This window comes from Pseudoxanthomonas sp. GW835-FHT14C01, from assembly GCF_058793715.1.
Genome location: NZ_JBXAGB010000001.1, coordinates 844372 through 955531, shown reverse-complemented (window position 1 = coordinate 955531; position 111160 = coordinate 844372). Strand labels below are relative to the sequence as shown.

Annotated in this window: 105 protein-coding genes, 1 pseudogene and 2 riboswitches (2 of these 108 running past the window's edge); of the genes and pseudogenes, 60 read left to right on the top strand and 46 right to left on the bottom strand. The window is 68.4% G+C overall.

Annotation, left to right across the window (positions count from 1 at the left end; all coding sequences use genetic code 11):
• Both AC1Q5B_RS04205 and AC1Q5B_RS04200 read left to right on the top strand, forming a co-directional pair.
• On the top strand, window positions 1-572 hold the 3' portion of the coding sequence (locus tag AC1Q5B_RS04205) for an SDR family oxidoreductase (protein WP_492630469.1). 211 nt of this gene lie to the left of the window's left edge; the window shows 572 of its 783 coding nt (coding positions 212-783); its start codon lies beyond the left edge, outside the window; it ends in the stop codon at window positions 570-572.
• Window positions 573-717: 145 nt separating this feature from the next.
• Complete coding sequence (locus AC1Q5B_RS04200) at window positions 718-1506, top strand: alpha/beta fold hydrolase (protein ID WP_492630468.1); 789 nt, start codon at window positions 718-720, stop codon at window positions 1504-1506.
• Window positions 1507-1610: 104 nt separating this feature from the next.
• Here AC1Q5B_RS04200 and AC1Q5B_RS04195 read toward each other — a convergent pair whose 3' ends face one another.
• The 3 genes from AC1Q5B_RS04195 to AC1Q5B_RS04185 form a co-directional block, all read right to left on the bottom strand.
• Entirely contained in the window at window positions 1611-2714 is a 1104-nt protein-coding gene (locus tag AC1Q5B_RS04195; RefSeq protein WP_492630467.1) for an alpha/beta hydrolase, read from the bottom strand.
• A gap of 38 nt (window positions 2715-2752) precedes the next feature.
• Window positions 2753-3451 carry a class I SAM-dependent methyltransferase gene (locus AC1Q5B_RS04190; protein ID WP_492630466.1) on the bottom strand — a complete coding sequence of 233 codons (699 nt, stop codon included), beginning with the start codon at window positions 3449-3451 and terminating at the stop codon, window positions 2753-2755.
• 67 nt (window positions 3452-3518) lie between these two features.
• Window positions 3519-4067 carry a DUF2058 domain-containing protein gene (locus AC1Q5B_RS04185; RefSeq protein WP_492630465.1) on the bottom strand — a complete coding sequence of 183 codons (549 nt, stop codon included), beginning with the start codon at window positions 4065-4067 and terminating at the stop codon, window positions 3519-3521.
• A gap of 68 nt (window positions 4068-4135) precedes the next feature.
• Between AC1Q5B_RS04185 and AC1Q5B_RS04180 the strand changes: the two genes are divergently transcribed.
• The 3 genes from AC1Q5B_RS04180 to AC1Q5B_RS04170 all read left to right on the top strand — a co-directional run bounded on the left by AC1Q5B_RS04180 (window position 4136) and on the right by AC1Q5B_RS04170 (window position 5573).
• Window positions 4136-4636, top strand: a complete 501-nt coding sequence (locus tag AC1Q5B_RS04180) for a YgjP-like metallopeptidase domain-containing protein (protein ID WP_492630464.1) — start codon at window positions 4136-4138, stop codon at window positions 4634-4636.
• Window positions 4637-4719: 83 nt separating this feature from the next.
• The gene (locus AC1Q5B_RS04175) at window positions 4720-5061 is read left to right on the top strand and encodes a cupin domain-containing protein (protein ID WP_492630463.1); all 342 of its coding nucleotides are present in this window, start codon (window positions 4720-4722) and stop codon (window positions 5059-5061) included.
• A gap of 29 nt (window positions 5062-5090) precedes the next feature.
• Entirely contained in the window at window positions 5091-5573 is a 483-nt protein-coding gene (locus tag AC1Q5B_RS04170; RefSeq protein ID WP_492630944.1) for a DUF421 domain-containing protein, read from the top strand.
• Between the two features lie 6 nt (window positions 5574-5579).
• Here AC1Q5B_RS04170 and AC1Q5B_RS04165 read toward each other — a convergent pair whose 3' ends face one another.
• Both AC1Q5B_RS04165 and AC1Q5B_RS04160 read right to left on the bottom strand, forming a co-directional pair.
• Entirely contained in the window at window positions 5580-6011 is a 432-nt protein-coding gene (locus AC1Q5B_RS04165) for a hypothetical protein (RefSeq protein WP_492630462.1), read from the bottom strand.
• Window positions 6012-6026: 15 nt separating this feature from the next.
• Window positions 6027-6647 (bottom strand): hypothetical protein, encoded by a 621-nt coding sequence (locus tag AC1Q5B_RS04160; protein WP_492630461.1) that lies wholly within the window; start codon window positions 6645-6647, stop codon window positions 6027-6029.
• A gap of 57 nt (window positions 6648-6704) precedes the next feature.
• Between AC1Q5B_RS04160 and AC1Q5B_RS04155 the strand changes: the two genes are divergently transcribed.
• Both AC1Q5B_RS04155 and AC1Q5B_RS04150 read left to right on the top strand, forming a co-directional pair.
• The gene (locus AC1Q5B_RS04155) at window positions 6705-7313 is read left to right on the top strand and encodes a cysteine hydrolase family protein (protein WP_492630460.1); all 609 of its coding nucleotides are present in this window, start codon (window positions 6705-6707) and stop codon (window positions 7311-7313) included.
• Window positions 7314-7341: 28 nt separating this feature from the next.
• Window positions 7342-7884: a YdeI/OmpD-associated family protein gene (locus tag AC1Q5B_RS04150; RefSeq protein ID WP_492630459.1), complete on the top strand. Its 543-nt coding sequence runs from the start codon at window positions 7342-7344 to the stop codon at window positions 7882-7884.
• 65 nt (window positions 7885-7949) lie between these two features.
• On the opposite strand, the gene AC1Q5B_RS04145 is transcribed toward AC1Q5B_RS04150, so the two are convergent.
• Both AC1Q5B_RS04145 and AC1Q5B_RS04140 read right to left on the bottom strand, forming a co-directional pair.
• Window positions 7950-8258 carry a putative quinol monooxygenase gene (locus AC1Q5B_RS04145; RefSeq protein WP_492630458.1) on the bottom strand — a complete coding sequence of 103 codons (309 nt, stop codon included), beginning with the start codon at window positions 8256-8258 and terminating at the stop codon, window positions 7950-7952.
• On the bottom strand, window positions 8258-8935 hold the full coding sequence (locus tag AC1Q5B_RS04140) for a type 1 glutamine amidotransferase domain-containing protein (protein ID WP_492630457.1): 678 nt from the start codon (window positions 8933-8935) through the stop codon (window positions 8258-8260). The genes AC1Q5B_RS04145 and AC1Q5B_RS04140 overlap by 1 nt, the downstream gene beginning before the upstream one ends.
• 124 nt (window positions 8936-9059) lie before the next feature.
• On the opposite strand from AC1Q5B_RS04140, the gene AC1Q5B_RS04135 reads away from it, so the two are divergent.
• Window positions 9060-9986, top strand: a complete 927-nt coding sequence (locus tag AC1Q5B_RS04135; protein ID WP_492630456.1) for a LysR family transcriptional regulator — start codon at window positions 9060-9062, stop codon at window positions 9984-9986.
• Between the two features lie 267 nt (window positions 9987-10253).
• Here the strand turns inward: AC1Q5B_RS04135 and dcp are convergent, their stop codons facing one another.
• Window positions 10254-12401, bottom strand: a complete 2148-nt coding sequence (dcp, locus tag AC1Q5B_RS04130; RefSeq protein ID WP_492630455.1) for a peptidyl-dipeptidase Dcp — start codon at window positions 12399-12401, stop codon at window positions 10254-10256.
• A 221-nt stretch (window positions 12402-12622) separates the two neighbouring features.
• On the opposite strand from dcp, the gene folE reads away from it, so the two are divergent.
• The gene (gene folE, locus AC1Q5B_RS04125; protein WP_492630454.1) at window positions 12623-13228 is read left to right on the top strand and encodes a GTP cyclohydrolase I FolE; all 606 of its coding nucleotides are present in this window, start codon (window positions 12623-12625) and stop codon (window positions 13226-13228) included.
• Window positions 13229-13373: 145 nt separating this feature from the next.
• Window positions 13374-13757: a YchJ family protein gene (locus AC1Q5B_RS04120; protein WP_492630453.1), complete on the top strand. Its 384-nt coding sequence runs from the start codon at window positions 13374-13376 to the stop codon at window positions 13755-13757.
• A 13-nt stretch (window positions 13758-13770) separates the two neighbouring features.
• Here AC1Q5B_RS04120 and AC1Q5B_RS04115 read toward each other — a convergent pair whose 3' ends face one another.
• Window positions 13771-16632 (bottom strand): serine/threonine protein kinase, encoded by a 2862-nt coding sequence (locus AC1Q5B_RS04115; RefSeq protein WP_492630452.1) that lies wholly within the window; start codon window positions 16630-16632, stop codon window positions 13771-13773.
• Between the two features lie 71 nt (window positions 16633-16703).
• The gene (locus AC1Q5B_RS04110; protein ID WP_492630451.1) at window positions 16704-18035 is read right to left on the bottom strand and encodes a M20 family metallopeptidase; all 1332 of its coding nucleotides are present in this window, start codon (window positions 18033-18035) and stop codon (window positions 16704-16706) included.
• Window positions 18036-18214: 179 nt separating this feature from the next.
• On the opposite strand from AC1Q5B_RS04110, the gene AC1Q5B_RS04105 reads away from it, so the two are divergent.
• Entirely contained in the window at window positions 18215-19003 is a 789-nt protein-coding gene (locus AC1Q5B_RS04105) for a TSUP family transporter (protein ID WP_492630450.1), read from the top strand.
• Between the two features lie 155 nt (window positions 19004-19158).
• Here AC1Q5B_RS04105 and AC1Q5B_RS04100 read toward each other — a convergent pair whose 3' ends face one another.
• Window positions 19159-20472: an amidohydrolase gene (locus AC1Q5B_RS04100; protein ID WP_492630449.1), complete on the bottom strand. Its 1314-nt coding sequence runs from the start codon at window positions 20470-20472 to the stop codon at window positions 19159-19161.
• Between the two features lie 143 nt (window positions 20473-20615).
• Here AC1Q5B_RS04100 and AC1Q5B_RS04095 point away from each other — a divergent pair, with 143 nt between their 5' ends.
• Window positions 20616-21959 carry an APC family permease gene (locus tag AC1Q5B_RS04095; RefSeq protein ID WP_492630448.1) on the top strand — a complete coding sequence of 448 codons (1344 nt, stop codon included), beginning with the start codon at window positions 20616-20618 and terminating at the stop codon, window positions 21957-21959.
• Window positions 21960-22087: 128 nt separating this feature from the next.
• On the opposite strand, the gene purU is transcribed toward AC1Q5B_RS04095, so the two are convergent.
• Window positions 22088-22939 carry a formyltetrahydrofolate deformylase gene (gene purU, locus AC1Q5B_RS04090; RefSeq protein WP_492630447.1) on the bottom strand — a complete coding sequence of 284 codons (852 nt, stop codon included), beginning with the start codon at window positions 22937-22939 and terminating at the stop codon, window positions 22088-22090.
• 14 nt (window positions 22940-22953) lie between these two features.
• The gene (locus AC1Q5B_RS04085) at window positions 22954-23271 is read right to left on the bottom strand and encodes a hypothetical protein (RefSeq protein ID WP_492630446.1); all 318 of its coding nucleotides are present in this window, start codon (window positions 23269-23271) and stop codon (window positions 22954-22956) included.
• Between the two features lie 95 nt (window positions 23272-23366).
• Here AC1Q5B_RS04085 and AC1Q5B_RS04080 point away from each other — a divergent pair, with 95 nt between their 5' ends.
• Window positions 23367-24425: a linear amide C-N hydrolase gene (locus tag AC1Q5B_RS04080; RefSeq protein WP_492630445.1), complete on the top strand. Its 1059-nt coding sequence runs from the start codon at window positions 23367-23369 to the stop codon at window positions 24423-24425.
• On the opposite strand, the gene AC1Q5B_RS04075 is transcribed toward AC1Q5B_RS04080, so the two are convergent.
• On the bottom strand, window positions 24426-25688 hold the full coding sequence (locus AC1Q5B_RS04075) for a serine hydrolase domain-containing protein (protein ID WP_492630444.1): 1263 nt from the start codon (window positions 25686-25688) through the stop codon (window positions 24426-24428).
• A 301-nt stretch (window positions 25689-25989) separates the two neighbouring features.
• Here AC1Q5B_RS04075 and AC1Q5B_RS04070 point away from each other — a divergent pair, with 301 nt between their 5' ends.
• The 4 genes from AC1Q5B_RS04070 to AC1Q5B_RS04055 all read left to right on the top strand — a co-directional run bounded on the left by AC1Q5B_RS04070 (window position 25990) and on the right by AC1Q5B_RS04055 (window position 35088).
• Entirely contained in the window at window positions 25990-28422 is a 2433-nt protein-coding gene (locus AC1Q5B_RS04070) for a prealbumin-like fold domain-containing protein (protein ID WP_492630443.1), read from the top strand.
• 253 nt (window positions 28423-28675) lie between these two features.
• The gene (locus tag AC1Q5B_RS04065; RefSeq protein WP_492630442.1) at window positions 28676-31594 is read left to right on the top strand and encodes a hypothetical protein; all 2919 of its coding nucleotides are present in this window, start codon (window positions 28676-28678) and stop codon (window positions 31592-31594) included.
• Between the two features lie 41 nt (window positions 31595-31635).
• Window positions 31636-31866: riboswitch (cobalamin riboswitch) on the top strand.
• Window positions 31867-32064: 198 nt separating this feature from the next.
• Window positions 32065-34356 carry a 5-methyltetrahydropteroyltriglutamate--homocysteine S-methyltransferase gene (gene metE / locus AC1Q5B_RS04060; RefSeq protein ID WP_492630441.1) on the top strand — a complete coding sequence of 764 codons (2292 nt, stop codon included), beginning with the start codon at window positions 32065-32067 and terminating at the stop codon, window positions 34354-34356.
• A 69-nt stretch (window positions 34357-34425) separates the two neighbouring features.
• Window positions 34426-35088 (top strand): nicotinamidase, encoded by a 663-nt coding sequence (locus tag AC1Q5B_RS04055; protein WP_492630440.1) that lies wholly within the window; start codon window positions 34426-34428, stop codon window positions 35086-35088.
• 122 nt (window positions 35089-35210) lie between these two features.
• On the opposite strand, the gene AC1Q5B_RS04050 is transcribed toward AC1Q5B_RS04055, so the two are convergent.
• The 3 genes from AC1Q5B_RS04050 to AC1Q5B_RS04040 all read right to left on the bottom strand — a co-directional run bounded on the left by AC1Q5B_RS04050 (window position 35211) and on the right by AC1Q5B_RS04040 (window position 38072).
• The gene (locus tag AC1Q5B_RS04050; RefSeq protein ID WP_492630439.1) at window positions 35211-36752 is read right to left on the bottom strand and encodes a S1C family serine protease; all 1542 of its coding nucleotides are present in this window, start codon (window positions 36750-36752) and stop codon (window positions 35211-35213) included.
• Between the two features lie 95 nt (window positions 36753-36847).
• Window positions 36848-37261: an acyl-CoA thioesterase gene (locus AC1Q5B_RS04045; protein WP_492630438.1), complete on the bottom strand. Its 414-nt coding sequence runs from the start codon at window positions 37259-37261 to the stop codon at window positions 36848-36850.
• Between the two features lie 367 nt (window positions 37262-37628).
• On the bottom strand, window positions 37629-38072 hold the full coding sequence (locus tag AC1Q5B_RS04040) for a hypothetical protein (RefSeq protein WP_492630437.1): 444 nt from the start codon (window positions 38070-38072) through the stop codon (window positions 37629-37631).
• Window positions 38073-38215: 143 nt separating this feature from the next.
• On the opposite strand from AC1Q5B_RS04040, the gene AC1Q5B_RS04035 reads away from it, so the two are divergent.
• On the top strand, window positions 38216-39580 hold the full coding sequence (locus AC1Q5B_RS04035; RefSeq protein ID WP_492630436.1) for a S9 family peptidase: 1365 nt from the start codon (window positions 38216-38218) through the stop codon (window positions 39578-39580).
• Between the two features lie 192 nt (window positions 39581-39772).
• Here AC1Q5B_RS04035 and AC1Q5B_RS04030 read toward each other — a convergent pair whose 3' ends face one another.
• The 6 genes from AC1Q5B_RS04030 to AC1Q5B_RS04005 all read right to left on the bottom strand — a co-directional run bounded on the left by AC1Q5B_RS04030 (window position 39773) and on the right by AC1Q5B_RS04005 (window position 47366).
• A complete protein-coding gene (locus AC1Q5B_RS04030) occupies window positions 39773-40792 on the bottom strand; it encodes a ribonucleotide-diphosphate reductase subunit beta (RefSeq protein WP_492630435.1) in 1020 nt (339 codons plus the stop codon).
• 284 nt (window positions 40793-41076) lie between these two features.
• On the bottom strand, window positions 41077-43413 hold the full coding sequence (locus AC1Q5B_RS04025; RefSeq protein WP_492630943.1) for a ribonucleoside-diphosphate reductase subunit alpha: 2337 nt from the start codon (window positions 43411-43413) through the stop codon (window positions 41077-41079).
• A 282-nt stretch (window positions 43414-43695) separates the two neighbouring features.
• A riboswitch (cobalamin riboswitch) is annotated at window positions 43696-43914 on the bottom strand.
• 218 nt (window positions 43915-44132) lie between these two features.
• The gene (hglS, locus tag AC1Q5B_RS04020) at window positions 44133-45497 is read right to left on the bottom strand and encodes a 2-oxoadipate dioxygenase/decarboxylase HglS (protein ID WP_492630434.1); all 1365 of its coding nucleotides are present in this window, start codon (window positions 45495-45497) and stop codon (window positions 44133-44135) included.
• Between the two features lie 74 nt (window positions 45498-45571).
• Window positions 45572-46435, bottom strand: coding sequence for a sterol desaturase family protein (locus tag AC1Q5B_RS04015; RefSeq protein ID WP_492630433.1), 864 nt, complete (start codon window positions 46433-46435; stop codon window positions 45572-45574).
• 9 nt (window positions 46436-46444) lie between these two features.
• Entirely contained in the window at window positions 46445-46738 is a 294-nt protein-coding gene (locus AC1Q5B_RS04010) for an EF-hand domain-containing protein (RefSeq protein ID WP_492630432.1), read from the bottom strand.
• Window positions 46739-46841: 103 nt separating this feature from the next.
• Window positions 46842-47366 (bottom strand): hypothetical protein, encoded by a 525-nt coding sequence (locus AC1Q5B_RS04005; protein ID WP_492630431.1) that lies wholly within the window; start codon window positions 47364-47366, stop codon window positions 46842-46844.
• A 195-nt stretch (window positions 47367-47561) separates the two neighbouring features.
• On the opposite strand from AC1Q5B_RS04005, the gene ompR reads away from it, so the two are divergent.
• The 3 genes from ompR to AC1Q5B_RS03990 are packed head-to-tail and all read left to right on the top strand — an operon-like array spanning window position 47562 to window position 50480.
• Window positions 47562-48281, top strand: coding sequence for an osmolarity response regulator transcription factor OmpR (ompR, locus tag AC1Q5B_RS04000; RefSeq protein WP_492630430.1), 720 nt, complete (start codon window positions 47562-47564; stop codon window positions 48279-48281).
• Window positions 48278-49543, top strand: coding sequence for an ATP-binding protein (locus tag AC1Q5B_RS03995; RefSeq protein WP_492630429.1), 1266 nt, complete (start codon window positions 48278-48280; stop codon window positions 49541-49543). Before ompR ends, AC1Q5B_RS03995 begins: the two co-directional genes overlap by 4 nt.
• A gap of 28 nt (window positions 49544-49571) precedes the next feature.
• The gene (locus AC1Q5B_RS03990) at window positions 49572-50480 is read left to right on the top strand and encodes an alpha/beta hydrolase (protein ID WP_492630428.1); all 909 of its coding nucleotides are present in this window, start codon (window positions 49572-49574) and stop codon (window positions 50478-50480) included.
• Between the two features lie 144 nt (window positions 50481-50624).
• Here AC1Q5B_RS03990 and AC1Q5B_RS03985 read toward each other — a convergent pair whose 3' ends face one another.
• From AC1Q5B_RS03985 to AC1Q5B_RS03965, 5 genes are all read right to left on the bottom strand, one after another.
• Complete coding sequence (locus AC1Q5B_RS03985) at window positions 50625-51293, bottom strand: hypothetical protein (protein ID WP_492630427.1); 669 nt, start codon at window positions 51291-51293, stop codon at window positions 50625-50627.
• A gap of 98 nt (window positions 51294-51391) precedes the next feature.
• A complete protein-coding gene (locus AC1Q5B_RS03980; RefSeq protein ID WP_492630426.1) occupies window positions 51392-51949 on the bottom strand; it encodes a hypothetical protein in 558 nt (185 codons plus the stop codon).
• A gap of 40 nt (window positions 51950-51989) precedes the next feature.
• Window positions 51990-52766, bottom strand: a complete 777-nt coding sequence (locus tag AC1Q5B_RS03975; RefSeq protein WP_492630425.1) for an SIR2 family NAD-dependent protein deacylase — start codon at window positions 52764-52766, stop codon at window positions 51990-51992.
• Window positions 52767-52770: 4 nt separating this feature from the next.
• Entirely contained in the window at window positions 52771-53922 is a 1152-nt protein-coding gene (gene zapE / locus AC1Q5B_RS03970) for a cell division protein ZapE (RefSeq protein ID WP_492630424.1), read from the bottom strand.
• Complete coding sequence (locus AC1Q5B_RS03965; protein WP_492630423.1) at window positions 53922-54581, bottom strand: alpha/beta hydrolase; 660 nt, start codon at window positions 54579-54581, stop codon at window positions 53922-53924. The genes zapE and AC1Q5B_RS03965 overlap by 1 nt, the downstream gene beginning before the upstream one ends.
• A 214-nt stretch (window positions 54582-54795) precedes the next feature.
• Between AC1Q5B_RS03965 and AC1Q5B_RS03960 the strand changes: the two genes are divergently transcribed.
• From AC1Q5B_RS03960 to AC1Q5B_RS03950, 3 genes are all read left to right on the top strand, one after another.
• Entirely contained in the window at window positions 54796-55713 is a 918-nt protein-coding gene (locus AC1Q5B_RS03960) for an AEC family transporter (RefSeq protein WP_492630422.1), read from the top strand.
• Window positions 55714-55775: 62 nt separating this feature from the next.
• Complete coding sequence (locus AC1Q5B_RS03955) at window positions 55776-56882, top strand: hypothetical protein (RefSeq protein ID WP_492630421.1); 1107 nt, start codon at window positions 55776-55778, stop codon at window positions 56880-56882.
• A gap of 58 nt (window positions 56883-56940) precedes the next feature.
• Complete coding sequence (locus AC1Q5B_RS03950; protein WP_492630420.1) at window positions 56941-57426, top strand: MgtC/SapB family protein; 486 nt, start codon at window positions 56941-56943, stop codon at window positions 57424-57426.
• A gap of 18 nt (window positions 57427-57444) precedes the next feature.
• Here the strand turns inward: AC1Q5B_RS03950 and yczR are convergent, their stop codons facing one another.
• Window positions 57445-58896, bottom strand: a complete 1452-nt coding sequence (gene yczR, locus AC1Q5B_RS03945; RefSeq protein ID WP_492630419.1) for a MocR-like transcription factor YczR — start codon at window positions 58894-58896, stop codon at window positions 57445-57447.
• Window positions 58897-58956: 60 nt separating this feature from the next.
• On the opposite strand from yczR, the gene yczE reads away from it, so the two are divergent.
• The 9 genes from yczE to AC1Q5B_RS03900 all read left to right on the top strand — a co-directional run bounded on the left by yczE (window position 58957) and on the right by AC1Q5B_RS03900 (window position 64276).
• Window positions 58957-59640, top strand: a complete 684-nt coding sequence (yczE, locus tag AC1Q5B_RS03940; protein ID WP_492630418.1) for a membrane protein YczE — start codon at window positions 58957-58959, stop codon at window positions 59638-59640.
• Window positions 59637-60479 carry a PhzF family phenazine biosynthesis protein gene (locus AC1Q5B_RS03935; protein ID WP_492630417.1) on the top strand — a complete coding sequence of 281 codons (843 nt, stop codon included), beginning with the start codon at window positions 59637-59639 and terminating at the stop codon, window positions 60477-60479. Before yczE ends, AC1Q5B_RS03935 begins: the two co-directional genes overlap by 4 nt.
• A gap of 223 nt (window positions 60480-60702) precedes the next feature.
• Entirely contained in the window at window positions 60703-61065 is a 363-nt protein-coding gene (locus tag AC1Q5B_RS03930) for a DUF7079 family protein (RefSeq protein WP_492630416.1), read from the top strand.
• A gap of 62 nt (window positions 61066-61127) precedes the next feature.
• Window positions 61128-61685: a dihydrofolate reductase family protein gene (locus tag AC1Q5B_RS03925; protein ID WP_492630415.1), complete on the top strand. Its 558-nt coding sequence runs from the start codon at window positions 61128-61130 to the stop codon at window positions 61683-61685.
• Window positions 61686-61758: 73 nt separating this feature from the next.
• Complete coding sequence (locus AC1Q5B_RS03920) at window positions 61759-62268, top strand: HIT family protein (RefSeq protein ID WP_492630414.1); 510 nt, start codon at window positions 61759-61761, stop codon at window positions 62266-62268.
• A gap of 18 nt (window positions 62269-62286) precedes the next feature.
• On the top strand, window positions 62287-62619 hold the full coding sequence (locus AC1Q5B_RS03915) for a hypothetical protein (RefSeq protein ID WP_492630413.1): 333 nt from the start codon (window positions 62287-62289) through the stop codon (window positions 62617-62619).
• Between the two features lie 22 nt (window positions 62620-62641).
• Window positions 62642-62914 carry a hypothetical protein gene (locus AC1Q5B_RS03910; protein WP_492630412.1) on the top strand — a complete coding sequence of 91 codons (273 nt, stop codon included), beginning with the start codon at window positions 62642-62644 and terminating at the stop codon, window positions 62912-62914.
• A gap of 34 nt (window positions 62915-62948) precedes the next feature.
• Complete coding sequence (locus tag AC1Q5B_RS03905; protein WP_492630411.1) at window positions 62949-63353, top strand: VOC family protein; 405 nt, start codon at window positions 62949-62951, stop codon at window positions 63351-63353.
• A gap of 131 nt (window positions 63354-63484) precedes the next feature.
• Entirely contained in the window at window positions 63485-64276 is a 792-nt protein-coding gene (locus AC1Q5B_RS03900; protein ID WP_492630410.1) for a hypothetical protein, read from the top strand.
• A 36-nt stretch (window positions 64277-64312) separates the two neighbouring features.
• Here AC1Q5B_RS03900 and AC1Q5B_RS03895 read toward each other — a convergent pair whose 3' ends face one another.
• Together AC1Q5B_RS03895 and AC1Q5B_RS03890 are read right to left on the bottom strand one after the other, a co-directional pair.
• On the bottom strand, window positions 64313-64708 hold the full coding sequence (locus AC1Q5B_RS03895) for a hypothetical protein (RefSeq protein WP_492630409.1): 396 nt from the start codon (window positions 64706-64708) through the stop codon (window positions 64313-64315).
• Window positions 64709-64971: 263 nt separating this feature from the next.
• Window positions 64972-66469, bottom strand: a pseudogene (locus AC1Q5B_RS03890) (AAA family ATPase).
• Window positions 66470-66626: 157 nt separating this feature from the next.
• Between AC1Q5B_RS03890 and AC1Q5B_RS03885 the strand changes: the two are divergent.
• From AC1Q5B_RS03885 to AC1Q5B_RS03870, 4 genes are read left to right on the top strand one after another with little or no spacing between them, the layout of a single operon-like run.
• Window positions 66627-67259: a nucleotide-binding protein gene (locus tag AC1Q5B_RS03885; RefSeq protein WP_313929374.1), complete on the top strand. Its 633-nt coding sequence runs from the start codon at window positions 66627-66629 to the stop codon at window positions 67257-67259.
• A 21-nt stretch (window positions 67260-67280) separates the two neighbouring features.
• Complete coding sequence (locus tag AC1Q5B_RS03880) at window positions 67281-67757, top strand: SixA phosphatase family protein (protein ID WP_492630408.1); 477 nt, start codon at window positions 67281-67283, stop codon at window positions 67755-67757.
• Window positions 67754-68338: a YceI family protein gene (locus AC1Q5B_RS03875; RefSeq protein ID WP_492630407.1), complete on the top strand. Its 585-nt coding sequence runs from the start codon at window positions 67754-67756 to the stop codon at window positions 68336-68338. Before AC1Q5B_RS03880 ends, AC1Q5B_RS03875 begins: the two co-directional genes overlap by 4 nt.
• A 35-nt stretch (window positions 68339-68373) precedes the next feature.
• On the top strand, window positions 68374-70305 hold the full coding sequence (locus tag AC1Q5B_RS03870) for a phospholipase D family protein (protein WP_492630942.1): 1932 nt from the start codon (window positions 68374-68376) through the stop codon (window positions 70303-70305).
• Here AC1Q5B_RS03870 and AC1Q5B_RS03865 read toward each other — a convergent pair.
• Window positions 70302-71312, bottom strand: a complete 1011-nt coding sequence (locus tag AC1Q5B_RS03865) for an amidohydrolase family protein (protein ID WP_492630406.1) — start codon at window positions 71310-71312, stop codon at window positions 70302-70304. The two genes, AC1Q5B_RS03870 and AC1Q5B_RS03865, sit on opposite strands and share 4 nt — an antisense overlap.
• 90 nt (window positions 71313-71402) lie before the next feature.
• On the opposite strand from AC1Q5B_RS03865, the gene AC1Q5B_RS03860 reads away from it, so the two are divergent.
• From AC1Q5B_RS03860 to AC1Q5B_RS03840, 5 genes are all read left to right on the top strand, one after another.
• Window positions 71403-71831: a hotdog fold thioesterase gene (locus AC1Q5B_RS03860; protein ID WP_492630405.1), complete on the top strand. Its 429-nt coding sequence runs from the start codon at window positions 71403-71405 to the stop codon at window positions 71829-71831.
• A gap of 62 nt (window positions 71832-71893) precedes the next feature.
• Window positions 71894-72691, top strand: coding sequence for a lysophospholipid acyltransferase family protein (locus tag AC1Q5B_RS03855; protein ID WP_492630404.1), 798 nt, complete (start codon window positions 71894-71896; stop codon window positions 72689-72691).
• An 88-nt stretch (window positions 72692-72779) separates the two neighbouring features.
• Window positions 72780-73772, top strand: coding sequence for a YheT family hydrolase (locus AC1Q5B_RS03850; RefSeq protein ID WP_492630403.1), 993 nt, complete (start codon window positions 72780-72782; stop codon window positions 73770-73772).
• Window positions 73773-73822: 50 nt separating this feature from the next.
• Window positions 73823-75892 carry a tetratricopeptide repeat protein gene (locus AC1Q5B_RS03845; RefSeq protein WP_492630402.1) on the top strand — a complete coding sequence of 690 codons (2070 nt, stop codon included), beginning with the start codon at window positions 73823-73825 and terminating at the stop codon, window positions 75890-75892.
• Between the two features lie 25 nt (window positions 75893-75917).
• Window positions 75918-76532, top strand: coding sequence for a YbhB/YbcL family Raf kinase inhibitor-like protein (locus tag AC1Q5B_RS03840; protein WP_492630401.1), 615 nt, complete (start codon window positions 75918-75920; stop codon window positions 76530-76532).
• 52 nt (window positions 76533-76584) lie between these two features.
• Here the strand turns inward: AC1Q5B_RS03840 and AC1Q5B_RS03835 are convergent, their stop codons facing one another.
• The 3 genes from AC1Q5B_RS03835 to AC1Q5B_RS03825 form a co-directional block, all read right to left on the bottom strand.
• Window positions 76585-78006 carry a hypothetical protein gene (locus AC1Q5B_RS03835; protein WP_492630400.1) on the bottom strand — a complete coding sequence of 474 codons (1422 nt, stop codon included), beginning with the start codon at window positions 78004-78006 and terminating at the stop codon, window positions 76585-76587.
• A gap of 93 nt (window positions 78007-78099) precedes the next feature.
• Entirely contained in the window at window positions 78100-78918 is an 819-nt protein-coding gene (locus AC1Q5B_RS03830) for a DUF4377 domain-containing protein (RefSeq protein WP_492630399.1), read from the bottom strand.
• 75 nt (window positions 78919-78993) lie between these two features.
• Entirely contained in the window at window positions 78994-79788 is a 795-nt protein-coding gene (locus tag AC1Q5B_RS03825) for an undecaprenyl-diphosphate phosphatase (protein WP_492630398.1), read from the bottom strand.
• A 213-nt stretch (window positions 79789-80001) separates the two neighbouring features.
• Between AC1Q5B_RS03825 and glnA the strand changes: the two genes are divergently transcribed.
• The 7 genes from glnA to AC1Q5B_RS03790 all read left to right on the top strand — a co-directional run bounded on the left by glnA (window position 80002) and on the right by AC1Q5B_RS03790 (window position 86872).
• Window positions 80002-81411 carry a type I glutamate--ammonia ligase gene (glnA, locus tag AC1Q5B_RS03820; protein WP_492630397.1) on the top strand — a complete coding sequence of 470 codons (1410 nt, stop codon included), beginning with the start codon at window positions 80002-80004 and terminating at the stop codon, window positions 81409-81411.
• A 248-nt stretch (window positions 81412-81659) separates the two neighbouring features.
• A complete protein-coding gene (locus AC1Q5B_RS03815) occupies window positions 81660-81791 on the top strand; it encodes a hypothetical protein (RefSeq protein ID WP_492630396.1) in 132 nt (43 codons plus the stop codon).
• Between the two features lie 52 nt (window positions 81792-81843).
• The gene (locus AC1Q5B_RS03810; RefSeq protein ID WP_055941078.1) at window positions 81844-82182 is read left to right on the top strand and encodes a P-II family nitrogen regulator; all 339 of its coding nucleotides are present in this window, start codon (window positions 81844-81846) and stop codon (window positions 82180-82182) included.
• A 16-nt stretch (window positions 82183-82198) separates the two neighbouring features.
• Entirely contained in the window at window positions 82199-83677 is a 1479-nt protein-coding gene (locus tag AC1Q5B_RS03805) for an ammonium transporter (RefSeq protein ID WP_492630395.1), read from the top strand.
• 37 nt (window positions 83678-83714) lie between these two features.
• A complete protein-coding gene (locus AC1Q5B_RS03800; RefSeq protein ID WP_492630394.1) occupies window positions 83715-84791 on the top strand; it encodes a two-component system sensor histidine kinase NtrB in 1077 nt (358 codons plus the stop codon).
• The gene (gene ntrC, locus AC1Q5B_RS03795; protein ID WP_492630393.1) at window positions 84781-86220 is read left to right on the top strand and encodes a nitrogen regulation protein NR(I); all 1440 of its coding nucleotides are present in this window, start codon (window positions 84781-84783) and stop codon (window positions 86218-86220) included. Before AC1Q5B_RS03800 ends, ntrC begins: the two co-directional genes overlap by 11 nt.
• Window positions 86221-86299: 79 nt before the next feature.
• Complete coding sequence (locus AC1Q5B_RS03790) at window positions 86300-86872, top strand: superoxide dismutase family protein (protein WP_492630392.1); 573 nt, start codon at window positions 86300-86302, stop codon at window positions 86870-86872.
• 35 nt (window positions 86873-86907) lie between these two features.
• Here the strand turns inward: AC1Q5B_RS03790 and AC1Q5B_RS03785 are convergent, their stop codons facing one another.
• Window positions 86908-87792: a hypothetical protein gene (locus AC1Q5B_RS03785; protein ID WP_492630391.1), complete on the bottom strand. Its 885-nt coding sequence runs from the start codon at window positions 87790-87792 to the stop codon at window positions 86908-86910.
• Window positions 87793-87900: 108 nt separating this feature from the next.
• On the opposite strand from AC1Q5B_RS03785, the gene AC1Q5B_RS03780 reads away from it, so the two are divergent.
• Window positions 87901-89181, top strand: a complete 1281-nt coding sequence (locus tag AC1Q5B_RS03780; RefSeq protein ID WP_492630390.1) for an acetyl-CoA C-acetyltransferase — start codon at window positions 87901-87903, stop codon at window positions 89179-89181.
• Between the two features lie 13 nt (window positions 89182-89194).
• Here AC1Q5B_RS03780 and ggt read toward each other — a convergent pair whose 3' ends face one another.
• Entirely contained in the window at window positions 89195-90955 is a 1761-nt protein-coding gene (gene ggt, locus AC1Q5B_RS03775) for a gamma-glutamyltransferase (protein WP_492630389.1), read from the bottom strand.
• 172 nt (window positions 90956-91127) lie between these two features.
• Between ggt and AC1Q5B_RS03770 the strand changes: the two genes are divergently transcribed.
• Window positions 91128-92108 carry a DUF4349 domain-containing protein gene (locus AC1Q5B_RS03770; RefSeq protein WP_492630388.1) on the top strand — a complete coding sequence of 327 codons (981 nt, stop codon included), beginning with the start codon at window positions 91128-91130 and terminating at the stop codon, window positions 92106-92108.
• 3 nt (window positions 92109-92111) lie between these two features.
• Here AC1Q5B_RS03770 and AC1Q5B_RS03765 read toward each other — a convergent pair whose 3' ends face one another.
• The 3 genes from AC1Q5B_RS03765 to AC1Q5B_RS03755 are packed head-to-tail and all read right to left on the bottom strand — an operon-like array spanning window position 92112 to window position 95224.
• A complete protein-coding gene (locus AC1Q5B_RS03765; protein ID WP_492630387.1) occupies window positions 92112-93371 on the bottom strand; it encodes a heme biosynthesis HemY N-terminal domain-containing protein in 1260 nt (419 codons plus the stop codon).
• On the bottom strand, window positions 93368-94405 hold the full coding sequence (locus AC1Q5B_RS03760; RefSeq protein ID WP_492630941.1) for a uroporphyrinogen-III C-methyltransferase: 1038 nt from the start codon (window positions 94403-94405) through the stop codon (window positions 93368-93370). Before AC1Q5B_RS03760 ends, AC1Q5B_RS03765 begins: the two co-directional genes overlap by 4 nt.
• A 48-nt stretch (window positions 94406-94453) precedes the next feature.
• On the bottom strand, window positions 94454-95224 hold the full coding sequence (locus AC1Q5B_RS03755) for a uroporphyrinogen-III synthase (protein WP_492630386.1): 771 nt from the start codon (window positions 95222-95224) through the stop codon (window positions 94454-94456).
• Window positions 95225-95240: 16 nt separating this feature from the next.
• Here AC1Q5B_RS03755 and AC1Q5B_RS03750 point away from each other — a divergent pair, with 16 nt between their 5' ends.
• The 5 genes from AC1Q5B_RS03750 to AC1Q5B_RS03730 all read left to right on the top strand — a co-directional run bounded on the left by AC1Q5B_RS03750 (window position 95241) and on the right by AC1Q5B_RS03730 (window position 98363).
• Window positions 95241-95699, top strand: a complete 459-nt coding sequence (locus tag AC1Q5B_RS03750) for a YiiD C-terminal domain-containing protein (RefSeq protein WP_492630385.1) — start codon at window positions 95241-95243, stop codon at window positions 95697-95699.
• Between the two features lie 33 nt (window positions 95700-95732).
• Window positions 95733-96149 carry a hypothetical protein gene (locus AC1Q5B_RS03745; protein ID WP_492630384.1) on the top strand — a complete coding sequence of 139 codons (417 nt, stop codon included), beginning with the start codon at window positions 95733-95735 and terminating at the stop codon, window positions 96147-96149.
• 63 nt (window positions 96150-96212) lie between these two features.
• Window positions 96213-96656, top strand: coding sequence for a rhodanese-like domain-containing protein (locus AC1Q5B_RS03740; RefSeq protein WP_492630383.1), 444 nt, complete (start codon window positions 96213-96215; stop codon window positions 96654-96656).
• A 101-nt stretch (window positions 96657-96757) separates the two neighbouring features.
• The gene (gene secB, locus AC1Q5B_RS03735) at window positions 96758-97276 is read left to right on the top strand and encodes a protein-export chaperone SecB (protein ID WP_492630382.1); all 519 of its coding nucleotides are present in this window, start codon (window positions 96758-96760) and stop codon (window positions 97274-97276) included.
• A 49-nt stretch (window positions 97277-97325) separates the two neighbouring features.
• Window positions 97326-98363, top strand: coding sequence for an NAD(P)H-dependent glycerol-3-phosphate dehydrogenase (locus tag AC1Q5B_RS03730; protein WP_492630381.1), 1038 nt, complete (start codon window positions 97326-97328; stop codon window positions 98361-98363).
• Window positions 98364-98517: 154 nt separating this feature from the next.
• Here AC1Q5B_RS03730 and AC1Q5B_RS03725 read toward each other — a convergent pair whose 3' ends face one another.
• Window positions 98518-99105: an OmpO family porin gene (locus AC1Q5B_RS03725; protein WP_492630380.1), complete on the bottom strand. Its 588-nt coding sequence runs from the start codon at window positions 99103-99105 to the stop codon at window positions 98518-98520.
• 178 nt (window positions 99106-99283) lie between these two features.
• Between AC1Q5B_RS03725 and AC1Q5B_RS03720 the strand changes: the two genes are divergently transcribed.
• Window positions 99284-99796 (top strand): transposase, encoded by a 513-nt coding sequence (locus AC1Q5B_RS03720; RefSeq protein ID WP_492630379.1) that lies wholly within the window; start codon window positions 99284-99286, stop codon window positions 99794-99796.
• Window positions 99797-100025: 229 nt separating this feature from the next.
• On the opposite strand, the gene AC1Q5B_RS03715 is transcribed toward AC1Q5B_RS03720, so the two are convergent.
• From AC1Q5B_RS03715 to AC1Q5B_RS03695, 5 genes are read right to left on the bottom strand one after another with little or no spacing between them, the layout of a single operon-like run.
• Window positions 100026-101288, bottom strand: a complete 1263-nt coding sequence (locus tag AC1Q5B_RS03715) for a dicarboxylate/amino acid:cation symporter (protein WP_492630378.1) — start codon at window positions 101286-101288, stop codon at window positions 100026-100028.
• Complete coding sequence (locus AC1Q5B_RS03710) at window positions 101285-102076, bottom strand: L,D-transpeptidase family protein (RefSeq protein WP_492630377.1); 792 nt, start codon at window positions 102074-102076, stop codon at window positions 101285-101287. Before AC1Q5B_RS03710 ends, AC1Q5B_RS03715 begins: the two co-directional genes overlap by 4 nt.
• Entirely contained in the window at window positions 102076-102933 is an 858-nt protein-coding gene (locus AC1Q5B_RS03705; protein WP_492630376.1) for a MurR/RpiR family transcriptional regulator, read from the bottom strand. The genes AC1Q5B_RS03710 and AC1Q5B_RS03705 overlap by 1 nt, the downstream gene beginning before the upstream one ends.
• A 54-nt stretch (window positions 102934-102987) precedes the next feature.
• Window positions 102988-104085, bottom strand: coding sequence for a dipeptide epimerase (locus AC1Q5B_RS03700; protein WP_492630375.1), 1098 nt, complete (start codon window positions 104083-104085; stop codon window positions 102988-102990).
• Window positions 104082-105491: a C40 family peptidase gene (locus AC1Q5B_RS03695; RefSeq protein ID WP_492630374.1), complete on the bottom strand. Its 1410-nt coding sequence runs from the start codon at window positions 105489-105491 to the stop codon at window positions 104082-104084. The genes AC1Q5B_RS03700 and AC1Q5B_RS03695 overlap by 4 nt, the downstream gene beginning before the upstream one ends.
• Window positions 105492-105738: 247 nt before the next feature.
• Between AC1Q5B_RS03695 and AC1Q5B_RS03690 the strand changes: the two genes are divergently transcribed.
• The 3 genes from AC1Q5B_RS03690 to AC1Q5B_RS03680 all read left to right on the top strand — a co-directional run.
• The gene (locus AC1Q5B_RS03690; RefSeq protein ID WP_492630373.1) at window positions 105739-107229 is read left to right on the top strand and encodes a transglutaminase-like domain-containing protein; all 1491 of its coding nucleotides are present in this window, start codon (window positions 105739-105741) and stop codon (window positions 107227-107229) included.
• Window positions 107230-107278: 49 nt separating this feature from the next.
• Window positions 107279-110266, top strand: a complete 2988-nt coding sequence (locus tag AC1Q5B_RS03685) for a TonB-dependent receptor (RefSeq protein ID WP_492630372.1) — start codon at window positions 107279-107281, stop codon at window positions 110264-110266.
• Between the two features lie 139 nt (window positions 110267-110405).
• On the top strand, window positions 110406-111160 hold the 5' portion of the coding sequence (locus tag AC1Q5B_RS03680; RefSeq protein WP_492630371.1) for an N-acetylmuramoyl-L-alanine amidase. The gene runs 7 nt beyond the window's last position; 755 of the gene's 762 nt are visible here — the first part of the coding sequence; it begins with the start codon at window positions 110406-110408; the stop codon falls past the right edge of the window.

Genomic DNA, 111160 nt, shown 5'->3' with positions numbered 1-111160 from the left:
CGCGGGAACGACTCGGTGGCATCGACATCCTGATCAACGTGGTGGGCGGGTCTTCGGCGCCCGCGGGCGGCTTCGCGAAGCTGGACGATGCGGAATGGGCCAAGGCGCTCGACGTGAACCTGATGTCGTCCGTGCGGATGGATCGCGCGCTGCTTCCGGCGATGCTCGCGCAGGGATCCGGCGTGATCCTCCACGTGACCTCCATCCAGCGCTTGCTGCCGCTGCACGACGCCACGATCGCCTATGCCGCCGCGAAGGCGGCGCTGTCGACCTACAGCAAGGCGCTGTCCAAGGAGGTCACCTCCCAGGGCGTGCGCGTGGTCCGCGTCTCGCCGGGCTGGGTCGAGACGGAAGCGTCGGTCGACTTCCTGGGCGGTATCGCGGCCAATGCGGGAACGGACTACGAGGGCGCCAGGCGGATGGTCATGGAGGCGCTGGGCGGGATCCCGTTGGGGCGCCCGGCCAAGCCGGAAGAAGTGGCCGACCTTATCGCCTTCCTGGTCTCGCCCCGCGCCGCCTCCATCTCGGGCGCGGAATACACGATCGACGGGGGCACCGTGCCGACCGCGTGATGAGGCACTACGGAGGGTTGGCGGAAAACGGAACGGTGGGTCAAGTTTTCAGGACTTAAAGCAACCGATAGTCCGGGCGTGCGGCGCAAAGTAGCCCTGCCGGCCAAGACGCCGCACCCACCCACCCCTGTCCGAGGATACGACCATGTTCAAGCTGATCCCCGCCGTGCTCGCCGCCGCCCTGGCGGCCACCCTGTCCCCCGCCGCCCAGGCCACCGACACCAGGACCGACCAGCCTGCCGCCATCCGGAACGTGGTGCTCGTGCACGGTGCCTTCGCCGACGGCGCCGGCTGGCGTCCGGTCTACGAGGACCTGACCGCCCGCGGCTATCGCGTGTCGATCGTGCAGAACCCGCTGACCTCGCTGGCCGACGACGTGAACGCGACGAAGCGTGTGCTCGACCGCCAGGACGGTCCCGCCATCCTGGTCGGGCATTCCTGGGGCGGCGTGGTGATCACGGAAGCCGGCGTGCACGACAAGGTGGCCGGCCTGGTCTATGTGTCGGCGCTGGCACCGGATGCCGGTGAAACCACCGCCCAACAGTACGCCGGCTTCGCACCGACGCCGGAATTCGTGATCGACACGTCCAGCGACGGATTCGGCTTCATCCGGCCGGAGAACTTCAAGGCCGGTTTCGCGCACGACACCACCGATGCCGACGCCGCGTTCCTGCGCGATTCGCAGGTGCCGATCAACATGTCGGCCTTCGGCACGAAGCTGACGCAGGCGGCCTGGCGCAGCAAGCCCAGCTGGGCCGTGATCGCGACCGAAGACAAGGCGTTCGACCAGGCGATGCTCATCCACATGGCCGAACGCATCGACGCGCGCATCACCAGGGTCTCCGCCAGCCATGCCGTCTTCATGACGCAGCCCAGGGTGGTCGCCGACACGATCGATCGCGCGGCCAAGGAAGCCGGCGAAGCGGCGAGGTGAAGTCCAAGCGCACGCCGTCTGGCGTGTGCGAATCGGCCGGATCGGCTTCGTTGTTCTTCCGCGGGCGTGTGCGGTCGTGCCGGAGGCGTTTGCCGAAGGCGCGATCACCCGCCCGGCCGCTTCCCCGTCTCGACCCAGCCGGTCAGCACGCGGAACGCGTCACGGACCTGATCGTCGGAGAATCGGCAGTGGCCGCCGGGCACGTCCGGCAGCGTCAGCGGCGCGACGGCGGCACCCTGCGCTTTCTGCGCATACACCGGTCGGAAGCGCGGGTTGATGGTCGGGTCGTCGGCGTTGTACTGCAGGACCAGCGGCTTCTGCGGGCGGCCCGACAGGGCCGGCGCCGCGGCCACGTAATCCATCGCGGCCGCATCGCCGGCATAGCGCGGGACGCGGCGGTTGAACGCCGCGTCGTCGCCGAACCCGGTATAGCGCACCCGCCGGTTGTCCACCGGCATGCCGCCGCCGCGCGTCATCAGGTCGCGGATCACCAGGTAGTGCAGGCCGATCGTACCGGGCAGCGCGTTGACGGCGACCTCCAGCCTGGCGGCGAGTCGCGTCGCGGCTGCAGGGTCGCGCGGCAGGGCGGCGTCGACGCGATCCATCACCGCGCCCTGGTCGAGGGTCGGTCCAGCGGGATCGGACAGGCGGAAGGCGGCTTCACCCTCGCGTGGCGGGAACAGCGCATCGAATGCGACCAGTGAAGTGAACAGCTCGTTCGCTAGTAAATCGCCCGGCAGGTTGGCGCCGCACAGCGACAGCGCGCCGTCGTAGTGCGCGGCCTGCTGTTCGAGGCTGGCGATGGCGATGCCGCCGCCCATCGAGAAGCCGACCATCCACGTCTTCTTCGGTTGCCCGTGCCGCTCCACGAAATGCGCGCGCAGGCGTTCGCTGTCGGCGATGGCGTCGCGCACCGCCCAGCCCTGCGTGGCGTAGCCGCTCTGCGCCACCGCATAGCGCGCCGAGGTGAACATCGGTGTGGCGGGATCGGCCGGCCAGGGCGTCTCGCGCGGCACGCCGACCGGTTCGAAGCCGTGCGCCAGCACCACCAGTTCGCCGTTCCAGTCGGCGGGAATGTCGATGCGGTACGGCGCGTCGGCCAGCGTGCCGGTGTCCTCCCCCCGGGGGACGACCGCGGTCGAGGCGTCCTGCGCGAAGGCCGGCGACACGAGAAGGGACAACGCGAGCGACAGGCAGGTCAGGCGCATGGAATCTCCGTGGGCGGCGCGGCGGTGGTCGGACTAGCCTACCGCGTCGTGCGTGCGCACCAGCCGTGGATCATCCCGGCCTGGTGGAACCGCAGCGGCGGCAGGAATCCGCCGGCTTCCGCCAGCGCGGCGACGCGGTCGGGCGGCAGGATGGCGACGTCGCGGGCGTAGTTGGCGCGGATCTGGCCGAGCGCTTCATCGTCGAGGCCGGCGCCGGACATCGTCTCCATCCACAGCTTCAGCATTGCCGGGTAGTCGGATGCGTCGGTATCCCAGGCCAGGTCGGCCCACGCCAGCGTGCCGCCCGGGCGCAAACGGCGCGCGATCGAAGCGAAGAAAGCGGTGCGCACGGCGGGATCGAGCAGGAACTGCGAGACCAGCAGGCAGGTGGCGGCATCGAACGCCGCCGTCTCCGGCAGCGTGTCGACGAGATCGGCATGGAACCGGCAGCGATCGGCGAAGCCCTCGCGTCCGGCGCGCTCGCGGCAGGCGGCGATCATCTGCGTGGACGGATCCAGCGCGACGAAGGTCCAGCGCGGGAAACGCCGCGCGAAGTGCGCGATCTCCGCGCCGGTGCCCGCGCCGACGCAGAGCACCCGTGCGTCTTCCGGCAGTCCCGCGAACACGGTTTCCATCAGGAACAGCAGGCTCTCGCGGATCGGCGCCATGCGCACCCAGCGCGCGTCGTAGCCGGCGGCCTGCTGATCGAAGAGGGCGTCGAGTTCGTGCTGCTGCATGGCGGTCTCCGCAAGGCGTCTCATTCCACCCTACACGCCGCGTCAAGCCCGGCGGTGAGGCCGGCCGTCACCACATCAGGTCGTCGGGCACCTTGAACTGCGCGTAGTACGCGTCGTCCTCGGAGGTGCTGGTCGCGGTTTCCGCCAGCTGGCCGTGGTCGAGCACGATCAGGCTCGCGTCGCGCTCGCGCACCTTGTCGGCCGCCACGCGCGGCAGCAGCTCGTAACGGTCGTCGATACGCGCGATGACCAGCACGCCGGCGGCCAGCTTCTTCTTCAGGTCCTCGTTGACCAGCAGCGTGCGGATGGCGCCGTCGGCGGTGAAGCGGTACTCCACTTCGCCGCTGCGCGGCACCTTGCGGTCGCTGATGATCTGGCGCGCCTGCGCGCGCAGTTCGGCGGTGCGCGCCTGCGCCTTGCGCTCGGCTTCGAGGGCGCGGTCGCGCTCGGCCTTCTCGGCGCGTGCGCGTTCGGCCTCGCGCTGGATCTCATTGGGCACGGCCTGGCCCTTGGCGTGGCGCGCCTTGTTCTGTTCGCGCGCGACTTCGGCCAGCTTGGACTTCTTGACCAGCCCGGCCTTCAGCAGCTGCTCCTGCAGCGGATTTCCCTTCGCCATGTCATGCGTGCTTCGTGGTGATTTCGCGGCATCATACCCGCCCGCCACGCCGCCGATGCCCGCATTCGATGGAGCCGCTGAAGTACCTTGCCGGTTATCCCCAGGACCTGCAGGCGCGCGTGCGCGCGCTGATCGCCGAGGAGCGTCTGGGACCAATGCTGGCGCAGAAATACGCGACGCCGCATGCAGTGCGCAGCGACGGCCAGCTGTACGACTACGTGCAGGCGCTGAAGGAGCATCACCTGCGCCGCTCGGTGCCGCTGGGCAAGGTGGTCTACGACAGCACGCTGCAGGTGATGAAGCACGCGCTGGGCACGCATACGGCGATCTCGCGCGTGCACGGCGGCCGGCTCAAGGCCAGCCGCGAGATCCGCATCGCCACCGTGTTCCGCGATGCCCCGGCCGACTTCCTGAAGATGATCGCCGTGCACGAACTCGCGCACCTGAAGGAGGCCGACCACAACAAGGCCTTCTATCAGCTGTGCACGCACATGGAGCCGGACTATCACCAGCTGGAATTCGACCTGCGGTTGTACCTGACGCAATTGGAGATGCCATCGGGCAAGTAGTGTGACGCCCAGCCGGAGCGTGTTGACGCCCTCGCGACGCATCGCCGGCGAAGCTGGCCGCCCGTCACTTGCGTATGCGCACCATGAAATCCCGACATCTCCGCATGGGCATCGGCTTCCTGCCGCTCTTCGAAGCCAACGGCGTGCAGGCGGCGCAAATGGTGATCAGGCCGGGCGGCAAGGAAGGTGGGCCGGACAACCGGCATCGCGGGGCGGACCAGTGGCTGTACGTGACCGAGGGCACCGGCGTGGCGATCGTGGAGGGCGCGCGTCGTGCGTTGCGCGCCGGCAGCCTGCTGCTGATCGAGCGCGGTGAGCGCCACGAGATCCGTGCGACCGGTCGCACGCCGCTGAAGACGGTGAACTTCTACTCGCCGCCGGCCTACACCGCCGAGGGCGACGAGCGCCCGGCCGGAAAACCCTGATCGACGAGGCGACGACGATGGACAGCGTGATGCGCAGCCTGTTCGACCTGGGCATGCCGTGGTGGGAGTTCGTACTGCGGGCGATGGTCGTGTACGTGGTGGTGCTGGTGATGGTGCGCCTGAGCGGCAAGCGCACGGTGGGGCAGTTCACGCCGTTCGACCTGCTGGTCGTGGTGCTGCTGGGCACGGCGGTGCAGAACTCGTTGATCGGCGAGGACACGTCATTGCTCGGCGGCCTGATCCTGGCGGCGACGCTGCTCGGATTGAACGCGAGCGTGGGCAAGCTTTCCTCCCGCTTCCGTCGTTTCGACGAACTGGTGGAGGGCCGGCCGGTGATCCTGGTGCGGCATGGCCACCTGTTCCGCGACGAACTGGCGCGGCAGTCGCTGAGCGAACACGATTTCGCCATCGCCCGGCGTTCGGCGGGTTACGCGACGCTGGGCGAGATCGCGTTGGCGGTGCTGGAATCGTCGGGAGAGATCACGTTCATCAGGCGCAAGGCAGATGCCTGAGCAGGATCAATGGACGAGGCGGGCGGCGACGCTCTCCAGATCGTAGGCGAATCCCCCGTCGGCGAGCTGCACGATGTCGGCGCCAGCCGCAGCCTGCAGGAACGCGGTGCTGATCTGATAGCCGCCCGCCCGGGCGGGCGAGACATGGCCGGCGATGCGCGCATCGGACTCGGCCTGGCCCAGCAGCTCGCCGAACGCGACCACGCGAAGCACCAGCGCCGCCTCTTCCTGCGGACTGAGGCCATGGCCGCTGACCTGCCGCGTGATCGCATCCATGCCCATGCAGGGCAGGTCCTCGCCTTCGTAATCGGCCAGCGGCATGACGCCGGTCATCACCGCCTGGAACACATCGATGCCGAAGGTCAGCAGGGCAGGGTCGACCGGCACCACGTCGGCGAGCGGAGACGGGGACGTGGCGAACGGGCGTGGCGTCGACATGCGCGCTGCGGGGCGTCAGTGCTTGCGGCCCAGCATCTGGTCGCGCGCCTGCTCCGCGCGAGAGGCGCCGATCGCCGTCTCCACCTGCTTCACCTCTTCCGGCGGCGGCAGCACGGCCGGCATGCCGAGCGACTGGATCCACAGTTCGCGGCACCAGCCCATCGTGTGGTACAGGTGGTGATCCTCGTCCTTCTCGACCGCCTTGTACGCGGGCTCCAGCACCTTGCCCAGCTCGCCGCCCTGCTCGGCGATCTTGCCGATCAGTTCCCAGTTCTGGTGATCCTTGGTTTCGGCGAGCACGACGCACTCGGCGGCGACCAGCTCGGCGGCATCGGGCGTGCCGTCCTGCATCGCCATCCGGATGGCCTGGACCAGCGCGGCGCCCTGGTGCGCGACGACGCGCCGGCCGGGCGAGTCTTCTTCGGTGTCCAGACCGAGCTGCTGGAAGACGCGCGTGAGGATCTGCTCATGCGTGCGTGTTTCGTCCAGATACTCGCCCCATTCCTTCTTCAGATCGCCGTTGACCGCCGCCTCGATTGCAGCGGTGTAGATCTGGATGCCGCCGCGCTCGGTTTCGAGGGCCTGCAGCAGCAGTTCGTGGACCTGGGTCGTGTTGACGTGGCGGGAACGTGCCATGGCTAGACTCCGTGATGGAAAGAGCCTTGTTTTTAGGCGCTCGGACGCAAACACGAGGTGACGACAGTGCATGCACGGCATTCACAACGCGGAACAGGCGGTGAGCCGGGCGCCGCCGCGTTGCTGGTGCTCGACATGGTCAACCTGTTCGATTTCGATGGCGGCGCCGCGCTGGGGCGCGCGGCCGTCCGCATTGCGCCGGCGATCGCGGCGTTGCGCGCACGCTTCGACGCGGCGGGTGCGCCGACCATTTACGTCAACGACAACTTCGCGCGGTGGCAGGGAGGATTCGACGATCTGGTCGCCGCCTGCCGCGAAGCCGGCGGCCCGCCCGCCGCGCTGGTGAAACGGCTGGCGCCGCGTCCGCACGACTACCATGTGCTGAAGCCGAAGCATTCCGGTTTCCTTGCTACGCCGCTGCCGATCCTGCTCGCCAAGCTCGGCGTGCGCAGGCTGGTGCTGGCGGGCGTGTCGGCCGACTCCTGCGTATTGGCCACCGCCCAGGACGCCAACATGCGCGAGTTCGCCCTGTGGGTCCCCGGCGACGCCGTGGCGGCGATCAGCGAGGCGAGGCGGCGCACCGCCCTGGCGCTGCTCTCGCGGACATTGCGGGCCGACATCCGGTCGACGCGTGCCGTGGCGGATGTGTTTCCCGTGCCCGCTTGAGCACGTCGCCCCGCGCTACCATCGCGCCATGACCGCCGCGATCCGCTTCTCCGCCGTGTTGCGTCGTCCCGCCGAGCCCAAGGGTGCGACATGGACTTTCCTGGTGTTGCCGAACGCCGCCAGCGCGAAGCTGCCGGCACGCGGCATGACGACGGTGGAGGGCACGTTCGCAGGCCAGCCGTTCCAGGCCACGCTGGAACCCGACGGCGATGGCAGCCACTGGTTGAAGGTCGGGAAAGCGCTGCGCGACGCCGCCGGTGTCGCCGCCGGCGACAGGATCGAGTTGGCGATCGCGCCGGTGAAGGAAGAGCCCGAGCCGGTAGTGCCTCCCGACGTCCGCAAGGCGCTCGCCGCCGCGCCGGAGGCGAAAGCGGTCTGGACACGCCTGACGCCGGTGGCGCGCCGCGACTGGATCCACTGGATGACGTCCGGCAAGAAGGCCGAGACGCGCGTGAAACGCATCGCCACCGCCTGCGACATGCTCGCCTCCGGCAAGCGCCGCGCGTGCTGCTTCGACCGCTCGGGCATGTACAGCAAGGGCAACATGGGCGCGCCCGTCGCGAGGGAGTGACGGGCCTCGGTCTTGCCGCCACGGTGATCGCCTGCGGCGGGCATGCACGATGCACGCACGCGCGACTAACGCGCGGCGTAGGCCTCCAGCAGTTCCACGCGCCGGTCGGCCAGCAGCGGCAGGATGCGTTCCACCACCAGGGCGCCGTAGTGCGGCGACTGGCGATGCGCTTCCACCGCCGCGGCGTCGCGATACCGCTCCACCAGCAGCACCTCGTCCGCGGCCTCGACGGACCGGAACACGGCGTACGCCAGGCAACCCGGTTCGTCGAGCGAAGCGGCACGCAGCTCGGCGACGTGCGCGAGCACGTCGTCGAGATGGCCCTGCCTGACCCGCCAGCGCGCGACCACGGTGATCGGTGCCGGCGCGTCCATCAGCGGTCGCTCCGCAGGGCGGCGACGATGGCTTCGCCGACCTGCGTGCCCGAGGCTGGGTTCTGCCCGGTGATCAGGCGGCCGTCGACCTTCAGCTTCGGCTGCCACGGTGCGGCGGCTTCGTACACGCCACCTTCTTCGCGCAGCGCGCTTTCCAGGTCGAACGGCACGTCGGCGCGGGCGTAGCCGTCTTCCTCGGCGGTGGAGAAGCCGGTGACCTGGCGGCCGCGCACCAGCGGCGTGCCGTCGGCCAGCGTCACGCCCAGCAGCGCGGCCGGACCATGACAGACGGCGGCGACGATCCTGCCGGCATCCCATGCACGACGGACCAGCGCCTGCACCTCCAGATTGCCGGTGATGTCGACCATCGGGCCGAGACCGCCGGGAAAGAACACCGCGTCGTAGTCGAGCACGTCGACCTCGGCGAGCTTGCGGCTACGGTTGAGGCGGCGGAACGCGGCGCTGTCGAGGAACGCGGCCTGTGCGGGGTCGCTGCCGTCGAAGCCGTCGTGCGGCGTCTGGCCGCCCAGCGGCGAGGCGAACTCGACGGCGACGCCGGCCTGGTCGAGGACCTCGAACGGGTGTGCGATCTCGGGAAAGAAGAAGCCGGTAGCGCGGTCGTGGGGGCCGATCTTGCCGGCATTTGTCACAACAAACAGGACATGCTTGACGCTCATGACACACTCCTTCTGTTCGGAAAGCCCGGCGATTCCGAGCGAAACGAACAGTAGGCGCATGCCGTGGAGGCGGGTAGCACCGCCGCGATTGACGTATTGTCACACCCAATATGACAATCGGGTCGTGAGCCATCATCCGTCCCCGATCCTGGACGAACTGCGCGCCATGGCGGTGTTCGCCACCGTCGTGCGCAGCGGCAGCTTCGCCGCGGGCGCCCGCGCGCTGGGACTGACCCGCGCCGTGGTCAGCCACCACATCCGCGTGCTGGAGACGAAGCTCGGCGTGCCGCTCGCGCAACGGAGCACGCGCAGCTTCAGCCTGACACCGGCAGGCGAGGCGTTCCGCGTGCACTGCGAGCGCCTGCTGGACGAAGCGCACGACGGCATCCGTGGGATGGAGCTGCTGCGCGCCGAGCCGCGCGGCGAAGTGCGCATCACCTGTTCGCACCATTTCGGCAACAAGCGCATCCTGCCGGCGCTGCTTGAGTTCCGGCGCCGTTATCCGGCGATCCGCCTGCACGTGGCGATGAACGATGCGAACGTGGACCTGGTGCAGCAGGGTATCGAGCTGGCCGTGCGTGCCGGGCCGCTGGCCGACTCCGACCTGGTCGCACGCCGGTTGGTGCGCGAGCCGACGCTGCTGTGCGCCGCGCCGTCCTACCTGCGCCGCCATCGCGCGCCGGCGTCGGTGGTCGAACTGGACCAGCACCGCTGGGTCGTCTATCCGCCGAGCCTGCGGTCGGTGACGGTCGGCGTCGACGGCGTGTCCGTCGACGTGCCGGTGCAGGGCGACCTGGTCACCGACAGCGCGGCGTCGCGCTTGGCCTTCGTGCTGGCCGGCGAAGGCATCGCGCGCCTGCCTGCGTACGACGCCGCGGCGCCGATCGCATCGGGCGATCTGGTGCGCGTGCTGCCCGACGTCGAGACGCCGCCGCTGGAGATCTTCCTGGTGCATGGTCGCCGGATCGGTCCGAGTGCGCGCCTGCTGCGGGATTTCCTGCTGGAGGATGCGGGGAACGCGGCCGACGGGCCTCAGCGCGAGACGGCGTAACGCTCCACCAGGCGTACTGCAGTCGTGCAGTCGTGCAGTCGTGCAGCCGTCTTCGTTGCGCATCGCCGAGCAGCTCGACGTCGTGCCCGGCCTGCATCAGCGCATGGCCGAGCGCGGCCAGCGGCCGCGTATCGCCTTCGGTGCCGTAGGTGATGATCAGCAGCTTCATGGCGCGGAGCATACGGGCGAGCGGCCGCCGGGACTTTCACCGACAGCAGAAGGCCCGCTTGCGCGGGCCTTCGTGCGTGCTGCGGAGGGTGCCTGGCCTCACTTCAGGCCGCGATGTTCCAGCAATGGTTCGACGCTGGGGTCCTTGCCGCGGAACTCGCGGTAGGCGGCCGCCAGATCGCGCGAGTGGCCGATCGACAGTACCTTGTCGCGGAAGACCTGGCCGTTCTCGCGGGTCAGGCCGCCGTGCTCGCGGAACCACTGGAAGGCGTCGTGGTCCAGCACTTCCGCGCCGAAGTAGGCGTAGTAGCCGGCTGCGTAGCCGCCGCCCCAGATGTGGCTGAAGTAGCTGGTGCGGTAGCGCGGCGGCACCGCGGCGATGTCCACCTTGTATGTGGCCAGCGCCTGCTTCTCGAAGGCGTCGACGTCCTGCTTGCCGCTGCCGGCGGGCAGGGTGTGCCATGCCAGGTCCAGCAGCGCGGCCGACAGGTATTCGGTGGTCGCATAGCCCTGGTTGAAGGTGCGCGCCTTGACGATCTTGTCGACCAGCGCCTGCGGCATCGCTTCGCCGGTCTGGTGGTGCTTGGCGTAGTTGGCGAACACCTTCGGGTCCAGCGCCCAGTGCTCGTTGAACTGCGACGGGAACTCGACGAAGTCGCGCGGCACGTTGGTGCCGGCCACGCTGGGGTACTGCGTCTTCGAGAAGAAGCCGTGCAGCGCATGTCCGAATTCGTGGAACAGCGTGGTCACGTCGTCGAAGCTCAGCAGGGCGGGCTGGCCGGCGGCAGGCTTGGTGAAGTTCTCCACGTTGTAGACCACCGGGATGTCGCCGGTCAGGCCGTTCTGCTCGACGAAGTTGCCCATCCACGCGCCGCCCTGCTTGCTCTCGCGCTTGAACGGGTCCAGGTAGAACAGCGCCAGCTGCTTGCCGTCGGCGTCCATGATGTCGAACACGCGCACGTCCGGGTGGTAGACCGGGATGTCCTTGCGTTCCTTCGCGGTGATGCCGTAGAGCTCGTGCGCGGCGAAGAACACGCCGTCCTTCAGCACGCGGTCCAGCTCGAAGTACGGTCTGATCTGCGACTCGTCCAGGTCGAACTCGGCCTTGCGCACCTGTTCGGCATAGAAATCCCAGTCGGCCGCGCCGGCAGTGAAGCCGCCCTTCTGCGCGTCGACCACGCCCTGGATCTTCGCCAGTTCGGCGCGCGCACGTGCGGTGGCGGCGGGTACGGTGTCGGTGAGCAGCTTCAGCGCGACCTCGGGCGTGCCGGCCATCTGGTCGGCGATGCTGTAGGCGGCGTAGTTCGGGAAGCCCAGCAGCTGCGCCTTGCGCGCGCGCAGTTCGGCCAGGCGCTGGATCGTGGCGCGGGTGTCGTTGCCGTCGCCCTTCTCGGCGCGGCCGAGCGAGGCGGCCATCAGCTGCTCGCGCAGCGCGCGGTCCTTCAGCGAGCCCAGCGACGGCTGCTGCGTGGTGTTCTGCAGGCTCAACAGCCACTGGCCGTCCTTGCCGGCCGCCTTGGCGGCATCGGCGGCGGCGGCGATCGCGCCTTCGTCCAGGCCGTCCAGCTTCGCCTTGTCGGTGACGAACACACCGCCCGCATTGCCGGCCGCCAGCAGCTTGTTGCCGAAGGCGGTGGTCAGCGAGGACTCCTCGCTGTTGAGTGTGCGCAGCTCGGCCTTGTCGGTGTCGGACAGCTGCGCGCCGGCGCGCACGAAGCCGTCGTAGGTGTGCTCGACCACGGTCTTCTGCTCCGGCGTCAGGCCGAGCGCGTCGCGCTGGTCGTAGACGGATTTCACGCGGGCGAAGAGCTTGGGATCCAGGTGGATGCTGTCGCTGTGCTCGGCCAGCTTCGGCGCCAGCGCTTCCTCGGCGGCCTGCAACGCGGGATTGGTGTTGGCGCCGGTCATCGCGAAGAAGACCGTGGTCGCGCGCGTCAGCAGCGTGCCGCTGCGCTCCAGCGCTTCGAAGGTGTTGGCGAACGTGGCCGGCTCGGCGTTGTCGGCGATCTTGCGCACCTCGGCGAGATGCTGGCGCATGCCTTCCTCGATGGCGGGCTGGTAGTCGGCGTCCTTGATCCTGTCGAACGGCGGCGCCTGGAACGGCAGCGTGCTGGCAGTGAACAGGGGGTTCTCGCCCTGGGCGGGCGTGGCGGCGGTGGCGGGCATGGCGGATTCGGCAGCGGGGCGGTCGCCGCAGGCGGACAGGGCGACGGCGATGGCGGAGGAAAGCAACAGCGTACGCAGCATGGAGGTACTCCGGAACGGGCAGCGGTAAGCACGACGGGAGCGCCCGTCACGGTGGTGGACCGGCGCATAGCGTGCGCCCGCGGAGGTCGCTTGGCGAGTGCCGGACGGCGGGTCGGCATATCGGGCAAGGTGGCCGGGCCGCATCCGCGGGGCGGCAAGCGCCGTAGAGGGCGGGCAGGACAGATGCGTTATCCTCCACGCCCCCCGCAGGAATCCACGCGATGAGCCAGTCCGACGACAAATCCGGCAAGGTGACCCAGGCGCAGGCCGAGGACGCCGTGCGCGTGCTGCTGGAGTGGGCGGGCGAGGATCCCTCGCGCGAAGGTCTGCTGGACACGCCCAAGCGCGTGGCCAAGGCGTACCGCGACTGGTTCAGCGGCTACCAGATGGATCCGCGCGAGTACCTGGCGCGCACGTTCGAGGAAGTCGCCGGCTACGACGAGATGATCGTGCTACGCGACATCGAGTTCGAGAGCCACTGCGAGCACCACATGGCGCCGATCATCGGCCGCGCGCACGTGGGCTACCTGCCCGACGGCAAGGTGGTGGGTATCAGCAAGCTGGCGCGCGTGGTGGACGTGTACGCGCGCCGCTTCCAGGTGCAGGAGAAGATGACCGCGCAGATCGCGCAGTGCATCCAGGACGTGCTCCAGCCGCGCGGCGTGGCGGTCGTGGTCGATGGTGCGCACGAATGCATGACCACGCGCGGCGTGCACAAGCGCGGCGTCAGCATGGTGACCAGCAAGATGCTGGGCACGTTCCGGGAGGATGCGCGCACGCGCGCGGAGTTCCTGCGCTTCATCGAGACGGGTAACGGGCGGCGTTGAGCGTCTGCTGCCGATGTAGGAGCGACGTAAGTCGCGACCGCACGGCGTCGGTATCCTGTTGCCTGTCGTACCGCACGATGTCCACTTTCCTGCTGTCTGAATATCAGCGGTCGCGACTTACGTCGCTCCTACAGGATGCGCCCGCATGACCCTCTGCCCCTGCGGCACCGGCCGCGACTACGCGGCCTGCTGCGGCCGCTACCACGCGGGCGAGCCCGCACCCGATGCCGAAGCGCTGATGCGCTCGCGCTACAGCGCCTTCGTGCTCGGCGATGCCGATTATCTGCGTGCCACATGGCATCCCGACACACGTCCCGCCGAGCTGGGGCTGGATGCGCCGGGGGCGCCGAAGACCACATGGCTGGGCCTGACGGTCAGGCAGCACCGCGTCACCGGGCCGGACACGGCGGAGGTCGAGTTCATCGCCCGCTACCGCATCGGCGGCGGCAGCGCGGTGCGCATGCAGGAACGCAGCCGCTTCGTACGCCGGGACGGGCGTTGGGTCTACGTGGACGGCGATCACCGCTGATCCGCGGAGACGGTCAGCGCAACAGCTGGAACGTGCCCGTGCGGTCCAGCGCGTCGAGCTGGGCGCGCGTGCGATGCAGCGCCTGGTGCGCCGGCCCGAACGCGGCTTCGGCGTGGGTCGTGGCCTGCACCAGCAGTGCGCGTGCGGCCGGGGTGTCGCCGCGGCCCAGGGCGATCATCGCGCGCAGCATCAGCGCGTCGCGCAGCAGCAGGCGGTTGTTGGTGGTGTCCAGGTGCTGGCGCAACGGAGCCTCCATCTGCTCCAGCATCGTGTCCGCATGCACGGGATCGCCTGCCTTCCAGGCGGTGTACGCCATCAGATAGCGGTTGTAGAACGCCATGCTGTAGGCGGACGGGTAGGCGCGCAGGGCCACCGTGTTCTGTTCGAACAGCCGGCGCGCGCGCTGCAGGTCGCCGGGGTGCCCGCGCTTCATCAGTCCCTCGGCCAACGTGATCCGGTGGATGGGCTGGGGCTGGAGGTGGCTCTTCTCGTGGTCGGCCAGCACGGTCTCCATCAGCGCGATGGACGTGTCCAGGCTGTCGTCGCCCAAGTAGAGCAACCGGCGCGCGAGCATCGAACGCGCGCGCAGGACCGTTTCGTGCTGGGGCGGATAGGCCGCCAGCAGCAGGGCTTCGGCGCGCCGCAGCCGCGCGACACCGTCCTCGGGATCGGCCTTGCCCCACATGCCCAGCAGCGAGCGCACGCGCAGCACATCGGCGAACTCCGGATGGGTGTCGCCGTAGTGCAGCCTGACGATGCGTTCGGCCTCGCCGATGGAGGCGGCGCAGTCGTCCAGCTGTCCGCCGGCGCACTGCAGGTTCGCCACCACGCGCAAGGCGCGCCCCACCAGCGGGTGCGAACCGCCCAGGCGCGCGCGGTAGTCGGCAAGCACGCTGCGGGCGATCCCCAGGCCCTCCCCGATCCGTTCCTGCAGCAGCAGGTTCTGCGCCAGGACACGGCGGGCATCGTCGGCGATCAGCGGCAGCGCGGGCGTGGCAAGTGCCGCGGCGCGCCGCAGGTCGGTGTCGGCCTGGCCGAACCGGGCCAGGCGGGTGTTCCAGTAGCCGCGCAGGGTCAGCAGTTCGGCCTGCGCGGATACCAGCTGCCGGCGTTCGGTGAGCGCGAGCGCGAGGCCGAGCGTGTCCTGCGCGGCATCGTGGTCGCCCAGGTCCCAGTGGCTGCGTGCCAGTTCGGTGAGCAGTTGCAGGCGGGCCGGCGTCGCGGCGGGCTCGTCCGGCAGGGCCAGGCCCTCGCGCGCGGCCGCCTGCGCCTCGCGCGGCTTGCCCTGCAGGTTGAGCAGCGCCGCGAGCGTGGCGTCGGCCGTGGCGCGGCCGACGGGATCGTCGCCCTGCAGCCGCGCGGCTTCCTGCGCCAGCCCCGTCGCGTGGCCGTAATCGCCGACGACCACGTAGTTGCGGGCCAGCATCGACAGCCCGCGCGCCAGCACCACCGGATGCTCCTGCAGGGGCAGGCCGCGGACCTGGCGTTCGGTGTCGCGCAGCATCGCGCGCGAGGACATCGGCGTATCGCCGAGGCCCGACAGCGTGGCGTGCCCCAGCATGCGTTCGAACACCTGCGACAGCGCCAGGCTGGACGCCGTCTCGCGCGCGGCACGGCGTTCCTGCGACACCAGCACGCCCACGCTGCCCGCCGCCACCATCACGGTCAGCAACGCCAGCGAAGCGACCAGCCGATGGCGGGACAGCAGGCGCACGCTGCGGTAGGCGATGCCACCGTCGCGTGCGGCGACCGGACGGCGCTGCAGCCACGCCTGCAGGTCGTCGCGAAGCGCCGCGATCGAGGCGTAGCGTTGCCCGGCCGCGTGCGCAACGCAGCGCGCGGCGATCGCGTCCAGGTCGCCCGCCAGGGCACGCGACAGCGCATCCCGCGTAGCGAAACCGCGGACGACGGCATTCGATACGGGGCCCTCCGAGGCCAGCCGCGACATCGGCGGCGGCCGACCCTCGTCCCGTCCCAGCACCGCCGACAGCGCGCGGGTCGTGGCGGGCGGCGTACCGCCGAGCAGGCGGTACAGCAGCACGCCCATCGACCAGACGTCCATGGTCACGGCGGGAACGGCACCGGCCAGCGCCTCCGGCGCGGTATAGCCCTCCGACGCGGCCAGCCGCGGCCCGGAATCGGCCGCCGTCAGCGACGCGGTCAGTCCGAAGTCCAGCAGCTGCACCTGGCCGGCGTCGGTGACCATCAGGTTGGAGGGCTTGATGTCCTGGTGCAGGGCGAACCGGTCGTGCGCATAGGCCAGTGCATCGCAGGCCTGCACCAGCAGCTCCACGCGCTGCCGCAGTCCCGCCTTGCGCGCATCGCACCACGCGTCGATCTGCGCGCCCTGCACATAGCGCATCGCGAACCACGGATGGCCGTCGGCCTCGATGCCGCCGTCGAACAACGTCGCGATGCCGGGATGGTCCAGTGCGGCCAGGGTTTCGCGTTCCCTGCGGAAACTCTCGACCAGGCGCGCAGAGGTCAGTTCGCGGCGGATGCACTTCAGCGCGACGCGCTGCTGGTACTGGCCATCGTCGCGCCAGGCTTCGTACACCGTGCCCATGCCGCCGGAACTCAGCATCCGCTCGATCCGCCACGGACCGAGCCGGCTGCCGACGCGCGCATCCGCTCCCGCATCGGTGGACACGGAAGCGCTGGCCGGCGATGTCAGCAGATCGAGCGAAATGTCCGGCAACAGCGCATGCCCGCCCACCTCCTGCAGGGAATCATCCGATGCCAGCAGGACGCACAGGGCACGATGGGCGTCCGGATCGCGGCGGGCGAGGTCGTCCAGCAGCGCGGTGCGCGCCGAGGGCGACATCGCGACGCTGTCGTCGAACAGTGCCAGCGCGCGGGCGAAGGCCTGGCTCACGTCGGACAGGAAAGGGTGTGCATGAGCGCGGGATTGTCGCCCCGCGTACGGCAGGCGGCAACGGGTGTCCGTCAGCCGCGGGAAGGTGCGTGCAGGTAGTCCAATGTCACTTGAAGCAGCGCGCGCAGGCCGACATCGAGCGAGCCTTCGTCGAGCATGAATTCCGGCGAATGGTTGCTGGGCGCGGCGACCGGATCGATGCCCTTGGCGGTACTGCCGACGAAGAAGAACATCGACGGCACTTCGCGCGCATAGAACGAGAAGTCCTCGGCGCCCATCTGCAGCGACGGGGTGATGACGTTGTCCGCGCCGACCACGGCCTGCAGGCTGGGCAGCATGCGGGCGGTGAGCTCCGGATTGTTGACGGTGACCGGATTGCCGTCGTTGTCGGGCACGCTGGCCTCGACCTTCGCGCCGTGCGCGGCGGCCACGTGCGTGGCGACGTTCTTCAGGTCGGCGAAGATCTTCTGCCGCATGCCGTCATCAAAGGTGCGGATGGTGCCGACCACTTCCACGTCGTCGGGAATGATGTTGTAGCGGATGCCACCCTTGATCGCGCCGAAGCTGACCACGGCCGGCAGCTTCGAAATATCGGTGCGGCGGCTGACGATGGTCTGGGTGGTGCCGATGATGTCGGCCATCGCCACGATCGGATCGATGCCGCCCCACGGCCGCGAGCCATGCGTCTGCCGGCCGATGACCTTCAGGGTGAAGGCATCCGACGCCGCCATCAACGGACCCTGGCGCACGCCGATCTGGCCGACCGGGATCGACGAGAACACGTGCAGGCCGAACACGGCCTCGGGCTTGAAGTCCTTGAACACGCCTTCGGCCAGCATCAGCGAGGCGCCCCCTTCTTCGCCGGCCGGCGCGCCTTCCTCGGCGGGCTGGAAGACCAGCAGCACTTCGCCCGGCAACTGGTCCCTCATCGCCACCAGCGACTTCGCCACTCCGAGCAGGATCCCGGTGTGCGCATCGTGGCCGCAGGCGTGCATCACGCCGACCGTCTCGCCACGGTAGGTCGCGGTCGCCTTCGATGCGAACGGCAAGTGGTTGCGCTCGGTGACCGGCAACGCATCCATGTCGGCGCGCAGCGCGATGCGCGGGCCGGGCTTGCCGCCCTTGATGACAGCGGTGACGCCGTGGTGGGCGATGCCGGTGCGCGGCTGCAGGCCGAGCTTGCGCAGCTCCTCGGCCACGCGCTTCGCCGTCTGTTCCTCGCGGTTGGACAGTTCCGGGTACTGGTGGAAATGCCGGCGCCAGTCGATCACCTGCTGCTGCATGGCCTTGCCGGCGGCGGCGACTTCGGAGCGTTGCGTGGCGGCCTCCTGCGCGCCAGCGGGAAGGGCGGCTGCCAGGGCGGTGGTCAGCAGGGAAGCAGCGAGCAGGCGTGCATGGCGCATCGTGTCGGACTCCTCAAGAGATGCTGCGATGCTAACCGCAATGGCCCTGCACGGCAGGAGGGGCTAGGCCCCGACACCAGGTCCATCGCCGGCGCGTCGGGGGTGAAGCCCCTCCTGCAGAGGAGCCACGGCTTCTAGAATAGGCGCGCGGACACGCACCGACCCCGTCCGGAATCCCCATGCCCGACCTCGCCCTGCAGGTACTCCTGCTGTTGTTCCTCGCCGCCCTGCTGGCGGGCTTCATCGATGCCATCGCGGGCGGAGGGGGCATGGTGACCATCCCGGCGATGCTGCTGGCCGGCATTCCGCCGCTGCAGGTACTGGGCACCAACAAGCTGCAGTCCCTGTTCGGCTCGGGCTCGGCGAGCTGGGCCTATGCGCGGCACGGGCATGTCGACCTGAAGGGGCAGCTGCCGATGGTGCTGACGGCGGCGTTCGGCGCCGTCGGCGGCGCGCTGCTGGCGACGGTAATTCCGGTGGACTGGCTGAAGTGGGCGCTGCCGTTCCTGCTGGTCGGCATCGCCATCTACTTCGGGTTGAAGCCCGACATCGGCCACGTCGACCGCCACCAGCGCATGCGGCCGCAGGTGTTCGCGCTGACCTTCGTTCCGGTCATCGGATTCTACGACGGCGTGTTCGGCCCGGGCACCGGCTCGTTCTTGATGCTGGGCTTCGTCGCGCTGGCAGGCTTCGGCATCCTCAAGGCCACCGCGCACACCAAGTTCCTCAACTTCGGTTCCAACCTCGGTGCGTTCATCGTGTTCGTGCTGCACGGCTCGGTGCTGTGGAAGGTCGGCCTGCTGATGGGCGCCGGCCAGTTCCTCGGTGCGCAGCTCGGCTCGCGTTTCGCGATGAAGCAGGGCGCGCGCATCATCAAGCCGCTGCTGGTGACGGTGTCGATCGCGCTGGCGATCCGCCTGCTGGCGGATCCGCAGCATCCGTTGCGGGTGTGGCTGGCGTCCTTCTGACGCGGCGGCTGGTGCTGTTGTAGGAGCGACGTGAGTCGCGACCGCACGGCACGCACTCGCATCGGCGGCGGGCGCTTCATTGCCGATGCCGGATCGGGACTTCCGGACGACGGTATTCATGCGGTCGCGACTGACGTCGCTCCTACAGAGAGCGATCAAGGGGTATGCAGGTAATCCCATGCCACCTGCAGCATCGCCTTGCTGCCGGTCTCCAGCGCCTGCTCGTCGAGCAGGAACTGCGGCGAGTGGTTGATCGGTGCGGTGGCCGGATCGATGCCCTTCGACGTCGAGCCGACGAAGAAGTAGAAACCGGGCACCGTGTTGGCGAACTGTGAGAAATCCTCGGCGATGGTCACTGGCGTCACGTCGATCACCTTGTCCTCGCCGACCGCGCGGGCCAGCGAGGGTCGCACGCGCTGCGCCAGCGCCGGCTGGTTGATCGTCGCGGGCGCGTTGTTGACCACCTTCAGTTCGGCGTTGCCTTCGCTGGCATGCGCGTAGTCGTTCGCGATGCGGCGGAACCGTGCGATCACGTCCTCGCGCACGGCCGGCTCGAAGGTGCGCAGGGTGCCGACCAGCGTCGCCTCGTCGGGAATGATGTTGAAGCGCACGCCGCTGTTGAACTGGCCGGCGGTCAGGACGACGGGATTGGCCGCGATGTTCACCTGCCGGGCGATCATGCTCTGCGTGCCGAGCAGGATCTGCGCGCCCAGCGTGATCGGATCCACGCCGTCCCATGGCCGCGACCCGTGCGTCTGCTTGCCGCGCACCACCAGCGTCCATTCGTCGGCCGCCGCCATCAACGGACCGCTGCGGTAGCCGACGGTGCCGACCGGCAGCCCGGCCCAGACATGCAGGCCGAACACCGCGTCGGGCTTGAAGTCCTTGAACACGCCGTCCTGCAGCATCAACGCGGCGCCGAACACTTCACCCGCGACCGGTGGGCCTTCCTCGGCGGGCTGGAAGACGAACATCACCTCACCGGCCAGTTCGTCCTTCGCCGCGACCAGCGCCTGCGCCACGCCCATCAGGATGGCGACGTGCGCATCGTGGCCGCAGGCATGCATCACGCCGACCGGCTGACCGCGGTACGTCGCCTTGACCTTCGACGCAAACGGCAGGTTCGTTTGTTCGGTGACCGGCAGCGCATCCATGTCGGCGCGCAGCGCGATGCGCGGGCCGGGCTTCGCGCCCTTCAGCACGGCGACCACGCCGGTCTTGCCGACGCCGGTGCGCACGGTCAGGCCGAGCGAACGCAGGTGGTCGGCGACCAGCTTCGCGGTGCGCGTTTCCTGTTCGCCGAGCTCGGGGTGCTGGTGGAGGTCGCGGCGCCACTGCACGAGCTGGGGTTGCGCGTGCTCGAGCGCGGCGAACGCCGTCGAATCGGCCGCGTGGCCGGAAAAGGGAAGCAGGGTGGTGAGCGCGAGCAGGCAGGCGGCCGGCAACAGGCGTCGAGGGCAGTGGGGCATGGAGGCAGCGGTGGCGGAGCGGAGTCCGATGCTAGCCCGGGCGGCGTGCGCGTCCAATGGTGAATCGCCATGAGGGCATGCAGGGACGCGGCTCGCATTCGGCGCGGGCGCGTGGCAGGCTCGCAGGCCGCCGACGAACCCGCATGCCCATGACCCGCGACGCCGATGCTGTTCCCTCCCGCCCGTTGCAGGGCGATGCCGCGCTGTTGCGTGCGGTCGGCAGCCTGGCGCTGGCGGCGGCGGTCATCAACATCATCGTCGGCGGCGGCATCTTCAAGATGCCGGCGGCACTATCGTCGCAGGTCGGCGCCGCCGCGCCGCTCGCCCTGCTTGCCGGCGCGCTGGTGATGGTGCCGGTGGCGCTGTGCTTCGCCGCCATCGGCAGCCGTGCCTCGGCCACCGGTGGCCCGTACACCTACGTGAGCGCGGTGTTCGGCACGCTGCCGGGCTTCCTTGCCGGTGCGCTGATGTGGATCTGCAATGTCGCTTCCAGTGCCGGCGTCGCGGCCGCCCTGTCGCTGCAGGCCGCCAGTCTCTGGCCGGTCTTCGATGCGCCGCTGCCGCGCACGCTGCTGCTGGTGGGCGTGTACGCCGCGATCTACGTGCTCAATGCGTTCGGCGTGAAGCTGGGCGCGCGTGCGGTGATGACGCTGGCCACGCTCAAGCTGGTGCCGCTGTTCCTGCTGGTGGTCGTGGGCCTGGCCTTCGTCGACACCACGCAGGTCAGCTTCGCGTTCACCGACGTGCCTTCCTGGTCCGCGTTGGGCGCGGCGATGGTGATGGTGGTGTTCGCCTATTCCGGCGTGGAGACCGCCCTGATTCCCGGCGGCGAGGTGCGCGACCCGTCGCGCAGCGTGCCGCGCGCGGCGCTCAGCGCGATCCTGCTGGTGGTGCTTCTGTACCTTGGCCTGCAGATCGTCTGCCAGGGCGTGCTGGGTCCGTCGCTCGCGAGCAGCAGTGTGCCGATCGCCGAAACCGCGGGCCGGCTGTGGGATCCGGCACGCATCGCGCTGCTGGTGACGGCCTGCATTTCGATGGCGGGTTTTCTGCTCGGCAACCTGCTGGGTTCATCGCGGCTGCTGTTCGCGCTGGGTCGCGACGGTTACCTCCCGCAAGCGTTCGGCCGCGTCAGCGCCACCCATCGCGTGCCGCTGCTGGCCCTGGCCGCGCACGCCGGGATCGCCTGCGTGCTGGCGGTGCTGGGCAACTTCGAAGCGCTGGTGCTGATCTCCGGCGGCGCCGTCTGCCTGGTCTACGTGATGGTGTGCGTCGCGGCATGGCGTGCGCAGCGCAGCGACCTGCGCGAACGCGGCACGCCGTTCGTGCTGCGTGGCGGCCCGCTGGTACCCGGCCTGGCCGTCGTCGGCATGCTCGCCATCCTCACCACGCTCAGCGCGCGCGAATGGACGGCGATCGGCGTGGCGGTGGTGGTGCTGGCGATCGTGTATGCGGCGCTGGTCGGGCTGCGGCGGCGCGTGGCCAGCTGAGACGAGGTGGGTAGCTTGTTGTGGGAGCGACGTAAGTCGCGAGCTTTTTGGTGTCAGAGGAAGAGCTCGCGACTTACGTCGCTCCCACACCGACTATCCCTGCACCGTTATCCCGATGCCGGTAAGGCTTACCGGAACACCACCGTCCGGTGCCCGTTCAGCAGGATGCGGTGTTCCACATGCCGGCGCACCGCGCGCGCCAGCACCAGCGATTCGATGTCGCTGCCCATGCGAACCAGTTCCTTCGGCGTCATCGCGTGGTCCACGCGGGCGACGTCCTGTTCGATGATCGGGCCTTCATCGAGGTCGCGCGTCACGTAGTGCGCGGTGGCGCCGATGATCTTGACGCCGCGCTGGTGCGCCTGGTGGTACGGCTTCGCGCCCTTGAAGCTGGGCAGGAAGCTGTGGTGGATGTTGATCGCACGGCCGGCCAGCGCGTCGCACAGGTCGGGCGAGAGGATCTGCATGTAGCGCGCCAATACGACCAGGTCGATCTGTTCGCGTTCGACCAAGTCGACGATATGACGCTCCTGCTCGGCCCGGTTGCCTGCCGACACCGGCAGGTGATGGAAGGCCACGCCGTAGGATTGCGCGAGCGGCGCGAAATCGGGGTGGTTGGAGGCGATGCAGGCGATCTCCACCGGCAGCTGCCGGCTGTGTACGCGGAACAGCAGGTCGTTGAGGCAGTGGCCCTGCCTGCTCACCAGCACCAGCAGACGCGCCTTGCGGCGGGCGTCGTGGATCCGCCAGTCCATGTTGAAGACGTCCGCCAGCGAGGCGAAGGCCTCCTGCAGCACGTCGATCTCGGCGGTCCCCGGCACATCGAAATGCACGCGCAGGAAGAACCGCCCCGACTCCTCGTCGCCGAACTGCTGCGCATCGAGGATGTTGCAGCCGGATTCGTACAGCAGGCCGGTGACGCGGTAGACGATGCCGGTGGTGTCCGGACAGGAGAGGGTGAGGATGTGGTCGTGGCGCATCGGTGGGGGCAGGACTATTCGCAGCGGGCGGCGGTGATGCGGTTCTGCGCGTCGATGTAGACGCGCAGGCGGTCGCTGCGTGTGTCGTGCTTCACCGCGGTGGTGGGGCCGATCGGATTGACCAGGCCGGCACCGCTTTCGCTCGACAGGCGCTTCAGCGTGGCCTCGTCGGCGGTCTGGCCGACGGCCCAACCCAGCGCGGCATCGCGGCATTGGCCGTTGCCGGCGACCTGCGGGCCCGGCGTGCTGACACAGGCGGATAGCGTGATCGCGGCGATGGCCAGCATCGGCACACGGGTGGACGAACGGTGCGGCAGCGGGAGCGTGGCCATGGCAGCATCTCGGGGGGCTGAGGTTCGCTGTTTAACACACCCGCGGCACGTCCGCCCATCCTGCTTCGCCTGTTCCCATCCGCACGGAGACCGCCATGGATCGTCGCTTCGTCCTGCCACTCGCGTTGGCCGCCACCCTGCTGTCCTCGCTGATCGCCCCTTCCGCCGATGCCTGCACGCGCCTGGTGTACCTGGGCGCCAACGACGACGTCATCACCGCCCGTTCGATGGACTGGAGGAACGACGTGGCGACCAACCTGTGGATCTTCCCGCGCGGCATGGCGCGCAGCGGGCAGGCCGGGCCGAACTCGGTGACATGGACCTCGAAGTACGGCAGCGTCATCGCCACCGGCTACGACATCTCCACCACCGACGGCATGAACGAAGCCGGCCTGATGGCCAACGTGCTGTGGCTGGTCGAATCCGAGTACCCGGCCTACGACGGACGCGGTCCGGGACTGAGCATCGCGGCGTGGGCGCAGTACGCGCTGGACAACTACGGCAGCGTCGGCGAGGCCGTCGACGCGCTGCGCAGGCAGCCTTTCACCGTGGTGACCGCCAACGTGCCCGGGGAGGACCGCCTGACCACGCTGCACCTGTCGCTGTCCGATGCCAGCGGCGACAGCGCCATCATCGAATACATCGGCGGCAGGCAGGTGATCCACCATGGCCGCCAGTACCAGGTGATGACCAACTCGCCGGTGTTCGACCAGCAGCTCGCGCTCAACGCGTACTGGAAGCAGATCGGCGGCACGGTGATGCTGCCGGGGACGAATCGCGCCTCGGACCGCTTCGCGCGCGCCTCGTTCTACGTCAACGCGATCCCGAAGGCGGAAGATCCGGTGAAGGCGCTGGCCAGCGTCTTCAGCGTGATCCGCAACGCCTCGGTGCCGTTCGGCATCAATACGCCGGAAGAACCCAACATTTCCTCGACCCGCTGGCGCACCGTCGCCGACCACAAGCGCATGCTGTACTTCTTCGAATCCGCGTTGACGCCCAACACCTTCTGGGTCAACCTGAAGGACATCGACTTCTCGAAGCAGACCGGCAAGGTGATGAAGCTCGACCTCGGCCCTGACCAGCGCAACGTGTTCGCCGGCAATGCGGTGAAGGATTTCAAGGCGGCCGAGCCGTTCGTGTTCCAGGGCCTGTAGTCAGAGATCGAACGCCAGCAGGTCGTGCCCGGTCGCGGCGCGCACCACGCGCCGGTACAGCACGTTGCCGCTGCCGCCGTTGGTCAGTGCGACGAGTGCGCGCTGGCCGCGGGCGTCGCCCAGCGCGAAGTTCTTGAAGATGCCGCCGTTGCTGCCCGAGTGGTAGAACACCGGGCCGCGCGGCGTGGCCTCCAGGTTCCAGCCCAGGCCTTTGTCGGTCCATCGGCCGGGTACGTCGATCTGCTTCGTCAGCATCGCGGTGCGTGTCGCTTCCGCGATCTGCCAGGGTTCCCGTTGCCTGCGCACCATCAGCGCCATGAAGCGCGCGTAGTCGGTCGGCGTGGTGCGCAGGCTCGCGGCGGCATTGGCGAGGAGGTCGCCCGCCCAGTTCACCAGGCCCTTCGGCGTGATCGCCTGCACCTCCGGCAGTGCGCGCTCGGCGTCGGCGTAGCGCCATGACGACAGCGGCTTGCCCCAGCGCTCGGCGACGGTCTGCGCGGCGTTCCAGGTGTCGCGCAGCATCTGCGGCGGCATGCCGGTGCCCTCGTCCTCGACGGCGCGATGGCCGTAGACGGAGCGCCTGGCCAGATCGGTGCTCCACGTGTAGCTGCTGTCGCGCATGCCGGCCGGGCCGAACAGCAGGCGCTGCATCGATTCGTCGAGGCTTTCGCCCGTGAGTTTCTCGACCACCAGCTGCAACCAGAAGATCGCTTCCCCGGAGTAGTCGATGCGCGTGCCGGGCTTTACCGCCGGCACCAGCGTCTCGTTCGCCGGGTCCTTGCGCCAGTTCGGCATGCCCGTGGAGTGGCGCAGCACGTCCCGCGCGGTGACCAGGTCCACCCACGGGTGGTCGGCCAGGTAATCCAGGCGCCGGTAGCGCACCAGGGGTGTATCGAGATCGATCACGCCCTGGTCGGCGAGCTGCAAGGCCAGGTAGGCGAACACGGGCTTGCTCAGCGAGGCATCTTCGAACAGCGTGTCGTCCGCCACCGGCGCCCGCGTCTCGGCATTCAGTACACCGAGGTTGCGCGACCACACCACCTCGCCCCGTTCCACCACCGCCATGCCGATGGCCGGCACGCGCAACGCCTGCATCAGCCGCGGCAGGTCGGCGAGGAAATCGTCGGGAGGAATCCAGCCTGCGGCGTCATCGCAAGCGGCGGCGCGGGCTGCGTGTGGCCAGGCGGTCATTGCCAGCGGCGACAGGGCGGCGGCCTTCAGCCAATGGCGGCGCGGAAGCGAGGTAGGCAACGAGGGCTTCATTCGGTCGGAATCCGGGACGGCAACGGGCATACAGGATGACGAACGAGGGGAGGAAACCCCGTCCCGCCATCGATGCCGTGCATGGTGTCCGGCGTCATGGCGCGATCAGGATGCCGCGACGGCAAAGGTGATGCGGCCCGCGGTCCGGAGCGCGAGCGTGCGCTGTGCGGACCAGTCCGCATCTGGTCTGCCGGGTCGCGAGATCCGGCTGCGATCTCTGAAGGTACCCGTGGACAGTCCCTGTCATCCCTGCGGGGCGGACCGGTGCTGCCGCAGATGGTCATGCCTGGATGTTCCGGGGATGAAGAACGCGACGGGAACCACGTCGGGACAGTTCGCGTGGCCGGATTCACACGACGTGTCGAAGCGGTGTTCGCGTTCCGATCTCCTGCGGAGACATTGCAACGAGAAGAAGTGCACAGGGCATGGCCGGGAGCGCCGTCCTCCGGTGGTGATCCTCGGTGGGTCGCCGGATTGCCGCTGGCCAGTCACGTCGCCATCGACGACGCAGGACGGCGGCACATCACCTCACATCCGATATGCGGATGTCCGGTTATGGGCGCGTGTCACGACAAAACCTCGCACCTTCCTGCTTCGAGGCACGGACGGTGCTGCGGCGGGCTTCACCGATGTCGATCAGGGCCGCAGGGACTGTGGGGCAGCCGGCGGGGCCGCATCGATGCGGCCCCGGATCGGGAGGAGTGAAGTGAAATCAGTTGAGACGGGAGACGATCGGATGTCTGCGGAAAAGCGAATGATGGCCGCTTGGCTGGCGGTGCTGCTTCTGTCAGGAAGTTATGCCGGTCATGCGCAAGCGCAGCAGTGCTCTTCGGGCACGTACAAGGCGTTCTCGGCGCTGAGCGGACAGGCCGGCGACAGCGCGACACTGATCAATGGCAGCAATACCTACGTGGGTGCGTCGCGTCTGCGGGTATCGAACACGGCGACCGGTGGCGCGACATTCTCCAACGACAGCATCGACGACAACCACTACGCATCCAAGCCCGGCATACGGATCGGGCAGAGAAACACCAGCGCTTCCGCGCAGCTGGTGACCGCGTTCGATTTCCGGGAACCGGGCAATCTGTCGGTCTATCGCCCGGTCGCCAACCTCACGATACGGTTGCACGACATCGATGCCGGCGACAGCGTGATCGTCAATGCCTACAACCAGAATGGCACCCTGATCAACCTGACATCCGCCAACTATTCGTTCGACAACAGCGACGGCACCTCCTATGTTTCTTACGCGGGGAGCAACAGGTTCACCTCGCCCAACACGGTGGATTCACCGAGCAACCAGCGCCGCGGCACGGTCAACCTGAGTTTTTCCGGCCTGCAGGTGCGCCGCATCGAGTTCCGCTACTACGATGCGACCACGGGCGGCAGCTACACCATTGCCGAACTCTACGGTTGCAGCGTGCCGCTGACCTTGTACAAGGTCACCCGTCCCGTTTCCGGCGGTTCGTTCGGCTTCACCCTGGTCAATACCACGCGCATCACCGCGTCGGTGACGACCTCTTCTGCGGGCACGCCCACACAGGTGGATGGCAACGCTGCGTCCGGCATGCAGCCATTCACCGTCGCGACACCGGGCAGTGCGGTCACCATCAACGAAAGCACGATCCCGTCCGGCTGGTCCCTGGCCGACGCTACATGCTCGAACGACGCAGGCACCGTCATCGGCAGCCGGAACGGCAACAGCTACATCCTACCTGCGGCCAGCACGGCCGCAGGCGAGGCGTTGACCTGCACCTTCACCAATTCGCGGACGGCGCTTCGTCTGCAGAAGGCATTGCCGCACGGACGGGCGGCGGCCACCGACCAGTTCACGCTGTCCATCGCCGGGACCGGCGCGCCAGCGGCGGTGACCACGACGGGCACGGGCAGCACCGCGACGGGCGCGGTGGCGCACACGACGGCCACCGCCGGATCCGCCTACACGCTGTCCGAAAGTGGGGCGGCAGGTGCGAGTCTCACGCGCTACACGACCACCTACAGCTGCACCAATACGCGCCCGGGCGGACAAACACCCAGTGGCAGCGGAACCTCCTTCACGGTGACGCCAGTGGCAGGCGATGACCTGACGTGTACTTTCAGCAATGCGCGAAAGCCCCAGCTCACGCTGATCAAGACGGTGACGAACGACAACGGCGGTACGCAACCAGCGACCGCGTGGACGTTGAGCGCCACGGGCCCCACCTCGATCAGTGGTGCGACCGGCTCCGCCGCAGTGACCCAGGCATCAGTCAGTCCCGGCACGTACACGTTGTCCGAAAGCACGCTGCCGGCAGGCTATTCGGCCACGCCCTACAGCTGCGCCATCAATGGCGGCGTGCCGGCCAGCGGCAACGGCATCACGCTCGCGATGGGCGACACGGCCGTCTGCACCATCCACAACGATGACAGCAACGAGACCGACATCTCGATCGCGAAGGCCGCCACGCGCGATGACGTGGTTTCGGGCGGGCTGGTGAGCTTCTCGCTGGTGGCGAGGAATCTTGGCCCGGCCGCGGCAGATGGCGCAGTGCTGCGCGATCCGGCGGTCGCGGGCCTGGACTGCCTGGAAGCCGGTTTGCCGGCGCCGACCTGCGCTGCGTCGGGCAGTGCTGCATGTCCGGCATCGCTGACGGCCGCCGGCCTGCAGTCGGGGGTCGCCGTCCCGACGCTTCCCAGTGGCGGCGAGGTCATCGTTGGACTTACGTGCAGGGTCACCGCCACGGGTGTTCCTTGAGCGATCTTGGCGTGTCGGGTCGCTGCACGATCATTGCCGTCGCCGTCCTCGGATGGCAGTCGCCGGAATGACGTGCAAGCCGAATGCCGCATTCCATCCGAGAGATCGAGTCCAGCGGTGTGCGGGCGCCGCCCCCTTGAGTGGATGACCTGTTCCCGTTCCGCATCCCGATATTCCCTACCGTTCCCCGCGACTTCCAGAGCGGAGAGGGCGTCGCCGAGACGCGATGCGGGACTTATTTCAGGGGAATGTGATGAGAAAGGCGGCCGAATACATCCTGGACGGAATGCGGTTTGCATGGTGGCATCCACGGGCGAGCCGACGCATGCGTACCGCTCTCGGGGACTCTTCGCTGATCGCGATGGGTGTCGAGGGGAAGAAGCGCAGGGAGAGCGGTGGCTCCGGCGTCCAGACGGACCGGCTGGTGCGTCCGGGATCGTCGCGGTTGGCATTCGCCCGCTGCGCCATGTTGTTGCTAGGGGGCCTGCTGGGCTCCATCAATGTGCAGGCGCAGACCGCCACTTATTCCCACGGCAATAGCGCAACCGCCACCGGTTCGGGTACGAGCGGCACGCCATCACTGAGCTTCAACGTCCAGGCGGGGCAGAACCGCGTGGTATTCATCAATGCCGCGTTCGAGCGCGAGCATTGCAGCAACAGCCGCGATATCGGCCAGGAAGACAGTTGCAGCCGGCAGGTCAACTGGGCGTCACGGAACCTCGTCAGTACCAGTGGCGCCAGTGCGCAGGTCACCTTCAGGGTCGCCGGCGCGGGCGGCTCTCTGACACTGCAGAATCCGGTGGGAAGCAGCGAGGGCGACCTGTACTTCGCCTATCTCCACCGGTCCCTGACGGCCTTCGACATTCCCGAAACCGTATTTTCGGCGGAGACATACGCCATCGTGCTCTACGAGCACCAGTTGCGCAGCTTGCTGGGCGGTACGGGCGCGGGCACGTTGACCATCACCCTGCCGACGTCCGGTTTGAATGCCCCCCGACGCGCGGGTGACGAGGCGTTGCTCTCCGCATTGCAGTTCAACCATGTCCACCAGCGCTGGGACGCAGGCGAGGACAATGGCGTGGTGCGTTCGGCGCTTGCGTTTGACACGTGCGGCGGCACATCGCTGGGCACCTATTTCGGCGGCGCGGCCAGCAGCAACTGGGTCTGTCCCATGGGAGGCGCGGCAACAGCCTACGACTGGGGGCAAGAGCCGGACACCGGCGATGGCCTGCTGCAGTTCGGCTGGAACGGTTACTCCTCAAGCAGCAGTCAGCACGGTTTTGCAGCCAGGAGCGGATCCACCGACGTACTCACTCCGTCGGTGCTCAACGCCAACACCGGCACATGGTTGGGAGGTACCGAGCCGGATGGCTTCAGTACCGTCTATCGATGGACGACCAGTGGCGTGGGGAGCGGCGCGCCCGCGATGACCGCGCGCGCGCCCTCCGGCACCACCGGCGGCATGTGGCTTGGCTACACCATCCGCCACGCGATCCTGGATCTGTCCATTACCAAGACCGATGGCATCACTTCAATGCTGCCGGGTGCCAGCACCACCTACACCATCGTGGTGACCAACAATGACTACGATGGCATCAGGGCCTACGCCGACGGCGCGGTGGTGCGGGATCCAGCTGCTACGGGCCTGACCAAGACAGCCGTCAGCTGTACGGCCTCGGATGGCGCGGTGTGCCCGTCGGGCCTGACGATCGCCTCGCTGGAAAGTGGTGCCACCATCTCCTCCTTCCCGCCCGGCGGCAGCCTGAGCTTCAGCGTCACCGCCACGGCAGGGACCGGGGCCGCGGGCAGTGTGACGAACACGGCGACGGTCACGGCGCCGTCGGGCTATACCGACGGCGATACGAGCAACAACACCGCCAGCGACACCAACACACTGGTCATTCCGCTCACGCTGCAGAAGACCTGGGCCAATGCCACGGTCAACGATGCGGTGAGGCTTACCTTGACCGGCTCGCCCGCACCGAATGGTGGCGCGACCCTGAATGCCGTAGCGAACACGGCGAACGAAACGGATACCGGCACGACACCTTACGGTGTGGTGGCCGGGCGTACCTACACCATCACCGAACTCTTCACCACGGGTACGGCGACGGGCTATACCAAGGCACTGACCTGTACCGGCAACACCGGCACCGGTAGCACGCTCAACTACACGGCCAATGCGCTCAGCGGCACGATCACCATCGGCAACACCGCCACGGCCATCACCTGCACCTTTACCAACACCGCTGGTCCGCGGCTCACGTTGATCAAGACGGTGACCAACGACGATGGCGGCACCCAGTTGCCGACCGCGTGGACGTTGAGCGCCACGGGCCCCACCACTATCACCGGTGCGACCGGCTCGGCCGCGGTGACCAATGCCGCGGTGAGTCCCGGCATGTACACGCTGTCGGAAAGCGCGCTGCCCGCAGGCTATTCGTCCACGCCCTACCGTTGTGCCGTCAACGGCGGCGCGGCGGTGTCGGGCAACAGCATCGTGCTGGCGGCGGGCGACACGGCAATCTGCACCATCAACAACAACGACAACCCGGCCCGGCTGACGCTGGTCAAGACGGTAACCAACGACAACGGCGGCACGCAGCCGGCGGCGGCGTGGACGCTGTCGGCGGCAGGTCCGACCGCTATCAGTGGTGCCACCGGCACGGCGGCCGTGACCAGTGCCGTGGTGGAGCCGGGCACGTACACGCTGTCGGAGAGCGCCACGCCGACCGGCTACGTCGCCAGCCTCTACAGCTGTGCGATCAACGGCGGCGCGGCGGTGTCGGGCAACAGCATCACCCTGGCCGCCGGTGACGCCGCGACCTGCACGATCCATAACGACGACAGCAACCAGGCCGACGTGCGGATCGAGAAGAGCGCATTACCTTCCATCGCGGCCTCGGGTGGGCAAGTGGCGTTCACGCTCGTGGTGACCAACGAGGGACCGGCTGCCGCGCATGGCGCGGTCGTGAGGGATCCGGCCGTGGCGGGACTGGACTGCGCCGCGGCGGGGCTGCCCGCACCGACGTGCTCGGCGACGGGCAGCGCCGCGTGTCCCGCATCGCTGACGGCCAGCGGTCTGCAGTCGGGTGTCGCCATTCCCGCGCTCCCCAACGGCGGTGTCGTCACCATCGGCCTGACCTGCAATGTCACTGCCAGCGGATTCTGAGCCGCGCCGCGCTACTGCTTGACGCCCTCGCGTCCCGGGCGTAACGTGCGCACCGCCAAGGTTTCCATCGCTTCATCCGAATGAAGCGATGGAATTAAAAGGGAAGCCGGTGCGGCCTGTTCGATGGGCCTATTCCGGCGCTGCCCCGCAGCGGTATTTGGGAACGACCCCGCCACACAGCACTGAGGTTCTGCCTCGGGAAGCGGCGGGTAGGTGAGGCGCCTCGCCTCAAGCCCATGAGCCCGAAGACCTGCCCTGGCCGGAGGACACGACCGTCTTCCGACTGACCTGGAGCTTCCGAGGGGAGGTGGCCGGAGCCCGTGTCCGCGCAAGCCTGCCCGGACGCGTCCTCCTGCGCCCGACTTCGGCACTCCGGCTCGCCCGCGGGGGCGAAGGTCGCTGGCGTGGCGGGCTGCGGTCCGGCGCGCGGTTCCTTCGTTCCTCATCCGCCACGCATGAGGACACGCACCATGACCACCGTTACCACCCTCGGCTTCCCGCGCATCGGCGCGAAGCGCGAACTGAAGGCCGCCCTGGAAAGTTACTGGCGCGGCGACACCACTGCCGAAGACCTGCAGCACACCGCGCGCGACCTGCGCCATCGCCACTGGCAGTTGCAACGCGAGGCCGGCGCCGACGTCGTGCCGTGCAACGACTTCGCGCTGTACGACCACGTGCTCGACACCGCCTTTCTGTTCGATGCGATTCCCGACGCGTATCGCGCGCTGGCGGACGCCGATCCGCTGGCTGGTTACTTCGCGCTCGCGCGCGGCGTGCAGCGCGACGGGACCGACCTGCGCGCGCTGGAAATGACCAAGTGGTTCGACACCAACTACCACTACCTGGTGCCGGAACTGCACGCCGGGCAGACGTTCCGCCTGCGCGGCGACAAGCCGGTGGCGGAATTCCTGGAAGCGCGTGCCGCGGGCAACGCCGCCCGTCCGGTGCTGCTCGGGCCGGTGAGCTTCCTGCTGCTGGCGAAGAGCGTGGACGGCAGCGACCGTCTCGCACTGCTCGACCGGTTGCTGCCCGTCTATGCCGAGCTGCTGGCGACGCTGCACGCCGCCGGGGCGGCATGGGTGCAGATCGACGAGCCTTGCCTGGTGCTCGACCTCGATGACGCGGCGCGCGCGGCGTATCTGAAGGCGTACGCGACGCTGGCGAAAGGCGTGCGACCGTCGCTGATGCTGGCCACGTACTTCGGCCGCCTCGGCGACAACCTGCCGCTGGCGTGCGCATTGCCGGTGGACGGCCTGCATGTCGACCTGGTGCGCGGCAAGGAGCAACTCGACGAGGTACTGAAGCAGCTGCCGAAGGGGCGCGTATTGTCTGCGGGCCTGGTGGACGGCCGCAACATCTGGCGCACGAATCTCGACAACGCCCTGATTCTCGCGAAGTACGCGCAGGGCCATGTGGGCGCCCATGCCTTGTGGCTGTCGCCGTCGTGCTCGCTGCTGCACGTGCCGGTCGATGTCACCGGCGAGAGGACGCTGCCGTCGGACCTCAAGTCGTGGCTGGCCTTCGCGCGGCAGAAAATCGAGGAGCTGCGGCTGCTCGCCGATGCGCTACGCGACCCGCGCGGTGCCGATGCCGACCTCGCACTCGCGCGCGACCGCATCGAATCGCGTCGGCAGTCCGCGCGCGTGCATCGTCCCGGCGTCGCCGCGCGCCTGGCCTCGCCCGAGGCGGGCGACATCGATCGCGACTCGCCGTACGCGCAGCGTCGTCTTGCGCAGGCCGCGCTGCTCCGTCTGCCCGCGTATCCCACCACCACCATCGGCTCGTTCCCGCAGACGCATGACGTCCGGGAGGCGCGGGCACGCAACAAGCGCGGCAAGCTGTCCGACGCCGACTACGATGCGTTCCTGCGCGAAGAGACCGAACGCTGCGTGCGCTTCCAGGAGGAGATCGGCATCGACGTGCTGGTGCACGGCGAGTTCGAGCGCAACGACATGGTGGAGTACTTCGGCGAACAGCTCGACGGCTTCGCCTTCACCGGGAATGGTTGGGTACAGAGCTACGGCTCGCGCTGCGTGAAGCCGCCGGTGATCTACGGCGACGTATCGCGTCCCGCGCCGATGACGGTGCGCTGGTCGCAGTACGCGCAGTCGCTGACCGACCGGCCGATGAAGGGCATGCTGACCGGCCCGGTGACGGTGCTGCAGTGGTCGTTCGTGCGCGACGACCAGGCGCGGGCGCAGACCTGCCGGCAGATCGCGCTCGCGTTGCGCGACGAAGTGCTGGACCTGGAAGCGGCCGGCATCCGCGTCATCCAGATCGACGAGCCGGCGTTGCGCGAAGGCCTGCCGCTGCGTCGCGCCGACTGGCAGGCGTATCTGGACTGGGCGGTCGAATGCTTCCGCATCAGCGCGGCCGGCGTGGCCGACGACACCCAGGTGCACACCCACATGTGCTACTCCGAGTTCAACGACATCATCGACGCGGTGGCGGCGATGGACGCCGACGTGATCTCGATAGAAACCTCGCGCTCGCGGATGGAACTGCTGGAGGCGTTCGTGAAGTTCCGCTATCCCAACGAGATCGGGCCCGGCGTGTACGACATCCACTCGCCGCGCATTCCCACCGGCGGGGAGATGATCGGCCTGCTGGAGAAGGCGCGCGCGGTGCTGGCGCCCGAGCAGATCTGGGTGAACCCGGACTGCGGACTGAAGACGCGCGGCTGGCCGGAAGTGCGCGAAGCGCTGACGCGGATGGTCGCGGCAGCGCAGGCGATGCGCAACGGACTGGTGCGCGCGGCGTAACGGCAGCGAATCGACACGCCGTACCTTGCGCGAAGGCAGGGCAATCGGGAGCGACGGCTGCTAGGCTGCATGCCGCCGCTCCCGATCTTCCCTGCCGCCATGCCGACGTCGTTCGCTCCCTCCATCGCCCTGCTGGTCATCGACCTGCAGCCCGACTTCATGCCGGGCGGCGCGCTCGCCTGCCACGACGGCGCCGCCATCGTGCCGGGCATCGCCGCGCTGCTTGCGTCGCGCCACTATGCGACCGTCGTCGCGACGCAGGACTGGCACCCGCCGGGGCATGCGTCATTCGCCTCGAGCCATGCGGGTCGTTCGCCGTTCGACACGATCTCCCTGCACGGGCAACCGCAGGTGCTGTGGCCCGACCATTGCGTGCAGGGCACGTCCGGCGCGGCGCTCGCGGAAGGCGTGGACTGGACACCGGTCGATCTGATGCTGCGCAAGGGCACGCGACCGCAGGTGGATTCGTACAGCGCCTTCCAGGAGAACCACGGACCGGACGGCACCCGGCCGAGCACCGGCCTGGCCGCCTGGTTGCGGGCCCGGGGCATCGAGGAGGTCCACGTCTGCGGCCTGGCGCGCGACTACTGCGTGCTGTGGTCGGCGCAGGATGCGGCAGCCGCGGGCTTCCGCGTGCGGTTCCTGTGGGGTCTCACACGACCGGTCACGCCTTCGGGCGATGCATCGGCAAGGGCGGCGCTCGACGAGGCAGGCATCGCGATAGATCCGTAGGGCGGGATCACGCCCGCCATTGCCATGCCCGCACTCGCGATAGCGTGTACCGGATGCAGCCCTTCGCCCGGAAATCGGAACGCGTGATGGATACGAGGGGGACGGGTGCCCGCCTCGTGCGATCAGGGCCAGGCCAGCGGTGTCGCCACCGCGCCAGCGGCGTTCTGCATGTCCTGCCAACGGCGTTCGGTCTGCTCACGCGAGGCGTTGCAGAACAGGGCGCCGAGCTGGGTGATGTTGCGCAGGCGCTTGATGGCGGTGGCGAAGCAGAAGGTTTCGCCGGGGAAGACGGCATCGTTCGGGAAGCACTTCACCCCGTCGAACGCCCTCCAGCCCGATCCGCTGGCCTGCACGGTTCCCAGCAGCTTCGTCAGGGTCGACGCGAGCGCGCCCGTATCGGCTGGCGCACCCGCGAACTGGCGGACGGGCGCATGCAGCACGATCGGTGGCGCGCGCGTCGTGGACACCTGGGCGACGCAGTAATAATGATCGGGGGCTGCGGCCGTCACCGTCGGTGTCGTGTCGGCCACGGCAACCTGTGGCGTCGCTGGCGCCGGGGTATCGTCGTGCGCGGCGCGGCCAGGCAGCGTGACCACGAGGTCCTGCATGCGACGCTCGCGCCAGACGCGCAGCGTCGTCCCGACTCCCGGTTGCAGCCGGCCGACCGCGCCCGGCAGATCGGCGGGCGAGACCACCGCTTCACCTGCGATCTCCACCACCACATCCATCGGCTTGACGCCGGCCTGCATCGCCGCGCTGCCGGGCAGCACCTCGACGACCCATGCACACTGCGTGGACGGTAGTCCGAGGCCCTGCGCCAGTTCGGGCGAGACGGCGTCGATGCGTACGCCCAGCGTCCCCCTGTTCGCGGGCGCTGTCGCCGCCGGCGTCGGGGTCGTGGCCGCCATGACGGTCGTCGCGGGTTGTCCGCGGGGGAGCCATGCAACCTCGGAATACTTCATGTTGAAGCTTTTCGAGAACCGCACGAGCTGCTGGTACGCGTACTGCGCCTCCCCTGCCGTGTCGTAGGGCATGCAGCTGCCCTGTACCGGCAAGCCGTGCGCCTGGACGACCGACTGGAACTCGATGCCGTAGGCGGATGCCTGTTGGTACATCGCCTCCTGCGTGCGCGTGCCCGGTACCGGCATCGTGAACACACCGCTGGTGACGGTGCGGCTGCGATCGCTACGGTCGGGAATGTCGGTCTGCGTGGCCTGGCAGAGGAAGTGGCGTGTCACCGGCGCCGCGCTGGCGACCTCCGCGACTGGCGCGAAGGGCGCGGGCGTCCATGTGGTCTCGCGCCAGTCGCCGATCTTCACGAAGTAGACGCGCTTGTCCCAGATCGCGCGCTGTTCTTCGCGCAGGGCGGCCGCCTCCGCCGGCGTGGTGGACATCGAACAGCCCTTGTCGCCGCGGCCACCCAGCGTGCCGACGTGGGCAAGGAATTCGCTTGCCAGTTCCATGCTGCGGCGGAAGCCGCCGGGATCTTCGGCACCGTACGCCACCGTGACGACCGGCGATGCCCAGATGGTGGCTTGTGCGTGGCTAGTGTCGCTGACCGTGCAGAACGCGAAGCCCTGCTGCCGAGCGGGTGCGGCCTGTGCATGCGCCAAGCCCGGCAACACGCCGCCGACGGCCAGCGCCAGCATTGCGAAACAACGCATGTTCAACCCCTGTGTTGGTGCCGCCCGGGCGCGGCAAACGTCCCCGCGCCGACACTAACGTGTGGGAACGGGGGCCGCCAATGGGGGAAAAGCGGTCAGGCCTGCGTGGCCGGCGGCAACGGCGGCGCCGGCGTCGGCCGCCCCAGCGGATCCAGCGCGATCATCACGAAGTGGCCGCGCGTGCACAGCTTGCGCTCACCGCTGATCAGGTCTTCGGTGATGACGTCGACGTCCACGCTCATCGAGCTGCGGCCGACCTTGACGATGCGCGCCACCACTTCGACCAGATCGCCCTTGTGGATCGGCTGGTTGAAGTCCACCTGCTCCGAGCGCGCGGTGACCACCGTGGTGCGCGCATAGCGCGAGGCCGCGATGAAGGCCGACATGTCCATCCACGCCAGCGCCTGCCCGCCGAACAGCGTGCCCAGGTGGTTGGTGTGGTCGGGAAAGACCATGTGCAGCAGGCGTGCCTCGGTGGGACGCGCCTCGGCGTTGGGCAGATCGGTCATGGTGAAGCTCCGGTATGCGTACTCCCAGCGTCAGGATAGCGCGGGGATGTTGTGGGTTGGTGTAGGAGCGACGTGAGTCGCGACCGCGACAAAGACGTGCTCGCAGTGCCAGGCGGAGCGGAGACGAACGATGCGCATCGATAACCGATCCATCCGACATCCAGGTGGCTCGAACTCGCGGTCGCGACTCACGTCGCTCCTACGGGAAGCCGCACAGGCCATCGACCAGCGTCGCATTGCACGGCCCGCTCGCCCACGGTTAGTCTTCAGGCATGAAGCCCTACGCCCTTTCCGCGCTCGTCGCGACGCTCGCCTTCCTGCCCCTCGCTCCCCTCTCCGCCAAGGAGGCCATCCAGGCCGAGGACATCTACCGGCTATCGATGGTAACCAACCCGGTCGTCGCCTCGGACGGCAAGCGCGTACTGTTCACCCGGGCCGCGTTCGACCGCGCGCAGGACCGCCGCACAGGCGAGCTGTGGCTCGCCCATCTGGACGACCGGGGCGCGATCGTCGACAGGCGCTTGCTGGTGGCGCGCGACGTCGGTCCGCGCGATGCCGTGTTCTCGCCCGATGGCCGTCGCATCGCGTACGTCGCGACGTCCATCGACAAGCCGCAAATCTTCGTGATGACGCTGGCCGAGGGCGTGGGCCAACCGGTGACGACCGGCGAACTGGCGCCGGGCACGCTGCGCTGGTCGCCCGACGGATCGCGCATCGCCTTCATCGGCAGGGAAGAGGCCAAGCCCGCCTCGATCCCCGGCATGCCGGAGAAGCCGAAGGGCGCCGAGGCGGCGGCGGACGCCAAGATCATCACCGACCTGTTCTGGCGCTTCGACGGTGCCGGCGAGAGCAAGCCCGGCGCGAACCATCTCTATGCGGTGGACGTGGCGACGGCCGCGGTCACGCGCATGAGTCGCGGCGACGAACCAGATCGACAGGACGGGCATCGCCTGGATGCCGGATGGCAGGCATGTGGTCGGCAGCCATACCGTCGACCCGATCAACGGGCCGCTCGAAAGCGATCTCTATCTGTACGACGTCACCGGCAAGGCGCCGAAGCAGCGGCTGACCTCGCGCGCCGGCAGCGAATACGCACCGGAAGTCTCGCCCGATGGCCGTCGCATCGCCTTCGTCGGCAGCGAGGCGTCCACCACTTTCTACGACATGCCGCGGTTGTGGACGACCACACCGACCACGGGCGCGGCCATCGATGCGCTGGCCGCCGACCTCGATCGTCCGGTGGCAGGCATCGCATGGCGCGAGGACAGCGCTGCCCTCCATACGCTGTACTACGATCGGGGCGTGCAACGCATCGCGACCATCGAGGTGGCGAGCGGCATGCGTACCGAGGCCGTCAACGCCGTCGGCGGCACGCGCCTCTACCTGCCCTCGTCGGGCGGACAGTTTTCGGCCGCGCAGGGGACGTTCGCCTACACGACCAGCTTCACCGACCGTCCCGCCGGCCTGGGCGTGAGCCGCGGCCACGGCGAAACCGGTGCGATCGATTTCAACCGCGCGTGGGCCGATAGCAGGACGCCCGCGCGGATCGAGGAAGTGACCGTGGCCAGCCGTGCCGACGGCCTGCCGGTGCAGGGCTGGATCGCGTTCCCGCCCGGCTTCAGCGCGAGCAGACGCTATCCGCTGATCCTGGACATCCACGGCGGGCCGAACACCGACTACGGGCCGTTCTTCTCGATCACCCACAGCCTCTACGCGGCAGCGGGCTACATCGTGGTGTTCGCGAATCCGCGCGGCTCGATCGGTTACGGCGACGCATTCGCCAACGCGATCACCAACGCCTACCCGGGCCAGGATCACGACGACCTGATGTCGATCGTGGACGAGGTGGCGAACCGCCCCTATGTCGACCGCCGGAATCTCTTCATCGGCGGCGGCTCGGGTGGTGGCGTGCTGACCTTGTGGGGCATCGGCAAGGAGCCGGACAAGTTCCGCGCGGCCGTCGCGTTGCGGCCGGTGGTGGACTGGACCGACCAGGTCACCACCGCCGACCTGCCGTCGTTCTTCATGAAGCACTGGATGGGCGCCGCGCCGTGGGACAAGCCCGATCTCTATTTCGCGCGTTCACCCTACAGCCTGGCGGGCCAGGTGAAGACGCCGACCATGCTGATCACCGGCGAGCAGGACTACCGCACGCCGATCAGCCAGACCGAACAGATGTTCGGCGCGCTGAAGCTGCGCGGCGTCGAGGTCGAAATGGTACGCCTGCCGGGCGCAGGCCACGGCATGGGCCGTCCCAGCCAGTGGCTGCAATCGGTGCTGGCGCCGATCGACTTCTTCGACCGGCACAAGGCGAAGTAGCTCCGTTAGGCCTGCGGTCACTGTAGGAGCGACGTGAGTCGCGACCGCACGGATTGAATGGTCCGGAGACCTGAGAGATCTCCGGACAATGAAGCGCTTATCGGATGCGCACCCCTGCCGATGCAGCGCCATAGGGTTTCATTGCTGCGGTCGCGACTCACGTCGCTCCTACAACTAGCAAGACGATCCGCCTCAGAACGCGTGGTCGAAGCCTACTTCGCCCTGTACGCCCAGCTGGTAGGCCGACACGCGACGCTCGAAGAAGTTGGTCAGCTCCTGCACGTCCTGCAGCTCCATGAAGGGCAGCGGGTTGCGCACGTCGTAGCGCTTGGGCATGCCGAGCTTGGCGAAGTGCTGGTCGGCGCAGTGCTGCAGGTACTGGCGCATGTCGCGGGTCGAGATGCCGGCCACGCCGCCGGACAGCACGTCCTCGGCGAACTGCACCTCGCACTCGATCGCCTCTTCCAGCATGTCGTAGACCTGCTGCTGCATGCGGTCGTCGAACAGGTCCGGTTCTTCCTCGCGCACGGTGCGCACGCACTCGAACGCGAACTCCATATGGCAGCTTTCGTCGCGGAACACCCAGTTGGTGCCGCTGGCCAGGCCCGGCAGCAGGCCGCGCGAGCGGAAGAAGTACACGTAGGCGAACGCGGCGAAGAAGAACAGGCCTTCGATGCACGCGGCGAAGCAGATCTGGTTGAGCAGGAACTGGCGGCGCTGGTCGCGCGTCTCGATCCGCTTCAGGTCCTGGATGCTGTCGATCCACTTGAAGCAGAAGTCGGCCTTCTTCTTGATCGCCGGGATGTTCTCCACCGCCGCGAACGCCTTGAAGCGCTCGGCGGGGTCGGGCAGGTAGTTGTCCAGCAGGGTCAGGTAGAACTGCACGTGCAGCGCTTCCTCGTACAGCTGGCGCGACAGGTACATGCGCGCTTCCGGCGCATTGAGGTGCTGGTACAGGTTCAGCACCAGGTTGTTCGACACGATCGAATCGCCGGTGGCGAAGAACGCGACCAGCCGGTGGATCAGGTGACGGTCGGCCGGCGTCATCTTGGAATGCAGGTCGGTGATGTCGATCTGGAAGTTGATCTCCTCCACCGTCCACGTGTTCTTGATGGCGTCGCGGTACATGTCGTAGAACTGCGGATAGCGCATCGGGCGCAACGTCAGTTCAAAGCCGGGATCGAGCAGCATCTGCTTGGGTTGTGCGGACATGGTGCGGTGTTCCTGTTCGGCGCCTTCCCCCGCGTGCGGGGGAAGGCTGGGATGGGGGCGAGCGAAATACGGGTGTGTGTTCGCTTGGAGGGTGGGGAAGGAAAGCGATGTCACCGGTTGGAACAGATCGGTTCTGCGTCAGCGGCTTCGGCCTTGCCCCCACCCCAACCCTCCCCCGCAAGCGGAGGAGGGGGCTACACATTTGAAGTTGGCGCCTCCATGCGCCGGGAACATCCGTGTTCCGGTTCCAGGGTCCGTCGGCCGGAGCCGACGCAGGGGTGCGGTTACTGGCACGCCTCGCAGGCTTCCGGGTTCTCCAGCGAGCAGGCGATGGCCTCGGTCGGCGTGTAGTCGCGCTTCGGCGCGGCGGTCGTGGCGCTGCTGACCGTGGTCTTGGCGATCCGGGTGGCCGGGCGCGAACGCAGGTAGTAGGTGGTCTTGATGCCCTGCTTCCACGCGTACATGTACATGGACGACATCGCGCCGATGTTCGGGCTTTCCATGAACAGGTTGAGCGAGGCCGACTGGTCGATGAAGGCGCCACGGCCGGCGGCCATGTCGATCAGCGAGCGCATCGGGATTTCCCATGCGGTGCGATAGACCTGCTGCAGCGTGTCCGGGATCTGCGCGATGCCCTGGATGGAGCCTTCGGCCAGCTTGATCGCATCGCGCGTCTCCGGTGTCCACAGGCCGAGCTTCTTCAGTTCGTCCACCAGGTAGCGGTTGACCTGCAGGAAGTCGCCCGACAGCGTCTCGCGCTTGAACAGGTTGGACACCTGCGGCTCCACGCACTCGTAGCAGCCGGCGATCGAGGCGATGGTCGCGGTCGGCGCGATCGCGATCAGCAGCGAATTGCGCAGGCCATGCTCCTTGATGCGCGCGCGCAGGGCGTCCCAGCGCTCCGCGTTCTCGGGGACGATGTTCCAGGCGTCGAACTGCAGTTCGCCGTTGGCGGCGCTGGTGTCGGCGAACGACGGATGGCGGCCGCGCTCCTGCGCCAGTTCCACCGACGTTTCCAGCGCATGGAAGTAGATGGTCTCGGCGATCTTCGCCGACAGCGCGCGCGCCTCGGCGCTGTCGAACGGCAGGCGCAGTTTGAAGAACACGTCCTGCAGGCCCATGCAGCCCAGGCCGACCGGGCGCCAGCGCAGGTTGCCGCGGCGCGCGGTCTCGATCGGATAGAAGTTCAGGTCGATCACGCGGTCCAGCTGGCGCACGGCCAGGCGCACGGTTTCGGCCAGCTTGTCGAAATCGAACCAGCCATCGTCATCGAAGTGGCGGCCCAGGTTGATCGAGCCCAGGTTGCACACCGCGGTCTCTTCGGCCGAGGTGACTTCCAGGATCTCGGTGCACAGGTTCGACAGGTGGATGACGTTGCCGGCGCGCAGGGTCTGGTTGCTGGCGGCGTTGCACTTGTCCTTGAACGTCATCCAGCCGTTGCCGGTCTCGGCCAGCGTGCGCATCATCCGGCCGTACAGCTTGCGGGCGGAGATCGTCTTGACCGCCTTGCCCTGCGTTTCCGCCTGCGTGTACGCCCGCTCGAACGCATCGCCGTACAGGTCGGTCAGTTCCGGCGTCACGCGCGGGTCGAACAGCGACCATTCCTGGTCGGCCTCGACGCGCTTCATGAACAGGTCCGGTACCCAGTTGGCCAGGTTGAGGTTGTGCGTGCGGCGCGCTTCGTCGCCGGTGTTGTCGCGCAGTTCCAGGAAATCCTCGATGTCGGCGTGCCAGGTTTCCAGGTACACGCAGGCCGCGCCCTTGCGCTTGCCGCCCTGGTTGACCGCCGCGACCGAGGAATCGAGCGTCTTCAGCCACGGCACGATGCCGTTGCTGTGGCCGTTGGTGGACTTGATCAGCGAACCGCGCGAACGCACGCGCGTGTAGCTCACGCCGATGCCGCCGCTGAACTTGCTCAGCTGCGCGATGTCGCCGTACTTGGCGTAGATGGATTCCAGCGTGTCCTGCGGCGAGTCCAGCAGGAAGCATGAGGACAGCTGCTCGTGCGTGGTGCCGCTGTTGAACAGCGTCGGCGAGCTGGGCAGGTAGTCCAGGTTGCCCATCCGGCGGTACAGCGCCAGCGCTTCCGGCACGTCCTCGCTCAGCGCGCAGGCGATGCGCAGGAAGAACTGCTGCGGCGTCTCGATCACCTTGCGCGTGTGCGGATGGCGCAGCAGGTAGCGGTCGTACAGCGTGCGCAAGCCGAAGTAGTCGAAGTGCAGGTCGAGCGACGCGTCCAGCGCGTCGTTGAGCTTGCGCGCGTTGGTCTGCACGAAGTTCAGCAGGCGGTCGTTGATCAGGCCGACCTCGTGGCCGCGGGTGACCGACTGCGAGAACGCGTGGATCTCCTGGCCGGTGACTTCCTTGACGATGTAGCCGGCCAGCAGGCGCGCGGCCAGTCGGCTGTATTCGGGCTCCTCGCCGGTCAGCAGCGCGGCGGTGCGGATCGACAGTTCGTCCAGTTCGCGCGTGCTGGCGCCGTCGTACAGGCCGGAGATGGTGCGGGTGGCCACGCGCATCGGGTCGATGGCGTGCAGGCCTTCGCAGTTGCGCTGCACCGCGCGCACGATCTTGTTGAGGTCCACCGGTTCGCGGCCGCCATTGCGCTTGGTCACGCTCATCGCGGTGGCGGTGGGCGGCGGGGTCAGCGAGAACGCGTCCTTCTGGGACGGGGTGGTGCCGGCGTCGGCGACGGCGACGGCGGTGTCGGTCTGGGTCACGAGAAATCCTCCATGCGTGGTGCACGCGGCGGCCCGTCCCTCGCGGGGCTGCGCAACGCCGGATGGAGCATCACAGTGGGGAAGCGGCGTCGCAGGGAGCGAGATCGTGCGGACCGAAGGCCGGCGTCCCCTGCGTCACCAGCCCTCTCCCCCCGGAGATTCCGCGGCCGGCACCGCGCGGTGTGCTACGCGCGGCTGTCGGCAGGTCTTCGGACTCATGGGCGCGAAGGGCGAGCCTTCTTCCTACGTCCGCCGCTTCCCGGGGCAAGGCCCCAGTGCTGGTGGCGGGTTCGTTCCCAATTACCGCTGCGGGGCAGTGCCGGAGTGGCGCGAACGCGTCACCGGCTTCCCGTTTTAATCCCGTGGCTTGCGGCCACCGGAACCGACGGCCACAAGATAGTGGGGGGTACCGGACGCGTCAACACCAAATGTTGTGTGGAACAGCGGGTGTCGGTGCGAAGCGGGTTTCACGGATTGGGCTCGCCTCGCGAACCTTCGTAGGGTGGGCCTTGGCCCACCATCGCACGCGTCGAGTGCCGTGGAGATGCGGCGACACCGCCGCTCTCCAAGTCGCGTCGCGAGGTCCAGCATGGCGACGGCGGGCCAAGGCCCGCCCTACGTCAGCTCCGCAGCGCGGCGATCGAGGCAGCCTGCGCCTGCGCGTACAGCGCGAACGGGTCGTGGATCGTCTTGCCCAGCGCCGCTTCGAACGCCTCCTGGTTGGCGTGCGCGTCGTACGCGCGCTGTTCGCCGCCGCCGAGGTTGGACTGGAAGATGCCCGCCGCGCTGACCGGCAGGAAATCCTCGTAGACGATGGGGTCGACGACGGCGTGGCCGGCATCGACCAGCGCGTCCGGCGTGATCGCCGTGCGCTCGGAGGCCGGCAAGGCGGCGCCGCTTTCCGTCAGGCGATAACGGAAGTAGCCCAGCCCCTCGCGACGCAGCGTCGCTTCGTCATCCGGGAATGCCGCGAACGCTGCCGCCAGGCGCTGTGGATAGTCCGCCGACGTATTGCCTGCACCGCCGGCCTGCCGCACCTGCGCCAGCAGGCGGTCGTAGAGGTCGCGGCCGGCCGGCGTCAGCGCCAGGCCGCGCTGTTCGATCTCGCCGAAGCGCGCGCTGTGACTGCCGGGCACCAGCGTGCCGGTGGCGTCGGGGAAGGCGACTTCCTCTTCCAGCGCCTTGAAGCTGGTCTGCCGCAGCAGGATCGGCACCGCGCGGCGCGGCGGGCCTTCGATCAATGCCTTGGCCTGGATGCCGCGCGCCAGCATGGCGGCCTGCGCGGCGTCGATGTCGAGCGTGCGCGGGGTCAGGTGGTTGATGTGCGGCCCGCGGAAACTGACCACGTCGGCGACCAGGCGGTGCAGGCCGTGCAGCGCGCGGTAGGTCTCCAGCGGCACGGTGGCATCGCCGTGCCAGCGGAAGGTTTCCAGCACCTCGGCGACGAAGCGCTGCGCGTCGGCTTCATTCAATCCGCCGTCGCGTTCGGCCTGGTCCACCAGCGCCCGCGCGCCGGCGGTGAAGATGTCGCGCCTGGCCAGGATCGCTTCCGCCTCGGCGCGCAGCGCGGCGTCGGCGATCAGTTCCAGCCGCAGCAGCGAGGTGAAGATGCGGAACGGGTTGGCGGCCAGCGCGGCTTCCGTCAGCGGGCGGAACGCGGTCGCGTGCACTGGCACGCCGGCCACGGTCAGGTCGTAGTAGCCCACCGGGTGCATGCCCATCAGTGCGAACACGCGGCCCAGCATCGCCAGCTCGGCCGGCGTGCCGACGCGGATCGCGCCATGGCGCTCCAGGTCCAGCCGTTCCGTTTCCGCATTGCGCGCCAGGCGCGCGGCCAGCGCGGGATCGCCCTGCAGCGTCGCCGCGTTGACCTCGCCCACCAGCTCGATCAGGTCGCCGTACAGCGGCACCTCGGTGCGGTACATGTCGGACATGGCCTGGGCGAACAGGCCGCGGATGCGGTCGGGCGGAACGAAAGCGGTCATGGGGCTCGGCGTGCGGGCGGCGTGGGGCCGCCGGGGGCGCGTATTGTCGCCGGCCGCGACGGCCCGGGCCACTCTCAGCGGCCGGGGCGGCCTTCGTACGCATCGCCGGGGACATACCCGGGGGGGCCGAACAGGGTCATCCCCACCTGCCGCAGGCCACGCGCGCGGCGCAGGTCGCGGCCCAGCTTTACCCAGGCGTGGAAGGCGATGGTCACCGGGTTGTAGCTGTGCACCGGATCCACCAGGCCATAGCGGATCGGCACCTCCTGACGTTCCTCGCGGCAGGTACCGAACAGGCGGTCGAACACGATCAGCACGCCGCCGTAGTTGCAGTCCAGATACTCGGGATTGCTGGCGTGGTGCACGCGGTGGTGGGACGGCGTGTTGAACACGAACTCGATGGCGCGCGGCAGGCGCGGCACCAGTTCCGTATGCAGCCAGAACTGGTACAGCAGGTTCAGTGCCAGCGCGCCGAGCACGTACGGCACCGGGAAGCCCAGCCAGACCAGGGGACCGAAGAACAGTGCGGCGCCGGTGAGTTTGCCGGTCCAGCCCAGCCGGTAGGCGGTGGACAGGTTGTACTGCGTGGCCGAGTGGTGCACCGAGTGGTTGAGCCAGAACCAGCGCACGCGGTGGTCGGCGCGGTGCATCGCGTAGTAGCAGAGTTCCTGGCCGAGGAAGAGCGCGATCCAGTGCCAGGCCTGGTCCATCGCGATCGTGGTCAGGCGGAACTCCCAGATCGCGAACAGCAGCACGCCGACGATACCGCCCTGTATCAGCAGGCCGGACAGGACGCGGCCAAGGGCATCGCCCAATGAAGCCCAGTATCCCTTCCAGTCGTAACGCACACCGCGCCGCGCGAGCCACGCAGCTTCCAGCGCCGCGATCAGCGCGAATACCAGCAGTGGCAGGCCGGCGAAGGCGCGTATGCCGTCCATGGCGCGGCCTTACCGTCCACGCCGCTCGGCGAGCTTCTGGCCCGCCGCGCGCATTTCGTCCGGCGAGAGCTTGCCGTCGCCGTTCGCATCCAGGGTGTCGAAGCGCTTGGCAATGCGCGGCAGCTTCGCCTCGGCTTCGGCCTTGTCGATCAGGCCGTCGCCGTTGGCGTCGGCGGCTTTCAGGCGTTCCTGCAGCGTGGCTTTCTGTTCGTCGGTCAGGGTACGCGGCTGCGCGTGGGCGGGTGCCACCAGCGAGAACACGGACAGGGCGGTGGCGAAGGGAAGCAGGAGGGTGCGGGACATCGGGGTTCTCCACGAGGTAAGGAAGGTGCAGGCGCGACGGGTGGGAGGGCGTCCATGCGGCATGGGGGGTGCCTGCCGCCGCGCCTGCGGAAGAGAGCGGTCGTCAGTGGCCGCGCGGGCAAGCGATGGTTTCGCCGCTGGCGTTGGTGCAGGTACCGGTGTGCGACACCGTGCCGCCGGATACCGTGGTACTGCCGGTGTAGCTGTTCCCGTTCGCGCCGGTGGCGTTGGTGCTGCGTGCGACGGTCACGTGGCCGTCCGCATCGCGGCTGATGCCGCCACTGGTGCTGGCGGTGCTGCCGTTCGGGCCGTTGGCGTAGGCGCTGCCCTGGCGGCCGGCGCTGCCGTCGGCGTTTCGGTAGGCGTTGCCCTGGTAACCGGCAGTGCCGCCGTTCGCGCCGGCCATGCTGCCGCTGCGCGAACCGGAGGCGTTGCCTTGGCCATCGGCCTGCCAGTCGCGCTGGCGCTGGCTCTCGAAGCGCGCGTTGCTTCGGTCGACGGCGACGCTGCCGCCTTGCGCCGTGCGCTGCACGGCGCGGCTGCGCTCGCGGGCGTCGGCATGGTCGGCGAACAAGGTGGTGGCGCACAGGGCGAAGGTGGTGGCGATCAGGAACGGGGTCTTGCTCATGGCGGATGCCTCGTCGGGATGTGGGATGGCCGCACAGGGGGAAGCGGCGGCAGGACCACGGTAGGGCGGGCAACCGCGACAGGTGTGTCGCGGTTGGCAGCAGATGTGTCTGCCGGCCGTGCGCGAAACATCTGCTTACAAACGGGCCGTCCGCAGGGTTTGCCGGCCGTTGCGGCGGCGCGCGATAGTGGCCGCATGGACGAGACCCTGCCCCGCGTACTGCTGGTGGACGACGACGTGCGCTTGCGCGAACTGCTGCAGCGCTACCTGCAGTCGCAGGGCTTCGACGTGCGCGGCGTAGGCGATGCCGCGCAGCTGCGGCAGGCGCTGGACCGCGGCCACTTCGACCTGATCGTGCTCGACCTGATGCTGCCCGGGGAAAACGGCCTGGACATCTGCCGCCGCCTGCGCGGGCTGGGCGATGCCACCCCCATCGTCATGCTGACCGCGAAAGGGGACGAGATCGACCGCATCGTCGGCCTGGAGATCGGCGCCGACGACTACGTGCCCAAGCCGGTCAATCCACGCGAGCTGCTGGCGCGCATCCGTTCGGTGCTGCGGCGCACGCGCCCCACCCCGGGCGCACCGCAGCCCGAGGGCGGCGAGGTGGTGTTCGGCCCGTTCACGCTCGACCTCGGCCGGCGCGAACTGACCCGCGACGGCGCGCTGCTGCGCCTGACCAGCGGCGAGTTCGCCGTGCTCTCGGTGCTGTTGCGTCATCCGCGCCAGCCCCTCAGTCGCGACCGCCTGATGAGCCTGGCGCGCGGCCGCGAACACGAGGCCTTCGAGCGCAGCATGGACGTCACCATCGCGCGCCTGCGCCGCCTGCTGGAAGACGATCCGCGCCAGCCGCGGCTGATCCAGACCGTCTGGGGCGTGGGTTATGTGTTCGTGCCGCCGGAGCCATCGGCATGAGGTCGCCACGATCCCGCAGCCTGTTCGGCCAGCTGGCGCTGGTGATCGCGCTGGTGCTGATCGGCGCCGGCGTCCTGGCCCTGTTGCTGGGGCGCGAACTGGCCACGCGCCCCGCCGCCGACCAGCTGCTGCGCGCGATGCAGGCCTTCGCCGAAGTCGTCGAAGCGCTCGACCGCCACCAGCCGCATGCGCGCACCGTGGCGCAGCTGCGCGATGCCGGCCTGGAGGTGCGCAGCACGCCGCCCGCCGATGCGCGCCCGCGCTTCGCGCCGCTGCTGCGCGAGTTGCGCGAGCAGGCCGGCGACACGCTCGGCGATGGTCGCGCGCTGCGCATCGACGCGGGTCGCGGTCTGCGGGTGATCTGGCTGAAACCGGCCACGCGCGAACCGCTGTGGGTATCGTTCGCCTACGACCGTCCGGGTACCGGCATGCGCCGCTTCTCGGTGTTCATGCTGGTCGGCTGCGTGGCGCTGGTGTGGCTGGCCGCGGCGTACTTTGCCCGCCGGCTGGTGCAGCCGCTGCGCCAGCTGGCCGCCGCCGCACCGGCCATCGTGCGCGGCGATGCGCCCGCTTCCGTGCCTGCGCGCGGTCCGCGCGAAGTGGTCGAACTGGCGCAGGCGCTCGGCGATGCCAGTCGCGACGTGCGTGCGGCGGCGGAAGAGCGCGCGCTGCTGCTGGCCGGCATCTCGCACGACCTGCGCACGCCGCTGACGCGCCTGCAGTTCGCGCTGGAGATGGTGCCCGACACCGATCCCGAGCTGACGCGCAGCATGCACCGCGACATCGCCGAGATGGACGCGATCCTCGGCCAGTTCATCGCCTTCGCCCGCGACGGTCGCGACGAGGGCAGCGAGTCGGTCGATCTCGCTGCGATCTGTCGGCACGCGGTCGCCGCCGCATCGAAGGGCTGGCATGTCGACCTGCCCGAGCACGCGCTGCTGCCCGGCAAGCCGATGGCGTTGCTGCGCGCGGTCGAAAACCTGCTGGTCAACGCCGAGCGGCACGGCGCGTTGCCGCTGTCGTTGCGGTTGTGGGCGGAAGGTCCGGCGTGGGTGGTCGAAGTCGCCGATGGCGGCCCCGGCCTGTCCGCGGCGGCCGCCGAGCGCGCACGCCAGCCGTTCGTCCATGACCAGGCGCAGGGCGGCAGTGGGTTGGGCCTGCCGATCGTCGACCGCGTCGCCCGCCAGCACGGCGGCGAGCTGCGCTTGCTGCCGAACACCCCCCACGGCCTGCGTGCGCAACTCGTGCTGCGCGCCGGTTGAACCCGATCTCCCTCCACGAGGTGATGCGATGAAGACGCTGTTCCGTGCCGGCCTGCTGGTCGGCGTGCTGATCGTGGCACTGCCGCCGCTGGCGGCGCAGACGTTACGCGAACGCCTGCAGGAGAGGCGCGACGCCTCGCGCCAGCCCGCCGCCCGTGCGCCAGCCCTGCCGGCCGGCGCGCGCGCACTGCGCGATATCGCCTACGGCGACGATCCGCGCCAGCGTTTCGACGTCTACCTGCCCGCACAGCCGAAGAACGCGCCGATCCTGCTGTTCGTCCACGGCGGTGGCTGGGCCAACGGCAACAAGGACAATCCGGGCGTGGTCGAGAACAAGGCCGCTTACTGGCTGCCGAACGGTTACATCCTGGTTTCCACCAACTACCGCATGCGGCCGGACACGGCGCCGCTCGACCAGGCCCGCGATGTCGCCCGCGCGCTGGCGGCCGTGCAGAAGCGCGCATCGGAATGGAACGGCGACGCCTCGCGCGTGCTGTTGATCGGCCATTCCGCCGGGGCGCACCTGATCGCGCTGGTCGGTGCCTCGTCGACGCTGTGGCGCGAGGCCGGCGCAACGAAGCCACGTGCCGTGGTGTCGCTGGACAGTGGTGCACTCGACGTCCCGCAAACGATGCAGCGCCCGCCGCTGCCCGGCATCTACCAGCGCGCATTCGGCGACGACCGCGATGACTGGATCGCCACCTCGCCCTACCACCAGCTCACCCGCGACGCGGTGCCGATGCTGTTCGTCTGCTCCTCGCGCCGCAAGGACGCCTGCCCGCAGGGGCGGGCGATGGTCGACAAGGCGAAGACGCTGGGCGTGGCGATGGACGTGCTGCCGGAGGATCTCTCGCATGGCGAGGTGAATCGCACTCTCGGCTTGCCGTCGAGGTATACCGAGGCGGTGGATGCGTTCGTGCGGCGGCAGTTGCAGTAATCCTCTCCGTGGGAGCGACGTGAGTCGCGATGGAGCCTTACCGGTCGCCGATCGCGACTCACGTCGCTCCCACAAGAACCCTAAGTCGTGCTTTCCCCTCGCCCCGGCGGTCTACCCCGTGTCGGAGGAGAGGGGGCAACGCCGTCAGCGCGTGATCCGCACCGCAGCCAGCGCTTCCTGCAAGCGCGCACGCGCTGTCGCCTCATCGAACGGCGGCGTGGTTGCCGAGTTTTTGGCAAGAGGTGGAAACACCACAAGGTCAATCGCGATGCAGCGCTCGTTTCGCACAGAACGGTAGGCATCCATCGTGCGCGGCGGGTAATGGCCCGTCCCCGCGTCGACGGCACGGAAATGGCGGAACGGTTGCCCATCGATGCGGATCTCATCCGAGGGGCCGGCAATGGAAGCCTCGGGTGGCTGCAGGCACGTCACCACGGCATGGCTGTCGGTGCTGGTGCCGATGTGCAGCTCGGCAGCCATTCCCGGGCCCGAGCCCTCCAGCACCAGTCTCAGCAATGGCTGTCCGCGCACACCAGGACCGGCCAAGCCATTCCAGCTGCCCTCGGACGGCGCGTCGGCGGGCTCGCGATGCAACGTGAACCCCGGTGTCGGCGCCAATGCGAGGCCGATCTCGTCATCGGAGAACTGGAACTGCGGCGCCTCGCGGCCGGTCACGGGCGGTGCGGGATCGGCGATCCCGGCCGCGGTCTGCGTGGCGGCTTCCACATCCTTCTCCTCCGGCGCGCGCTGGCAGCCGGCCAACAGCACAGTGGCTAGGGCGGCGTAGAGCGGGATACGGGCGATCGGCTTCATGGCGGTCTCCTCCGCGACAGTGGCCCGAGTCTGGCAAGCCCCGTGTGAAGCTTTCGCTTGTATGCGTCACGCCATCCACGAACTTCGTTGATGCCTCGTCATTCGCTGTGCGGAGGTGGCGGTGGAGGCGGCGGTATCCCTCCCGTACGTGAAGCAATCCACACCGGAGGGTAGCTATCAGGAAGAGGCCTGATGCCGTAGATGGCCTGGATGACCGGGAGGATCTCGGGGCGCCGCAAATTGTTCTTCAGGTTGTCAGGATCGTAGAAGCCGTCGAGGTACAGCAGCGAGCCATCCGCTGCCGCCAGTGAGATCGTCTCGCCTCTTGCACTGGTTGCGATCAGGTAATGGTGCCCTACGACCAAGTTAAGTCCGCCGCACCACGTGCTATGGAATGTCAGGTTCCTGTAACCAGACGCATCTCCGAAGAGATTCTGTACGGGCGTGATCTTTCCTTCGGACCAGACTCTGCGCGTGGACAGGCCGATCCGTTCTTCGCGGTAACGCGTTTCATCCAGTCGGAAGACAAACACCGCTGTTGCACGCTTGAGTGCAGACTGGAATGTTGGAGGATCAGGGTAAGAGCATGCAGACGCCGCAAACGGGACGCATGAAAGCCAACTTCCGAACAGGATCGCTGCAGCCCACCGGATCATGACGTCCCCTCCGCACTGCTGGCGACTATCACCGCAGCGATCAGGCGCCGTCAAACGAGGGCAACTGCGCGATCAAATGGGGAAGCGCCTGCGCCGCCGTCGCCCGCCAGACGTGGTCCGCCTCCGCAGACAGCGCCGTCGGTTCCGGATTGATCTCGACGATCACCGCGCCATGGCGTCGCGCCAGCGCAGGCAGGCCGGCGGCGGGATACACCAGCCCTGACGTGCCCACCACGAACATCAGGGCGCAGCGCGTCGCAGCCTCGGTGGCGGCGTCCCACGCATCGTCCGGTAGCGGTTCACCGAACCACACCACGCCCGGGCGGATACGATCGCCGCAGAACTCGCAGCGCATCGGTTCGACCCGCTGCTCGCCGTCCATGTAATCGTCGAGCGGACCGTCTTGCGTACGCCCGCAGGCGAAACAGCGCAGCGCGAACAGGCCGCCGTGCACATGCGCGTCGACCGCGCTGCCGGCCCGCTCGTGCAGGTCGTCGACGTTCTGGGTGACCAGCGACACCGGCATGCGACGCGCGAGCTCCGCCAGCGCGCGATGACCGGCGTTCGGCTGTGCATCGCGGACCCGCTGCATGCGCCAGCGATACCAGCCCCAGACGAGCGCGGGATCCTCGCGCCATGCCTCGGCTGTCGCCAATCGCATCGGGTCGAAGCGCGACCACAGGCTGTCATGGGTGCCACGGAAGGTGGGGATGCCGCTCTCGGCCGACATGCCGGCGCCGGTCAGCACGCAGAGGCGGCCGCCACCGGCGATCGTCCGCTGCAGGGCGTCGGCGATCGCGGGTGGCACCGTGTCCATGCGCTCAAGCCTTGTGCGGCGTCGCCAGGTACTCGGCGCTCTGCATCTCGATCAGGCGCGAGGCCGTGCGTTCGAACGCACCCTGCAAGCGCGTGCCGGTATACAGCGCGGTCGGGGCCGCGGCCGAAGTGCAGACCAGGTTGACGTGGCGGTCGTACAACTCGTCGACCAGGTTGACGAAGCGGCGCGCCGCATCCTCGTTCATGCGGTCGAAGGTGGGGATGCCGCCCAGCAGCACCGTGTTGAACTCGTGCGCGACTTCGATGTAATCCGTCGTGCCGCGCGGACCTTCGCACAGCGCGGCGAAATCGAACCACGCGATGCTCTTGCCGCGACCGCGCACCGGGATCTTCCGGCTGTCGATCTCGATGTTGCCCGCCTGCGCGGCCTCGCCACCGGTTAGTTCGCACCAGCGCGTTGCCAGCCAGGCGTCGGACTCGCCGTCCAGCGGCGTGCGGTACACCGGCGAGCGCGTCAATGCGCGCAGGCGGTAATCCTCCTGCCCGTCCGATCGCAGCACCACGCAATGCCGCTGAAGCAGGTCGATGGCAGGCAGGAAGCCCGCGCGCTGCAGGCCATCCTTGTAGAGGTTTTCCGGTGCGGTGTTCGACGTGGTCACCAGGGCGATCCCTTCGGCGAACATGCGGTCGAGCAGGCGCGCCAGCAGCATCGCGTCGCCGATGTCGGTGACGAAGAACTCGTCCAGCACCAGGACGCGCAGCTTGCCGCGCACCTCGCGCACGATCTTCGCCAGCGGATCGCTTTCGCCGGCATGCGCGCGCAGGCGCTCGTGCACGCCGCGCATGAAGCGATGGAAGTGGGTGCGGTACTTGCCGCCGCCCTCGCCGTGCGCCTTGTTCTGCGACACCGAATACGTGGGCAGCGGCAGGTTGTCGTAGAACAGGTCCACCAGGAAGGTCTTGCCGCGCCCGACCTCGCCCCAGTAGTACAGGCCCTTCACCGTTTCCGGCGGCTTGCCGAACAGGCGGCCGAACAGGCCCGGCGATGCCGGTTCCGCCAGCAGCGCGTTATGGATGCGGTCCAGTTCGGCCAGCGCGGGATGCTGCGCCGGATCGTCCTGCCATTGGCCCTGCGCTGCGCCGCGCGCGTAGACCTGCGACGGCGAGGACGCCGCGTTGCGCGCGTCGTCCGCCATCACGCCGGCACGTAGCCTTTCATCGCGTGCTTGATGGCGCCGCGCAGGTCCATCAGCTTGCGATGGAAGAAGTGGCTGGTTTCCGGCATGCGGATCAGCTCCGGCGGCTGCTTCAGCGTATCGATCCAGTCGTAGACCGCCTGCGGCTCGACGATCTCGTCTTCCTCGCCCTGGATCACCAGCCAGGGGCAGGACGGCGGCGCGATCGCACTGAAGTCCCAGCGTCCCGCAGGTGGCGCGATCGACACCAGTGCGTCGGGCTGCAACGCTGCCGCAGCGCGTAGCGAGACATAGGCGCCGAAGCTGAAGCCGGCCAGCCACAGCTGCGTGCCGGGCCGTTGCGTACGCACCCAGCCGGCCACCGCGCGCAGATCGTCGACTTCGCCATCGCCGTGGTCGAACAGGCCGCCGGAGGCGCCGGTGCCGCGGAAATTGAAGCGCACCGTGACCGCGCCGAGTTCGCGCAGGCTGCGCGCCGCCATCACCACCACCTTGTTGTGCATAGTGCCGCCCTCGGTGGGCAGCGGATGGCAGACCACGGCGGTGACCGGCGCCACGGGCTCGCCGTCTTCCGGCCAGTCGACGTGGGCTTCGAGCGGACCCTCGGGACCGTCGAGGGTGATCGGGCCGGAGGCGGTGGGGAAGGCGGGGTTCGTCATGTCGCCATGATAAGCCCTGCGTGCGCGACGCCCGTCATTCCGGTGCGTGCCGGAACCCGGCGACCTGAGGCGGCCGGGCGAGTCACGGGGTCCCGGCCTGCGCCGGGGCGACGAGCAATGAATGACGGTGTTGATCGCCGTGCGACCAAGGTGCGACAGCGTCGCGCGCGGCGGTATGCGATCCTGCCCTCCCCACGTCGTATCCCGTTGCACCATGGCATTCGATGCCTTCGCCCTGATCCTGACCATGCTGGCGCTCGGCATGCTGTTCGCGCGCCTGCGTGCATTCCCCGACAACGCCGGCGACGTCATCAACCGCGTCGTGCTGTACGTCTGCCTGCCTGCGGCGATGCTGACCTACGTGCCGCGGCTGCGGCTGGACACGTCGTTGATGGGCGTGGTCGTCACGCCATGGCTGTTGACCGTGGCCACCGTGGCGCTGGTTGCCCTGGCGACGCGCGCACTGAAGTTCCGCCGCGACGAACATGCGGTGCTGCTGCTGTGCGTGGCGCTGTGCAACAGCAGCTTCATCGGTTACCCGATGGTGCGTGCGCTGCTGGGCGAGCACGCGCTGCCGTACGCGGTGGTCTACGACCAGTTCGGCACCTTCATCCTGCTGTCCACGTTCGGCCTGTACGTGCTCGCTCGCTATGGGGGCGATGCGCCGCCTACCGCGCGCGAGATCGCGCTGCGCATCGCGAAGTTCCCGCCGGTGTGGGCGCTGCTGTTCGGGCTGACACTGATGCCGGAACAGCCGCCGGCGTGGATCGGTTCGGCGCTGCAGAAACTGGCCGACGCGATGCTGCCGCTGGTGATGCTGGCGGTCGGCCTGACCCTGCAGCTGAAGCTGCCGCGCGACGAGTTGAAGCCGCTCGCCGTCGGCCTGCTGCTGCGTTTACTGGTGATGCCGGCGCTCGCGGTACCGCTGTCGCTGGCGTTCGGCATGCGCGGTGAGATGCTGCAGGCCAACGTGCTGGAGTCGGCGATGCCCACCATGATCACCGCCGCCGCACTGGCGATCTCCCACCAGCTCGCCCCGCGCCTGGCCGCCGCGCTGGTCGGCTACGGGATCCTGCTGTCGCTGGTCACGCTGCCGATGTGGGCGTGGGTGGTGACTCGGCTGGCCGCATAGCCTGCTGGCGTGCGGTGCGGCGTTCGTGCGAACGTGGCCGCGGTTCCCGACAGGAGTGGGCGATGCGCAAGGCGATGCAGGTGGGCCTGTGGGTGATGGCGTCCGCGCTCACGGTCTTGCCGTCCTTTGCGCGCGAAGCACCGCCACCGGAGGTGGTCGGTCGGGTCGAATCCGATCCACGGCTGGCCGCGGCCAGTCGGGCCTGGCATGACGCATGGCGGGCAAACATCGAGGCGTACCTGCGGACGGTCGCCGCGCATGGCACGCCGCGTGATCGCTTGACGGCGGGCTTGCTGTGGCCGCTGGAGGAGGGCGGGCCGGGTGCCCAGACGCGCAGATGGGTTGAAGAGGCCTACGCCGCTTCCACGGGCGACGATCCCGTCGTGGACGGGATGTTGCTGGACACGTGTCCGAGGGTCGGCGCCCGCTGCGACCGGGCCCGGCTGTTGCAGCGCCTGATGGCCGCCGATCCGGACAATGCCGAAGTCCTGCTCACCGCGTACCACGACGCCATCCAACGCGATGACGCGGCCGCCGCCGAGCGCTACTGGCAGGCCGCCGCCCACGCGACCCGTTACCGCGCGCGCTTCAACGACATCGGTCTGCGGATGGCCACGACGCTGCGGCAGGTGCCGGCGCCACCGCTCGATCCCGCGCTGGCGGCCGCCATGGGCGAGGACGTTGGACTCGGGCGGGCCGCTACGCCGAAGGACGTGGCGGACATCGCAGTGATGGCCTTCGCCGCGGCCATCGCCATGCCGTCCCTGACGCCCGTCACGCAGCGATGCCGTCCGCAGATCGGTGAACTGCCGGCCGATGAGCGATCCGTCTGCAAGCGCATCTACACGCTGATGGCCGCCGACACGTCCATCCTCATCGGTCCCGCCATCGCGCTGCCGCAGTTGGTGCGATGGGCCGATACCGATGCTGAGCGCGCGCTTGCGCGCGAGCGCCTGCGCCGGTTCGCCTGGGTGTACGAAAACGTCATGCAGCTGTACCAGCGGCCCGCGGATGCGCGGCGCCTGCCGGACGATCATGTCGATGTGTTCCTGCGCGACGGCGAGCTGGCCGCCATGCACCTGCAGCTGCAGGCCAACGGCATCGCCGTCGAACCGCCCGCTGGCTGGCAACCGGAAAACCCGGGCTATCGCGCCCTGCTGACGCCCTGACCCGCCTTCGCGTCGCCTTGACCGCGCCGATGGAAGCATCGGCGCCGGAGGTCACGCCATGTTCGACGGATGGGAAACGCAGGTGTCGGTGGTCGCGCGCATCGCCTTCGCGATGGTGCTGGGCGGGGCGATCGGGCTGGAGCGCGAGATCAAGGACCGGCCCGCCGGATTCCGGACCCATACGCTGGTCGCCGCGGCCGCCGCCATGCTCACCGGCATGGGCGAGATGATGCTGGCGCAGGCGCAGCACAACGAGGAGCGCGTGCAGATCGACCCGTTCCGCCTGGTGGAAGCGGTGATCGCGGGCGTGGCGTTCATCGGCGCGGGCACCATGATTGCGCAGCGCGGCCGCGGCGTGGCCGGCATCACCACCGCCGCATCGCTGCTGATGGTGGCGGTGATCGGCGTGGCGGTCGGCTTCGGCCATGGCTGGCTGGCGCTGCTGGCCACGCTGCTGACGCTCGCGGTGCTGTCGGCGCTGGCATGGATGGAGCGGCGCGTATCGCGGCGGGGCAACGGACACGACGGCACGGCAACCCGCTGAGCCCGGGTCGCGCCTTCCTCATGCGATCAGTCGCGTCCCGCGGCGAAGAAGGGCGTCCGGCTCCTGCGGACGCGTCGACCACGTGTCGGCCATCACCCGTACCGCCTGCACCAATGGCTCCTCCGGCCGCGCGAACGGAATCCGCAGCCACTGGTCGGCGCCGCCCTCCACGCTGAAGACCGGTCCCGGCGCCAGGTGCACCCCGCGCCGTTCCGCATCCGCGGCCAGTTGGGTGGCGCTGCCATGCGGCATCCGCACCCACAGCGAGAGGCCGCCATCGGGCAGGCGGAAGCGCCAGTCGGGCAGGTACTCGCGCAGGGCGCCGGCCAGCGCATCGCGGCGTTGCCGCAGCTGCTCGCGCCGCGCGGCAAGCACGTGGTCCGCACCGAGCATTTCGGCGACCACCAGCTGATCGAACAGCGAGCTGCCCAGGTCCATCTGCACGCGCGCGGCGAGGATGCGGTCCACCGCCTCGCGCGGCGCGCGGATCCAGCCCACGCGCAGCCCGCCCCAGCACAGCTTCGAGGCGCTGCCGACGGTGAAGGCGCCGGATGCGTGCACGGCGAACGGCGCCGGCATCGGCGCATCGGTGAGGCTGGTGGACTGCAGCGTTTCGTCGACGATCGCCACGGTGCGTGTGGCATGCAGGCACGCGGCATAACGGGCGCGCTGCGCGTCGGACATCAGGAAACCGGTGGGATTCTGGAAATCCGGGATCAGGTAGGCGAGGCGCGGCGCGGTCTGCCGCAGCGTCGCCTCGATCGCATCCAGGTCCCAGCCTTCGTCACCCAGGGGATCGCCCATCGGTGCACTGACCAGGCGTCCGCCGCCCAGGCGGAGCGCTTCGATCGCATTCGAGTACACCGGCGATTCGACCAGTACGCGATCGCCGGGGCGCGAGAGGGCGCGCGCGAGGATCGCGATGGCCGACAGCGCGCCGGACGTGACGACGATCTGTTCCGGCGCCGTCGCCAGGCCGCGCTGCGTGTAGTGCGCCGCCACCCGCTCGCGCAGGGCCGGCAGGCCCGATGGCAGGTAGCCGTCGCCGGACAGGTATGCCGGCAGTGCCTCCATGGCGCGCGCATAGGCCGCCGCGACGCCCGGCGTCGCTCCGCCCGCCGCGCAGTTGAGGTCGATCACGCCTTCGGGCGCCTGCGCCGTGTCCACCGTATGCAGCGCGTGGTCGTGCGCCCTCCGGCGGTCGATCGGCACCGTGGCGTACGTCCCGGCGCCCTGCCGGGTGGTGGCGAAACCGGCGGCCGCCAGGTCCGCATACGCGCGGGTGACGGTGTTGCGCGACACGCCCAGCGCCGTGGTGACGGCGCGTTCGCTGGGCAGGCGGGTGCCGATCGGAATGCGGCCGTCACCGATCAGTTCCTGCAGCGTCTGGCGCAGGCCGCGATAGGCGGGACTGCGGGGGAAGTCGCCGACCAGCATGGCCAGGCGTTCGGGAGCCAGTGTGCGTTCCATGGGGCCACTATCGCAGGATTGGCTCTGGAGAAAAGGGCCAATCCGGAGGATCGTGGCCCCATGAAACCGCTCACGTCTGCCACCGGCCTCGCCAACCTGGGTCCCCTCGCGCAACTGAAAGCCGGACGCCTGCCCGAGCGTCTGCTGCGCCTTCTCGTGGGTCTGTGGCTGTACGGCCTGGCCATCGCGCTGATGATCGAAGGCGCGGTCGGCGCTTCGCCGTGGGATGTGTTCCATCTGGGCGTCTCGCGGCACCTGCCGCTGTCGTTCGGCATGGTCATGGTGCTCACGGCCGTGGGCGTGCTGCTGGCCTGGGTCCCGCTGCGGCAGATGCCGGGCGTGGGTACGGTGGCCAACACCTTGTTGCTGGGGCCGTTCGCCGACCTCAACCTCGCCCTGCTCGGTACGCCCGAAGGCCTGCCCTTGCGCTGCGCCTACCTGCTGGCCGGCGTGGTGCTGTGCGCGATCGCTACGGCGATGTACATCGGCGCGCAGCTGGGTCCGGGTCCGCGCGATGGCCTGATGACGGGCCTGGCCCGCCGCACCGGCTGGTCGATCCGCAGCATCCGCACGCTGATCGAAGTCACCGTACTGATCGTCGGCATGTTGCTGGGTGGCGTGGCGGGCGTCGGCACGGTGCTGTTCGCGTTCGGCGTGGGTCCGCTGACGCAGTTCTTCCTGCGCTACCTGGTGGTGCGCCTGGACCCGCCCGCGGCGGTGGCGCTGGAAGGAGAATCCCGATGACGCCGACGATCCTGCGCTACAGCGCCTTCACTACCGATCCCGACGGCGGCAATCCCGCCGGCGTGGTGCTGGACGCACGCGGTCTGGGCGACGACGCCATGCAGCGCATCGCTGCCGAGGTGGGCTATTCGGAGACCGCCTTCCTGCTGCCGCGTGCGGACGGCGACCTCGACGTGCGCTACTTCAGTCCGCTGGCGGAAGTGAGTTTCTGCGGGCATGCCACGATCGCGGCGATGGTGGCACGGGCGCGCGGGCACGGTCCCGGCGACTTCGTGCTGCACACGCAGGCCGGACGCGTGGCCGTGACGGTCGATGCCGACCTCGCCGCCACACTGACCAGCGTGACGCCGAGGGTCGCGACGCTGGAGACGACGGATCTCGATGCACTCCTCGCAACCCTCGGCTGGCGCCACGACGAACTGGATCCCGACCTGCCGCCCGGACTCGCCTATGCCGGCGCGTGGCATCCCGTCGTCGCCGCCGCGTCGCGCGCGCGACTCGCCGACCTGCACTACGACTTCGATGCGCTCGCAGGGCTGATGGCCGCGCGCGGCTGGACCACGATCAACCTGGTTTGGCGCGAGGACGCGGACACGGTGCATGCGCGCAACCCGTTCCCGCCGGGCGGCGTGGTGGAAGACCCGGCCACCGGTGCCGCCGCCGCAGCGCTGGGGGCATATCTGGCGGCACGCGACCGGTTGCCGGCCAGTCGCACCTTCGTCATCCACCAGGGTCATGACCTGGGCCGTCCGAGCCTGCTGCACGTGAGCGTCCCGCTGGACGTGCGCGACGGCGTGCGCGTCAGCGGCACGGCGGTGGAGATCGGGACGGCGCGCTGAAGCGCCGTGGCTCCTGTGCGATGCGCCCGACCGATCTCGCGCCGCACAGCTTCTGCCGCGCGCCGCGAAGCCGCGCGCCTTGACGGGGGCTTTGCCCCGGAATGACCATGGATGCCGCCATGAAAGAGCGAGCCATGGGACAACGCAGGCAACGTGGCATGCTTCATGCCTGTGTCGTCGGGATGCGCCTTGGTCATGCCGTGAACCCGCAGCCGGGTAACGCATGAGGTTCTCGAGGGAAGAACTCGAAATCCGCCGGCCGCTCTGGATCGCGCTCAGTGAGCTCTATCTCGATGCCGGGCCGGAATGGGAGCGTGTCGCCGAACTCTGCTCGCGCTCGCCCTTCGCGATCGCCGAACTGCAACGCATCCTGTTCGACGAAGTGCATCCGGTGGTCCACCTGAACCTGTGGTCGACCGCCGGCGTCTGGGACGGGTTCGACCAGGAGTGGCTCATCGCGTCGATCCTCGCGCGCACACGCCGTCCTGTTTTCCGTCTTCCCTGGCCGGAGGAACGCCGCTACCCTTGGCATGAGCTGAAGCCGCGCATCGTGTCAGCCCGTCAGCAGCGCATGCGGACATTCTGAGGGCGGGTAGTGGAGAAACCGGGCCGAGCGGCAGTCCGATGCACACCGACCCGGAGACGCGCATGGGCCTTCTGACGTTCAGCTTCAACCTTACGCTGGACGGTTGCGTCGACCACGAGGAAGGCATCGCCGACGACGAGACGCATGCCTTCTTCACCCGACTGATGGACGACCACGGTGCGATGCTGTGGGGCCGCGTCACCTACGAAATGATGGAGGGCTACTGGCCTGCGGTCGCCCGTGGCGAGGTGGACGCGCCGCGGGCGCTGCGTGAGTGGGCGCTCAAACTGGAGGCCAAGCCGAAGTACGTGGCGTCGACGACGCGCACCGACTTCCCGTGGACCAACAGTCACCGCATCGTCGGCGACCTGCGTACTGGCGTGGAGGCGCTCAAGGAGGCGACCCCGGCCGGCGTGCTGCTCGGCAGCGGCGTGCTGGCGACCGAACTGGACCGGCTCGACCTGATCGACGAGTACCGCTTCCTCCTCCATCCCAGGATCGCCGGACACGGACCGACGCTGTACCAGCGCGGCCTGCCCGCTACACGACGGCTCGATCTGGTATCGGCGTCGCCGCTCGCGTGCGGCGCGGTCGCCATGCACTATCGCCGCGCGCGATGAATGATTCGACGCACGACCGGACCAGGGAGGCGACACCATTCCTTTCGGGCGTGCGAGCACACGGAGGAAACCGATGATCGAACTCCCCGTACGGGATCCTTGCGATCTCTGCGTTGCGGTCCGCGACGAGCCGTGGAAGATCATCGAGGAAGGCGAACATACGCTGACGGTGATCAATCCCTGGCAGTTCGAGGCCGGGCAGTGTTGCGTCATCACCCGCCGGCACGCCGCCCTGTTGCTCGACCTCTCCCACGAAGAATGCGTGGCGGTCATGCTTGCCGCCCAGCGTGTTGCGCGGGCGCTGGACGCGGCCTACCAGCCGCTGGGCATCCTGACATTCCAGAACAACGGGGTGTACAGCGGGCAGGAAACACCGCACTTCCATTTCCATGTCGTTCCCCGACAGAAAGGTAGCGACTGGGGCATAGGGCCGCCGCAACTCGCGGCCTTCGAAGGTGCGGGACGACAGCGAGGCGTTTCGCACGATCCGGGCGGAGACGCGGAGCGCCGGACGCGGGTGCGAGCGTCTCGGGAGCAACTGGTTGAAGCGGTCGGTCTGATACGTTCGAATCTGTCCGACTAAGGCCCGCCAGGAGCGACCATGGGCAACCCTTATTCTCCACCGGAAGCAGCGACCGGCCTGCCGGCGAGTGAGCGCTGGCCGCTGCTGTTCTGGCCGCCGTTCCTGTCCTCCGTCGTCTCGATCCCGGTTGGCCTGGTTTTCTTTGGAGCATATCGACGTGTGCCGGACCTTCTCTTCAGGCCCGAGTTCGTGCTTCCCTTGATCGCGGCTTCCATCGCCTCCGCGCTCGTCCTCCGTCCCTATACCAGTGCCAACTGGCTGGTGCGGGTCATTCTGGGTCCGCCGATCAGCTTCGGCGTGATGATGGCGATTATGGTGGCGTTGAGGGTGTTCAGTCATGCGACGAAATAGCATCGGTGCGGCAGAAAGCGGCATGTCGTGGCAGCGACGCCAGCTTCGTCAGACGATCATCGGTACGGGAGTCGTGGGTGCGGTTGTCGGCGGATTGCCTTTGCTGGCGGCATTCCTGCTGGCGTTCGGGCGCACGACGGCGGTGCCTGTGCGATCACCGATGTTGCAGATGCTGGATGCGGGCCTCTTCGTGATGGCGTGCGTGATGGCGTGCATCGCGGTGTTCGGGCTGCTGCCTATGCTGGTGCAATACGTCTTCATCCATATGGTCCGGCGCTGGACGGGTCGCGACTGACGGCGTCTGCTGGTCAACCTCGAGGTGTTGGACGATGGCCAAGGTAACCGGAATCGGCGGTGTGTTCTTCAAGAGCCGCCACGACAGCGCGGCGCTGGCGGCGTGGTACCGCACACACTTGGGACTGCCGCTGGAGACGTGGGGCGGTGCCGTGCTGCGGTGGCCGGACGACCGGGCCGACGATCAGGGATTGACGGTCTGGACGGTGGCCGACAAGGACAGCGACTGGTTCAGTCCCAGCGACAGCACCTTCATGATCAACTACCGCGTCGACGACCTCGACGCGCTGCTCGAACAACTGCGCGCCGCCGGCGTGCGGATCGTCAAGGGCCCCGAATCGCACGAGAACGGCGCGTTCGCCTGGATCATGGATCCGGAAGGCAACAAGGTGGAGTTGTGGCAGCCGATGGCGTGGGATGAAAAGAACAAGCGGGATTAAGGCACAGAAGATGCGCGCGCATCGCAGTTCCCGAGTTGCGTCGCTCCCGTAGCATCTCGACTCACGATTGCCGGAATGGCGCAGCTTTCGCGTTTACCCACAGGAAGGCATTCCCGCGAGGTGGGGGCGTAATGGAAGCGAGCATGGGCGAGGTGCGGCGCACCGCCGCGCAGACGCGGCGCACCGCCGCGCAGACGCGGCGTCCTTACCCGAACATCGGGTTCTTCTTTCTGGCACTGCTGGCGATGGTGGTCGCCGGATTCACGCCGCCGGTGCCAGGTACGCCGTTCTTCGGCTACTTCAGTCGCGCGACGACGCCGGTGGCCGTGCCTGTGGTGATCCATCTGCATGTGCTGGTCGCACTGGTGTGGTTTTTCCTGCTGACCGTCCAGCCGTTCCTGATCCGCCTGCAGCGCCCGGCCCTGCATCGCACCCTCGGATGGAGTTCGCTCGCGGTCGTCGCGCTGGTCGTCATCACGGCGATACCGGTGATGAAGCACGCCTTCGCGAATGCGCTTTCCGGGATGTCGCTCGCCGGGGCGCTGTCGATGCTCGCGCAGCCGGTCAACGGATTGGCGCTGCTGGTGCTGTTCTACAGCCTGGCGCTGTGGCGCCGCCGCTACCTGCACCAGCATGTCGCATTCGTGGTGGCCGCTGCGCTCGCCACCGCCACGCCCGGTCTGGCGCGTCTGGGCCTGTACGTCGTCGGTGGCATGCCGGGCATCCTGCTGGTGATCGTCTTCCTCTACGGCACGCTGACGGGCTTCATGCTGCTGGCGAAGTTCCGCTACCGGCAGCCCGTGCTCAAGGGGCCATATCTGCCGATCATGGGCGTGTTCATGGCCGCGCACGCGATGGACATCGTCGGCAGCAGGAGCGCGGCGTGGCGCGCGGTCGCCGAGCGCATCGTGTCGGCGTGGTAAGACGCGGCGCAGCGACCGAAGGCCGCCGCCGAAGGATCACCTGCCCGGCGTACGCCGACGCAGGCAGCGGTCGTTGGCGACGGCGATGCGACGGTAGGGCCGCACACCGGCCGTTGCCAAGGTGATCAGGGCATCCTCGGCCGACGGCAGGGGCTTCGCGGCGAAAGCCCATGGCATCCAGAGCGCCAGGGCGGCCTGCGCGGCGGCAGTGTTGAGCGTCATTGCGCAATCCGCCATCGCGCCCCACGACTCCCAGGCTGCGGTTACCTTCTCGCGGGACATGCGTGCGAACTCGCGGCGATCGCGGGCGGAGGGGGTCGCACCTGCCGCCGCCAGCTTCGCCAGGCGGCGCGACATGACCGACGGCACCGCCATGCCCAGGTCGATCAGGTGCGTGCCCAGTACATCGGCGGGACGGCGGCGACGGGGCATGGCGAAATCTCCGTGGGAACGCCAGCCTGAGCCGCCGGCCGTATGCAGCCGGTGAAGCGTGCCAGTCTGTACGCAGGCTGGGTGAGCCGCAGGCGATACCCATCGCTCTTCGCATTACCGGCTCAGAGCACCAAGGCGCCTTCGCTGGAAGAACACACGATCCTGCCTACATCACGCGATGGGTATCGCCTGCGGCTCAACCCAGCCCACTCGTTCGCGACTTACGTCGCTCCCACGACCAGGGTTCGCGGAGGCAGCAGGCCTCAGTCTGCGGGGACCGTCCGCTCCCGCGCCCACTCGCGCAGCGCCTGCACCTGTTCGGCCATCAGCACCGAGAGGGGGCGCGTACCGCGGATCTCGTGCATGACCAGGTCGGTGTCGAGCGGCTTCTGTTCGGCATGCGCGGCGTACATCGCCGAGACGATGGCCTGTTCCAGTTCGGCGCCGGAGAAGCCGTTGGCCGCCGCGGCCAGGGCCGGCAGGTTGAAGCCTTCCGGGTCCAGTGCACGCCGCGCCAGGTGCACGCGCAGTACCTCGACGCGGGCGTCGGGCGAAGGCAGGTCCACGAAGAAGATCTCGTCGAAGCGGCCCTTGCGCAGCAGTTCCGGCGGCAGATCCTGCACCTGGTTGGCGGTGGCGACCAGGAAGACCTGCCCACTGGTGGCGCCCGCCTTGCGCTCGGCCATCCACGTCAGCAGATAGCCGAGCACGCGCCGCGAGACGCCGCCGTCCTCGTCGCCGCCGCCGGCCAGGCCCTTCTCGATTTCATCGATCCACAGCACGCACGGCGCGAGCTGTTCGGCCGAGGCCAGCGCGGCACGCAGGTTCTTCTCGGTCTCGCCGTGGTACTTGTCGTACAGCGTGCCGAAATCCAGCCGCAGCAGCGGCACGCCGAAGCCGGCCGCGGTGGCCTTGGCCAGCATCGACTTGCCGCAGCCCTGTACGCCGAGCAGCAGCACGCCCTTGGGCAGGTCCAGGCCGGGCGGCGGATTGCCGGACACGAACACCGCGCGGCGCTGCTCGATCCAGCGTTTGAGGCGCGAGGCCGGCGACATCGGCGAACCTCGCCGTGTCGTATTCGTAATGCAGGTGGCCGCTGCGGTTGAGCAGCTCGAACTTCAGCTTGTTCAGCGCCGGCAGATCGCTGGCGGTCAGCGCGCCGTCGGCGAAGATCAGCTGGCGCGCGATGCGGCGCGCATCGACCAGACTCAGGCCCTGCAGGTTGCGCACGATCTGCTTCACCGCCTCGCCATCGGCTTCGACGCGGCGGCCGCCGTGCTCGCGGGCGTAGTGCTCGGCTTCCTCGCGCACCATCTTCAGCAGCGCCGGTCCGTCGGGCAGGCGCGGGTTGAAGCGCACGGCCAGCGCTTCGAGTTCGGCCGGCAGCTCGATCTTCGCGCCGACCAGGACCACCACGTGCGGCAGGCTGTGGCGGCGCTGCATGATGTCGCGCAGCTGGCGCTGGCTGCTGGCGTAGCCCAGGTAGGGGTGGAAATCGAGCAGCAGGTAGATGCCGCGCTGCTCGGCCTGTTTGATGGCCTGCAGGGCGGCGCTGGCATCGGGCGGACCGACCGCGTCGTCCTCGCGGTCCATGTCCAGCCGGCGCAGGCCCTCGGTGATGCTCCAGCGGAACAGGGCCCGCCACACCTGGCCCAGCGCCTGCCGGAACAGTTCCACCACGCGGGCTTCGTCCTGGGTCTCGACGACGATCAGCGGCGTGTTGGCGCGGATCAGCGCGGTCAGGTCCTGCAGCTCGTTCATGGGGCATCCGGTCCGTGGGGACCGGCACGATAGCAAGCGGCGTACGGAACGGGGAGCCGGAAGGCCCGCGACGACGGGTCGCAGGGGCCGGGTGCGGCGGTTCCCGCTTCACTTGTCGCGGTGTACCCTCCGGGTTCTCCAGCAACGAGGTGCGCGCATGAAGACGATTCTGGTCGCCAGCTCCAAGGGCGGCGCGGGCAAGACCACCCTGGCGACCAATCTGGCCGCGTACTTCGCACTCGATGGCAAGCGCACCGTGCTGGTGGACGTGGATCCCCAGCATTCCTCCACCCGCTGGGCCGAGCGCCGCGCGGAACTGGAAACCGCGGTCCTGCCGATCGACGCCAGCGGCAAGCGCGCCTGGAAGGCCTGGCTGCCGGAAGACGCGGAGCGCGTGGTGATCGATGCGCCCGCCGGCGCCATGGCCGACGACCTCGACAGCTTCCTCGAACAGGCCGATGCCGTGGTCGTGCCGGTGCTGCCCTCGGCGCTCGACATCGAGGCGACGGTGGGCTTCCTGAACACCATGGCCAAGGTGCCGCGCGTGCACAAGCGCAAGCTGCCGGTCGGCCTGGTGGTCAACCGCAGCAAGCCGTGGACCAACGCCTCGCAGCAGGCGGTGGAGATGCTGAAGACCTGGCCCTACCCGGTCATCACCCAGCTGCGCGACACCCAGGCCTACGTGGTGATGGCCGGCCTGGGCCGCAGCCTGTTCGACTACCGCTCGGCCCAGGTGCGCGAGCACCAGGCCGACTGGGAACCGTTGTTGAAATGGATCAAGAAGGCCTGAGGCCTAAGGAGTCGTTGTCCCATGCGTGAACTGATCCTGCTGCGGCATGCCCATGCCGAACCGGCGACCACCGGCCAGTCCGACTTGGACCGCCCCCTGTCGCCGCAGGGCCTGGCCGAGGCCGAGGCCGTCGCGCGCTGGTTGAAGGAGCAGGGTCTGGTGCCCGACCGGGTGCTGTGTTCCCCGGCGCGCCGCGCGCGGGAGACGCTGGAAGCGGTGCTGGATGCGATCGGTTACGTGGAGCAGCGGCTGGAAGAACGGATCTACGAAGCCACCCCGGGCACGCTGGCCGACCTGGCCGACCAGCACCGCGAGGCCGAGCGCCTGCTGATGGTCGGGCACAACCCCGGCTTCGAGCAGCTGGCGGCGTTGATGTATTCCGGGGTGACCAGCGAGTACCGCGGCATGCCGCCGGCGGGCGTGGTGGTGCTGACGCTGCCGGTGGACGCGGCGATCGAGCCGGGCGTGGCCCACCTCTCCGCCTTCTGGTGGCCATGACGCAGTTCTTTCCCGGCGTGGCGCGGCTCGCCGTGCTGGGCTTGGGCGCGCTGCTGGCGGCGCCGGCCCTGGCCGACGGACGCAACGACTTCGATCCCGCGCATACACGGCTGGGTTTCGAGTTGCGTACGCGGTGGGGACAGGTGCTGGACGGCGTGTTCCAGCGCTATGAAGGCTCCGTGGAGCACCTGCCCGACGGTCGCCAGCAGGTGCGCCTGCGCATGTACACGCGCGACGTGGAAATCGACGGGCACGAGCGCTACAGCGAGTGGGCCCGCAGCGAGAAGTTCTTCGATGCCGATCGCTACCCGGTGGTCACGTTCACCTCCAAGCCCTACGACCCGATGCTGCTGTACGACGGCGGCACCCTGGAAGGCGACCTGAGCATCAAGGGCATCAGCCGCGCGCGCAGCCTGCAGGTGGCCCCCGCCACGTGTTCGCACCCGGCGGTGGGCTGCGACGTCGTCGCCACCGGTGCGGTGCGCCGCAGCGACTACGACATGGACGACTGGATGCTGGCGGTCAGCGACCGCGTGGTGTTCGTGCTGCGCGCGCGCATCCGGAGCGGAAAACACCAGTGACCTCCCGTTTTCCCACGCTCGCCGCGCGCTGCGCGGTGCTCTGCCTTGCGCTGCTGGGCACGGCCTGCGCCAGCCTGTCCGACCGGCAGCGCGACCGTGCCGCCGGCATCGCCGCCGCCGCCCGCTCGCAGGTGGTGGAATGCGCCCAGGCCGACGCCTGCGCGCTGCCGTCGCCGCTGTACGACCTGGCCGGCAAGGCGCGTGCGGAGTCCACGCCCGCCACGCCGCGCCACTATGCGGTGATCCTGGACAAGGGCTCGGATGCGCTGCTGGCGCGATTGAATCTGATCCGCAGCGCGCGCACGCGCATCGACCTGCAGACCTACATCTTCGACAAGGACGACAGTGCGCGGCTGGTGCTGGACGAGCTGCTGGCCGCTGCGCGACGCGGGGTGCAGGTGCGCGTGCTGATCGACCAGTTGTCGGCGATCGCCGACCTGGAGATCCTGGCCGCGCTGTCGGGTTCGCACCGCAACTTCGCCATCCGCATCTACAACCCGAGCTTCGGCAAGGCCAAGCTCAACTACCTGGACTATGCGGGCAGCGTGCTGTGCTGCTTCCGCCGCTTCAACCAGCGCATGCACACCAAGCTGCTGCTGGTGGACGACCGCATCGGCATCAGCGGTGGGCGCAACTACCAGGACGACTACTTCGACTGGGATGCGGAGTATAACTTCCGCGATCGCGACGTGCTGGTGGCCGGACCCGAGGCGGCGTCGATGGCCACCAACTTCCAGGCGTTCTGGGACGCACGCCGGAGCGTGCCGGCCGAGCGGCTGAACGATGTCGGCCGTACGCTGCTGAAGGAGGGCGTGCCGGCGATGCCGGTGCCGCGCTACCTGCGCCCGGAGCGCGTGCAGGCGGCGAGCGCGGAAGGGAACGATCCGGAGGTCATGCGCGCGCTGTTCGTCGAACCCGCGTTCGCGGTCGGTGCCGTGCGCTACATCGCCGACCTGCCGCAGAAGCACCGGCGCGAGCGTCGCGACGACGATGCGCCCGCGGCGCCGGAACTGGAGGCGCTGATCCGCGGTGCGCAGGAGGAAGTGCTGCTGCAGACGCCGTACCTGGTGATGTCGAAGCAGGCGCAGGCGATGTTCCGCGACATGCGCAAGCGCGAACCGCCGCCGCAGGTGGTGGTGTCGACCAACAGCCTGGCGGCGACCGACAACCCGATCGTCTATTCGATGTCGTTCAAGTACAAGCGCCGGTACCTGCGCGAGTTCGGCTTCCAGATCCACGAATACAAGCCGTTTCCGGAAGATGCCCCGGTGGACTACGCCGCCCTGATGCCGGAGGGGCCGCCGGTGGCGGCGCCGGGGCAAGGCGCCGGCAGGGGCGGCATCCGTGGCCCGTCGGGCTCGATCGGGCCCTCCAGCGGCGGCACGTCCGATAACGCAGCCGGCGAGAACACGCGCCGCCTGCAGCGCACCGAGTCGCGGCCGTCGTTCTTCAGCAGCGGCGCGGCGGCCGAGCCGCTGCCGTTGAAGCGCGCCGGCGTCCGCATGGGCCTGCATGCCAAGTCGATGGTGATCGACGGCGAGATCGCGGTGATCGGTACGCACAATTTCGATCCGCGCTCGGAGAACTACAACACCGAGGCGGCCGTGGTGATCGACGATGCCGCCTTCGCGCAGGCACTGGCCGGCAGCATCCGGCGCGACATGTCGCCGGAGAACGCCTGGGTGATCGCCCCGCGCGCCAAGCCGCCGGTGTTTTCCGGGCTGGACTACAGCCTGGGCAAGGTGTCCGAGGCGCTGCCGATCTTCGACATCTGGCCGTGGCGCTACGCCACCAGCTACGAGTTCAAGCCCGGACCCGAGTGTCCGTTGCCGGTCGGTCCGAAGGATCCGACCTTCCGCCAGTGCTACGTGGCCGTGGGTGACTTTCCCGAGGTCGATGTCGGCGCGAAGTGGCTGTACACGCGCGTGCTGACCGCCTTCGGCGCGGGACTGGTCCCGATCCTCTAGCGGCCACGCGGCGCGTGGTCCGCCGCGATCTGCGCCGGGGTCAGCCGGAGGAAGCGCGCGGCGTTGCCGTAGAGGATGTCGCGCTTCTGCGCGGCATCGAGGAAGGGCGCGGTCTCGATGGCCTTGATGCCTTCGCCGATCGCATCCGGCCAGTACATCTGGTCGGAGCCGAACATGATCCGCTTGCCGAAACCGGCGTCGACCAGGCGCCTGAGCGCGTCGTGGAACTGCGCGCGCGGGAACGCCCAGTTGTTGCATGCCACGTCCACATACAGGTTGGGATAGGCGAACAGCATCGCGATCATCTCGTCCACCAGCGGCGATCCGTAGTGCATCACGTAGATGCGCAACCGGGGATGCCGGCGCAGCACCTCCTCCAGCAGGAACGGCGATCCCAGGCCGGCGCGATAGGTTTCGTACCCGGGAAAGCGCGCCGTGGCCGGCGGTCCTTCACCGAGATGGACGGCGACCGGGACGTCGAGTTCCTCGGCGAGTGCGAAATAGGGCGCATAGCGCGGATCGTCCACGCGATGGCCGCGATACTGGATGTACACCTCGCCCAGCACGGCCAGCCTGCCCTGCGCATGCAGGCGGCGCAGGTCGTCCAGGCTCGGGTCGTCGCGCGTACCGAAGGCCACGCCCGGCATCAGCGTGTCGCCGCCCTCAACGCGTCGCCAGTCGTCCACACGTTCCACCGCGCCCTCGACCATCGCGCGCCGGACGTCGTGGCGACGCAGCGCGGCGAGCGAGCGGTCGCGCAGGTCGGCATCGTCCTTCGCGGCGAAGATCGGGCGGTCGCAGGTCGCAAGTGCAGCGACATCCAGGTCGTCGCGAGGGTCGAGGGTCGGTGCGAGCGCGCTCTGGTCGCCCGGGCAAGCGGGCATGCCCGCGGGCACTTCGTCCATCGCGAAGGCATGCAGATGCATGTCGATCACCGGTCCTCCGTGCGCGGGCGCGCCCGTCGCCGGAAGGCTGGCGGCCAGCAGCAGGAGAAAGGCGTGGCGCATGACCGGATCCCGACCGTCGATGCCGGGTAGAACGCGGCCGCTCGCCAGTGCAGGCCAGTAAGATGGACCTTCCGCGTATCGAGCCCCGCCATGAGCTTCCTGAAACCCGTCGACCTCGCTGCCGTCAACGCGCACGCCGCCAACACGCTGGTATCGAACCTCGGCATCGTGATCACGGAGGCGGGCGATGACTGGCTGCGCGGGACCATGCCGGTGGACGCGCGCACCGTGCAGCCGTACGGCATCCTGCATGGCGGAGCATCGGTGGCGCTCGCCGAGACGCTGGGCAGCGTGGCCGGCAACCTGTGCGTGGATACCACGAAAGAGATGGTCGTCGGCCTGGAGATCAACGCCAACCACGTGCGCGCGATGCGCAGCGGCGTGGTCACCGGCACCGCGCGGGCGCTGCATGTGGGCCGCAGTACGCAGCTGTGGGAAATCCGTATCGAAAACGACGATGGCAAGCTGGTCTGCGTGTCGCGGCTGACCCTGGCCGTCGTGCCCGTGGCCAAGGGGTGAGCCGCGAACACGGGCCGGTCACGCCCTCCCTGCTGCCACCTGACTCCTGCTATCGTGACGGCATGACGCCGCCCCCTGTTCATGTTGCTGGCGGCAGCGGCGTGGCACGGGCATTCCGTTACGCGTACCGCGTGCCGTTGCTGCTCATCCACCTGCTGGTCTTCCTGCCGATCACCCTGCTGTGCCTGTCGCCACTGCTGGTGTGGATCCGCGTGGGCGACGAGAGCCTGGGCGACGTGGCGGTGCGTGGGTGGTCGAGCGGGCTGATGCGGATCTTCGGCTTCCGCCTTCGCCGCGTCGGCACGCCGTTGCCGGGCCCGACCCTGTTCGTGGCCAACCATGTCAGCTGGATCGACATCGAGGCGCTGCACAGCCAGCGCATGATGGGTTTCGTGGCCAAGCAGGAGATCCGCGGCTGGCCGGTGGTGGGCTGGCTGGCGGCGCAGGGGCAGACCATCTTCCATCAGCGCGGCAGCCAGGAGTCGCTGGGCGGCGTGCTGCAGGCGATGATGCGACGCCTGCGCGAGGGCCGTTCGGTCGGCGTGTTCCCCGAGGGCCGCACCCGCGACGGCCACGCGGTGGGACCGTTCCATGCGCGCATCTTCCTGGCCGCGGTCGAGGCCGACGTGCCGGTGCAGCCGGTGGCGCTGCGCTACGGCGCGCGCGGCAGCGCACAGCCGGTGGTGGCGTTCGGGCCGAAGGAGAGCTTCTTCGCCAACTTCCTGCGCCTGCTCGGCGAGCCGGCGCGCACGGCGGACATCTGCTTCCTGAAACCGATCCGCAGTGCCGACGTCGAAGGCAGGCGCCGCATCGCCGACCTGTCGCGCGAACGCATCGTGCAGGCGATGGCGGGCGGCTGAGCGGCCGGCATGCCGGCGTTGCGACGTATTCGAGGGAATACTCGGTTTACCGGTGCCACCCTCATGCCGACGCTGCCGCGATGACCCCATGATCACTGCCGCCGATTTCCGACCCCCGCGCTGGCTGCGCAACCCGCACCTGCAATCGGTGCTGGGTTCCAGCGCGCTGCGCCGCCGGCGTGCGCTGCGCGCGCTGGCGGCCAGTGGCGCGGTGACGCTCGAGCACATCGTGGACGGCGGCGACGGCGTACGCCTGCAGGGTTTCCACAGCCAGGTGGCCGGACGCGAGGCGCACGGGCTGGTGCTGCTGCTGCACGGATGGGAAGGCAGTGCGGATTCCAACTACATGCGGCTGACCGCGGCGCAGTTGCTGGCGCGCGGCTTCGATGTGTTCCGGCTGAACTTCCGCGACCACGGCGATACCCACCACCTCAACGAGGACCTGTTCCACTCCAACCGGCTCGACGAAGTGGTGCATGCCGCGCTCGATGTGTCGCGACGGTTCGCCGGCGAGGTGCCGATGCGGGTGGCGGGCTATTCGCTGGGCGGCAACTTCGCGCTGCGGCTGGCGCTGCGCGCGCCGGAGGCCGGGCTGGCGCTGGCGCACGTGGCGGCGGTCTGTCCGTTGCTGGATCCGGCCACGACGATGGACAGCATCGAGAATGGATTGCCGCTGTACGACTGGTACTTCGCGCGCAAGTGGCGCCGCTCGCTGGAGCGCAAGCGCAGCCTGTTCCCGCAGCGCCACGATTTCGACGACACGGTGCTGGCGCTCGACATCCGCGCGCTGACCGACTGGCTGGTACAGCGGCATACCGCCTTCGGGACCCTGGACGCCTACTTCGACGGCTATGCGATCTCCGGTACGCGGCTGGCCGGCCTCAGCGTGCCGACGCACATCCTGATGGCCGAGGACGACCCGGTCATCCCTTTCGACACGTTCCGCGACTGGGCGTTGCCGGCCCAGGCCACGCTGGAGATCGCGCCGTGGGGCGGCCACTGCGCCTTCATCGAGAATGCCGCCGGCGATGGCTATGCCGAGCGCTGGGTGGCCGAACGCCTGGCCGGCAGCGCCGCCTGAGCCGGGAAGCCCCGGTACAATCGGCATTTGACCGAACGCTGGTAACCGCAATGTACGACCAGATTCTGGACGCCCTGCGCCGCGGCGCCCTGAGCGAAGCCCTGACCGCTGCCGACGCCCTGGTGGCCGAGCGCCCCGACGACCCGCAGGCGCTGCGCTGGCTGTCCACCGCGCAGATGCAGAACGGGCAGCCCGACGCGGCGCTGGCGACCATCGACCGCGCCATCGCGCTGGCGCCCGACAACGCCGACCTGCATCTGGCCCGTGCCGGCGTGCTGGTGGGCAGCCGCCGCAACGAGGACGCGCAGGCGGCGCTGAGCCAGGCGACGGGGCTCGATCCCAACCAGTTCACCGCCTACCTGATCCAGGGCCAGCTGGCCCTGGGCCGCGGCGACCTGGACGAGGCCGAGCGTTTGGCCCGCCTGGCCGCCCGCGTGTCGTCCGACCATCCGCAGCTGGCGGCGATCACCGGCATGGTCGCCCTGCGTCGCGGCAACGCCAATGACGCGTTGAAGATCGTCTCGGCCGCCCTGCAGCAGGCGCCGGACGACATGCAGCTCCGCTACGCGCTGGGTTTCATCCACATGGCGATGGAGCACTGGGCGTTCGCGGAGCAGGCCTTTCGCGGCGTGGTCGAGAAGGTGCCGGGGTCCGACAACCTGCGCAGCCTGATCGCCGACCTGATCCGCCGGCAGGGGCGTCCCGCCGATGCCGCCGACGAACTGGTGCCGCTGGTCGCGCTGAACAACGCGCCGGCGCTGCATCGTTACATCGGCCACCTGCGCCTGGCCGCCGGACAGAACGAGGAGGCGCTCGCCGCCCTGCGCATCGCCCTTGCCGGGCAGCCGCGCGACCGCGATACCGTGCTGGCGATCATCGAGGCCTGGCGTCGCCTGGGCGCGCAGGACGATGCGCGCAACACGCTGGATGCCGCCCTCGCCACCACCTCGGATGCGCATGACCTGTGGCTGGCGCGCCTGCTGTTCGAAGCCGTCGGCAGCGCGGAAGCGCGCGCGGTGGTCGAACGCTGGGGGGCGGCCATGCCGCAGCACGTGCCCGCGCTCGAGGCGCAGATGTCGGTGTTCGATGCGGCCGGCGATGACGAGGCCGCCGAAGCGGTGGCGCGTCGCATCGTCGAGCTGGAGCCCGGCCGCGCCAGCGGCGAGCAACGGCTGGTCGAAGGCTTGCTGCGCCGCGATCCGATGGCGGCGATCGCGCGGGTGGGCGAGTTGGCGAGCAAGGCCACGGAGCCCCAGCACAAGCGAGGCCTGCGCAGCTGGCAGGCGTTCGTGCGTGATCGCGCGGGTCGGTATGCTGATGCCGCGGATACGTGGGCGGAACTGGCGCATGAACTCGCTTCTACGCGTCTGCCATTGTGGGAACCGAGTGGCGCACAGGGCCCTTGGCCAGACATCGCGCCAATTCCGATGATATCCGCCGGCAAGCCGTATCCCATTTTCCTCTGGGGAGCGCCAGGTACGGTAGTTGAGTCGATCGCCGGTGTGCTGGGAGCCATCAGCAATCGGTTGCGTGGGGATCGATTCCTGCCCGAGCCTCCGGTTGATCCGATGCAGAGCTACCACACGCCCGCCCGGCTGGTGTCTGGCGAGCTGTCTGGGGAATCCTGCATTGCGGAATGGCGAACGACTTTGGCCAACCGCTCAGAGGATGGAGGCATCGTCGATTGGTTGCCGTGGTGGGACAACGCTTTGCTGCTGGCTCTGCGCCCCTACTTGCCTGAGGCGCTCCTGATCATCGCAGTGCGCGATCCGCGCGACGCTTTCCTGGACTGGCTGGCGTTCGGTGCGCCGATGCCGCTCGCACTGGACAACCTGGATCACGGCGCCGAATGGTTGGCTGGACTTTTCGCACAGGTCGCCGAGTTGCACGAACAGGACCTGTTTCCCAGCCGCCTGATCGCGATGGATGACATAAAGGACGATGCCGCGGCCGTGGCGCAAGCGCTGGGTCGCGCGCTGGGTGCGCAGCTGACGGAGCCGCCCTCCTCCGGCGCACGGCGATTTCCCGCTGGCCACTGGCGCCACTACGCACAGGCACTAGCCGGGCCGTTCGCCGTGCTGACGCCGGTGGCGGTGCGCCTGGGCTACCCGGAAACCTGATTCCCCTAACTTGCAGGAGCGACGCATGCGTCTGTGGAGCGACAGTTTCGAGCACACGAAGCCCATCCCGGCCGAGTTCGCCATGGGGCAGCCAGATGGTTTCGCCGCCAACCGCAATCCGCATCTCGCGTGGGACGGCGTGCCGGACGGCACGAAATCCTTCGCCCTGCTGTGCATCGATCCCGACGCACCAACCGTGCCGGACACGGTCGGCCGCGATGATGTGCAGATCCCGGTCGAACAGCCGCGCGCGCACTTCATCCACTGGGCGATGGCCGACATCGCCGCCGACGTGCGTGAGATCGCGGCCGGCAGCTGCAGCGACGGCGTCACTGCGAAAGGCAAGCAGCAGCCTGCCGGGCCGGCGGGTGCGCGTCAGGGCCTGAACGACTACACCGGCTGGTTCGCCAGCGATGCGCAGATGGGCGGCGACTACCAGGGCTACGACGGTCCGTATCCGCCGTTCAACGATCTGCGTACGCACCGGTATTTCTTCCGCCTGTTCGCCCTGGATGTCGCCACGCTCGAGCTGCCGGCACGTTTCACCGCCGGCGATGTGGAGCGGGCGATGCAGGGGCACGTCCTGGCAGAAGCCGCGACCTACGGCACCTATTCGCTGAACCCGTCACCGCAAGCCTGAGTTGCACCGCTGCGGGCCGGCGCCGAGCGGCACCGCCGCGCGGTCGCCGGCGTCATCGGCCTGCGGACCGCCAGTACCAGCGTCCGTCTGCGTCGATCACCAGGCAGGCACCCGTCGACGGGCAGGCGCGCGCCATCGCGATCCGTTCCGGCGCAATGTCCAGCCGCCATGCCAGTCCCATCTGGCCGATGGCATAGAAACGCTGCTCGTCTGCGACGCTCACGTGCAGCGGCGTGGCGACCGGCTGTCCTTCCAGCGCCTGAAGCGTCGCTTCCGCCCAGTGCGCCCGGCCGATGAGGCCGGGATGATCGAGCCGGCGCGTGCCTTCCACGGCAATCCACGACGAAACCGCGAGCAGCGCCGCGACAACAAGGGCGAGGCGGTCCTCGGCGATGCAGCGCGCCAGCACGACGACCGGCAGGATCGCCGCGATGGCGGCGTAGTACTCGTAGCTGTTCCAGGCGAACAGGAAGTAGGGCGCGTACGCGAGACCGGCGAATACGACGACGCAGGCCCATTGCAGGCGCGTCAGCAGTGAACGACCGCGCCAGCCGGCGATCGCCCATGCCGCCAGCATCGGCAGCGCCGTGGCCGCGATCCATGCCAGGCCGTGCAGGCGCTCACCCGCGACCGCCATGCGCATCGCTTCGCGCGGGACGTTCAGCAGCCAGGCCACGAATGACGCCGCATTGCGCACGACGTTCGTGCCAAGGCTCAGGTCGTAGGACGCATCGGTGTTGGCGGTGAACCGCGCGCGTAGCAGCAGCCAGGCCACGACGACGGCGACGCAGGCCAGCCAGGCGGCGGCTTCGCCGCGATCCGGTCGGCGCGTGGTGGCGAACACGGCAACCACGAGCATCAACGCCGGCGTCAACGCCGCAGACTCCTTGCTCAGCAATGCGAGCGCCAGCACTGCCGGCAGCGAGGCCAACAGCATCGTCCGCAGCCTCCCTTGGCTGCCATCGCGTACGCTGATCCACGCGGCCAGCAGCAAGGTGGTGAACAACGTCAGCATCGCGTTGTTCGCCGCCGCCGCCCAATGCACGGGCAGCAGATGCATCGTCAGTCCGCCATACGCAGCGCCCGCCAATGCGGCGATGCGGCCAGCGTTCGGCCAGCGACAGGCCCGCGCCAGCCGGAAGGCGAACAGCACGACGCCGAGCGTGGCCAGGACATGCAGGGCCAGGCTGACGACATGTGCGGCATGCGCGCTGCCGCCCAGCGATGCATCGATCCAGCGCCAGTAGCCTTCCTGCGACAGCGGTCGCCAGAAGCGTGGAGGCGACGACGGCCAGAAATCCGACCACCATGGCGCGCCGGCGGCGTTGGTCGCGTGCGCGGCATGCAGAAATACGTAGTCGTCGCCCCAGAACGGCGTCTGCAGCGCCGGCCACCACATCAGCAGCGCGGAGGCCGCGAGCAGCGCGGCGGCGATCCAGGGAAGAGGAGGAGCGTTCCTTGCGGGGTGGTCCATGAGGGCGCGTCTGGTGCGGCAACGCGCCACTATAGCGGCTGCCCGCTGACCACGAAGCGCGCCACGCGGAGCGGGCGCGCTTGGCGACCGGCCTTACTTCTTCTCGCTGGCCGACTCGACCACCATGTCCAGCACGTAGGCGTTCGAAGACCCGTCGGCAGGCGGGTTCTTCACCGTATAACGGTCCACGCGCAGCATGTTGCGGATACCGGGCTCGTGCGTGTAGCCCTCGATGCTGTCGTAGAAGTGCTCGAACGGGCCGGGCGTGCCGACCTTCAAACCCTTGTCGTCGTATTTGACCTCGCGCACCTGCAGGCACTGCTTGTCGGGGATCAACGGATGGCTGCAGGGCCTGGTGTCCGCAGCCACCTCGAGGAACAGGCGCTCACCCGTACCGCCGTAGCGGGTTTCGGCCGTGGGTTCGCCGGTGAAGGCGAGCACATCGCCGGTTGCCGTGGTCAGCGTCAGCGTGGGTGCTTCGCCTGCCGTGGTGGCTGTCTTCAAGGTGCCTTCCAGGCGCTTGCCGACTTCCTGGTCCAGCGCCATGACGGCGCTGTCGGTACAGGCCATCTGCGTGGATACCAGGCTTCCCGTCGTCAGCGAGCCGTCGGCGGCGGTATACGTGCCGCTCATGCGGTTGCAGGTGTTGGACACGCCCACGTGGCCATCGCGGAAATCCAGTCGCACCGGCTGATCCGTGCGTGCGAACAGCGCGGCGATGCGCTGCCCCTGTGCGTCGGTCGCTTCACTGAGCGTCCAGTGGTACTTCGGCAGCAGGTCAGCATCGGCTGCCTGCGTCGCGGGGGCGGACGTGGCGGCAGGCGTGGCATCGGCCGGGGTTGTCGCGGGGTCGGCAGGCTTCGTGCAGGCGGCCAGGGCCAGCGGCAGGGCGAGCAGCAGCAGTCGTTTCATGGTGGCGTCCTCGGAGGGTGGCCTATGCAAACGCGCGACGGGTTGGAACGGGGTGAAGACCGTCGCTGACGGGATTCAGCTCCCGACCGGCATCAGCAACAACAGCAGTCCGCCCAGCACGATGCGGTAGATTGCGAAGCCGGTGAAGCGATGGGCCTTGATGAAGCCGAGCAGCCACTTCACCACCACGAACCCCGTCGCCGTCGCCGCAGCGAATGCCAGCGCCACCTCGTCCCAGTTCTCGCTACCCAGCGCGTCGTCCTTCACCAGCTCCAGAAAGGCGTAACCGCTGGCCGCGAACATGGTGGGAATGCCGACCAGGAAGACGAACTCCGCCGCCGACGAGCGCCGGCTGGTGCCTGCCAGCATCGCCATGAAGATCGCGGCGGCCGAGCGCGAGGTGCCGGGGAACACGCCCGCCACCACCTGCGCCAGGCCCACCAGCACCGCCACCTTCCAGGTGACCGTGGCGACATCGCCGCGTTTCTCGGCGAAGTGCTCGGCGACCAGCATCCACACGCCACCGATGATCAGCGCCCAGGCGATCGGGGTGACCGTTTCCGGCAATTCCCAGCCAGCCAGGCGGACGGGCAAGCCGACGACGGCGGTCACCAGGAAGGCGACGGCCAGCTTGAAGGCGTAGTCGCGGGTCTCCGCGTTGCCCCACCCGGTGGCGAGTTCCCAGAGGCGTTTGCGGAACACCAGGGTCGTCGCCAGGATCGCGCCGGCCTGGATGACGATGTTGAAGAAGTCGGAGCGCTCGCCCAGCCAGTGCTGGGCGATCAACAGATGGCCGGTGCTGGAGACCGGCAGGAATTCGGTCAGGCCTTCGAGGATGCCGAGCAGCAGGGCGGCGAGCAGTTCGGTCATCGGATCACTGACGGGAAGGACGGCGGCAAAGAATAGTGCAAACCGCAGCGCACCGCTTTGGTTCTTTATGGTGAATATGTGCACCACAATAGGGATTTTGTGTGACGGATACGTCAAGCAGGGCCATGAAAATCAGTCACTTGGCGCGATGTTGGGGTTGGCACGGGGATTGCTGTACACCGTCACACACTTATCCAACCCGAGGTTCCAAAGATGTCCCTGGACAACGTTGAGAAGCTGATCAAGGACCACAAGGTCGAGTTCGTCGACCTGCGCTTCGTCGACATGCGTGGTGTCGAGCAGCACGTCACTTTCCCCGTCAGCATCGTCGACGCGGCGCTGTTCGAAGACGGCAAGATGTTCGACGGTTCCTCGATCTCGGGCTGGAAGGGCATCAACGAGTCCGACATGGTGCTGCTGCCCGACCCCAGCACCGCCTACCTCGATCCGTTCTACGCCGATCCGACGCTGGTGCTGGTCTGCGACATCCTCGATCCGGCCACCATGCAGGGCTACACGCGCGATCCGCGCGGCATCGCCAAGCGCGCCGAAGCGCATCTGAAGGCCAGCGGCGTCGCGGACGTGGCGTTCTTCGGTCCGGAACCCGAGTTCTTCATCTTCGACTCGGTGCAGTTCGCCAACGACATGGGCAACACCTTCTTCAAGATCAACTCCGAGGAAGGCGCCTGGAACAGCGGCAAGAGCTACGACGGCGCCAACAGCGGCTACCGTCCGGGCATCAAGGGCGGTTACTTCCCGGTGCCGCCGACCGACTCGCTGCACGACCTGCGCGCCGAGATGTGCAAGACGCTGGAACAGGTCGGCATCGAAGTCGAAGTGCACCACCACGAAGTCGCCACCGCCGGCCAGTGCGAGATCGGCGCCAAGTTCAACACGCTGGTGCAGAAGGCCGACGAACTGCAGCGCATGAAGTACGTGGTGCGCAACGTCGCCCACCGCAACGGCAAGACCGCCACCTTCATGCCGAAGCCGATCGTCGGCGACAACGGCAGCGGCATGCACGTGCACCAGTCGCTGGCCAAGGGCGGCCAGAACCTGTTCTCCGGCGACGGCTACGGCGGCCTGTCGCAGCTGGCGCTGTGGTACATCGGCGGCATCTTCAAGCATGCCAAGGCGATCAACGCGTTCTCCAACTCGGGCACCAACAGCTACAAGCGCCTGGTGCCGGGTTTCGAGGCGCCGGTGATGCTGGCCTACTCGGCACGCAACCGCTCCGCCTCGTGCCGCATTCCGTGGGTCGCCAATCCGAAGGCCCGCCGCATCGAGATCCGCTTCCCCGATCCGCTGCAGTCCGGCTACCTGACCTTCACCGCGCTGATGATGGCCGGCCTGGACGGCATCAAGAACCAGATCGACCCGGGCGCGCCCAGCGACAAGGATCTGTACGACCTGCCGCCGGAAGAAGAGAAGAACATCCCGCAGGTCTGCTCCAGCCTCGACCAGGCACTGGAAGCGCTGGACAAGGACCGCGACTTCCTCAAGGCCGGCGGCGTGATGTCGGACGACTTCATCGATGCCTACATCGCGCTGAAGATGCAGGAAGTGACCAAGTTCCGCGCGGCCACGCACCCGCTGGAATACCAGCTGTACTACGCCAACTGATGCACGTGCGCGCAGCCCACAGCCTGCATGCGGAGGGCGCCATCGCGGCCCTCCGCACCACCGCGGCAGCGCACTGAGTCATCGCGGCGATGGCGACGGATCTCCCCTCCCACCCGTCGCCATCGCCGCACCTTATCGAGCGCATCGCATCGCGGTGCGTTAGACCGGTTGGGGAACCGGGGCACCACCCGTCTTCGATTCCTGGAGATCGCACCAACGCTGTAACTGGGGAAATACAGGAGAGGTCCATGAACCGCAGCTCCCTCCCACGTCATCCGTTCCTGCCGCAGTCGATCGCGGCAGGCATGGAGGCGGTTCATGCATCGCTCCGCACCGAACACGTGCACGCTGCCAGGGGGTTGCGCGCACCGGTGTACTGAAACCGCCGGCCGGCTTCGGTCGGCCGGTTCCATCCACCATCGGGGTATGCGCATGAAACTGATCACCGCCATCATCCGGCCGTTCAAGCTCGACGAGGTCCGAGAGTCCTTGTCGCAAGCGGGCGTGTCCGGCATCACCGTGACCGAAGTGAAAGGCTTCGGCCGGCAGAAGGGCCACACCGAGCTGTACCGCGGCGCCGAGTACGTCGTCGATTTCCTGCCGAAGATCAAGATCGAAACCGTCGTGACCGACGAGCGACTGGAAGCCGTCATTGAGGCCATCCAGCAGGCGGCCGGCACCGGCAAGATCGGCGACGGCAAGATCTTCGTCACCACCATCGACCAGGTCATCCGCATCCGCACCGGCGAAGTCGGCGCGGATGCGCTCTAACACTCGGAGCCCCCACATGAAGACTCGACTGTTGTCCGGGTGGAAGACCCGTGCGCAAGTACTCTGCCTGGCCGCGCTGTGCGGCCTGATGACCGTGGGCGTGGCGGCGACCGCCATCGCGCAGGACACCACCCCGCCGCCAGCGGCCGAAGCGACCGCCGAAGCCGCACCCGCGGCGGACGTCGTCACCGAAACCGTCACCGAGACGGTGACCGAGGCGCCGGCCCCCGCAGCCGCACCCGCCGAAGAAGCCGCCGCCGAACCGACGGTAGACAAGGGCGACGTGGCGTGGATGCTGACGTCCACGCTGCTGGTGCTGCTGATGGTGGTGCCCGGCCTGGCCCTGTTCTACGGCGGCATGGTGCGTTCGAAGAACGTGCTGTCCGTGCTGGTGCAGGTCATCACCGTGTTCTCGCTGTTGGTCGTGCTGTGGATCGTCTACGGCTACAGCCTGGCGTTCTCGGGCGAAGGCGCGTGGGTCGGCAACCTCGACAAGCTGTTCCTGAAGGGCGTGACGCCGGAGACGCTGGCGGCCACGTTCACCGACGGCGTCAGCCTGCCCGAGTACGTGTTCGTCGCATTCCAGTCGACGTTCGCCGGCATCACCGGCGCGCTCATCGTCGGCGCGTTCGCCGAGCGCATGAAGTTCGCGGCGGTCGTGCTGTTCTCGGTGATCTGGTTCACCTTCGGCTACCTGCCGATCGCGCACATCGTGTGGGCCACCGGCGGTTACCTGTTCGAACTGGGCGCGCTGGACTTCGCCGGCGGCACCGTGGTGCACATCAACGCGGGCGTGGCCGGCCTGATCGGCGCGTACTTCGTCGGCAAGCGCCTGGGCTACGGCCAGACCGCGCTGAAGCCGCACAACGTCACCCTGACGTACGTGGGCGCCTCGCTGCTGTGGGTGGGCTGGTTCGGCTTCAACGCCGGTTCCAACCTGGAAGCCAATGCGGGCGCCGCGCTGGCCTTCATCAACACGCTGGTCGCGACCGCCGCTGCGGTCATCGCCTGGGCGCTGACCGAAAAGATCTTCAAGGGCAAGTCGTCCGCGCTGGGCGTGGCGTCGGGTGCGGTCGCCGGCCTGGTCGGCATCACCCCGGCGGCCGGCCTGGTGGGTCCGTTCGGCGCCGTCGCCATCGGTTTCATCGCCGGCGTGGTCTGCGTGTGGGGCGTCACCGGCCTGAAGCGCCTGCTGAAGGTCGACGACACCGCCGACGTGTTCGGCGTGCATGCGGTCGGCGGCATCGTCGGTGCCCTCCTGACCGGCGTGTTCAATTCGCCGAAGCTGGGTGGTCCGGGTCCCGAGGACTTCGACATGGTCGCGCAGGTCATCAAGCAGGCGACCGGCGTGGGCCTGACCATCGTCTGGATCGGCGTGGTGTCGGTGGTCGCGTTCCTGATCGCCAAGCTCGTGTTCGGCCTGCGTGTGGCCGAGGACGCCGAGCGCGAGGGCCTGGACATCGCCTCGCACGGCGAATCGGCCTACGAGGCCTGATGGAGTGCCGGGGACGGCTTTGCACTAAACTGGTGCAATGTCGTCCCCGGTCCCGTCCCTGATGCGTTTCGAGCCCACCACCGACGCGCTCAGCACGCCGGTGGCCTGGGCGGATGCCGCTGGCCTGATCCGCGGCGTGAACCCCGCCTTCGCCCGTTGGCTGGGCGTCAGTACCCGCCGCCTGATCGGGCAACCGCTGGCGGCCCTGGAGATCGAAGGCGACGCCATGGCGCGCTTCCTGGACAACACCGACCGCGACGTCCTGCGGCTGCACCGGCTGGCGCTGGGCATGCCCGGCGAGTCGCCGTGCTTCGCGGAGGGCTGGCTGTCGCGGCTGGACGGCGGCGGCTGGTTGCTGGAAGCGCATCCGGTGGACGAATTCCCCGCCCCCGATCCCACCCAGGTGCTGCCGAACGCACTCAGCGCCGCGTTGAAGGGGCTGGCGCATGAGCTGCGCAACCCGCTGGCCGGCCTGAAGGGCGCCGCGCAGCTGCTGGCCCGCCGGGCCGCGCACCGCAGCGACAACGACGACGAGCGCGAACTGATCGAACTGATCGAATCCGAGATCAACCGTCTCAACACCCTGCTGGAACAACTGCTGTCGCCCTCGCCGCAACGGCCGCACGCGACGTTGAACATCCACACCGTGCTGGAGCGCGTGCTGCGCCTGGCCGAGAACGAGGGCGGCTGGTCGGTGCGCCTGCAGCGCGACTACGACCCCAGCCTGCCGGAACTGTCCGGCGACGCCGACCGCTTGACCCAGGCGGTCTGGAACCTGGTGCGCAACGCCCTGCAGGCGGGCGCCGCCAACATCATTCTGCGCACCCGGGTCGAACACGGGTCGCGCATCCACGACCACCTGCACGCGATGGCGTTGCGGGTGGAGATCGTCGACGACGGCCGCGGCGTGCCCGAAGCGCTCGCCGAGCACCTGTTCCTGCCGCTGGTCAGCGGCCGCGCCGAAGGCAGCGGCCTGGGCCTGGCGTTGTCGCAACAGGTGGCGCGCGAGCACCGGGGGTCGCTGACCTACCGATCGCGCCCCGGCCACACGGTCTTCACCCTGCTGCTGCCGCAATCGCCGCACGACACCGACGAGGAACGTCATGTCCATTGATCGCCTGGCCGCCTCCGGCGCCGCTGCCGACGCACGCCGCATCTGGGTGGTCGACGACGACCGCTCGGTGCGCTTCGTGCTCGCCACCGCCTTGCGCGATGCGGGGTATGCGGTGGACGGCTTCGACAGCGCCGCCGCCGCCCTGAGCGCGCTCGGCGCGCGCGGCGCACCCGACCTGCTGTTTACCGATGTCCGCATGCCGGGCGACGACGGCCTGGTGCTGCTCGACAAGCTCAAGGCCACGCATCCGCAGCTGCCGGTCATCGTGATGTCGGCCTACACCGATGTCGCCAGCACCGCGGGCGCGTTCCGCGGCGGCGCGCACGAGTTCCTGTCGAAGCCGTTCGATCTCGACGACGCGGTGGCCCTGGCCGCGCGTACGCTGCCGGATGCCGAGGAAGCGGCGGACGCCATGCAGGAAGGGGAAGCGGCGACGCCGACACCGCAGCTGATCGGCGACACACCGGCGATGCGCGCGCTGTTCCGCGCGATCGGCCGGCTGGCGCAGGCGCCGCTGTCGGTGCTGGTCACCGGCGAGACCGGTACCGGCAAGGAACTGGTCGCGCATGCGCTGCACCACGAGTCGCCACGCTCGCGCAAACCGTTCGTGGCGCTGAATACCGCCGCGATTCCGTCGGAACTGCTGGAAAGCGAACTGTTCGGCCACGAAGCCGGTGCGTTCACCGGTGCGCAGAAGCGCCATACCGGCCGCTTCGAGCAGGCCGACGGCGGCACGCTGTTCCTCGACGAGATCGGCGACATGCCGCTGCCGCTGCAGACACGCCTGCTGCGCGTGCTGGCGGAGGGCGAATTCTTCCGCGTCGGTGGACGCGAACTGATCCGCGTGGACGTGCGCGTGATCGCCGCGACCCATCAGGACCTCGATGGCCTGGTGGCCGAAGGTCGCTTCCGCGCCGACCTGCTGCACCGCCTCAATGTGGTCCGCCTGCAGCTGCCGCCGCTGCGCGAGCGGCGCGCCGACGTCCCTCAGCTGGCCGAAAACTTCCTAGCCATGGCCACCCGCAAGCTGGATATCGCCCCGAAGCGTTTCAGCAATCCGGCGCTGGACCTGCTGCAGGCCCACGACTGGCCCGGCAACGTGCGCGAGCTGGAAAACGTGTGCTGGCGCCTGGCCGCACTGGCGCCGGCGGACGTCATCAACACCACCGACCTGCAGGGTGCGCTGTCGCATGCGCCGATCGCCGGAGGACGCGGCGAATGGGACCACGCGCTGGGCGAATGGGCGCGCCGTCGCCTGCTGGAAGGCGCGGAGTCGCTGCACGCGGAAGCGCGCGAGCGGCTCGACCGCACCCTGCTCGAAGTGGCGCTGGAACTGACCCATGGCCGGCGCGCCGAAGCCGCTGCGAAGCTCGGTGTCGGGCGCAATACGGTGACGCGCAAGCTGGGCCCGGGCCGCAAGCGCGGATGAGGAGCCGCCGCCGCTTTCATTGATCGTGAAGGTAGCGATGGTTACGGTAGCGGCCCACGACCTGCCACCGGAGCCTCCCATGCGCATTTCCCTGCTCGCCGCTGCGACCGTCCTCATGCTCGCTGCCTGCGGCACCACGCCTGCCCCGTCTTCGTCGCCGTCGACGAAGACCCCTGTCGTGCCCACCACCAGCACCGCCAAGCAGGCGGTCGCCGTGCTGGCTTCCGCTTCCGGCAGCCTGGTCAGCGGCAGCGTCACCCTCACGCCGATGGGCAAGGGCCTGCACCTGACCGGCGAGATCGGCGGCCTGCCCGCCAACGGCACCCACGCGTTCCACATCCATGAGAAGGGCGACTGCAGCGCCGCGGATGCCAGCAGCGCGGGTCCGCATTTCAATCCGTTCAACGCGGCGCACGGCAAGGCCGGCAGCGGTGCGCACCATGCCGGCGACATGAACAACCTGACGTCCAATGCCGACGGCGTGGCGAAGGTCGATGCGCATATCGATGGCGTCACCCTGGGCGGCGGTGCCGTCAACGATGTCGCCGGTCGCGCGCTGATCGTGCACGCCGCCCCGGACGACTACGCCAGCCAGCCGGCCGGCAACGCCGGTGCACGCGTGGCGTGCGGCATCATCAAGGTCACCCAGTAACATCGGCCAGGATCGTAGCGTGCGCACGGCGCACGCTACGACTGCAAGGTTTCCCGTGCGTCGGTGTTGACTGGGCAATGCGCGAACGTCACCGGAATGCCATGCGCTTCCAGCACCGCCGCGATCTGCTGCTGCCGCGCCTGGAAATGCTGGTAGGCGCGCTCCAGGCGTTCGTCCGTGGCTTCCCGGGGCGCGTAACGCGTGCGCCACGCGGCCGGTTCGAACAAGGCGATGTGCACTTCGCCGCCCGAGTAGCGCAGCAGGGGTTCCGGCAGCGTATCCAGCCAGTAGTCCTCGGTCGGCGCCATCAGCGCGGTTTCGATCACCGGCCACAGCGGGCCGAGGCCACCGTGCTCGTACTGCATGGCCGTCATCGCCGCGAGATCGTGCAGGGTCATGTAGCGCGCGTGCTCGATCTGTGCGCCGAACGCGGTCTGCGCGAGCAGGGCGGTATCGGCTTGGGCCATGCCGGTTTCGAGCAGTACGCTTTCCAGCCGTTCGCCCACGGCGTCCACCGTGGCGTCGTCGCCGGCCAGCAGGAAGGGCACCACCCGCAGCAGGCCGCCACGAAGGCCGTCGTCCGCCTGCAGCGGCATCGGAATGCCGCCGGCATCGTCGGTGCCGAATGCGATCAGGCGTGCGCCTTCCCCACGACCCTGCGCGCGCTGGTGCAGTTCCCGCAGGCGCTGGTGCAGCGACCAGCCGGGCCGCAGCGCTTCCGCGGGATCGAAATGCGCCGCCGCCAGGACGAGATCCAGGTCACGTACCTGCGGCGCGTGCACTGCGAGGTCGCGCCCCAGTTTTTCCGCCAGCCCGCTGGCCTCGGCGGCCGCCAGCGCCGCATGTCGTGGCGCATGGCCGGCGGCGAGCTCCAGGGCGATCACGCCCATGACGACGGGGCCGGTTGGGGATCGAGTCATGTCAGCGGTTGGAGGCGGTGGAGGGGCGCATTACACTCCCCCATTATGCCTGCCGTACGCAGGCGCATCTTCACCCATTCCATCCTCCCCATCCGCACCGAGGTCCCCATGCCCGCTCCCCGCCCCGTCGCCATCCTCGGCGGCGTCCGTATTCCGTTCTGTCGCCAGAACACGGCCTACGCGGATGTGGGGAACCTGGGCATGTCGGTGCGCACGCTGGGCGCGCTGGTCGAGCGCTTCGGCCTGCATGGCCAGCAACTCGGCGAAGTGGCGATGGGCGCGGTGATCAAGCATTCCTCCGACTGGAACCTCGGCCGCGAAGCCGCGCTGTCGTCGGGCCTGTCGCCGCTCACGCCGGGCATCACGCTGCAGCGTGCCTGCGGCACCAGCCTCGACACGATCATCCACATCGGCAACAAGATCGCGCTGGGCCAGATCGAATCCGGCATCGGCGGCGGTTCCGACACGACATCGGAAGTGCCGATCGTCTACGGCAAGAAGCTGCGCGCGCGCCTGCTGGCCGCCAACCGCGCCAAGACCACGCAGGACAAGCTCAAGGCGCTGGTCAGCGGCTTCAAGTTCGGCGAGCTGAAGCCGGAGTTCCCCGGCGTGGCCGAGCCGCGTACCGGCAAGAGCATGGGCGAGCACTGCGAGGACATGGCGAAGGAGTGGAGCATCTCGCGCGACTCGCAGGACGAGCTGGCGGTGGCCTCGCACAAGAAGCTGGCGGCGGCGTACGAGCGCGGCTTCTTCGACGACCTGATCGCCCCGTTCCGCGGGCTGGAGCGCGACAACATCCTGCGTCCCGACACCTCGCTGGAAAAGCTCGCCACGCTGAAGCCGGCGTTCGACAAGACCTCCGGCCGCGGCACGCTGACCGCCGCCAACTCCACGCCGCTGACCGACGGTGCGGCCGCCGTGCTGCTCGCCAGCGACGACTGGGCGAGGGCGCACGGCCATGAGCCGCTCGCTTACCTGAAGGATGCGCAGGTCTCCGCAGTCGACTTCGTGCACGGCGAAGGCCTGCTGATGGCGCCGACCGTGGCCGTGCCGGAGATGCTCAAGCGCCACGGACTGACGCTGCAGGACTTCGACATCTACGAGATCCACGAGGCGTTCGCCGCCCAGGTGCTGTGCACGCTGCGCGCGTGGGAAAGCGAAGACTACTGCCGCAACCGCCTCGGCCTGGATGCGCCGCTCGGCAGGATCGATCCGGCGAAGATGAATCCCAACGGCTCCTCGCTGGCGACGGGCCATCCGTTCGCCGCCACCGGCGCGCGCATCGTCGCTACGGTGGCGAAGGAACTGAAGCAGCGCGGCGGCGGCCGCGCGCTGGTCTCCATCTGCACCGCCGGCGGCATGGGCGTGGTGGCGATCATCGAGCGTTGAGCTCGCGCGGCGGTCACCGCCTCGTCGCTTGGCGCACGGGTGTCTGCACCTGCGCGCTGCCCACGCCATGGCGGCGGCCTTCGCTCACCGCCGTCACCGTGCCGTCGGGATTGAACACCAGCGCATTTGCCGCGCCGATTTCCGCGGGCTGGCCGGACCAGCGTTGTCCGCGTTGCGCCAGCGCCTTGGCCTGAGCGCTGCCGGCGAACCCGGGTTCGATATCGGTCGCTTCGCCATTGCGCTGCGATAGCCGGGGCGCGTCGATGGCCTGGTCCATCGGCAGGCCCAGGTCGATGTAATTCACGATGGTCTGCAACACCGTCGTGATGATGGTGGAGCCGCCGGGACTGCCGATCGAGAACGCCGGCCTGCCGTCCTTCAGCGCGATCGTCGGCGTCATGCTGCTGCGCGGGCGCTTGCCGGCTTCGGGGATGTTCGGGTGCGGCGCGGTGAAATCGAAGTCGGTCAGCTCGTTGTTGAGCAGGAAGCCGTAGCCCGGCACCACCATGCCGCTGCCGCCCCAGTCCTCGATGGTGAAGGTGTAGGCGACGACGTTGCCCTCTTTATCCGATACGGTCAGGTGCGTGGTGTGCGCGCTTTCGGGCTGCAGCGTGCGTGACGCCGGACGCAACGGATGGCTGGGATCCTGCTGGAACGGATAGGGGTCGCCGGCGGCCACGGCGCCTGGCGCAGCCCTGTTCTGGTTGATCAACGCACGACGTTGCGCGGCGTACGCCTTGCTGAGCAGGCCCGCCACCGGCGCATCGACGTACTCCGGATCGGCCAGGTAGGCGTCGCGGTCGGCGAAGGCCAGGCGGCTCGCTTCCAGATACAGGTGTTCGACCTGCGTGCGCGACAACGTCTTCAGGTCGTAGCCTTCGAGGATGTTCAGCGCCTCGAACGCCGTCACGCCACCGCTGCTCGGCAGCGCCATGCCGTAAAGGTCGTAGCCGCGGTAGGTGGAATGCACCGGCAGCCGCAGGCGCGCTTCGTAGTTGGCCAGGTCGGCGAGCGTCATGCGGCTGCCGCGCACCGATACGCCGGGCGCGGTCGGTGGCCGGTTGACGGTGTCGACGATCGCGCGCGCCAACGGCCCTTCGTAGAACGCATCCACGCCGCCCGTCGCCAGCAGGCGGTAGGTGCGTGCGAGATCGGGATTGCGCAGCCGTGTGCCGGGCGGGATCGCCTTGCCGTTCCGCAGGTAAAGCGCCGCTGCCGCCGGGAAGCGGGCGAACTTGCGTTCGTTCTGGCTGACCAGATACGAAAAGTTGGCGTCGACAGTGAAGCCTTCTTCCGCCACTGCGGTCGCCGGCGCCAGCACCTGCGCCAGCGACATCGTGCCGTAGCGCTGCAATGCCTCGTGCCAGCCACGCACCGTGCCGGGCACGCCGACCGACAGCCCGCTGGCGACGGTGGTGTCGAAGTCCATCTCCTTGCCGTTTTCGATGAAGAGCATGGGTGTGGTGGCGGCCGGCGCGGTCTCGCGATGATCGATCGTGATCACGCGCTGGTCCTTCGCCAGATAGACCACCATGAAGCCGCCGCCGCCGATGCCGCAGCTGAAAGGGTCCGTCACGCCAAGGGTGGCCGCTGCCGCGACGGCGGCATCGACGGCATTGCCGCCCTGGTCCAGAATCGCGATGGCCGACCGCGTGGCCTGTTCGCTGATCGTCGCAGCGCCGCCGCCCGTTCCCCTGGCGACTGGCGTCTTCGCCTGTGTAGCGGCGGCGACCAGCAACAGGACGAGCAGCGAAACGCGAAGGCATCGGGTCATCGTGGTTTACCGGCGGTGGACCACCGGATTGTCACATGGCGCGGGTTCGCATCATGCCCCCGTCGTGTGCGGCCCGGATCGTGGAATGATGGCGGCGAACCCCAGTGGGCCGCGCCGTGCGTTGGACATCGGACCGGTTCGCCGGCCATCGTCATTTCCGCCCGGAGCTTCCATGCGCAAGCCAAGGATGTATCGCGTCGTTCCCGTATTGATCGTGTCCGTCCTGCTGCTTTCCTGCAGCCGCCATGACATGGCGCCTGCCGAGGTCGAAGCCGAAGCGGCGGCTGCGACGCCCGCCATGGCGGACATGGCGGCGGATGCCGCAGCATCCGAGGCGCAGAAGAACATGGAGGCGCCCGGGGTCGCACCGTCGCAGCTGGCATCCGACGTGCTGGCGCAGACCGACCCGCAGCGCCGCTTCATCCGCACGGCTGCCGTGGAGTTCCACGTCAAGGATGTCTACCGCACGGCGCTGGCGATCGAGGACGAAGTCGCGAAGCAGGGCGGCTTCGTCATCGACAACGACATCCAGGCGCAGGTGCAGCGTGTCCAGAGCCGGCCGATCGGCCACGGCAAGCGACGGGAGCTGGCCGAGTACCGGCTGCTGGGCGAACTGACGGTGCGCGTGCCGAGCGAGCGTACGCAGGGGTTCCTGCGCGCCATCGCGTCGCAGATGGAGTTCCTGGACCGGCGCCACTTCAATGCGCGCGACGCGCAGTTCGACCTGCTCCGGCAGCAACTGGCAAGGCAGCGCGCGCAGGACCAGCAGCAGGAACTCGGGGATGCGGTGCAGGCGGGCGGCAAACTCGGCGACAAGGCCGATGCCATCCAGGCGCGTGGCGAGGCCCGGAGCAGTCGCGATGAAGCGGTGATCGCGCAGAAGGAATTCGAGGATCGCGTGGCGTTCAGCACCATCACGCTGTCGCTGCGGCAGGACGTGCAGGTGCGCAGCAGCGAGCGTGTCGATGTGGATGCCGTGTTCCGCGACAACGGGCCTGGCTTCTTCAGCCGGTTGGGCGATGCGCTGGCGGTGGGCTGGCGCGGTGGCCAACAGGGGTTCGTGGCGCTGGCCGCGCTGTGGCCGGTGTGGCTGCTCGTGCTGGCGGCTGCCGTCGGCTGGCGGCGCTGGCGCAGGAAGCCGGTCGCCGGCTGACGGTCAGTCCCTCAGGCGCGGCAGGCCATGCGCGTCGCGTTCCTCGACAACCGCCGCGTCATGGATTTCCTGCCGCATGTCGCGCACGGGCAGCTTCGCCGGGACTTCGCCCCGCGCGGCCTTCACCGCATTGGCGTGGCACTGCTGCGCCGATGCGGTGTCCCCCGCCTCGTTGAAGCCGGTCGCCAGTTCTTCCCAGGCTTCCGCGCCTGCACCCTGTGCGACGGCGCGATGCAGGAACTCCTGCGCCGCCGTCCACTGGCCCTGCTGGCGCGCCAGCCGGCCCAGCGTCACCAGCAAGGCGGGGCTTGAAGGATGCGCAAGCAGCCAGTGCTGCGCACTGGCGCGACGCGAATCCAGCTTGCCCACGGGCAGGCGGCCGTACAGCGCGACCAGGCGTTCGTCCCAGTGCGATTCCAGCGCGTGTTCGATGCTGCGTGTCGCCGCGTCTTCCCATCGCAACGCGGCGGCGCGCTCGGCGTACGCCGCCACCACGAGCGGTTGCAGCCGCAAGGGCTTGGTCAACGCTTCCCAGCGTTCGGCCAGCACGTTGGGGTCGGTGGCTTCGCGCAGCGACTGCGTGGCCAGGCGGATCTCGAGCGCATCGAAGTCGGCAGGCGCGAGCGCCTGCTGCTGCTTCAACGCACCCAGCAGCCCGTAGGCTTCGCCTGCACGCGCGGTGCCGGCGAGGGCGTCGGCACGCAGCGCCAGGCCGCGCGGCGGCAAAGGTTGCACCTCGGCGGCGTCGAGCACGGCGAGCGCCTCGTGCGGTCGGCCGGCATCGAGCGCGATCTGCGCGGCGGTGATCGCATGGGCCTGCGCGGAACGCTCGCGCAGCGCGCTCAGATGGCGCTGCGCGGCCGCTTCGTCGCCCCGCGCCTGCGCCGCCCGCACGGCGGCCGTTCGCGCGATGGCACCGACTTCCTCATCGTCTGCGGCACGCTCCAGCAGCTTCTCGGCCTTCTGCCAGTGTCCCGCATGCAAAGCGTCCAATCCATCGATGAGCCGTGCCCGCGCCTGCTTGCGGCGGTGCCGGCCCCATGCGCGGAACGGCAGCGTCAGCAGGCGCCACGACAACCAGGCCACGGCGCCGATCAGCAACAGCGAAAGCAGGGCGCGCGGTACGTTGGTGTGCACGTCGTAACCGCCGAAGCGGATGAAGACGTCGCCCAGGTCGCGATCGGTGCCCGCCATCCATTGTGCGGCCAGCACGCCGGCGAGCAGCAACAACAGCAATGCCATCACGGTACGGAAAGGTTTCATGGCGCGACCTCGGGCGTGTCCACGGGAGGCACCGGCACCTGCAAGCGCAGCCCGGCATTGCGCAGCGTGCGCAACTGCTGCAGCGTGCTGCCCAACTCGGTGGGTCGTGCGGGGGCCGATGTCGCCTGCAATGTGCGCAGTTGCGCGTGAACCTGCCGTCGTTCCGGTGAATCCGGCCACAACCGCGGCAACCAAGCATCGAGGCGTGCCAGGGCGGCGCGCCAGGCCGTATCGTCGTCGCGCTCCAGCGCGGCACGCGCCAGGCTGACTTCGACCTGCAGCGCCGCATCGGCGGTGGCGCGCTCTTCCGGTGCGACCAGCGTGGTATCTCGGGTCGGACGGACATCGACCAGCGGCGACAACCAGCGCTGCCACGCCGGACGCGAGGGCGCGTCCGCGGCCGTCGTCGGATCGCGCGGCAGGCGGGGCAGGCGGGGCAACGCGGTTGCGATGGCATCCAGCCGCTTCAGCGCCTCCGCGCGCGGACCGTCGCCGAGCGCATCCAGCGCGCCGCGTTCCTGCGCCAGTGCCTGCTTCAGGTTGAGCAGGCGATGGTCGTCGATGCCGTCGAGTGCGCCGGCGGCCAACGCGTACGCTCGGCGTGCGCCCGCGAGGTCATGCGCGATGTCGAGGCGTTGCGCGGCCTGCGAGAGCAGCAGTTCCACTTCGTCCAGCCGCAGCGCCTGCGCACCGTGGCGGGTAGGGTCGGTGAGCTTGGCGACGCTTTCCTCCAGCAGGGCGCCACGCTGGCCCAGGCCGAGGACTTCGTCGCGCAGCACGCGATTGGTGGCGGCAGCATCGAGCAGGCGCTGCGCCTGCGCGCGCTGGTCGCGACGCAGCGCCTCGGTGCGCGACTCCAGTGCATCGAGGCGTTGTTCCGCCGCCGACCGGGCCGTCTGTTCCTGCGCACGCTGGGTCTGCCACCATACCCAGCCACGCCAGGCGCCGAGGCCGACGGCGAGCAACACCAGCGCCGCGACCACCAGGCGCGTGCGATGGGTGGTGCGGGGCGGAGAGAGGGGCGGGTCGTCGATCACAGGCGTCCTTGGCGGCAGGGAAAAACGTGATGTACGCCGCAGATGCTACCGGATGCCGTCAGGACGGAAGGTGCACGCCGCCTTCACCAGCTGGGCCGGGCGCGGCCCATCGGCGAGGACGATGCGGTCGAAGCCGGCGTCCCGTGCAGCCTCCGTCAGGCGTTCGCTGGCGGCCACGACAGGTAACGCCGTGAAGCGCCCGGCAAGGCCATCGGGCAGCCGTGCGAGCACCTGCTGCAGGGCACCCCCGCTGCTGAGCAGCAGGCAGGCCGGCGCCGTCAGGCGGGAGAACGCGCCAAGTGCGTGGACGTCGAGCGGGATCGATTCGCGGCGGTATACCTCGGCGCGGTACACCTCGGCACCGCGGGCTTCCAGCGTGGGAACCAGCAGGTTGCGCCCTTCCGGCGCCGTGACGAAGCCGAGGCGCGTGCCGCGGATGTCCGCCAGGGCTGCCAGGGACAGCAGGCCTTCGCTATCCATGCGCGCCGGGAACGACACCTGGTCGATGCCGACCCGGCGCAACGAGGCCGCCGTACCCGCACCCACCGCCAGCCATGCCTGTCCGGGCAGTGCGCGCAGGGGCTGCAGCGCATGCGCTTCCACCACGGCGGCTGGACTGGTGAAGACGACGATCGGACATGCCAGCGCATCGCGCAACGCGGTGCGCGTGGCCTCGTTGTCGCAATGGCGGATGCGCCAGGGCGACAGCGCCAGCAGTCCCGCCCCCTCGCGTCGCGCGGCACGCCGCAGCGCGTCGTGGCCACCTTGGGGCCGCAGCGAGATGACGTACCATGCCGGCGGCGTTGGATGTCCCATGCGCGGATTATGAGTGATGAGCCCGGAAGAAGCCCTGCAGGAACTGCGTGATTACTGTCGCGGCATGCCGCCGGTGGCGGCGATGCGCGTGGACGTCGAAGGCTTCCATGGCGACGCGCTGCGACTGACCGCGCCGCTGTCGGCCAACGTCAACGACAAGGGCAACGCCTTCGGCGGCAGCCTGACGTCGCTGATGACCGTGGCCGGTTGGGGACTGGTGACGCTGAAACTGCGGCTGGCCGGGCTGAAGGCCGAGGTCTATGTCGCCGACAGCCAGATACGCTATCTCGCGCCGCTGTATGGCGACCTGATCGCGGACGCGACCTTCGCCGAGGGCCAGGCGCTGGAGACCTTCGTCGACACGCTGGTGCAGCGGGGCCGCGCACGCATCCAGGTGGAGGCCTGCGTGCGATTGCCCGAAGGCGGCGTGGCGACCACGCTGAGCGGGCGCTTCGTCGCCATCGCGAAGCGGTAGCATGCGGACATCATCGGGGGAATGGCCGTGCACATGATCGGAAAGTGGCTGTTGGCGGCGGTATTGGCGCTGGTGCTCGCGCCGGCGTCCGCGCAGGGCCGGCTGCAGCGCAACAAGCTGCAGCCCGTGCAGGACGCCTACGCGGCGGCCGTCCGGTGGGGCGACTTCGAGAGCGCCTGGCAGTTCGTCGATCCCGCCTACAAGGCCGAGCATCCGATGACCGAGCTGGAATTCGAGCGTTACCGGCAGGTGCAGATTTCAGGCTACCGCGACCTGACGACCAGCGGCGGACCCGACGGCACCATCGAGCGCGCCATCGAACTGCGCGTCATCAACAAGCACACCATGGCGGAGCGGACGACACGCTACCGCGAGCGTTGGCGCTGGGACCCGAAGGCCAAGCGCTGGTGGCTGGCCGTGGGCCTGCCGGATCTCTGGAACGGCGAGTAGGCGCCCGACGCCCGGACGGCGTCCTGTGCGACAATCGCCGCCCGCTCGAAGATCGCCAACCCTGTGAATTTCGAAGAAATCCTGGCTTTCGCCACCCGTTCGCCGTTCAACCAGATGCTGTCGCTGGCCCTCGTCGGCCTGACGGTCGCCATCGTCTACACCGAGGTCGCGCGTCTGTTCCGCGGCTACCGGACGCTGCGCCCGGCCGAGCTGACCCACCTGGTCAACAGCGAGAACGCCCTGGTGATCGACCTGTCGGCCAGCAACGACTTCGAGAAGGGCCACATCGCGGGCAGCCGCAACGTCGTGCCCAGCAACTTCGGCCCCGACAACAAGCTGCTGGCCGGGGCCAAGTCCCAGCCGGTCGTGCTGGTGTGCCGCAACGGGCAGGCGTCCGGGGGCGCGGCCAAGGGCCTGAAGAAGGCCGGTTTCGAAAAGGTCTACGTGCTGGACGGCGGCATCGCCGCCTGGCAGCAGGCCGATCTGCCCCTGATCAAGGGCCGCTGATCCCCCCGGTGGCCGCAGACCCGCCCTTGAACCGGGCCCCGCGTGCCGCCATGAGATAGTTTCCATTCACCGCTGCAATCCAGATTCCGGAGTCAAGAGAAATGTCCGACGAGACCACCAACGGCGCGGTCGCGCCTGCCGCCGAAGCCGCTGGCCCCGCTTTCACTGTCGAGAAGATCTACGTCAAGGACGTTTCTTTCGAAGCCCCGGGCGCCCCGGCCGTGTTCGCCGAGAACGTGCAGCCCGAGCTGCAGCTCAACCTCAACCAGCGCGTGCAGCGCCTGGGCGAGAACGCCTTCGAAGTCGTGCTCGGCGTGACCCTGACCTGCAAGGCCGGCGACAAGACCGCCTACGTGGCGGAAGTGCAGCAGGCAGGCATCTTCGGCCTGATCGGGCTGGAAGCACAGGCTGTCGACGTGCTGCTCGGTACGCAGTGCCCGAACATCCTGTTCCCGTACGTGCGCCAGCTGGTCAGCGACCTGGTGCAGGCCGGCGGCTTCCCGCCGTTCTTCCTGCAGCCGATCAACTTCGAAGCGCTGTATGCCGAGTCGCTGCGCCAGCGCGCCGCGCAGGGTGGCGACGCCAACCTCGCGAACTCGGAACCGGCCGGCAACGCCTGATCGCCGCATGGTCCCGTCAGGGCGGCGCTGCCGCACACAGGGGTGACGGATGTCTGACCCGAAATCCGCCGATGCGCTGAAGATCGCGGTGCTGGGCGCCGGATCGTGGGGTACCGCCCTGGCCGCGCTGATGGCGCGGCACGGGCACCAGGTGACGTTGTGGGGGCGCGACCCGGTGGTCGCGGCCGCCATCGACGGCCAGCACGAGAACACCCGCTACCTGCCCGGCATCGCGCTGCCGGACACCCTGCGCGCCACCACCGACCTGGCCGCGTCGCTCGTCGATGCGGACCAGGTGCTGGTGGTCGTGCCGTCGCACGCCTTCACCGAAACCCTCCGTACGCTGGCGCCGCTGCGTCCGGCCAACGCGGGCGTGGCCTGGGCGACGAAAGGATTCGAAACCGGGTCCGGCCGCTTCCTGCACGAGGTCGCCGAGGAAGTCCTCGGTCCCGATGTGCCGATCGCCGTTGTCACCGGCCCTTCGTTCGCGAAGGAAGTCGCGCTGGGCCTGCCGACGGCCGTCACCGTGCACGGCGCCGATGCCGACTTCGCGCAGGCAGTGGCCGACGTCATGCACGGCCCGGCGTTCCGCGCCTACACCGGCGACGACATGGTCGGTGCCGAGCTCGGTGGTGCGATGAAGAACGTGCTCGCCGTGGCGACCGGCGTGTCCGATGGCATGCAGCTGGGTCTGAATGCGCGCGCGGGCCTGATCACGCGCGGACTCAACGAGATGCTGCGCCTGTCCGCCGCCATTGGCGCCAAGCCGGAAACCCTGATGGGTCTGGCGGGTCTGGGCGACCTGGTGCTGACCTGTACCGGCGATCTGTCGCGCAATCGCCGCCTGGGCTTGGCGCTCGGTCGCGGCCAATCGCTGCAGGACGCGGTGCGTGAAATCGGCCAGGTGGTCGAGTCGGTCCAGACGGCGGACGAAGTCATGCGCCAGGCGGACCGCCATGGCATCGACCTGCCCATCTCCAGTGCGGTGCGCGCCGTGCTGCATGGTGACCTGACCCCGCGCGACGGCCTGCAGCAGCTGCTCTCGCGCGAACAGAAGCCGGAGTATCCGGAGACGCTGTTCAAGTAGGCGTCGTCGCCGCGTGACCGACAAGCCCGGCAATGCCGGGCTTTTTCTTGCGGCCGCGCTCCGCAAGCACAAAGAAAAGCCCGGCCTTGGGGCCGGGCTTTGGGGTGCGACGCGGGGAGAGAGGGGACGCGTCGCGGGAAACGCTGTTAGCGGGTTACCAGCTGAAACGCGGGCCCACGAACCACTGGGTATCGCCGTCGATCAGCTTGACGTCGGCCGACGCGCTCCAGTTCGGGGTGAACTTCACCTGCGCGCCCAGGCGACCGTAGAACTCGCCGTCGTAGTCGCTGCCGCCGTCTTCGTAGCCGGCCAGGGCATAGCCGTTGAGGCGGTTGGTCAGCGCACTGTTCACGCCAACCTCGACGCTGTAGCCGTCCGCGCTGAAGCTCGGCAAGCGCACGCCCGAGGGAGTACGGAAGCTGTCGGTGCGTGCCTTCTCATAGGCGACGCGGGTCAGCAGGTCGACGCGCTGCGAGAGTTCGTGGTTGTAACCCAGGCCGACGCGCCACTGGTCGAAGTCGACGTTGACGTCATCGACTTCCTGCGAGCTGTAGTCGGCGAAGACATGGAAATTCGGATGCAGCGCCACCGAACCCTTCAGTGCCCAGCCATCGGCATCGGGGCCATCGATGTTCGTCGCGGTGTAACCGCCTTCCACGTAGTTGTAGGAAACGCCTTCCGCGGCCGAAGCGACGAACGGAGCGGCAGCCAGCAGAGTCAGGGCAAGCAAGGACTTCTTCATGGGACGTCTTTCTCTCTTGTTGTTGTGTGTCCGCCACTCCAAGCGGCGGTGAACGAAGTATCCGCTTCACCTCACAACACCTCCTGAATATAAAACTGACCAGTACATAAATTAAGCGCGGGCACGGGGAACTTCCGCACTTGCATGCCTTTGTCGCCGGCTGGGTACGGATGTCCGCTTGTCGGACGACAACGCGAATGAAGGGTCAGGCGGAAGGATTTCGCAGCGCGTGGATACGCGCAGGTTTTTTCGGAGCGTCAGGAGGATCGCGATGATGGAAGAACAAGGGGAGCAAGGACTCGACAGCGAGGACACGGGCACGGTCCCCGAGGCCAACGCACTGCAACTGGATGAAGCGCGCTGGGATGCGGTCGTGGCGACACTGCCACCGCTGGTGCGCGCACGGGCGGTGAACGGCGTGCGGACTAGGGCATTTCTGGAAGCGGTGCTGTGGATTGCGGTCACCCGACAGCCTTGGGGGCGACTGCCGCGCGCCTGGGGACCCTGGCATAGCGTCTACGTCCGATTCACTCGCTGGGCACAGGACGGCATCTGGGACGACGTGATCGCATCGCTGCATTCGCATGCCGATATCGCGGAGCCGCTCAAGCAACTCGTCAGCGACTACCTGCTGTCCCGCCACCCGGCATCGGTCGCGCGCCGCGCCGGTCCCCGGTTCTCTGCCTTCTGATCGCGATCGGTACCACGCCCTGCTCAGGGACGGCGCCCCATCCACCGGTACCACGGCTTTCATCGATTACGGGGTCGACAACCTGCTCATCGTCCATGGCGAAGACGAGCAGGCCAACGCGTCGTCTCCATTGGATCTGTGCGGTCGCCGTACGGACTCGATCCGGCCGGTGAAGCGGGTGAAATACTCGCAGTGGAACGTCAGCAGGATCGATCGATCGGGCGGGTCGTCAAACGGCTTCCTCGTCGCTGTCCTGCGCATCCGGCGACTGTCGCGCCACGATGCTGGTGGCGGTCAGGTCGCCGGTGACATTGCCCGTGGTGGCGAAGACATCGGGGATGGTATCCACGGCGAGCAACAGGCCCAGCGGCTCGATCGGAAGACCCATCGACTGCGTCACCGGCATCACCGTGGCCATGAAGCTGACCTGGCCTGGCAGGCCGATGGAGCCCAGGCTGATCACCACGGCCAGCGCCGCACCGGCCGCCAGCGTTACCGCATTCACGTCGATGCCGTAGGCCCACGCCACGAAACAGGCGGCGACGATGTACTGGATCGGGCTGGTGATGCGGAACAGCGTGACGGCCATCGGCAATACCAGCGCGGCGACCGCGCGCGGATGGCCCAGGCGGAAACGCGCGCTTTCCACCATGGCAGGTAGCGATGCCAGCGAGGATTGCGTGCTGGCGGCCACGACCTGCGCGGGCAGGATGGCTTTGGCGAACGCAAGCGGCGACTGACGGGCGAATACCGCGACCAGCAGATAGCAGATCAGCGTCGCACCGAGATACATGCCGCACTGCAGGGCGATGTAGCCCGCCAGCGCACCGATCACGCCGATCCCCGCCTGCGCGCAGACCGCGAGCACCAGGGCGAATACGCCGATCGGCGCGGCCAGCAGCATCCAGCGGACGATCACGATCATGGTGTCGGCGATGCCGTGGCAGAAGCCGATGACCTGAGCGCGACGATCGGCCTGCACGCGCGTAAGCGCGAAGCCGAAGAACAGCGCGAACACGACCACCGGCAGCATCGCGCCCTGTGCGGCGGCCATGATGGCGTTGCTGGGCACGATGGAGCCGATCCAGTCGGCGAGTGCGGGCGCGCCCGCTGCACCGGCGGGTGGCAGCGTGCCGTGCAGCGTCGCCGTCAATGCTTCGCTGGGCGGCACCATCGACAGCACCAGCGGCGCGACGATGGCAGCGTAGGCAGCGAACAGCGACAGCAGCGAGATGAACACCACCATCGCGCGCCGTGCGACGCGGCCGGAGGCGGCAGCATCGCTGGCGGTCGCCACCCCCAGGATCACCAGCGAAAGCACCAGGGGAACCACGGTCATCTGCAGGCCGCTGAGCCACAGCTTGCCGATCGGCTGCGCGATGGCCACCGCCGTGGCGGCGCTGCTCGGCGACCAGTGCGCCAGCGACAGACCGACGATCGCGCCGGCGGCAAGCCCGAGGAGGACACGCGCGGTGGCGCCCGGCCACCTCATCGCGTCGCCTCCGGCAACTGCCAGTCACGCGCGAGGCGATCGTATTCGGTGCGGGGCAACAGCACGAAGACCGGTCGTGCATCCGGGCGCAGCCAGGCCAGTACGCTGTCCATCGTCTCGGACGCCATCGCCGTGCACCCGGCCGTCGGTTCGCCGGGCGTGCGCCACAGGTGCGCGAAGATGCAGCTGCCGGCTCGCGGCGTGGCCGTCGGGTTGTGTCCGATCACCAGGCCTTCGCGATAGCGGACATCGCCCTGGTTGTGCAGATCCAGCCGCATCGGTTCGGTCGAACCCTTCGCGGCGTCCTCGCCTTCGGTGCGGGTGTCGATGATGCGGTTGTACAGCGGCGAATCCGGGACATCGATGCAATAGCTGGTCGCCTGCATGGCGCGGTAGGGCATGGCGGTATCCGCGTTGGCCGCATAGCCGAATGCCTCGCCCAGGGTGAACACACCCGCCGGCGCGCGGCCGTCGCCTTCCTGCTTCTGGGGTCCCTGCGCTTGCGCGGGGTGCAGGCCAAGGCCCCATGCCGCGCCATTCCGCCCGACAGAAACCGGTGCGGCCGTCGCCACCGCCTGCCAGCGTCCGTCGTGCATGTCGAAGCGCTGCAGCGTGCCGGTCGTGGCGTCCCAGCCGTCGGTCACTACCAGCACGAGCTGACGTGCATCGCGCCACGCCTGTGGGGCCGGTACCGGTTCCTCGGCTGCGGATGCGTGGACGCCGCCGGCAAGCAGGACGGCGGTCAGCACAAGTGAGCGGGAGAGGCGTGGCAACGACGGTAGGGACATCACGACTCCAGCAGATGATGGATGCGTTCGAGATTGATGGCGAGCTGGCGATTGCGGTCCGGATTCGTCTGGCACAGCAGCACGAAGACGAAATCCAGCAACGACTGCAGCGACGAGCGGTACAGCAGCTGCTCCACGTGGGGCGCCGGGTCGTGCGCCGAGATCACCAGTGCCGCGTCCGCATGCGCGCGCAGCGGGTTGGCCGTGTGGCGGGTGATCGAGATGACCCTGCCTTCGCAGGCCTGGAACTGGCGGCTGACCTGCGACAGCTCGGGCAGCTTGCCGAACTCGGAGAACATCAGCAGTACATCGCCCGGGCGCGCCGCCGACAGATTGGCCATCATCAGGATGGGATCGGCATGGTGAACCGTCAGGAGGCCCAGCAGCGACAGCCGCATGGCGAACTCGCGCGCGAACAGGCCGTCGTCGCCCAGGCCGCAGACGAATACCTTGCCGGCATGGTCGATCAGTTCGACGATCGGCTCGATCTGCGCACGCGGATTGAGGCTGCGGGTCTCCTCTTCGGCCGCGAGCTTGCTGCGGCGCAGGCTCTCCTGCAGCTGCGCATAAGCGTCCCCGGCGTCGTCCTTCGCCGCGTCCTGCGGTTGCGTCTGGCCGTTGCCGTTGCGGGCGACCGCCTCGCCGATCGTGTACTTGAGGTCCGGATAGCCCTTGAAGCCGAATTTCTGCGCGAACTTGACCACGCTCGACTGGCTGATCCCCAGCGCGCTGGCCAGCTGCTGCGAGGAGTAGTCGCGCAGCAGGTGCGCGTTGTCGAGGATGAAGTCGGCCACGCGGCGCTCGATGGCCGACATCTGGTCACGTTCTGAGCGGATCTTCACCAAGGGTGTTGTCATGGCATGAGTGTGATGGCGGTGGACGGAGCTGACAACGGGCCATCGCTGCCGGGTTCAACCCGGCAGCATCTCCAGCCCGCGGATCTCGCGGATGCCCAGGCCCGGCGCCTCGGTAATGGTGATTTCCGACTCGTTGAAGATCACCCCGCCCTCGACCGGATTGAACTGGCCCAGCGACGGGCCGTCCAGGTCCACCTTGGTGATCACGTTCGCCTTGGCGGCGGCCACGTGCACGGCCGCCGCCACGCTGATGCTGGTCTCGATCATGCAGCCGATCATGCATTCCACGCCGTACAGCGAGGCGATGTCGGCGATGCGGATGGCATTGGAGATGCCGCCTGTCTTCATCAGCTTGATGTTGATGATGTCGGCGGCGCGCATCTTGATCAGGTCGATGACCTCGGTCGGGCCGAACACGCTCTCGTCCGCCATCACCGGGGTGTGCACGCGGTCGGTGACGTACTTCAGGCCATCCAGGTCGCGCGCCCGCACCGGCTGCTCCAGCAATTCGAGCACGACGCCGGCGTCCTCCAGGTGCTGCATCGCGAACACTGCCTGCTTGGCGGTCCAGCCCTGGTTGGCGTCCAGCCGCAGCAGCGCGCGGCCCTCGACCGCGGAATAGATGGCTTTCACCCGTTCGATGTCCAGGCCGATGTCCTTGCCGACCTTGATCTTCAGCGACTCGAAGCCGCGTTCCACGGCGCTGATCGAGTCGGCCACCATCTTGTCGATGTAGTCCACGCTGATGGTGATGTCGGTGGTGATGACCGGGTCGCCACCGCCGAGCATCTTGTACAGCGGCGCGTCGTACAGTTGCGCCCACAGGTCGTAGACCGCGATCTCGACTGCCGCCTTGGCGCTGGTGTTGCGCTCGAGTGCGGTCTGGATGAGGTCGGTGATGCGGTTGAGGTTGGCGATGTCCTGGCCGATCAGGCGCGGCTTGATAAACTTGCCGATGGCCTCGACGATCGAGCCGTGCGTGTCGCCGGTGATCACGGCCGTCGCCGGCGCCTCGCCGTAACCGACGTGGCCGGTATCGGTCTTCACGATCACCACGATGTCTTCCACCGTGTCGACGGTGCGCAGCGCGGTCTTGAACGGTGTCTTCAGCGGCACGCGCAGCATGCCGAAGGTGATGTCGGTGATCTTCATGGAGCCCCTTGGGGACGGACGCGCTGGACGGCGGTGATGCGGTCGACGGTGGATTGCTCGCTGTTGAACAGCAAGGGTTCCAGCGGGGTGACGGCCACCGAGTTGAGGGGGGTGCGCACGACGTCGCCGTCGACGCCGCGGTAGGTGATGCCGGTGGTGTCGTGGATGGTGTAGGTGGTGCCGTTGTCGTGGCCGATCACCATCATCACATGGCCCGGGATGTAGACCAGATCGCCGACCTGCAGCGTGTGCAATACGGCCAGGCGCTTCTCGTGGCTGTCGCCGGCGTCGAATCCGATGCGCTCCAGCGCCGGGCTGACCGCCTGCGCGCTGGTGTTGCGCGGCAGGACGATGCCCATGCTGCGGTATACCTCGGACACGAAGCCGCTGCAGTCGCGACTGTCGTAGCTATGGCCCCAGCCGTAGCGTTCGCCGAGGAACTTGAAGCTCTGGCGCAGCAGATTGGCCGGGCTGTACGGCAGGTAGTCCGGCGCTACGTCGGCGGTCCGCGGCAGCAGGGCGGGCAGCAGGGCGAGCGTGCCATCGGCATGGCGCACCGGCAGCTGGATGACATGCGATGTATAGGGGTGCTGTCCGTTCACCGGCTTGTCGGCCGGCCAGTCGGCCAGAACCGGGACCCGCACGCCCATGTCCAGCTGCAGTGCGGACAGGCCGGGCTCTTCCGGGTTGTAGACGGTGTGCGCCGTGGCGCCGGTCACCACCAGCGTGGACTCGCCCGCGCCATAACCGAACACGGTGTCGCGCGGTCCCTCGCCGACGAACCGTTTTTCGATCCACGCCGCATACAGCGGGCTTACCACGAAGTACCAGTCGCCGTCGGCGCTGGTGTGCGCGATCACCACGGGCGTCCCAGGGAACAGCGCGCTTTCCTGGAAGCGGTCGATGTCGGTGTCGCCTTGGCTGCTGAAGACGCGCTGGCGGGTCGGGAACGTGCGCAGGTCGGCGCGGTGGACGACCAGGCCGTAGCGCGCGGGCGCGGTCGCGGCAACCGCATCGACGGCAGTGTTGGCGGCGATCGCCGCGAGCCGGGGCTTCGTGACTTCCCGGCCCTGATCGTCGTAGAGCGTGCGGGTCGGAGGGGCGGACAGCGGGTCCAGCCAGCCGCGGACCTGCGCCCGGGTCAGCTCCCGCGGCAGGTCCTGCAGCACATGGACATGCGGGTCGCTCTGCCACATGCGGTCGTTCTGCGCCGCCACGCCAGCGGCATCGAGCAGGGTGCGGTCCGGATGGGTGAGCCGGCGGATCCAGTGATCTGCCTGGAGGTGCCGGTCCTGCACGCCGATGACGGCGTGGGCGGGAACGGGCAACGGCTCGCGGGCTAGGGCGGCCGGGCCTGCGGCCAGCAGGCAGAGCAGGGCCAAGGCTTTCAGGCGTCCCGTCGGCACGGACCGGCCGGGCGCACCCGGACGGTCCGGGGACCGGCAAGGCATCGATGCGTTCATCCACTCCCCTCCATCAGACCCATCCATCCCGACACCATGACGCCATGCCCGGGACGTTTTCTACAAGAATATTTATTTCTTCCGACATAAAAATCAAGAATAAATTATTGACCCCTGTGTTCATGCCGTGTTACACAGCCGGCCAGTCGGCGTGGGGATGTGCGACGTGGATGCCAGCAGGAGCCAGCACATGGAGACAGTACGCGGCAGGCGCGCCGGGCGCCGGCTCGCCGCATGGCTGTCCCTGTGCGGGTGGCCGATGGTACTCCCGGCACACGCCGTGGCCGAGGCGGCGGATCCGCTCGCGGCCATCGTTGCGGATATCGACCAGGGCCGGTTCCAGCGCGCCGAAGACGCCATCGCACAGGTGCTGGCGGGCCGGAATGCGGATACCGCCGGCCGTGAGGCGATGCTGTTCCAGCGCGAGCGCATGCGCCGGATCCGCCTCGACTTCGGCCTCGATGCCGCCGGCGTGCGCGAGCGTATCCGTGCGCAAGTGCCCGATCTGAGCGAAGACGAATTCAGGCGCTGGGACAGCGCCGGCCTGATCGAACGCCTCGACATCGACGGCGAACCCCGTTACTTCAACCGGTCGGCCTCCAACCTGTTCCGCCTCAGCCCGGAAGCCGCAGCGCGCCGTGCACCGCCGGTGCGGCCGTTCGTGCAGGGTCCATACGAATCGCTGCACCGTCATCATCGCGACGTGGTGCAGGTCGCCAAGGCGACCGGCACGACCAGCGTACTTCCGCGCCGCGTGCGCATCACCCACACCCTCCGCGTGAAGCCCGATGCGGTGCCGGCGGGCGAGACCGTGCGGGCGTGGCTGCCGTATCCGCGCGCCATCGCCGGCCAGCAGGAAGCCATCGCACTGGTGGCCAGCCAGCCCGAACGTCCGCAGGTCGCGCCGGAGCGCGCGCTGCAGCGCACCGCCTATCTCGAGCAACCGGCCGTGGCCGGCACGCCGACGACGTTTTCGGTGACATACGAAGTCACCGTGCATGCGCGCCGGGTGGCGATCGATCCCGACCGCGTGGTGCCCGCCCCGGCGACGCCCGAGCTCGCGCCCTATCTCGCCGAGCGCGCACCGCATGTCGTGTTCGGCGATGACCTGCGCCGCTTCAGCGAGCAGGTGGTGGGCGGCGAGACGAATCCCTATCGCGTCGCGCAGAAGTTGTTCGCCGCCGTGGACCGCATTCCCTGGGCCGGCGCGCGCGAGTACTCCACGATCGGCAACATCAGCGACCACGCCTTCCGCGCGGGCCATGCCGACTGCGGCCAGCAGACGCTGCTGCTGATCACGCTGCTGCGCATGAACGGCATCCCGGCACGCTGGCAGTCGGGCTGGGCCTTTTCGGAAGACGTGGAAGGCCACGACACCATGCACGACTGGGGCGCGCTGTATCTGGCGCCCTACGGCTGGGTGCCGATGGACGTGACCACCGGGCAGTTGGACTCTGACGATCCGGCGCTGCGCTGGTTCTACCTCGGCGGGCTGGACGCCTACCGCGTCGCGTTCAACGACGACTACTCGCGCGACTTCGTCCCCGCCAAGCAGCACGTGCGCTCCGAGACCGTGGACCTGCAGCGCGGCGAAGTCGAATGGAAGGGCGGGAATCTCTATTTCGACCAATGGGACTACCGGTTCGACTGGACCGTGCTGCCGCGGGACGGACGCGGCTGACGCCACCACCACACGATTCAACCAACATCTTTAGCAGGAGAGAGCGGGGATGAAAGGCAGGGTTCTGAAGAAGGCGGCACTGGGCATCGCGCTGGGCGCGTGCATCGCCACGATGGCGCCGCTGGCGATGGCGCAGAGCGCGACCGGCGCCGTTGCGGGCCGCGCCAGCGCAGGCGACCAGATCACGATCACCAATACCGCGACCGGCGCCAGCCGCACCGTCACGGTCGAAGGCAACGGCAGCTATCGGCTGACGCAGTTGCCGATCGGCGACTACCAGTTGCAGGTCAAGCGCGCAGGCGAGGACGTTGGGCAGTCCGTCCCGGTCAATGTTGCGCTAGGCGGAACGACCACCGTCAACCTCGGCAGTGACGGCGTCGTGGTGAACTTGAACGCCGTGCAGGTGAAGGGTTCGCGCGTAGTCAATCGCGTAGACGTTCGCTCCACGGAATCCGCGACCAACATCAATCGCGAAGAATTGGCAAAGCTGCCCGTCGATCAGAGTCTCAGCGCCGTCGCCCTGTTGGCGCCCGGTGTGGTGAACTCCGGCGCTACGTTTGGTGGGCTTTCCTTCGGCGGCTCGTCGGTCGCAGAGAACGCCGTCTACATCAACGGACTCAACGTCACCGATCCCTATCGTCGCCAAGGGTTTTCCACTGTTCCGTTCGGGTTTTACCAGGAATTCCAGGTCAAGACCGGCGGTTACTCTGCGGAGTTCGGCCGAAGTACAGGTGGTGTCATCAATGCGGTGACACGGTCTGGCAGCAATGACTTTCACGCGGGTGCGGAAGTCACACTGGAGCCTTCCGCTTGGGAGTCGTCGAAGGAAGACCACTTCCATCGCGATGGAACACTGGACGAGCGCAATCGCACCAGTCGCGACAAGAGTTCTTTCTACAAGGCGAACGTGTGGGCATCCGGCGCAATCGTGCAGGACAAGCTGTTCTTCTTCGCCATGTACGAGAAACGCGACAGCAACCCGCAGGATTTCGATACCAACGACGCTTTCCTAACGAAGAGCGACAACGATTTCTGGGGTGCCAAGCTGGACTGGCGCATCAACGACGATCATTTGCTGGAGCTTCTGGCGTTCTCCGACAAGAGCGAGTCGACGACAGACATCTACAAGTACACTTGGGCAACCGGTTCGAAGGACCGATTGAAGGGCGACAGCGTGTCCGGTTCGGGAGGAGACAACTGGTCGCTGACATACACGGGTCACTTCACCGACAATTTCACAGCCAAGGCGATGTACGGCATCAACAAGCGCAGTGCCGCCAACAGCAGCAATCAGGATCCTGACTGCAGTATCGTCACCCGATCTGGCAGCTACACGACCCGGTTCGGAGCGGAAACTACCCCTGAGGGCTGCCATCCCACCGAAACCAGCATCGGTCGGCGCGACGATAAGCGCGAAGCTGCACGTTTGGACTTCGAATGGTCGCTCGGCGATCACCTGCTGCGCTTCGGCCTTGATCAGGAGATCATGGACTCAAATAGCGCTGTGCGTTATCCGAATGATGGCGTCAGCTATCAGGTGCAGGCCGCCAATGGGGGAGCTTCACTAAACGGCACCATCATCCCGGTCGGTACCACTGCGATCGTTGATGCCAGACGCTATATCACAGGTACGCCGGTCACTACCGAGGCGCAAGCGGTCTACATCGAAGATAACTGGAGCGTGACGCCCAACCTGCTGCTTAGCCTCGGTTTGCGTGCCGACAAATTCCACAATAAATACGCTTCCGGCGTAACTTTTGCCAAGGCAGACTTCTCCGACATGATCGCGCCGCGTGTCGGCTTCAGTTGGGACGTGAGGGGCGACGGCTCCACCAAGCTCTTCGGCAATGCGGGTCGCTACTACCTGCCGTTGACCAACAAGCTAGCGGATTACTTCGCTGGTAGTACCGATGAGCATACGTACTACGTACTCGACGGCTGGCGCCAACTGGAGCATCCGGTGGCGGGCATCTACCTGCTTCCCAACTTGGGGCAGCAGATCGGGCCAGTGAACACGTCGAACAATGTCCCCGCCCCCGAGGACTTCCGGACGGCGGTCGCTAAAGACCTAAAGATGGTCTTCCAGGATGAGTTCATCCTCGGCTTTCAGCAGGCTATCAGTCCTGCGTGGTCGTATGGCGTGAACGCGACGTATCGACGCATGACGCGCGCGGTGGAGGATGCGCGCATCAATCATGTCGAAGGGTGTCCGTGGTACTCCGGTGACTGGCCAATCATCAATCCGGGCGAGACCACGACGTTGTGGTGCCCCACGACGAATGACTGGGTGACCTTCGACTCGTCGAGGGACGGTTATATCGCCTCCGGCAGTGGTGCGATCATGGGTTACAAGAAGCCCAAGCGCACCTACAAGGCCGTCGAGTTCCAGCTCGATCGCGCTTGGGACGACAAGTGGGCCTTCAATGCCAGCTACCTCTGGTCCAAGTCCGAGGGCAACATCGAAGGGCCGGTGAATTCGGATACTGGTTATGCCGATACCAATCTGGTCCAGTACTACGATCATCCGGCCGTCAACGAGCGGTACGGTGTGCTGTTCAACGATTCGCGGCACCAGGTCAAGCTCCGGGGCAGTTACAAGTTCAACGAGCAATGGTCGTTAGGCAGCACGTTTTCTGCGCGCTCGGGTGGGCCGATCACCGCCTATGGCGTGGTATGGCCTAACGACAACCGTGCAGCCGGTGGGCCTGGCGAATTCAGCGGTGGCGGCTCTGGTTGGTTGTGCGTAGCCAACTGTTCCAATTGGGCAACGCGCCAGTTGGTCTATTCCGAGCGTGGCGCCTTCGGCCGCATGCCATGGGTCTATGACCTTGGTGCGAATGTCACCTGGACGCTGCCCGTTGAGGGGACCGATCTGAAGGCGCGCCTGTCGGTCTACAACCTGCTCAACCGGCAAACGGTCATCAACGTCCATTCCCGCTATGAAAGTACGCCGGGAACGCCGATGCCGCACTTCGGACAAGGCACTGTATGGCAGTCCCCGCGCTATGCCCAACTCGTCGTCACCTGGAACTTCTGATCGCGCAGCGCATGCGATCGATGCACTGTTTCTCCGGTGGCCTGCTGTTCGCGGCAGGCCTTTCTTTGCTCCTGTTCCCCGCGTCACACGCCAGTGGTCGTGTTATTCCTATGCGCGGCTGCTCATCGAGGTATCCATCATGACCAAGCACGTTCCTACCGCCTGCCGATCCGCGATCCTCGCCGCGATGGTGCTGTTGCTCGGCGCATGCGCGCACTCCGGTCCGCGCAATCCGCTCGCCACCTGGGTGCCGTCGGAAAACTTCGATGAGCGCCGGCCGGTGGTGATCGTGCTGCATTACACGGAGCAGAATTCGGTAGAGCAATCGTTGGACACGCTGCGCAGCCGCAACAGCGGCGGACGCGTCAGCTCGCACTACCTGCTGGGCAAGGACGGGAAGGTCTACCAGCTGGTCAGCGATTCCCGCCGCGCCTGGCATGCCGGCGCTGGTCGCTGGGGCGCGATCACCGACGTCAACAACGCGTCGATCGGCATCGAGATCGACAACGATGGCAAAAGCCCCTTCCCGGAGGTGCAGATCGACAGCCTGATCGTGCTGCTGCGCGACCTGACACAGCGCCTGCGCATTCCGCCGACGCAAGTCATCGGCCACTCGGATCTGGCGCCGTCCCGCAAGATCGACCCGGGCCCGCTGTTCCCGTGGAAGCGGCTGGCGGAGGCGGGCTTCGGCGTCTGGCCGATCGCCGGTGCCGGCGACCCGCCGCCGGGATTCGATCCGTGGCTGGCCCTGCAGGCGATCGGCTATTCCGTCGACAACCGCGCCGACACGGTGCGCGCGTTCCACCACCGTTTCCGCGGCATGGAGGGCACCGAACTGGATGCGGAAGACCTGCGCATCCTGCACGCATTGACCGCGCCTGCCGCAACGACGCC

Coding starts and splice junctions, on each gene's coding strand:
- AC1Q5B_RS04200 (WP_492630468.1), top strand. CDS start 718: ATGTTCAAGCTGATCCCCGCCGTGCTCGCCGCCGCCCTGGCGGCCACC.
- AC1Q5B_RS04195 (WP_492630467.1), bottom strand. CDS start 2,714: ATGCGCCTGACCTGCCTGTCGCTCGCGTTGTCCCTTCTCGTGTCGCCG.
- AC1Q5B_RS04190 (WP_492630466.1), bottom strand. CDS start 3,451: ATGCAGCAGCACGAACTCGACGCCCTCTTCGATCAGCAGGCCGCCGGC.
- AC1Q5B_RS04185 (WP_492630465.1), bottom strand. CDS start 4,067: ATGGCGAAGGGAAATCCGCTGCAGGAGCAGCTGCTGAAGGCCGGGCTG.
- AC1Q5B_RS04180 (WP_492630464.1), top strand. CDS start 4,136: ATGGAGCCGCTGAAGTACCTTGCCGGTTATCCCCAGGACCTGCAGGCG.
- AC1Q5B_RS04175 (WP_492630463.1), top strand. CDS start 4,720: ATGAAATCCCGACATCTCCGCATGGGCATCGGCTTCCTGCCGCTCTTC.
- AC1Q5B_RS04170 (WP_492630944.1), top strand. CDS start 5,091: ATGCGCAGCCTGTTCGACCTGGGCATGCCGTGGTGGGAGTTCGTACTG.
- AC1Q5B_RS04165 (WP_492630462.1), bottom strand. CDS start 6,011: ATGTCGACGCCACGCCCGTTCGCCACGTCCCCGTCTCCGCTCGCCGAC.
- AC1Q5B_RS04160 (WP_492630461.1), bottom strand. CDS start 6,647: ATGGCACGTTCCCGCCACGTCAACACGACCCAGGTCCACGAACTGCTG.
- AC1Q5B_RS04150 (WP_492630459.1), top strand. CDS start 7,342: ATGACCGCCGCGATCCGCTTCTCCGCCGTGTTGCGTCGTCCCGCCGAG.
- AC1Q5B_RS04145 (WP_492630458.1), bottom strand. CDS start 8,258: ATGGACGCGCCGGCACCGATCACCGTGGTCGCGCGCTGGCGGGTCAGG.
- AC1Q5B_RS04140 (WP_492630457.1), bottom strand. CDS start 8,935: ATGAGCGTCAAGCATGTCCTGTTTGTTGTGACAAATGCCGGCAAGATC.
- dcp (WP_492630455.1), bottom strand. CDS start 12,401: ATGCTGCGTACGCTGTTGCTTTCCTCCGCCATCGCCGTCGCCCTGTCC.
- folE (WP_492630454.1), top strand. CDS start 12,623: ATGAGCCAGTCCGACGACAAATCCGGCAAGGTGACCCAGGCGCAGGCC.
- AC1Q5B_RS04120 (WP_492630453.1), top strand. CDS start 13,374: ATGACCCTCTGCCCCTGCGGCACCGGCCGCGACTACGCGGCCTGCTGC.
- AC1Q5B_RS04110 (WP_492630451.1), bottom strand. CDS start 18,035: ATGCGCCATGCACGCCTGCTCGCTGCTTCCCTGCTGACCACCGCCCTG.
- AC1Q5B_RS04105 (WP_492630450.1), top strand. CDS start 18,215: ATGCCCGACCTCGCCCTGCAGGTACTCCTGCTGTTGTTCCTCGCCGCC.
- AC1Q5B_RS04100 (WP_492630449.1), bottom strand. CDS start 20,472: ATGCCCCACTGCCCTCGACGCCTGTTGCCGGCCGCCTGCCTGCTCGCG.
- AC1Q5B_RS04095 (WP_492630448.1), top strand. CDS start 20,616: ATGCCCATGACCCGCGACGCCGATGCTGTTCCCTCCCGCCCGTTGCAG.
- purU (WP_492630447.1), bottom strand. CDS start 22,939: ATGCGCCACGACCACATCCTCACCCTCTCCTGTCCGGACACCACCGGC.
- AC1Q5B_RS04085 (WP_492630446.1), bottom strand. CDS start 23,271: ATGGCCACGCTCCCGCTGCCGCACCGTTCGTCCACCCGTGTGCCGATG.
- AC1Q5B_RS04080 (WP_492630445.1), top strand. CDS start 23,367: ATGGATCGTCGCTTCGTCCTGCCACTCGCGTTGGCCGCCACCCTGCTG.
- AC1Q5B_RS04075 (WP_492630444.1), bottom strand. CDS start 25,688: ATGAAGCCCTCGTTGCCTACCTCGCTTCCGCGCCGCCATTGGCTGAAG.
- AC1Q5B_RS04070 (WP_492630443.1), top strand. CDS start 25,990: ATGAAGAACGCGACGGGAACCACGTCGGGACAGTTCGCGTGGCCGGAT.
- AC1Q5B_RS04065 (WP_492630442.1), top strand. CDS start 28,676: ATGAGAAAGGCGGCCGAATACATCCTGGACGGAATGCGGTTTGCATGG.
- metE (WP_492630441.1), top strand. CDS start 32,065: ATGACCACCGTTACCACCCTCGGCTTCCCGCGCATCGGCGCGAAGCGC.
- AC1Q5B_RS04055 (WP_492630440.1), top strand. CDS start 34,426: ATGCCGCCGCTCCCGATCTTCCCTGCCGCCATGCCGACGTCGTTCGCT.
- AC1Q5B_RS04050 (WP_492630439.1), bottom strand. CDS start 36,752: ATGCGTTGTTTCGCAATGCTGGCGCTGGCCGTCGGCGGCGTGTTGCCG.
- AC1Q5B_RS04045 (WP_492630438.1), bottom strand. CDS start 37,261: ATGACCGATCTGCCCAACGCCGAGGCGCGTCCCACCGAGGCACGCCTG.
- AC1Q5B_RS04040 (WP_492630437.1), bottom strand. CDS start 38,072: ATGATCTTGGCGTCCGCCGCCGCCTCGGCGCCCTTCGGCTTCTCCGGC.
- AC1Q5B_RS04035 (WP_492630436.1), top strand. CDS start 38,216: ATGCCGGATGGCAGGCATGTGGTCGGCAGCCATACCGTCGACCCGATC.
- AC1Q5B_RS04030 (WP_492630435.1), bottom strand. CDS start 40,792: ATGTCCGCACAACCCAAGCAGATGCTGCTCGATCCCGGCTTTGAACTG.
- AC1Q5B_RS04025 (WP_492630943.1), bottom strand. CDS start 43,413: ATGAGCGTGACCAAGCGCAATGGCGGCCGCGAACCGGTGGACCTCAAC.
- hglS (WP_492630434.1), bottom strand. CDS start 45,497: ATGACCGCTTTCGTTCCGCCCGACCGCATCCGCGGCCTGTTCGCCCAG.
- AC1Q5B_RS04015 (WP_492630433.1), bottom strand. CDS start 46,435: ATGGACGGCATACGCGCCTTCGCCGGCCTGCCACTGCTGGTATTCGCG.
- AC1Q5B_RS04010 (WP_492630432.1), bottom strand. CDS start 46,738: ATGTCCCGCACCCTCCTGCTTCCCTTCGCCACCGCCCTGTCCGTGTTC.
- AC1Q5B_RS04005 (WP_492630431.1), bottom strand. CDS start 47,366: ATGAGCAAGACCCCGTTCCTGATCGCCACCACCTTCGCCCTGTGCGCC.
- ompR (WP_492630430.1), top strand. CDS start 47,562: ATGGACGAGACCCTGCCCCGCGTACTGCTGGTGGACGACGACGTGCGC.
- AC1Q5B_RS03995 (WP_492630429.1), top strand. CDS start 48,278: ATGAGGTCGCCACGATCCCGCAGCCTGTTCGGCCAGCTGGCGCTGGTG.
- AC1Q5B_RS03990 (WP_492630428.1), top strand. CDS start 49,572: ATGAAGACGCTGTTCCGTGCCGGCCTGCTGGTCGGCGTGCTGATCGTG.
- AC1Q5B_RS03985 (WP_492630427.1), bottom strand. CDS start 51,293: ATGAAGCCGATCGCCCGTATCCCGCTCTACGCCGCCCTAGCCACTGTG.
- AC1Q5B_RS03980 (WP_492630426.1), bottom strand. CDS start 51,949: ATGATCCGGTGGGCTGCAGCGATCCTGTTCGGAAGTTGGCTTTCATGC.
- AC1Q5B_RS03975 (WP_492630425.1), bottom strand. CDS start 52,766: ATGGACACGGTGCCACCCGCGATCGCCGACGCCCTGCAGCGGACGATC.
- zapE (WP_492630424.1), bottom strand. CDS start 53,922: ATGGCGGACGACGCGCGCAACGCGGCGTCCTCGCCGTCGCAGGTCTAC.
- AC1Q5B_RS03965 (WP_492630423.1), bottom strand. CDS start 54,581: ATGACGAACCCCGCCTTCCCCACCGCCTCCGGCCCGATCACCCTCGAC.
- AC1Q5B_RS03960 (WP_492630422.1), top strand. CDS start 54,796: ATGGCATTCGATGCCTTCGCCCTGATCCTGACCATGCTGGCGCTCGGC.
- AC1Q5B_RS03955 (WP_492630421.1), top strand. CDS start 55,776: ATGCGCAAGGCGATGCAGGTGGGCCTGTGGGTGATGGCGTCCGCGCTC.
- AC1Q5B_RS03950 (WP_492630420.1), top strand. CDS start 56,941: ATGTTCGACGGATGGGAAACGCAGGTGTCGGTGGTCGCGCGCATCGCC.
- yczR (WP_492630419.1), bottom strand. CDS start 58,896: ATGGAACGCACACTGGCTCCCGAACGCCTGGCCATGCTGGTCGGCGAC.
- yczE (WP_492630418.1), top strand. CDS start 58,957: ATGAAACCGCTCACGTCTGCCACCGGCCTCGCCAACCTGGGTCCCCTC.
- AC1Q5B_RS03935 (WP_492630417.1), top strand. CDS start 59,637: ATGACGCCGACGATCCTGCGCTACAGCGCCTTCACTACCGATCCCGAC.
- AC1Q5B_RS03930 (WP_492630416.1), top strand. CDS start 60,703: ATGAGGTTCTCGAGGGAAGAACTCGAAATCCGCCGGCCGCTCTGGATC.
- AC1Q5B_RS03925 (WP_492630415.1), top strand. CDS start 61,128: ATGGGCCTTCTGACGTTCAGCTTCAACCTTACGCTGGACGGTTGCGTC.
- AC1Q5B_RS03920 (WP_492630414.1), top strand. CDS start 61,759: ATGATCGAACTCCCCGTACGGGATCCTTGCGATCTCTGCGTTGCGGTC.
- AC1Q5B_RS03915 (WP_492630413.1), top strand. CDS start 62,287: ATGGGCAACCCTTATTCTCCACCGGAAGCAGCGACCGGCCTGCCGGCG.
- AC1Q5B_RS03910 (WP_492630412.1), top strand. CDS start 62,642: ATGTCGTGGCAGCGACGCCAGCTTCGTCAGACGATCATCGGTACGGGA.
- AC1Q5B_RS03905 (WP_492630411.1), top strand. CDS start 62,949: ATGGCCAAGGTAACCGGAATCGGCGGTGTGTTCTTCAAGAGCCGCCAC.
- AC1Q5B_RS03900 (WP_492630410.1), top strand. CDS start 63,485: ATGGAAGCGAGCATGGGCGAGGTGCGGCGCACCGCCGCGCAGACGCGG.
- AC1Q5B_RS03895 (WP_492630409.1), bottom strand. CDS start 64,708: ATGCCCCGTCGCCGCCGTCCCGCCGATGTACTGGGCACGCACCTGATC.
- AC1Q5B_RS03885 (WP_313929374.1), top strand. CDS start 66,627: ATGAAGACGATTCTGGTCGCCAGCTCCAAGGGCGGCGCGGGCAAGACC.
- AC1Q5B_RS03880 (WP_492630408.1), top strand. CDS start 67,281: ATGCGTGAACTGATCCTGCTGCGGCATGCCCATGCCGAACCGGCGACC.
- AC1Q5B_RS03875 (WP_492630407.1), top strand. CDS start 67,754: ATGACGCAGTTCTTTCCCGGCGTGGCGCGGCTCGCCGTGCTGGGCTTG.
- AC1Q5B_RS03865 (WP_492630406.1), bottom strand. CDS start 71,312: ATGCGCCACGCCTTTCTCCTGCTGCTGGCCGCCAGCCTTCCGGCGACG.
- AC1Q5B_RS03860 (WP_492630405.1), top strand. CDS start 71,403: ATGAGCTTCCTGAAACCCGTCGACCTCGCTGCCGTCAACGCGCACGCC.
- AC1Q5B_RS03855 (WP_492630404.1), top strand. CDS start 71,894: ATGACGCCGCCCCCTGTTCATGTTGCTGGCGGCAGCGGCGTGGCACGG.
- AC1Q5B_RS03850 (WP_492630403.1), top strand. CDS start 72,780: ATGATCACTGCCGCCGATTTCCGACCCCCGCGCTGGCTGCGCAACCCG.
- AC1Q5B_RS03845 (WP_492630402.1), top strand. CDS start 73,823: ATGTACGACCAGATTCTGGACGCCCTGCGCCGCGGCGCCCTGAGCGAA.
- AC1Q5B_RS03840 (WP_492630401.1), top strand. CDS start 75,918: ATGCGTCTGTGGAGCGACAGTTTCGAGCACACGAAGCCCATCCCGGCC.
- AC1Q5B_RS03835 (WP_492630400.1), bottom strand. CDS start 78,006: ATGGACCACCCCGCAAGGAACGCTCCTCCTCTTCCCTGGATCGCCGCC.
- AC1Q5B_RS03830 (WP_492630399.1), bottom strand. CDS start 78,918: ATGAAACGACTGCTGCTGCTCGCCCTGCCGCTGGCCCTGGCCGCCTGC.
- AC1Q5B_RS03825 (WP_492630398.1), bottom strand. CDS start 79,788: ATGACCGAACTGCTCGCCGCCCTGCTGCTCGGCATCCTCGAAGGCCTG.
- glnA (WP_492630397.1), top strand. CDS start 80,002: ATGTCCCTGGACAACGTTGAGAAGCTGATCAAGGACCACAAGGTCGAG.
- AC1Q5B_RS03815 (WP_492630396.1), top strand. CDS start 81,660: ATGAACCGCAGCTCCCTCCCACGTCATCCGTTCCTGCCGCAGTCGATC.
- AC1Q5B_RS03810 (WP_055941078.1), top strand. CDS start 81,844: ATGAAACTGATCACCGCCATCATCCGGCCGTTCAAGCTCGACGAGGTC.
- AC1Q5B_RS03805 (WP_492630395.1), top strand. CDS start 82,199: ATGAAGACTCGACTGTTGTCCGGGTGGAAGACCCGTGCGCAAGTACTC.
- AC1Q5B_RS03800 (WP_492630394.1), top strand. CDS start 83,715: ATGTCGTCCCCGGTCCCGTCCCTGATGCGTTTCGAGCCCACCACCGAC.
- ntrC (WP_492630393.1), top strand. CDS start 84,781: ATGTCCATTGATCGCCTGGCCGCCTCCGGCGCCGCTGCCGACGCACGC.
- AC1Q5B_RS03790 (WP_492630392.1), top strand. CDS start 86,300: ATGCGCATTTCCCTGCTCGCCGCTGCGACCGTCCTCATGCTCGCTGCC.
- AC1Q5B_RS03785 (WP_492630391.1), bottom strand. CDS start 87,792: ATGACTCGATCCCCAACCGGCCCCGTCGTCATGGGCGTGATCGCCCTG.
- AC1Q5B_RS03780 (WP_492630390.1), top strand. CDS start 87,901: ATGCCCGCTCCCCGCCCCGTCGCCATCCTCGGCGGCGTCCGTATTCCG.
- ggt (WP_492630389.1), bottom strand. CDS start 90,955: ATGACCCGATGCCTTCGCGTTTCGCTGCTCGTCCTGTTGCTGGTCGCC.
- AC1Q5B_RS03770 (WP_492630388.1), top strand. CDS start 91,128: ATGCGCAAGCCAAGGATGTATCGCGTCGTTCCCGTATTGATCGTGTCC.
- AC1Q5B_RS03765 (WP_492630387.1), bottom strand. CDS start 93,371: ATGAAACCTTTCCGTACCGTGATGGCATTGCTGTTGTTGCTGCTCGCC.
- AC1Q5B_RS03755 (WP_492630386.1), bottom strand. CDS start 95,224: ATGGGACATCCAACGCCGCCGGCATGGTACGTCATCTCGCTGCGGCCC.
- AC1Q5B_RS03750 (WP_492630385.1), top strand. CDS start 95,241: ATGAGCCCGGAAGAAGCCCTGCAGGAACTGCGTGATTACTGTCGCGGC.
- AC1Q5B_RS03745 (WP_492630384.1), top strand. CDS start 95,733: ATGATCGGAAAGTGGCTGTTGGCGGCGGTATTGGCGCTGGTGCTCGCG.
- secB (WP_492630382.1), top strand. CDS start 96,758: ATGTCCGACGAGACCACCAACGGCGCGGTCGCGCCTGCCGCCGAAGCC.
- AC1Q5B_RS03730 (WP_492630381.1), top strand. CDS start 97,326: ATGTCTGACCCGAAATCCGCCGATGCGCTGAAGATCGCGGTGCTGGGC.
- AC1Q5B_RS03725 (WP_492630380.1), bottom strand. CDS start 99,105: ATGAAGAAGTCCTTGCTTGCCCTGACTCTGCTGGCTGCCGCTCCGTTC.
- AC1Q5B_RS03715 (WP_492630378.1), bottom strand. CDS start 101,288: ATGAGGTGGCCGGGCGCCACCGCGCGTGTCCTCCTCGGGCTTGCCGCC.
- AC1Q5B_RS03710 (WP_492630377.1), bottom strand. CDS start 102,076: ATGTCCCTACCGTCGTTGCCACGCCTCTCCCGCTCACTTGTGCTGACC.
- AC1Q5B_RS03705 (WP_492630376.1), bottom strand. CDS start 102,933: ATGACAACACCCTTGGTGAAGATCCGCTCAGAACGTGACCAGATGTCG.
- AC1Q5B_RS03700 (WP_492630375.1), bottom strand. CDS start 104,085: ATGAAGATCACCGACATCACCTTCGGCATGCTGCGCGTGCCGCTGAAG.
- AC1Q5B_RS03690 (WP_492630373.1), top strand. CDS start 105,739: ATGGAGACAGTACGCGGCAGGCGCGCCGGGCGCCGGCTCGCCGCATGG.
- AC1Q5B_RS03685 (WP_492630372.1), top strand. CDS start 107,279: ATGAAAGGCAGGGTTCTGAAGAAGGCGGCACTGGGCATCGCGCTGGGC.